Annotated in this window: 108 protein-coding genes and 1 pseudogene (1 of these 109 cut by a window edge); 58 read left to right on the top strand and 51 right to left on the bottom strand. The window is 70.8% G+C overall.

Annotated elements, in window-relative coordinates; all coding sequences use genetic code 11:
* The 5 genes from OG452_RS15230 to OG452_RS15210 all read right to left on the bottom strand — a co-directional run.
* Nucleotides 1-1070: the 5' portion of a hypothetical protein gene (locus tag OG452_RS15230; protein ID WP_327296137.1), read on the bottom strand. 136 nt of this gene lie to the left of the window's left edge; only the first 1070 of its 1206 coding nucleotides appear in the window; it begins with the start codon at nt 1068-1070; its stop codon lies off the left edge, out of view.
* Between the two features lie 82 nt (nt 1071-1152).
* Nucleotides 1153-2118, bottom strand: a complete 966-nt coding sequence (locus OG452_RS15225; protein WP_327296136.1) for a phage distal tail protein — start codon at nt 2116-2118, stop codon at nt 1153-1155.
* Nucleotides 2119-2320: 202 nt separating this feature from the next.
* A complete protein-coding gene (locus OG452_RS15220) occupies nt 2321-3532 on the bottom strand; it encodes a hypothetical protein (RefSeq protein ID WP_327296135.1) in 1212 nt (403 codons plus the stop codon).
* A gap of 68 nt (nt 3533-3600) precedes the next feature.
* Entirely contained in the window at nt 3601-4794 is a 1194-nt protein-coding gene (locus OG452_RS15215; protein WP_327296134.1) for a phage tail protein, read from the bottom strand.
* A gap of 85 nt (nt 4795-4879) precedes the next feature.
* Nucleotides 4880-5452 carry a hypothetical protein gene (locus OG452_RS15210; protein ID WP_327296133.1) on the bottom strand — a complete coding sequence of 191 codons (573 nt, stop codon included), beginning with the start codon at nt 5450-5452 and terminating at the stop codon, nt 4880-4882.
* 169 nt (nt 5453-5621) lie between these two features.
* Between OG452_RS15210 and OG452_RS15205 the strand changes: the two genes are divergently transcribed.
* Nucleotides 5622-6014, top strand: a complete 393-nt coding sequence (locus OG452_RS15205) for a hypothetical protein (protein ID WP_327296132.1) — start codon at nt 5622-5624, stop codon at nt 6012-6014.
* Between the two features lie 237 nt (nt 6015-6251).
* Here OG452_RS15205 and OG452_RS15200 read toward each other — a convergent pair whose 3' ends face one another.
* Nucleotides 6252-6812, bottom strand: coding sequence for a hypothetical protein (locus OG452_RS15200; protein WP_327296131.1), 561 nt, complete (start codon nt 6810-6812; stop codon nt 6252-6254).
* A 439-nt stretch (nt 6813-7251) separates the two neighbouring features.
* Here OG452_RS15200 and OG452_RS15195 point away from each other — a divergent pair, with 439 nt between their 5' ends.
* Nucleotides 7252-7575, top strand: a complete 324-nt coding sequence (locus tag OG452_RS15195) for a hypothetical protein (protein ID WP_327296130.1) — start codon at nt 7252-7254, stop codon at nt 7573-7575.
* Nucleotides 7576-7628: 53 nt separating this feature from the next.
* Here OG452_RS15195 and OG452_RS15190 read toward each other — a convergent pair whose 3' ends face one another.
* From OG452_RS15190 to OG452_RS15175, 4 genes are all read right to left on the bottom strand, one after another.
* Nucleotides 7629-7979: a hypothetical protein gene (locus OG452_RS15190; RefSeq protein ID WP_327296129.1), complete on the bottom strand. Its 351-nt coding sequence runs from the start codon at nt 7977-7979 to the stop codon at nt 7629-7631.
* Between the two features lie 65 nt (nt 7980-8044).
* The gene (locus tag OG452_RS15185; RefSeq protein WP_327296128.1) at nt 8045-8335 is read right to left on the bottom strand and encodes a hypothetical protein; all 291 of its coding nucleotides are present in this window, start codon (nt 8333-8335) and stop codon (nt 8045-8047) included.
* A gap of 184 nt (nt 8336-8519) precedes the next feature.
* Nucleotides 8520-9113, bottom strand: a complete 594-nt coding sequence (locus OG452_RS15180; protein ID WP_327296127.1) for a phage tail tube protein — start codon at nt 9111-9113, stop codon at nt 8520-8522.
* 266 nt (nt 9114-9379) lie between these two features.
* Entirely contained in the window at nt 9380-9790 is a 411-nt protein-coding gene (locus OG452_RS15175; RefSeq protein WP_327296126.1) for a hypothetical protein, read from the bottom strand.
* A 358-nt stretch (nt 9791-10148) separates the two neighbouring features.
* Between OG452_RS15175 and OG452_RS15170 the strand changes: the two genes are divergently transcribed.
* Entirely contained in the window at nt 10149-10409 is a 261-nt protein-coding gene (locus tag OG452_RS15170; RefSeq protein WP_405562079.1) for a hypothetical protein, read from the top strand.
* A 79-nt stretch (nt 10410-10488) separates the two neighbouring features.
* Here OG452_RS15170 and OG452_RS15165 read toward each other — a convergent pair whose 3' ends face one another.
* From OG452_RS15165 to OG452_RS15155, 3 genes are all read right to left on the bottom strand, one after another.
* A complete protein-coding gene (locus OG452_RS15165; RefSeq protein WP_327296125.1) occupies nt 10489-10776 on the bottom strand; it encodes a MerR family transcriptional regulator in 288 nt (95 codons plus the stop codon).
* Complete coding sequence (locus OG452_RS15160) at nt 10773-11582, bottom strand: hypothetical protein (protein WP_327296124.1); 810 nt, start codon at nt 11580-11582, stop codon at nt 10773-10775. Before OG452_RS15160 ends, OG452_RS15165 begins: the two co-directional genes overlap by 4 nt.
* 72 nt (nt 11583-11654) lie before the next feature.
* Nucleotides 11655-11921: a WhiB family transcriptional regulator gene (locus OG452_RS15155; protein WP_327296123.1), complete on the bottom strand. Its 267-nt coding sequence runs from the start codon at nt 11919-11921 to the stop codon at nt 11655-11657.
* A 359-nt stretch (nt 11922-12280) separates the two neighbouring features.
* Here OG452_RS15155 and OG452_RS15150 point away from each other — a divergent pair, with 359 nt between their 5' ends.
* The 6 genes from OG452_RS15150 (at nt 12281) to OG452_RS15125 (ending at nt 20909) form a co-directional block, all read left to right on the top strand.
* Complete coding sequence (locus tag OG452_RS15150) at nt 12281-12733, top strand: helix-turn-helix transcriptional regulator (RefSeq protein WP_327296122.1); 453 nt, start codon at nt 12281-12283, stop codon at nt 12731-12733.
* 293 nt (nt 12734-13026) lie between these two features.
* Nucleotides 13027-13833 (top strand): hypothetical protein, encoded by an 807-nt coding sequence (locus OG452_RS15145; protein ID WP_327296121.1) that lies wholly within the window; start codon nt 13027-13029, stop codon nt 13831-13833.
* Between the two features lie 122 nt (nt 13834-13955).
* Nucleotides 13956-14384, top strand: a complete 429-nt coding sequence (locus tag OG452_RS15140) for a CU044_2847 family protein (RefSeq protein WP_327296120.1) — start codon at nt 13956-13958, stop codon at nt 14382-14384.
* 2 nt (nt 14385-14386) lie between these two features.
* Nucleotides 14387-16531, top strand: a complete 2145-nt coding sequence (locus tag OG452_RS15135; RefSeq protein ID WP_327296119.1) for a VMAP-C domain-containing protein — start codon at nt 14387-14389, stop codon at nt 16529-16531.
* Nucleotides 16528-17502 carry an AAA family ATPase gene (locus OG452_RS15130; RefSeq protein ID WP_327296118.1) on the top strand — a complete coding sequence of 325 codons (975 nt, stop codon included), beginning with the start codon at nt 16528-16530 and terminating at the stop codon, nt 17500-17502. Before OG452_RS15135 ends, OG452_RS15130 begins: the two co-directional genes overlap by 4 nt.
* Nucleotides 17499-20909: an SAV_2336 N-terminal domain-related protein gene (locus OG452_RS15125; RefSeq protein ID WP_327296117.1), complete on the top strand. Its 3411-nt coding sequence runs from the start codon at nt 17499-17501 to the stop codon at nt 20907-20909. Before OG452_RS15130 ends, OG452_RS15125 begins: the two co-directional genes overlap by 4 nt.
* A 26-nt stretch (nt 20910-20935) precedes the next feature.
* On the opposite strand, the gene OG452_RS15120 is transcribed toward OG452_RS15125, so the two are convergent.
* From OG452_RS15120 to OG452_RS15105, 4 genes are all read right to left on the bottom strand, one after another.
* Complete coding sequence (locus OG452_RS15120; protein WP_327296116.1) at nt 20936-21817, bottom strand: carbohydrate ABC transporter permease; 882 nt, start codon at nt 21815-21817, stop codon at nt 20936-20938.
* The gene (locus OG452_RS15115) at nt 21814-22794 is read right to left on the bottom strand and encodes a carbohydrate ABC transporter permease (protein ID WP_327296115.1); all 981 of its coding nucleotides are present in this window, start codon (nt 22792-22794) and stop codon (nt 21814-21816) included. The genes OG452_RS15120 and OG452_RS15115 overlap by 4 nt, the downstream gene beginning before the upstream one ends.
* Nucleotides 22795-22805: 11 nt before the next feature.
* Nucleotides 22806-24146 carry an extracellular solute-binding protein gene (locus OG452_RS15110; protein ID WP_327296114.1) on the bottom strand — a complete coding sequence of 447 codons (1341 nt, stop codon included), beginning with the start codon at nt 24144-24146 and terminating at the stop codon, nt 22806-22808.
* 128 nt (nt 24147-24274) lie between these two features.
* Nucleotides 24275-25309: a LacI family DNA-binding transcriptional regulator gene (locus tag OG452_RS15105; protein ID WP_327299643.1), complete on the bottom strand. Its 1035-nt coding sequence runs from the start codon at nt 25307-25309 to the stop codon at nt 24275-24277.
* A 193-nt stretch (nt 25310-25502) separates the two neighbouring features.
* Here OG452_RS15105 and OG452_RS15100 point away from each other — a divergent pair, with 193 nt between their 5' ends.
* A complete protein-coding gene (locus OG452_RS15100; protein WP_327296113.1) occupies nt 25503-27419 on the top strand; it encodes a glycoside hydrolase family 2 protein in 1917 nt (638 codons plus the stop codon).
* Between the two features lie 93 nt (nt 27420-27512).
* On the opposite strand, the gene OG452_RS15095 is transcribed toward OG452_RS15100, so the two are convergent.
* Complete coding sequence (locus OG452_RS15095) at nt 27513-28568, bottom strand: aldo/keto reductase (RefSeq protein ID WP_327296112.1); 1056 nt, start codon at nt 28566-28568, stop codon at nt 27513-27515.
* Between the two features lie 381 nt (nt 28569-28949).
* On the opposite strand from OG452_RS15095, the gene OG452_RS15090 reads away from it, so the two are divergent.
* Entirely contained in the window at nt 28950-30716 is a 1767-nt protein-coding gene (locus OG452_RS15090) for a SpoIIE family protein phosphatase (RefSeq protein WP_405565516.1), read from the top strand.
* A 35-nt stretch (nt 30717-30751) separates the two neighbouring features.
* Here the strand turns inward: OG452_RS15090 and OG452_RS15085 are convergent, their stop codons facing one another.
* Nucleotides 30752-31225: a Dps family protein gene (locus OG452_RS15085; protein WP_327296111.1), complete on the bottom strand. Its 474-nt coding sequence runs from the start codon at nt 31223-31225 to the stop codon at nt 30752-30754.
* 144 nt (nt 31226-31369) lie between these two features.
* Nucleotides 31370-33064, bottom strand: coding sequence for a bifunctional 3'-5' exonuclease/DNA polymerase (locus OG452_RS15080; protein WP_327296110.1), 1695 nt, complete (start codon nt 33062-33064; stop codon nt 31370-31372).
* Between the two features lie 232 nt (nt 33065-33296).
* Between OG452_RS15080 and OG452_RS15075 the strand changes: the two genes are divergently transcribed.
* Both OG452_RS15075 and OG452_RS15070 read left to right on the top strand, forming a co-directional pair.
* On the top strand, nt 33297-34445 hold the full coding sequence (locus OG452_RS15075) for a DUF2786 domain-containing protein (protein WP_327296109.1): 1149 nt from the start codon (nt 33297-33299) through the stop codon (nt 34443-34445).
* Nucleotides 34446-34677: 232 nt separating this feature from the next.
* The gene (locus OG452_RS15070) at nt 34678-36816 is read left to right on the top strand and encodes an FUSC family protein (protein WP_327296108.1); all 2139 of its coding nucleotides are present in this window, start codon (nt 34678-34680) and stop codon (nt 36814-36816) included.
* 44 nt (nt 36817-36860) lie between these two features.
* Here OG452_RS15070 and OG452_RS15065 read toward each other — a convergent pair whose 3' ends face one another.
* The gene (locus tag OG452_RS15065; RefSeq protein ID WP_327296107.1) at nt 36861-37340 is read right to left on the bottom strand and encodes a hypothetical protein; all 480 of its coding nucleotides are present in this window, start codon (nt 37338-37340) and stop codon (nt 36861-36863) included.
* Nucleotides 37341-37589: 249 nt separating this feature from the next.
* Between OG452_RS15065 and OG452_RS15060 the strand changes: the two genes are divergently transcribed.
* Nucleotides 37590-37835: a DUF397 domain-containing protein gene (locus tag OG452_RS15060; protein WP_327296106.1), complete on the top strand. Its 246-nt coding sequence runs from the start codon at nt 37590-37592 to the stop codon at nt 37833-37835.
* A 65-nt stretch (nt 37836-37900) separates the two neighbouring features.
* Complete coding sequence (locus tag OG452_RS15055; protein ID WP_327296105.1) at nt 37901-38485, top strand: GNAT family N-acetyltransferase; 585 nt, start codon at nt 37901-37903, stop codon at nt 38483-38485.
* Nucleotides 38486-38497: 12 nt separating this feature from the next.
* Here the strand turns inward: OG452_RS15055 and OG452_RS15050 are convergent, their stop codons facing one another.
* A complete protein-coding gene (locus OG452_RS15050) occupies nt 38498-38986 on the bottom strand; it encodes an ATP-binding protein (RefSeq protein WP_327296104.1) in 489 nt (162 codons plus the stop codon).
* A gap of 282 nt (nt 38987-39268) precedes the next feature.
* Between OG452_RS15050 and OG452_RS15045 the strand changes: the two genes are divergently transcribed.
* The 3 genes from OG452_RS15045 (at nt 39269) to OG452_RS15035 (ending at nt 42394) form a co-directional block, all read left to right on the top strand.
* Entirely contained in the window at nt 39269-40162 is an 894-nt protein-coding gene (locus OG452_RS15045) for a helix-turn-helix domain-containing protein (RefSeq protein ID WP_327296103.1), read from the top strand.
* 79 nt (nt 40163-40241) lie between these two features.
* A complete protein-coding gene (locus OG452_RS15040) occupies nt 40242-41699 on the top strand; it encodes an aldehyde dehydrogenase family protein (protein WP_327296102.1) in 1458 nt (485 codons plus the stop codon).
* 53 nt (nt 41700-41752) lie between these two features.
* Complete coding sequence (locus OG452_RS15035) at nt 41753-42394, top strand: PadR family transcriptional regulator (RefSeq protein ID WP_327296101.1); 642 nt, start codon at nt 41753-41755, stop codon at nt 42392-42394.
* 49 nt (nt 42395-42443) lie between these two features.
* Here the strand turns inward: OG452_RS15035 and OG452_RS15030 are convergent, their stop codons facing one another.
* Entirely contained in the window at nt 42444-43865 is a 1422-nt protein-coding gene (locus OG452_RS15030) for a glutamate decarboxylase (RefSeq protein WP_327296100.1), read from the bottom strand.
* A 158-nt stretch (nt 43866-44023) separates the two neighbouring features.
* Nucleotides 44024-44389 (bottom strand): YbjQ family protein, encoded by a 366-nt coding sequence (locus OG452_RS15025; RefSeq protein ID WP_327296099.1) that lies wholly within the window; start codon nt 44387-44389, stop codon nt 44024-44026.
* A 156-nt stretch (nt 44390-44545) separates the two neighbouring features.
* Between OG452_RS15025 and OG452_RS15020 the strand changes: the two genes are divergently transcribed.
* Complete coding sequence (locus OG452_RS15020) at nt 44546-45244, top strand: DedA family protein (RefSeq protein ID WP_327296098.1); 699 nt, start codon at nt 44546-44548, stop codon at nt 45242-45244.
* A gap of 86 nt (nt 45245-45330) precedes the next feature.
* Here OG452_RS15020 and OG452_RS15015 read toward each other — a convergent pair whose 3' ends face one another.
* The gene (locus OG452_RS15015) at nt 45331-46983 is read right to left on the bottom strand and encodes a threonine/serine ThrE exporter family protein (protein ID WP_327296097.1); all 1653 of its coding nucleotides are present in this window, start codon (nt 46981-46983) and stop codon (nt 45331-45333) included.
* Between the two features lie 181 nt (nt 46984-47164).
* Nucleotides 47165-47659 carry an inorganic diphosphatase gene (locus tag OG452_RS15010; RefSeq protein ID WP_164264904.1) on the bottom strand — a complete coding sequence of 165 codons (495 nt, stop codon included), beginning with the start codon at nt 47657-47659 and terminating at the stop codon, nt 47165-47167.
* Nucleotides 47660-47767: 108 nt separating this feature from the next.
* On the opposite strand from OG452_RS15010, the gene dacB reads away from it, so the two are divergent.
* The 6 genes from dacB to folE all read left to right on the top strand — a co-directional run bounded on the left by dacB (nt 47768) and on the right by folE (nt 55337).
* Complete coding sequence (gene dacB, locus OG452_RS15005; protein ID WP_327296096.1) at nt 47768-49243, top strand: D-alanyl-D-alanine carboxypeptidase/D-alanyl-D-alanine endopeptidase; 1476 nt, start codon at nt 47768-47770, stop codon at nt 49241-49243.
* Between the two features lie 94 nt (nt 49244-49337).
* Nucleotides 49338-50471, top strand: coding sequence for a zinc-dependent metalloprotease (locus OG452_RS15000; protein ID WP_327296095.1), 1134 nt, complete (start codon nt 49338-49340; stop codon nt 50469-50471).
* 172 nt (nt 50472-50643) lie between these two features.
* Nucleotides 50644-51768, top strand: a complete 1125-nt coding sequence (gene tilS / locus OG452_RS14995; RefSeq protein ID WP_327296094.1) for a tRNA lysidine(34) synthetase TilS — start codon at nt 50644-50646, stop codon at nt 51766-51768.
* A 64-nt stretch (nt 51769-51832) separates the two neighbouring features.
* Nucleotides 51833-52372 carry a hypoxanthine phosphoribosyltransferase gene (gene hpt, locus OG452_RS14990; protein WP_327299641.1) on the top strand — a complete coding sequence of 180 codons (540 nt, stop codon included), beginning with the start codon at nt 51833-51835 and terminating at the stop codon, nt 52370-52372.
* A 217-nt stretch (nt 52373-52589) separates the two neighbouring features.
* Entirely contained in the window at nt 52590-54632 is a 2043-nt protein-coding gene (gene ftsH, locus OG452_RS14985; RefSeq protein WP_327296093.1) for an ATP-dependent zinc metalloprotease FtsH, read from the top strand.
* Nucleotides 54633-54731: 99 nt separating this feature from the next.
* Nucleotides 54732-55337 (top strand): GTP cyclohydrolase I FolE, encoded by a 606-nt coding sequence (gene folE, locus OG452_RS14980; protein ID WP_327296092.1) that lies wholly within the window; start codon nt 54732-54734, stop codon nt 55335-55337.
* Between the two features lie 19 nt (nt 55338-55356).
* On the opposite strand, the gene OG452_RS14975 is transcribed toward folE, so the two are convergent.
* The 6 genes from OG452_RS14975 to OG452_RS14950 all read right to left on the bottom strand — a co-directional run bounded on the left by OG452_RS14975 (nt 55357) and on the right by OG452_RS14950 (nt 60623).
* Nucleotides 55357-55839: a DUF3180 domain-containing protein gene (locus OG452_RS14975; RefSeq protein WP_327296091.1), complete on the bottom strand. Its 483-nt coding sequence runs from the start codon at nt 55837-55839 to the stop codon at nt 55357-55359.
* Between the two features lie 101 nt (nt 55840-55940).
* A complete protein-coding gene (gene folK, locus OG452_RS14970) occupies nt 55941-56552 on the bottom strand; it encodes a 2-amino-4-hydroxy-6-hydroxymethyldihydropteridine diphosphokinase (RefSeq protein ID WP_327296090.1) in 612 nt (203 codons plus the stop codon).
* Nucleotides 56549-56908 carry a dihydroneopterin aldolase gene (folB, locus tag OG452_RS14965; protein ID WP_164264883.1) on the bottom strand — a complete coding sequence of 120 codons (360 nt, stop codon included), beginning with the start codon at nt 56906-56908 and terminating at the stop codon, nt 56549-56551. Before folB ends, folK begins: the two co-directional genes overlap by 4 nt.
* 189 nt (nt 56909-57097) lie before the next feature.
* Nucleotides 57098-57568, bottom strand: a complete 471-nt coding sequence (locus tag OG452_RS14960) for a nuclear transport factor 2 family protein (RefSeq protein WP_327296089.1) — start codon at nt 57566-57568, stop codon at nt 57098-57100.
* A complete protein-coding gene (gene folP, locus OG452_RS14955) occupies nt 57565-58425 on the bottom strand; it encodes a dihydropteroate synthase (RefSeq protein ID WP_327296088.1) in 861 nt (286 codons plus the stop codon). Before folP ends, OG452_RS14960 begins: the two co-directional genes overlap by 4 nt.
* A 365-nt stretch (nt 58426-58790) precedes the next feature.
* On the bottom strand, nt 58791-60623 hold the full coding sequence (locus OG452_RS14950; protein ID WP_327296087.1) for a phosphatidylglycerol lysyltransferase domain-containing protein: 1833 nt from the start codon (nt 60621-60623) through the stop codon (nt 58791-58793).
* A gap of 150 nt (nt 60624-60773) precedes the next feature.
* Here OG452_RS14950 and OG452_RS14945 point away from each other — a divergent pair, with 150 nt between their 5' ends.
* A complete protein-coding gene (locus tag OG452_RS14945; protein ID WP_327296086.1) occupies nt 60774-61886 on the top strand; it encodes an alpha/beta hydrolase in 1113 nt (370 codons plus the stop codon).
* Here OG452_RS14945 and OG452_RS14940 read toward each other — a convergent pair.
* Nucleotides 61873-63018, bottom strand: coding sequence for an ABC transporter ATP-binding protein (locus tag OG452_RS14940; RefSeq protein WP_327296085.1), 1146 nt, complete (start codon nt 63016-63018; stop codon nt 61873-61875). The genes OG452_RS14945 and OG452_RS14940 overlap by 14 nt on opposite strands.
* A 192-nt stretch (nt 63019-63210) precedes the next feature.
* Between OG452_RS14940 and OG452_RS14935 the strand changes: the two genes are divergently transcribed.
* The 4 genes from OG452_RS14935 (at nt 63211) to OG452_RS14920 (ending at nt 66887) form a co-directional block, all read left to right on the top strand.
* Entirely contained in the window at nt 63211-63912 is a 702-nt protein-coding gene (locus OG452_RS14935) for an ABC transporter permease (protein ID WP_327296084.1), read from the top strand.
* 2 nt (nt 63913-63914) lie between these two features.
* Nucleotides 63915-64583 (top strand): ABC transporter permease, encoded by a 669-nt coding sequence (locus OG452_RS14930; protein ID WP_327296083.1) that lies wholly within the window; start codon nt 63915-63917, stop codon nt 64581-64583.
* A 137-nt stretch (nt 64584-64720) separates the two neighbouring features.
* Complete coding sequence (locus OG452_RS14925) at nt 64721-65707, top strand: ABC transporter substrate-binding protein (RefSeq protein ID WP_327296082.1); 987 nt, start codon at nt 64721-64723, stop codon at nt 65705-65707.
* Between the two features lie 112 nt (nt 65708-65819).
* On the top strand, nt 65820-66887 hold the full coding sequence (locus OG452_RS14920) for a hypothetical protein (protein ID WP_327296081.1): 1068 nt from the start codon (nt 65820-65822) through the stop codon (nt 66885-66887).
* Nucleotides 66888-66986: 99 nt separating this feature from the next.
* Here OG452_RS14920 and OG452_RS14915 read toward each other — a convergent pair whose 3' ends face one another.
* Nucleotides 66987-68129 (bottom strand): NADH-quinone oxidoreductase subunit D, encoded by a 1143-nt coding sequence (locus OG452_RS14915; protein ID WP_327296080.1) that lies wholly within the window; start codon nt 68127-68129, stop codon nt 66987-66989.
* 76 nt (nt 68130-68205) lie between these two features.
* A complete protein-coding gene (locus tag OG452_RS14910; RefSeq protein WP_327296079.1) occupies nt 68206-69162 on the bottom strand; it encodes an SAM-dependent methyltransferase in 957 nt (318 codons plus the stop codon).
* A gap of 96 nt (nt 69163-69258) precedes the next feature.
* Between OG452_RS14910 and OG452_RS14905 the strand changes: the two genes are divergently transcribed.
* Together OG452_RS14905 and OG452_RS14900 are read left to right on the top strand one after the other, a co-directional pair.
* Nucleotides 69259-70458 carry a sensor histidine kinase gene (locus OG452_RS14905; RefSeq protein ID WP_327296078.1) on the top strand — a complete coding sequence of 400 codons (1200 nt, stop codon included), beginning with the start codon at nt 69259-69261 and terminating at the stop codon, nt 70456-70458.
* A 24-nt stretch (nt 70459-70482) separates the two neighbouring features.
* Nucleotides 70483-71160, top strand: coding sequence for a response regulator transcription factor (locus OG452_RS14900; protein ID WP_327296077.1), 678 nt, complete (start codon nt 70483-70485; stop codon nt 71158-71160).
* Nucleotides 71161-71184: 24 nt separating this feature from the next.
* Here OG452_RS14900 and OG452_RS14895 read toward each other — a convergent pair whose 3' ends face one another.
* Nucleotides 71185-72297 carry a DUF5937 family protein gene (locus tag OG452_RS14895; RefSeq protein ID WP_327299640.1) on the bottom strand — a complete coding sequence of 371 codons (1113 nt, stop codon included), beginning with the start codon at nt 72295-72297 and terminating at the stop codon, nt 71185-71187.
* Between the two features lie 380 nt (nt 72298-72677).
* On the bottom strand, nt 72678-73946 hold the full coding sequence (locus OG452_RS14890; RefSeq protein ID WP_442810014.1) for a threonine aldolase family protein: 1269 nt from the start codon (nt 73944-73946) through the stop codon (nt 72678-72680).
* A gap of 118 nt (nt 73947-74064) precedes the next feature.
* On the opposite strand from OG452_RS14890, the gene OG452_RS14885 reads away from it, so the two are divergent.
* The 10 genes from OG452_RS14885 (at nt 74065) to OG452_RS14840 (ending at nt 82074) form a co-directional block, all read left to right on the top strand.
* Nucleotides 74065-74964: a Rossmann-like and DUF2520 domain-containing protein gene (locus tag OG452_RS14885; protein WP_327296076.1), complete on the top strand. Its 900-nt coding sequence runs from the start codon at nt 74065-74067 to the stop codon at nt 74962-74964.
* Entirely contained in the window at nt 74961-75827 is an 867-nt protein-coding gene (panC, locus tag OG452_RS14880; RefSeq protein ID WP_327296075.1) for a pantoate--beta-alanine ligase, read from the top strand. Before OG452_RS14885 ends, panC begins: the two co-directional genes overlap by 4 nt.
* Nucleotides 75824-77614, top strand: a complete 1791-nt coding sequence (locus OG452_RS14875) for an L-aspartate oxidase (protein ID WP_327296074.1) — start codon at nt 75824-75826, stop codon at nt 77612-77614. Before panC ends, OG452_RS14875 begins: the two co-directional genes overlap by 4 nt.
* Nucleotides 77615-77646: 32 nt before the next feature.
* A complete protein-coding gene (gene nadC / locus OG452_RS14870; protein WP_442810155.1) occupies nt 77647-78627 on the top strand; it encodes a carboxylating nicotinate-nucleotide diphosphorylase in 981 nt (326 codons plus the stop codon).
* Nucleotides 78628-78630: 3 nt separating this feature from the next.
* Nucleotides 78631-79428, top strand: a complete 798-nt coding sequence (locus tag OG452_RS14865; RefSeq protein WP_164267894.1) for a type III pantothenate kinase — start codon at nt 78631-78633, stop codon at nt 79426-79428.
* 179 nt (nt 79429-79607) lie between these two features.
* Nucleotides 79608-80180 (top strand): hypothetical protein, encoded by a 573-nt coding sequence (locus OG452_RS14860; RefSeq protein WP_327299638.1) that lies wholly within the window; start codon nt 79608-79610, stop codon nt 80178-80180.
* 177 nt (nt 80181-80357) lie between these two features.
* Nucleotides 80358-80537 carry a hypothetical protein gene (locus OG452_RS14855; protein WP_327296072.1) on the top strand — a complete coding sequence of 60 codons (180 nt, stop codon included), beginning with the start codon at nt 80358-80360 and terminating at the stop codon, nt 80535-80537.
* Nucleotides 80538-80662: 125 nt separating this feature from the next.
* The gene (locus OG452_RS14850; RefSeq protein ID WP_266854666.1) at nt 80663-81061 is read left to right on the top strand and encodes a BlaI/MecI/CopY family transcriptional regulator; all 399 of its coding nucleotides are present in this window, start codon (nt 80663-80665) and stop codon (nt 81059-81061) included.
* A 10-nt stretch (nt 81062-81071) separates the two neighbouring features.
* Nucleotides 81072-81593, top strand: a complete 522-nt coding sequence (locus OG452_RS14845) for an amino-acid N-acetyltransferase (RefSeq protein WP_327296071.1) — start codon at nt 81072-81074, stop codon at nt 81591-81593.
* A 145-nt stretch (nt 81594-81738) separates the two neighbouring features.
* A complete protein-coding gene (locus OG452_RS14840; protein ID WP_327296070.1) occupies nt 81739-82074 on the top strand; it encodes a histone-like nucleoid-structuring protein Lsr2 in 336 nt (111 codons plus the stop codon).
* Here the strand turns inward: OG452_RS14840 and OG452_RS14835 are convergent.
* A complete protein-coding gene (locus tag OG452_RS14835) occupies nt 82053-82721 on the bottom strand; it encodes an SCO3374 family protein (RefSeq protein ID WP_327296069.1) in 669 nt (222 codons plus the stop codon). The two genes, OG452_RS14840 and OG452_RS14835, sit on opposite strands and share 22 nt — an antisense overlap.
* 429 nt (nt 82722-83150) lie before the next feature.
* Between OG452_RS14835 and OG452_RS14830 the strand changes: the two genes are divergently transcribed.
* A complete protein-coding gene (locus OG452_RS14830; RefSeq protein ID WP_327299637.1) occupies nt 83151-85676 on the top strand; it encodes an ATP-dependent Clp protease ATP-binding subunit in 2526 nt (841 codons plus the stop codon).
* Between the two features lie 123 nt (nt 85677-85799).
* On the opposite strand, the gene OG452_RS14825 is transcribed toward OG452_RS14830, so the two are convergent.
* Entirely contained in the window at nt 85800-86648 is an 849-nt protein-coding gene (locus tag OG452_RS14825) for an alpha/beta fold hydrolase (RefSeq protein WP_327296068.1), read from the bottom strand.
* A 506-nt stretch (nt 86649-87154) separates the two neighbouring features.
* Between OG452_RS14825 and OG452_RS14820 the strand changes: the two genes are divergently transcribed.
* On the top strand, nt 87155-87847 hold the full coding sequence (locus tag OG452_RS14820) for a M23 family metallopeptidase (protein WP_327296067.1): 693 nt from the start codon (nt 87155-87157) through the stop codon (nt 87845-87847).
* Here the strand turns inward: OG452_RS14820 and OG452_RS14815 are convergent.
* A complete protein-coding gene (locus OG452_RS14815) occupies nt 87837-88436 on the bottom strand; it encodes a TetR/AcrR family transcriptional regulator (RefSeq protein ID WP_327296066.1) in 600 nt (199 codons plus the stop codon). The genes OG452_RS14820 and OG452_RS14815 overlap by 11 nt on opposite strands.
* 130 nt (nt 88437-88566) lie before the next feature.
* On the opposite strand from OG452_RS14815, the gene OG452_RS14810 reads away from it, so the two are divergent.
* Entirely contained in the window at nt 88567-90117 is a 1551-nt protein-coding gene (locus OG452_RS14810; RefSeq protein WP_327296065.1) for an MDR family MFS transporter, read from the top strand.
* Between the two features lie 94 nt (nt 90118-90211).
* Here OG452_RS14810 and cseC read toward each other — a convergent pair whose 3' ends face one another.
* From cseC to OG452_RS14780, 6 genes are all read right to left on the bottom strand, one after another.
* Nucleotides 90212-91525 carry a two-component system sensor histidine kinase CseC gene (gene cseC, locus OG452_RS14805; protein ID WP_327296064.1) on the bottom strand — a complete coding sequence of 438 codons (1314 nt, stop codon included), beginning with the start codon at nt 91523-91525 and terminating at the stop codon, nt 90212-90214.
* A gap of 112 nt (nt 91526-91637) precedes the next feature.
* The gene (gene cseB / locus OG452_RS14800) at nt 91638-92336 is read right to left on the bottom strand and encodes a two-component system response regulator CseB (protein WP_327296063.1); all 699 of its coding nucleotides are present in this window, start codon (nt 92334-92336) and stop codon (nt 91638-91640) included.
* 12 nt (nt 92337-92348) lie between these two features.
* Nucleotides 92349-93101: a hypothetical protein gene (locus tag OG452_RS14795; protein ID WP_327296062.1), complete on the bottom strand. Its 753-nt coding sequence runs from the start codon at nt 93099-93101 to the stop codon at nt 92349-92351.
* Nucleotides 93089-93640: a SigE family RNA polymerase sigma factor gene (locus tag OG452_RS14790; RefSeq protein ID WP_266854649.1), complete on the bottom strand. Its 552-nt coding sequence runs from the start codon at nt 93638-93640 to the stop codon at nt 93089-93091. The genes OG452_RS14795 and OG452_RS14790 overlap by 13 nt, the downstream gene beginning before the upstream one ends.
* 175 nt (nt 93641-93815) lie before the next feature.
* Complete coding sequence (locus tag OG452_RS14785; protein ID WP_327296061.1) at nt 93816-94835, bottom strand: A/G-specific adenine glycosylase; 1020 nt, start codon at nt 94833-94835, stop codon at nt 93816-93818.
* 16 nt (nt 94836-94851) lie between these two features.
* Nucleotides 94852-95460, bottom strand: a complete 609-nt coding sequence (locus OG452_RS14780) for a phosphatase PAP2 family protein (protein ID WP_327296060.1) — start codon at nt 95458-95460, stop codon at nt 94852-94854.
* Nucleotides 95461-95643: 183 nt separating this feature from the next.
* Between OG452_RS14780 and OG452_RS14775 the strand changes: the two genes are divergently transcribed.
* Nucleotides 95644-96492, top strand: a complete 849-nt coding sequence (locus OG452_RS14775; protein WP_327299636.1) for a hypothetical protein — start codon at nt 95644-95646, stop codon at nt 96490-96492.
* A gap of 62 nt (nt 96493-96554) precedes the next feature.
* On the opposite strand, the gene disA is transcribed toward OG452_RS14775, so the two are convergent.
* On the bottom strand, nt 96555-97706 hold the full coding sequence (gene disA, locus OG452_RS14770) for a DNA integrity scanning diadenylate cyclase DisA (protein ID WP_327296059.1): 1152 nt from the start codon (nt 97704-97706) through the stop codon (nt 96555-96557).
* 56 nt (nt 97707-97762) lie between these two features.
* Nucleotides 97763-99160: a DNA repair protein RadA gene (gene radA, locus OG452_RS14765; protein WP_327296058.1), complete on the bottom strand. Its 1398-nt coding sequence runs from the start codon at nt 99158-99160 to the stop codon at nt 97763-97765.
* A gap of 160 nt (nt 99161-99320) precedes the next feature.
* On the opposite strand from radA, the gene OG452_RS14760 reads away from it, so the two are divergent.
* Complete coding sequence (locus tag OG452_RS14760) at nt 99321-101021, top strand: BACON domain-containing protein (RefSeq protein WP_327296057.1); 1701 nt, start codon at nt 99321-99323, stop codon at nt 101019-101021.
* Nucleotides 101022-101054: 33 nt separating this feature from the next.
* Here OG452_RS14760 and OG452_RS14755 read toward each other — a convergent pair whose 3' ends face one another.
* Entirely contained in the window at nt 101055-101858 is an 804-nt protein-coding gene (locus OG452_RS14755) for a hypothetical protein (RefSeq protein WP_327296056.1), read from the bottom strand.
* 77 nt (nt 101859-101935) lie between these two features.
* Here OG452_RS14755 and OG452_RS14750 point away from each other — a divergent pair, with 77 nt between their 5' ends.
* From OG452_RS14750 to OG452_RS14720, 7 genes are all read left to right on the top strand, one after another.
* Nucleotides 101936-102868 (top strand): Ppx/GppA phosphatase family protein, encoded by a 933-nt coding sequence (locus OG452_RS14750; protein WP_327296055.1) that lies wholly within the window; start codon nt 101936-101938, stop codon nt 102866-102868.
* Between the two features lie 75 nt (nt 102869-102943).
* Nucleotides 102944-103762 (top strand): sugar phosphate isomerase/epimerase family protein, encoded by an 819-nt coding sequence (locus OG452_RS14745; protein ID WP_327296054.1) that lies wholly within the window; start codon nt 102944-102946, stop codon nt 103760-103762.
* Nucleotides 103763-103776: 14 nt separating this feature from the next.
* Nucleotides 103777-104427 (top strand): TetR/AcrR family transcriptional regulator, encoded by a 651-nt coding sequence (locus OG452_RS14740; protein ID WP_327299635.1) that lies wholly within the window; start codon nt 103777-103779, stop codon nt 104425-104427.
* 208 nt (nt 104428-104635) lie between these two features.
* A complete protein-coding gene (gene ilvD / locus OG452_RS14735) occupies nt 104636-106486 on the top strand; it encodes a dihydroxy-acid dehydratase (protein WP_327296053.1) in 1851 nt (616 codons plus the stop codon).
* 115 nt (nt 106487-106601) lie between these two features.
* Nucleotides 106602-107183 (top strand): hypothetical protein, encoded by a 582-nt coding sequence (locus OG452_RS14730; RefSeq protein WP_327296052.1) that lies wholly within the window; start codon nt 106602-106604, stop codon nt 107181-107183.
* 62 nt (nt 107184-107245) lie between these two features.
* Nucleotides 107246-107866: a hypothetical protein gene (locus tag OG452_RS14725; RefSeq protein WP_442810012.1), complete on the top strand. Its 621-nt coding sequence runs from the start codon at nt 107246-107248 to the stop codon at nt 107864-107866.
* A 120-nt stretch (nt 107867-107986) separates the two neighbouring features.
* The gene (locus tag OG452_RS14720) at nt 107987-108745 is read left to right on the top strand and encodes a class I SAM-dependent methyltransferase (protein ID WP_327296051.1); all 759 of its coding nucleotides are present in this window, start codon (nt 107987-107989) and stop codon (nt 108743-108745) included.
* A 97-nt stretch (nt 108746-108842) separates the two neighbouring features.
* On the opposite strand, the gene OG452_RS14715 is transcribed toward OG452_RS14720, so the two are convergent.
* Nucleotides 108843-109313 carry a hypothetical protein gene (locus tag OG452_RS14715; protein WP_327296050.1) on the bottom strand — a complete coding sequence of 157 codons (471 nt, stop codon included), beginning with the start codon at nt 109311-109313 and terminating at the stop codon, nt 108843-108845.
* A gap of 102 nt (nt 109314-109415) precedes the next feature.
* Here OG452_RS14715 and OG452_RS14710 point away from each other — a divergent pair, with 102 nt between their 5' ends.
* The 4 genes and pseudogenes from OG452_RS14710 to proC all read left to right on the top strand — a co-directional run bounded on the left by OG452_RS14710 (nt 109416) and on the right by proC (nt 112814).
* A complete protein-coding gene (locus tag OG452_RS14710; protein WP_327296049.1) occupies nt 109416-110168 on the top strand; it encodes a class I SAM-dependent methyltransferase in 753 nt (250 codons plus the stop codon).
* A 66-nt stretch (nt 110169-110234) separates the two neighbouring features.
* A pseudogene (locus OG452_RS14705) lies at nt 110235-110844 on the top strand (ABC transporter ATP-binding protein); the annotation flags it as partial.
* 235 nt (nt 110845-111079) lie between these two features.
* Nucleotides 111080-111817 (top strand): ABC transporter permease, encoded by a 738-nt coding sequence (locus tag OG452_RS14700; RefSeq protein ID WP_327296047.1) that lies wholly within the window; start codon nt 111080-111082, stop codon nt 111815-111817.
* Between the two features lie 187 nt (nt 111818-112004).
* Nucleotides 112005-112814: a pyrroline-5-carboxylate reductase gene (gene proC / locus OG452_RS14695; protein WP_327296046.1), complete on the top strand. Its 810-nt coding sequence runs from the start codon at nt 112005-112007 to the stop codon at nt 112812-112814.
* Nucleotides 112815-112831: 17 nt separating this feature from the next.
* Here the strand turns inward: proC and trpS are convergent, their stop codons facing one another.
* Entirely contained in the window at nt 112832-113827 is a 996-nt protein-coding gene (gene trpS, locus OG452_RS14690; RefSeq protein WP_327296045.1) for a tryptophan--tRNA ligase, read from the bottom strand.
* Between the last annotated feature and the right edge of the window lie 202 nt (nt 113828-114029).

Genomic DNA, 114029 nt, shown 5'->3' with positions numbered 1-114029 from the left:
GACTGGCTGCCCCGGCCGGTGTCGATGGCGGAACGGGTCTCGTCGGCGCCGAGACCGGTGACCAGTACGCCGTCCTTGCGGATGTTCGCGGACATCCGGCCCCAGCCGCCGTCGATGGAGGGCGTGCCCTGGAAGCCCACCGTGACCAGGACCTTCCCCGACACGGGCGCGGTGAAGGTGGCGGTCACCGTCGCACCGGTGGTGTCGGTCACCGTCTCGGTCCACGTGGTGGTCTTGCAGTAACCGCCGTCGTTGTGGAACGCGAACGCCGGGCTGGGCATGGCGAGCATCCACGTGGTGCCGGTCCAGCGCTCCAGCCGGCCGTTGTTGTCCCGGTACTGGCCGACGTAACCGCCGGTGGCGAGCTGCCCGGTCGGGGCGATCCCGCCGGTCTGGCTCGGGTAGCCCACCCACTGCGAGCCGTCCCAGCGCTGGAGCTGGTTGCTGATGTCGCGGTACTGGCCCGGGTAACTGCCCGCCTCGGTGGTGTTCCCGTACAGCGGCAGGATGCCGCCGGCCGCGACGGTGCTGGTACGGAGATTGGCCACGGCGCTCGACCAGGCGATGCCGCCGGTGCCGACCGAGGCGCCCGCCGGGATCTGCACGGTGGCCAGCGGCAGAGCGGCGTCGGGTGCCGCGGGGGCCTGCGGGGTGCCGGCCGGGGCGCCCTGGATGATCTCCAGGACCGCCTCGGTGCGGCCGGCGTTGTCGTACTGGGCGTCGTAGATCCGCAGGACCACCAGGTCGGTCCGCGGGTTGTTGGCGTCACCGTCGGCGAACACCACGGGCGTGTAGTCGGTGAGGACGACCGGGTAGGCCCCCGCCGCCGCGGTGCCCTGGACGACGGCCCGGCCCGGGGCGACGGTCGCGGTCATGCCGGCGGTGGAGCTGAAGACGTAGAAAGCGGACATCAGGGACTTGCCGTCGGGCGAGCCCGGGATGATGCCGCTGCGGCTGGTGAGCCCACTCGTCGGGGTCATGGTGCCGGTGGGGGCGAGCCGGGTGTCGGAACGGGACTGGCCGGGCTCGGCGTCGGTGCGGTTGACGAGCCATGCGCTGCGCACGGGCATGAGGTCCTCCTGGACGGGTGCTGCGGGATACGTCGGAACAAGACAGAGAGCGGAAGGGGAAGACGAGCGGCGGGGCGGGCGGTCACCAGTGCCCGTCGCGCCAGCGGACGGTGACCGACGCGGCCGGGGACGGGGTCGTGTCGTCCGAGCGGAACGCCAGGTCGGTCGTGCCCGGTTCCAGCTGGAACAACTGCTCCGGTGAGGAGTCCGGGGTGGCGGTGTAGATGCGGGACGCGGTGTCGTTGAGCAGCACCGTGCCCGTCTCGGTGTCCACCGTGAGGACGTCCCCGGCGCCGAGCGCCAGGTCGTACTGGAGCTGACGGCCGTCGGAGAGCCGGGTCAGCGACGGCCGTTGTACTGGGCCGCGGAACTCCACGACGGGCCGTACGGAGGCGCCGCCCGCGTTGACCGCGGTGATCGATCCGGCGGCGCCGGCCGCGCCCCAGTCCAGGGGCCACCGCAGGCCGGAGCCGGCGGTGTCGTCCCAGACGAGGCCGGACTCACCGACGGGCAGTCCGGTCACGGCGTCGTGCAGCACGGTGCCGTAGCGGCGCGGATCGGTGGCCGTCCACTGGACGCTGACCTTGGCGAACCCCTGCAGGGCGTACGAGCGGTCCTGCGGTACGACGCGGCGGCTGACCCGGGCACGTACTGCCAGGGTCTCGCCCAGCAGCCGTACGGCGAGCCAGCGTTCCTTACCGTCGGGGCCGGTCGCGGAGCGGAACGCCGCCGCGGTGGCGAGCGGGTCGGTGCCGGCCGGGGGCGCCAGCCAGACGGTCGCGCCGATCAGCCGGGGCTGGGCCCAGCGGTCGCCGGGCCAGGCGCCGTGCTGGTCGGGCCGGAGCACGTCGCCGAGGTCCAGCTCGGGCAGGTCGTCCCAGCCGGTGATGCCGGTGCGGTCCACCGGGTAGGGCGTGCCGGTGCCCATGAGGAGCCCGCCCCACTGGATCTGCCCGTCGAGGGTGATCAGGGCGCCGGGGTTGGCGTCGTCGGTGACTGCGGTGGTGTTGGGCAGGGCGTTCGGGAGGGTGGAGACGGTATCGGCCATGTCGGGCCGTCACCTCGCTTCGGGCTTGGTGTACGGGCGGGGGCGCCGCCGGGGGAGGGGCTGGGCGCGGCGGGGTTGTGGTGGTGCGCGGGTACGCGGAACCGGCCGACGGCGTACGGCGGTTGTGGATCAGGGCGCGGTGCGGGCCCGGCGGCGGTGAGAGGCACGGCGGGTCGGGCGCCGGGCGGCGGTGCCGCGACTGTCAGGCTGCGGTGCGGTACAGGAAGAGCAGGTCGTCCGCGACGGTCAGCGGGCTGCTGCCCTCGCGCTCCTCGTAGACGCGGATCCCGGGGCGGCCGGCGAAGAAGGCGGGCCCGGTGGTGGCGGAGGCGCCGGACGGCGCGGGGAGGAAGCGGGCGAGCGAGGAGAGCGGCTGGACGGCGGAGGCGCCCGGCACGGCGGCGGGCAGGACGACACCGCCATCGGCGAGCTGCGGGATCTTCGACAGGTGCACGCCGAACTTCTTGCCGAAGAAGCTGAAGCTCAGGTGGTTGAGCCCGTCGATGATCCAGTTGGCGAAGGCGATCAGCCCCTTGACGGGCCCGGTGACGACCCCGGCGACGGTCTGGATGCCGGTGGACAGGAAGTTCCCCATGCCGTGCAGAGACTTCGACATGGCGTCGCGCACCCGGGTGAAGGCCGAAGGGAGCGTCCTGGTCAGCCAGTTCATGACCGGCTGGATGACGCCCTTGAAGCCGTTCCAGGCGCCCCTGACGATCGAGGTGACGGCGTGGGTGGCGGAGGAGATCGCGTTCCCGGCGCCCTGGAACCCCGAACTGATCGCGGAGCCAACGGCCTTCAGTACGGAGCCGACGGTCTTCTGTACGCCGTCGAACACCTCGGAAATGGTCTTCGCCCAGCCCCGGATGACTGGTGCCATGAACGCCCAGGCGGCCTTGAAGCCGTTCAGGGCGGCCTGGAAGACCTGCTGGATGGTCTGCTGACCGGTTTCGGAGTTCACCGCGTAGTCGACGAGACAGGCGACCAGCGGAGTGACGATCGCGAGGACGAAGCCGAGCGGGTTCGCCTTCATGGCCGTGTTGATGGCGGTCATGGCGATCGAGCCGAGCGTCATGGCGGTGCCGAAGAGGGTCATGAACTTGGTGACCTTCGGGGTGTAGCTGCCGAGCAGATCCGTCACGGATCCGAAGACCCCTGCCCCGGCGGCGAGGGCCCCGAGCACACCGAGCGGGCCCCGGATGCGGCCGGCGCCTGCGCGGATGCGGGTGGCGGCGGTGGCGGCTGAACGTCCGGCCTTGCGCACCGCACTGCCGGCTTTCGTCGTTGCCGTACGCAACTGGCGCAGCGCGGGGGCGGTGGTGGCTGCCCGCGTGGACAGCGTACGGACGGGGGCCTGGACCCCGACGAGTTCGCGCCGCATGGCCAGGACGGCGGTGCCGGTCTGGAGGGCCACGGTCCGGAAGGTGGTCAGGGCGGCAGCGGGTCGTGCCCCGCCGGACGTGGGGTCCCGCCGGGAACGCGTCACCCTCGGGCCTTGGACAGGAACAGCAGAGCGGTGGCGGTGTCCTGGAGGCTGCTGCTGGTCGCTTCGTAGTACTGCTCGATGTAGAACCCGCCGTCGGTGGCGGCGGCGCCGGTGCCGACCTGGCCGGCGCGGGTGGTGTGGCCGAGCAGTCGGCTCAGCTTGGAGAGCGGCAGGACGGCTTCGGCCTCACCGGCCTCGGCGACGATGGTGTGCACGCCGCCGTTCTGCGGCTGGACGATGCCGCCCTGGGCGAGGCGGGGGATGGTCGGCAGATGGATGCCGAATGACTTCCCGCCGACGACAGGCACCCAGCCCGGTACGGAGACCCGGATGCCGTTGAGCTTGCCGATCGCCGAGTTGATCAGGCCGATCACGGCGTTGATCGGGCCGGTGACGGCTCCCTTGATGGCGCCGAACGCGCTGCCGGCGATGGACTTCAGGCCGTTCCAGGCGCTGGACAGTTTGCTCTTGACGGCGGTGAAAGCCGCCGGCACGACGCTCTTGATCCAGTTGACCACCGGCGAGATGACGGACTTGATGCCGTTCCAGACCGTGGTGATGACCTTCTTCACGGCGTTCATGGCCGTGGTGATGACCGTCTTCCAGAGGTTGAAATAGGTCTTGATGACGGTCGCGACGGCCTTGACGACTACCGAGACCGCCGTCTTGATCCCGTCCCATACCTTCTTCATCAGCGCGCCGGCGGCCTTCATGACAGGTCCGACGGCCTTCATCACACTGGTGATGACGCTCTTGATGACGTTGAAGGCGGTGTTGAGGATCTTCTGCATGGTCTTGGACTGCATCGCCATGTCCACGATCTTGGCGATCAGCGGGGCCAGCAGCGCCATGAGGACGCCGATGAGGTTTCCCTTCATCGACTTGTTGAGCCCCTGCATGCCCTTGTCGGCCTTGGCCGCGCCGGTCTGGAACTTGCCTATGCCGGTCCCGCCGGTCTGCCCGGACTTGCCGGCCTTGGTGACGGACTTCTCCGCCTTGTCGGCCGCCAGTTGAAGCGACTTGAGTTCCTTGGCGGACTGCTGGGACGAGGACTTGATGCTGGTGATTCCGCTGTTGCTGCTCTGAACGCTCTTCTTGAGGCCGGAGGCCGCCCGGTCGGCCTGTTCGAGGTTGGTCTTGAAGCCGCGGAGGCTGTCGGAAGCTTTTTTGAGTGTGGCTGTGAACGCCATTCCATGTCCGATCGTTCATCGGCCTGTTCAGCCGACCGGCTGGCGGCCGGGAGGGTGGGTGAGGGCGTGCGCCGCTGATGAGCGGTCAGGCGAACTCGGCGAGTAGCCCGTCGACTTTGGTGTGCAGGCTGCCGATCGCGGTGTCGAGCTTCCGGGTCGCCGCTTCGATCCTTGCGACCGAGCGATTGGTCCATTCGGTGTCGGGGGCCGACATCTGCGTGACCTCGGTGCTTTCGAGCTTGGGGAGCCCGGCCTTGGTTACGCCGACCTTCTTTCCTTTGCCCTCCAAGAATTTCGTCAGCGCGTGATCGAACTGGATGAGCTTCAGGCCGAGAGTGCCCACCAGTGCAAGACCCAGCGTCACGGCCGTCGTCATCGAGAACGACGATGTGGCGAGGCTCTTGACGCTCTCTACGATGTCCTTGCCGACGAGGCCCTGCAAAAGGGTCTCGACCGTTCCGGGCTCGGCTTTCTTCTCGGCTTCGGGTGCCGCTGTTCCCTTTACCGCGGAGGACTTCTTCAGTTCGCTGATCTGTTTGGCGATGTACTCCTCGGTGGCCAGCCGACTCGGGCCCTTCCCCGGGATCGAGTCCTGGACGCCTTTTACGGCCTGCAGAATTTCGGTGTCCTTGGTGAGGCATTCTTCGTTCGTCGTCATCGGTCAGCCCTTCTGCGCGTATCGGTACTGCATCTGCTCTCCGGTGGCGTCGGGAATGTCACCATAAGAGAAATTTGCACAGGATAGTCCCATTGCTGTGATGCCCTCGGCTTGTTGCCACCAGAGGTGACGCTGTGTCATCATCCACGAAAGGAAATGTGGAGGGTCTGTGGAGATCGAAGTCTGTGGAGTTGTTTTCGCTGTCGCGGTCCTGGGCCTTATTGGTTTCGGATTCCCTTACCTCAAGCAGGCTCCGCTGCGAAAAAGGGGTGTGAAAACATGGGCTTGGGAGGCTTCCAAGTCGGTGCCCCAGGACGGGAAAATAACCGTGAGGTACGGATACGACGGGCGCGACGGCGGATTGCACAGCATTGCCAGGGTCGGTCTTACGGCGATGCCCTCGGGTTCTCAGGAGGTTGTGTATGACCCCGAGAATCCGAAGCGTGCCGAATTCGTTTCCCTTATGCCGGAAAACGTGAGCAGGAGGCGGAATCTCCTCCTCATCCTGATGGTGGTGGCACTCGCCTCGCTCGTCCTCGGCTGTGTGAGCACGTTGATGTGAGTTTCCGGGTGGGTTCGGAGATACCTATTCTTTATGATCCTCGGCGTCAGCGGCGGTCAATGCCGCGAACGGAGGCGGATGATCACGTTGGATTCAGCGGTGTGTTCACTGCGATGATGAGTACTCTTTGGTGCCTCTTTGCTGTTGTGGGGATCCTGTCTCCGACGGTTTTGTCCTGAGTCTTCGCTGCGGTGGCCTGGTGAAGTTGCGTGCCGCCTTCAGAGCGAAAGGGGAGGCTCAATGTTTGTCGTTGTCGGCATAATTTTCTTCATTTCTCTTGTGGTGCTTCTGGGTTCTGGAATTCCTTATCTTGCACAGGCTCCTCTGCGGAAGAGAGGAGTGGTTGTTGATTCGACGGTGGTACGCCGATCCGTTCCGCGAGACGGAAAGATCGACGTGGAATACATGTACATCACCCAGGAGCGAGAGCGGCGCACTATGTGGCAGCGCGGCTGCTCTCAGTACCCGCAGGGGGGTGAGCGGGTCATTTACCGATCCGCAAAATCCCAAGCGAGCCGAATTTGTGATCTTCATGTCCCGGAACCCCAGGAAAAAGATTGTTTTTCTGGCGGTTCTGGCATCGGTGACGGTTGTCGCGCTCGTGCTGCTCTGCATCGGTTTGGTGATCTGACCGGGGTGAGCCTGGTGGTAGTGACGCCTGGCGAGGCGGCTTCGGGATGTGACGGGTCCGGGGCCGGGCAGACGCGGCGGCACGAAACTGAATACAGATAATCCGTGGTGCGGCATTCTTTTCATGGTTCTCGCCGCAGCGGTAATGGCTGTGGCGTGGGCGGTCACGTTGTGCGGGAGAGGGCTGGGGGCAGTGGGTCAGATGGTCGAAGTGGATCTCGATCCGACGGCTCCGGCCCGCATTTATTCGCGCGGCTGTATGCCGCGCTTTCCGCACTGGTTGCCCGCATGTACGGCGGCTCCGGCGTGCTCCTGGAAATTCTTGGCCTGGTGATAGCGGTGGGTGAACCTTGCTCAGGCAACGGTCCCGGCCCGCTGTCCAGATTTATCCTCCGGTCAATCTCTTCTATGGTGGGATGGTTACGGACAGGGTGGCCCTCCCTCCTTGTGGTTCTCCTGCAAGTTCCACAAGACAACGGAGCGGCCAGGAAAATGCTCGCGTGTAATTTATGGTGATGCAAAGCATGGGGGATTTCAGATGCTTGATGGCTGTGCGACAGTTTTTCTCGTTGCTTTCCTGATGCTTCTTTACTCTGGGGTTCCCTACGTGCTCCAGAGGCCGCTGCGCGAACGCGGCAGGCACACGATCGCCTGGGAGGTGGCGAGGTCCGTTCCCCGAGATGGCAAGATCGACGTGCAGTATGCATACGACGGGGGCGATGGAGAACCGCAGCGCACCAAGTGGATGCGCGGCCTCACCATGGAGCCTCAGGGAACGCAACCGGTCATGTACGACCCTGAGAATCCGAAGCGCTCCGCGTTCGCTTCCGACATGCCGAGGAACGTGAAGGGGAAGCGCGTCTATCTCCTCTGCGTGCTCGTCGTCACCGCCGTGTCGCTCGTCCTGGGGTGTGTGAGTGCGCTGATGTGAGCCCCGGTCGTGCCCGCCGGCCGCCCCGCGACACGGGGCGGCCGGCGGTGGCGTCAGCTGAAGAAGCGGGCCAGTTCCGACGGGCTCGGGGCGGGTTGGGGGGTGGTGGCCGGCGTGGTGACGTCGGCCACTGCTCCGTCCCGGTCGGCCCTGTCACCCGGACGCGGTACCGGTACCGGCTGCTCCGGCGGGTCGGACTCTCCGTCGCCGTTGACGACGGAGAACATCCAGTTGGCCGCGGCGAGATGGTCCACGACGGCCGCCAGCAGGTAGTCGGTGACTCCCCAGTCGGCGGTCTCGCCGTCCGTGTCGCGGATGGTGGCGCTGTCCCGCGGCAGGTGCTTGATCAGGATCGCCAGTCGGCGGGACGAGAGCCGGCCGCGATGCCAGTCGAGCAGGTCCACCCCGTAATGACGGAGCAGGTCGGCTTCCAGAGCCTCGGCGTGTTCTTCGGCGAACGCGACGAGGCTCAGTCTTCCCCCAGGCCGAGCCCGGTCTCCTTGCCGTACGCCTCCAGGATGGCGGCGATGTCCTGCATGGTGACGTCGAGCTTGGCGAAGCGGGCGAACTGCTCTTTGCCGAGAAGGAGTTCGAGCAATCCGTCGACGTCGTTGTCGTCCAGGCCGCGCAGCGCCCCGGCGGTGGCGCGGGTCAGCTCGGTCGGCAGCTGGTAGGTGTCGCCGTCGAGTTCGAACGACCAGGTGCGGCCGAGCGCCTCCATGCGCTGGGCGCGAGCGGTGTTCACGTCGAAGGTGGCCATGAGGTCTCCGTTTCGGAAGGGTGCTGAGCGGTGCGGTGTCGTGGCCGGTTGGGGCCGGCCGTACGGGTCGGGTGGTCCGGTCACGTACGGAGTCACGTACGGAGTCACGTACGGAGGGGTGCCGGGGCCGGACGCGGCCGGTGGCCCGGCACCCCGAGGTGCCCCCGTGGCCGGGGGCAGGGGGTCAGGCGCTGGTCGTGAGGTACGACGGGTCCTTCATGACGAAGGTCGCCAGCGGCTGGGTCTCGCCCGAGGACAGCGCCGTGAAGGTGACGCCGAGCGTGGCGGCGGCCTTGCGGGCCAGCTTGATGTCGTCCGACGCGGTGACCTGGCCGCGCGGGATGACGAACCGGTACGTGACGTCCGCCCCGTCGTGGAACTCCAGGCCGAGGGCCCGCTCGTCGAACTGGGGGCCGTCCGGCACGTTGTAGGAGTAGACACCCGGGTTGGTGGTCGCGTTCACCGCGTCACCGCCCATGAAGAACGGCAGGGTGTCCTCGTTGAACTGGAGCATGGCGAACTTCAGCGTCAGATCGCGGTCCGCGTAGATGAAGCGGGCCGGGCTGACCGCCTGCCACGTCTCCACCGGGTCGAGCTTGTCCTTCTTGGAGAAGGTCACGCCGTCGGTGGAGGTGTATCCGAGGTCCCGCCACACCGTCTTGTCCCAGTCGGCCGACGGGTCGGCGGAGAACTGGGTCGGCGCCGGGGTGCCGGCCGGGGCCACGAGGATGCGGCCCGTTCCGGCGATGCGGATCTCGGACGAGTTATTACCAGCCATGAAAGTGGCTTCCTTTCCAGGGAGTTGCCCCGGGTGGGGCCGCCGTATCCGGGGTGGGTACGGCGAAGGCCCCGCCGTTCGGTTCGGCGGGGCCAGGTTCAGGGGGAGGCGTTACACGGCCCGGGTGAGCGGGCGGGCGTACGCCGGAGTTGGTCCGTACGGGGTGCGGCCTGCTCGGCCGGTGGTGCGCGATCGGTTCAACCGGTGGGGCCGGTTCAGCCGGTGCGAGTGGCGGCGCTGTGCGGATGAGGAGGAGCTGTGCGGTGTCAGTCCGTACGGACGGTGAAGCGGAGGACGCAGACGTAACGGTTGGCGCCCGCGTAGACGTAGTCGGGCAGCCAGCGCGGCCCGTCCGCCTCGGTCACGTCGCTGATGAACGAGGTGCCGAAGACGGTGCCGGTCGCGGCCAGCAGGGCGGCGCGGGCCGCGTTGGCCAGCGTGTGCGCCACGGACTTCTGCGGCCCGTAGACCTCCAGCTGGATCAGCGGCTGGTCCACATGCAGGTCGTCGACCCAGGCCCCGCCCATCCGGGAGATCAGCACGGCCTGCTGTGTCCCGTCGAAGCCGGCCGGCGGTGCGTCGTCGACGTACGCGCCGGCCAGCTCCGGCCGGGTTTTGAGCAGGTCCCGGGCGATGGCCTGTACGTCCGGGAACGTGCCCGGCGCGGATGAGGGCATGGTGGTCACTCCTTTGTGCGGGCCGGCGGTGGACGTCCGTACGTACGGCCCGTACGCACGCCGGACACGAGAGCGGCGGGGCCGTGCCACCTGGAGGGAAGGGGCACAGCTCCGCCGCTGCAGCCATAGTGATCGAGAGATTGCGTGCGCGCAACCAACTTCGTGCCGCATCGGTCTGGTGTGGAGGTTTGACGGGCGTCGGCGAGGTGTTGGGCCGTCATATGCCGGACGTCCGTGCGAGGGCTGCGCTACTCTGGGCGCCAACTCGAACTGGGATTCGAATGAGACCGACGCGGCGTGGATCGCCGCTGGGTAAGGACGGTGGGGCCGTGACGACGTACAACGGTGAGCAGTCGTGGTGACCGGAGGGCCGAAGGAGCGGTTGGCCGATGTGATGGCTGCCGCCGTCGCGGTCGCCGTGGAATCGGCGCAGGCCGGCCGCTACACCGGAGAGGTGGGCCGCACGCTGGCCGCGGTCGTGGGTGAGGTGGGGGCCCGGATCGCCGGGGACGCCGAACTCCGTGGCTTCTCCAGCGGCTGGCAGGAGGCGATGGCGACGAGACCCGCGCTCGTACGACCTCGACCTCGTCCTCACCGGCCCGTCGAGGCGTCCGTCTGACACGCGAAACGCCCCCGGTCCCTTGTGCGGGGCCGGGGGCGGTGCTGTGCGGGGGCGGGTGTTGCGGGTGTCTCCGCTGTCAGCGGCGCTCTGCGGGGGTGTGCTCCGTGGCGGGACCGGCCCGCGGGGCGGGGGCGGCGGCCGTCGTGCGGCGCCCCTGCGCACGCCGGGTGGCGCGTTCGGCGGCGAAGACATGCTCGAGGCGGTAGAGCCGGCGCCTGCCCTGCCGGCCCGACGGCCGCAGATGGCCGAGCTGCACCCACTTCCTGATGGTCGCCGGCACCACCCCGGCCTCCTGGGCGGCGAGGGCGCTGGTCACCAGGGTGACGTCGGCGAGAGGGGCGTACGGGCGCGGTCGAGGGCTCATCGGAGATCGCCTGCTGCCGAGGCTGCGGAGTCCGCCGTGCCGGTACGGGACGGCTCGACGGCAGCCCAGGCATCCCGCTCCCAGAGGTGGCGGAAGGCCGGGTCGGTCGCACAGTCGCACTTCTCGTCGCCGCAGCGGCAGCCCGGGTTCACGCAGAGCACGGCGTCCCGGTCGGGGAAGACGCGCAGCGAGACGGAGTCGCACCACGGGCAGTGCCCGGACAGCCGGACCATGGTCTCGGTCTCGCCCAGTGCCCGGGAGCAGCGCCGTGCCATCCGGCGCAGCTCGTCGCGCGTGTGCCGGGCCAGGGTGGGGTCGGCGGCGGTGCGTCCGAGGAGCGCTGCGACCCGGGCGAGCCGCTCGGGTACGGGGGCGCGGCGCGGGCGGCCCAGGCGCAGCCGGTCGAACAGGGCCTCTTCCAGCTCGATCACACCGTCGGTGATGTCGCGCAGGGCGTCCGAGATGTGCAGCCGTACGGGGGCGGCGGTGTGGCCGGGCACGGCGAGTCCGTGCTGCTGCTCGTTGCGCAGGGCCTCGGCGTGTTCGGCGGCGGCCGCGGCGGCGCGTGCCGTGCGTTCGGCCGGCCCGGGGACATGCCGTACGGCGGTCGGGCGGCTGCCGGCTGATGGCGCCAACTCCTCCAGCAGGTCGGGGAACTGGCTGATCAGCAGGGCGGCCCAGAGCGCGGCGTCCCGGGCATCGCCCGCGCCGTCCCCACGGGGTCGCCCCTCCTGGGGCCGGCCGTCCTGGGTGCGGAGGGGAGCGCCGTGCGTGGCGGCGGCTCCGGAAGCCTTTGTCTCACTCATCGCGGGGCCTTTCTGCTCCGTGTGTTCTGCGGGTGGTGCGTGTTCTGTGAGTGGTGCGGGCCGGGCGGAGGTTCAGGCGGTGCGGCGTCGCGGTCGGCGAACCAGGGCGACGGTCCTGCCGTTGCGCCAGAGGCGCCCCGCGCACACCCCGTCGAACCAGCTGGACTCCGGCGCCACCGTCTCCTCGCACTGCTGGGCGACCGGGCAGCGGGCGCAGGCCGTGAGGGCGCGCGCAGCCTCGGCCGGGCGCCGGGCGAAGACGGCCTCCGGCGGCAGGCCCAGGCAGGCGGCCGAGCTGGTCCAGGTGTTGGAGGGGAGGGCTAGCAGGGACTGATCCATGAGTGCTCCTGGTGCGCGAGCGACGGAACGGGACTGATGGGACAGACAGGTGTGAAGGGACTGGTGTGACAGGGCTGGTGTGACGGGGCTGGTGTGACGAGGCGGGTGGAACGGGGCAGAGGGCGGTGGATGGCCGCAGGGGAACTGGCGTCGCCGCAGAGTGGCAGATTGCGTGCGAGCGCGCAACAAAAATGCAGAGAGGCTCTCCGTGGCAGGCGCGGAGGGTGTCCTCAAGATCGCTGCGCGTGTGCAGATGGCCCCATCTCGACAGGACCTCCACATTGCGCACGCAAAAGCTCATAATTCCGTGCGCGCAAGCGCGGTAACCTTGGGATCGCTTCGGAGGGAGGCGAGGGCACGTGACCGCCAACGAACTGGACCAGTTCACGGCCTGGATCGAGGATGTGATCCGGCAGCGTGGATACGACATCGACAGTCCGCGGGGCGGCGGCAAATCACGCCTCGCCGACGAGGCGGGCGTCCACCGGGCCGCCATCACACGGCTGTTGCAGCGGCAGAGTATGCCTGACCTGGAGACGATGCGCCGGCTCGCACACGCTTTGGACATCTCCGTGCGGGAGATGCTGATCCGCTCGGGGCGGCTGACTGAGGACGAGCTGCCGTTGCCGTCGGCCGGTGATGATCTGGAGCGCCGGGTCACCGGCGACAGGCGGATCAGCCTGGAGGAAGCCGCAGCCGCTCTCGGGGTGCCGCCCGAGCAGCGCGAGATGTTCCTGCGGGTGGCGGGGCAGTTCCTGCCCGGCGATCCGGTGGAGCGGGACCTCCCGGCGCGGCGGGCCCGAAGAGGCTGAGACCCCGTCGGGTGCCGTGACTTCGTTCCGCGCCGACCCGGCCGGTCCCGCTGCCGCGTTGCGCACTGCCCCCGCCCGCCTGCGGATGTCGTCGGCCGTGCGCCCTGCGCCTCCGGGCGAGGGGGTTCAGGCGTGGCGGGCTAAACTGTGGCCGGTCCGTTCCTTGGGGAGTTGCCGGTTGTCACCGCAAGTAAGCGCCGGTGGTGAGCTTCGCGGTCGCCGGAAGGGGGGCGGGGCCTCGGGGCGCCGGTCATGGGGGGCGGCGACAAAGGGGACGTCAGGAAGAGCCACGCATGGTCGAGGGCGAGAAGGGCTCCCGGCAGGCGAACGGCTCATCCGGGAGTACGCCGCGGCAGCGGCGGTCTGCGGCACCGGACGCCGAGAAGGACGCGGGGCCGCCTGCCGGCGATCTCACCCAGCTCCTCGCCGCTGTGGGCGCGCTGCTGGAGGGCCACGCTGCGGACGACCTGGTGGTCATGTTGCGTGAGGAACTGGAGCGGCGCGAGTTCGCCGCGTACGGGCGGGGCTGGCGTGACGCGGCGGCGCAGTACCACCAGCTGGTCGATCTGGTCGGACGCGTCGAAGCGGGAGAGCCCGGCGGCCGGGTCCCCGGGCAGGCCGCGGTTATCCCGTTCCGTCGCAGGGAGCGGTACGACCGTCCGGAGTACCCCCAACCCCGGCCACGCCCCGGGGGCTCGGCGCCGGCCGACCCGTACCGCGACCCGTACGGCGATCCGCACCGGGACCCGTACAGCGACCGCGTCGGCATCCGGCGCGACGAACCCACCGTTGAGGGGCGGACGAACCCGGCCACGGACCATCCACGTCCGGACGCTCACCGCACGGGTGGCGCGCGCCGGGTGCCGCCGCTGTCCGCCGACCCGGTGGAAACGGACCCGGCGGCCTCACGCGGGACGGCGCGGACAGCCGCGCCCGATCCCCGGCCGCCCCGGGGCTCCGGGCCACGGCCGTCGGCCCCGGACGCCGCCGCCCCGTCGCCCGGGCCTGCTTTCGCGCCCAAGAACCGCCGCTCCAAAGTTCCCACCATCCCGCGACTGCCCAGCCCGCGCGACCGGGACCGCCCCGGCGGGGGCGGGTGACCGACGGAGGAGCCACCGGTGGAAGCAGAGGCCGACGTGTCCGCGCGGGTCAATGCACCGATCCGGTAACCGAGTTGCGCACCTTCGCACACCGGATGCGTTCAACTGGCGACAATGTGCACGTGTCTACTACGCCTGACCTCGATCTCGACGACGGTACGCCGGTCCGTTTCCTGCTCACCCCCGTTGAGGGCGCGACCCCCGCACCCCCCGCACCCGACCGTGACCTCCCGGAAGGCATGGGGCAGGCGGTGCCGGTGGCCTCGGGCGGCCGGGCCGTCGCCGATTTCGCGGCCGGGGCGCTGCGCGGGGTGTTCAAGCCGCTGGGCCCGCTGCTCCAAGAGGTGCACCACGCCGTCATCTCCGCGCCCGAGCCGCCCACGGAGCTGAGCGTGACCTTCGGCGTGCAGGTCGGCCAGGACCTCAAGTTCGGAATCGTGGGCTCCAACGGGCAGGCCCACCTCACCGTCACCGCCAGCTGGAAGCCGACCCAGCCGACCCAGCCGGCTCCCGCCGTCCCCGCCCCCGCACCGACGCCCAGCGGGGAGTGAGCGTGGGGTGGTTCCGTACCGCCGGGGACGTGGACGACGACCCGTCCCTCCATGTCGTGTCCGTACTGCGGGCCGAAGGAGACAAGGCCGCAGGCGCCGGCTTCGTACTCGGCGCCGACACCGTGCTGACCTGCGCCCACGTCGTCAACGACGCCCTGGCACGCGACATGTTCGAGTCCCGGTCGCCGGGGGCCGTCGAGATCCCGGTGGAACTTCGCGACACGGCGCGGACGCACCGGTACTCCGCACGTGTGGCGCACTGGATCCCACCACGCGGCCGGGACGGCGGCGCGGTCCGCAAGGGGGAAGACGAGTGGCTCGGCGACCTCGCGGTGCTGCGCGTCGACGCCCCCGCAGCGGGCCTGCCCGCCGTCGGCCGGGCCGCCATGGCGGTCGGCCAGGAGGTCGGGGCCTGGCACGGCGGCGGGAGGGGCGCCACCCACGCCCGCCTCACCGTCACCTCGCTCCACCGCTCGCTCGGCTACCTGGACGGTGAGCTGAACGGCATGGCGGTCGGCGCGGGCTACAGCGGAGGACCGCTCTGGTGCAGGCACGAGGGGGCCGTCGTCGGGCTCGTCGTCGCGCACTTCATGCCGCCCCGCGACCCCCGTACCGGCGCCCCGCTCCCGTACAGCCCCCAGCATCTGGTCCGGCGCAGCTGGGCCGTCCCCTGGCAGCGTGTCGAGGCCGAACTGCGGCCCCTGGGCGTCCTCGACGCGGTACTTCCCGCAACCCCCGGCCCGGAGGACCCCGCCTTCATGCTGCTGGCGGAGGCGATCGCGGAACTCCTGCCGGTGATGAGCGAGCGCATCGACCGCGCCCAGCGGCTGGCCACTGCGTGCGGCATCGAGAAGGGCAGCGGCGTCACCCCGCCCACCCCCGAGGAGTTCGCGGAGTTCCTCCTCACCCACCCGCGCGCCCTGGCGGCCCTCTCCGGGATCCTGCGCCGCGAAAGCCCGGAGGCCGCCGACCGGTTACTGGCGGCGGGCGCCCTGTCGCGCACGCCCAGGCTGCTGTCCCCGCAGGAGTACGCCGCGCTCCACAAGCACCTGCGGAACATGGACCGGGCGGCGGTGCTGGCCCGTTTCCCGGAGGCGGTGCGCGCCGCGCTGCCGCATCTGGCCGCCCGGCCCGGCGGGGACTCCCTGGACGAGCTCCTCGACCACCTGGAGGTGCTGCCGGGCGACGGCCACTCCGCCGGCCGGGAACGCAGGGTCCCGGCGCTGCTGCGTGTCATGGAGTACGTCGGTGCGCTGGGCACCAAGCACCGGGAGGCGGAGCTGCGGATGTGGGCGGACGGGGTGGCCCAGCGACTCGGCATCCCGCGGATGGCACTCGGCGAGCGCCGGGCCGACGCCCAGGAGTGGGTGCGCTCCGTGCGGGGCCGCTCGGCACGGGTGCGCGTCCTGGTGCAGGTGACGCGGGCGGAGCCGGGCCGCCACCACCTGCGGAGCTGGTGCGACGAGGGGGCCGGGCCCCGGCAGGTGTCGACGGACAGCGCCGTGTCGTACTCGGCGTCGGAGGCGGCGCGCGAGGTGCTGCGCGTGCTGGACTCGCTCACGCCCCCGGCCGGGGACGAGCGGCCGCCCCTGGTCGAGGTGCTGGTGGACCGCGGCAGCCTGAACCTGCCCGTGGACGAGTGGGAGGCGCGGGACCCGGACGAGATCGTGCCGGGGGTGCTCGGCGTGGAGTATCCGCTGGTCGTGCACTGCCCCGAACTGCTGCGCAGACACGGCCGCTTCATGTCCCACTGGCGCACCAGATGGAACCGGCTCGACTCGGGGAGGACCGTTGTCGTCTCGGAGTCCATGGACCGCGACGCCGTCTACTCCACTCTGGTCAACCAACTCGACACGGTACGCGTCTCCGTGGATGTGCCACCCGGCCCGCGTGACGGCATCGTGCAGATCTGTCTCGCGCTGGGCATACCTGTGGTGGTGTGGGACCGCGGCCGGGACGGAGCCTCACATGTCGTCGAGCACATGGCGGACGTCGCCACCCGGGAGCTGCCCGACGGGGTGCGCGGCTACCGGGCGAACGCCATGGCCAGCCCGCCCGAGTTCCCCGGCCGCCCAGTCCTCGCCTGGGCCGACGCCGACCGCACCGTGCCCCGACTGCATCTGACCGAACCACAGGAGAGCACATGACATCCGCCCCCGATGCCGCTCCGGACGCCGGTGCCGACGCCGACTGGCGGCTCTTCCGCGGCGACGGCGTGCCCCGGGCCATCGCCCTTCCGGCGGCCCCGCCCTGGCGGCGCTTCACGCCGGTACGGTCGATGCGCCCCGAGCTGCCGTATCTGATCGAGCCCCGGCACGCCGACGTCGTCAACGCGGCGCTGCACCTGCGCCGTCCGCTGCTTGTGACCGGTCCGGCCGGCACCGGCAAGTCGTCGCTCGCCCGGGCCATCGCGCACGAACTGCACCTGGGCGAGCTGCTGCGCTGGCCCGTCAACAGCCGCTCCACCGTCAAGGACGCCCTCTACCAGTACGACGCGATCGGCCGGCTGCGCGAGACGACGCTGAGCCGGGACCGCGGCGAACGCGAGCCGTCCATCGGCACGTTCATCCGGCTCGGCCCGCTCGGTACCGCCCTGGTGCCCTCGGCCACCCCGCGTGCCCTGCTCATCGACGAGATGGACAAGGGAGACGTCGATCTGCCCAACGACCTGCTCACCGTCTTCGAGGAGGGCGTCTTCGACATCGCGGAGCTGACCCGGCTCCCGGAGGACATGGCCGACGTGGAGGTGCAGAACCTGGACCACCGGGGCACCGTCCGGGTGCACCAGGGGCTCGTCCAGTGCGCGGAGTTCCCCGTCGTGGTGATCACCAGCAACGGCGAGCGCGACTTCCCGCCGGCGTTCCTGCGCCGCTGTGTACGGCTGGACCTGCCGGTGCCCGACGAGGAGCGGCTGCGCGCCATCGTCGCCGCGCACCTCGGCGAGGAGGCGCTGCGGGAGGCCGAGGACCTGATCGAGGTCTTCCTGCGCCGCCGGGCCCCGGGCGAACTCGCCACCGACCAGCTGCTCAACGCCGTGTTCCTGCGCGCCGGCGGGATCGACCTGGACGCGGAAGGGCTGCTGGACGCCGTACTGCATCAGCTCACCGGGGCGTTGTGACCGCGGCGGGGGGCCCGGGAGCAGCAGGCGGCGGGCCGCTCGCCGATGCGCTGCGGGTCCTCTCCGCCTGCGGCCACGACCTGGACGCCGACCAGGTCCTCGACGTGCTCTGGCTGGCCCGCAGGCTGCCCGCCGGTGAGGCCGCGCCGCTCCACCAGGACGAGCCCGCCGCCGCGCCGCCCCCCGAACCGCCGGACTCCGGACCGGACCCGGGCGGCCCGCGGCAGCCCGTACCGGAGGCCGACGACCCGGATCTGCCCGACCTCACCACCCCGGCCCTCTACGCGGCGGCCCGTCAGGGCGCGGCCACCCCCGGGGCGCGGCCCCCGCAGCCGGGCCCACAGCCGCACAGGGCGATGCCGCTGCGGGTACCCGAGGACAAGGCACTCGCCGACGAGCTCGAACTCGGCCGGGCTCTGCGGCCGTTGCGCCGCAGACGGGACAGCAGGCACCGCACCGAGATCGACGAGGAGCGCACAGCGGCCGGGCTCGCCGAGACCCGGCTGGCCGACGTGGTGCAGCGGCCGGTGCGGGAGCGCTGGCTGAACCTCGTCCTGCTCGTCGACGACGGCCTGTCGATGCTGCTGTGGCACCGCCTCGGTACGGAGCTGCGCGCCCTGCTGGAGCGGCTCGGCGCCTTCGCCACCATCCGGGTACTCGGTCTCGACACCCGCGCCCCGCACCGACCGCGCCTGCACGCGCGGCCGTTCCACCCGGCCAGCGCCGAGCTGCCCCTGAGCATCGTCAACGACCCGTCCGGCCGCACCCTCCTGCTGGTCGTCAGCGACGGCATGGGCGCCGCCTGGCGGGCCGGCGCGATGCACGAGCTGCTGGCCGCGCGGGCGGCACGCGGCCCGGTCGCGGTACTGCACACCCTGCCGCGCGACATGTGGGCGGCGTCCGGCATATCCGCCGAGAGCTGGCGGGCCACCACCCGGCACATAGGCGGTGCCAACGCCTCCTGGGAGATCGCGGATCCGGTACTGCCCCGGGGGCTCGCCGACTTCGACGGGGTGCCGGTGCCCGTCCTGGAGCCGACGGCCGGCTCGCTGCGGGACTGGGCGCGGCTGCTCGCGTCGCCCGGCACCACCGTGGAGCTGCCGCTGCTGTCCGGCCCCGCCCGGTTCGGGGCCGTGGCGCCCTCCCGTGACCTCGGCAGCGTCCAGCACTTCCGGGACGCGGCCACCCCGGAGGCGTACCGCCTCGCGGCTCATCTCGCCGCGGTCTCCCCGCTGTCCGTACCGGTGATGCGGCTGGTGCAGACCGCGGTGCCGTGGAAGGCCGGTACGTCCGACCTCGCAGAGGTGTTCCTCGGCGGTCTCGTACGCCCGCATCCGGCGCCCGTGCCGGGGCCGCTGCCCGCCAAGCACCGGATCTTCGACTTCTCCGACGAGGCCAAGGCGGTGCTGCTCGACGCGGTCCCGCAGGACGAACTGCTGCACACCAGCCGCCGGATCGGACGCCGCCTCGGGGAACTCGCGGGCAACTCGCCCGACTTCCCGGCCTGGCTGGCCCATCCGGACGGCACCGCCGAACTCCCGGGCTCGCACCACCCGTTCACCAGCGTCGAGCGCCGGCTGCTCAGTCGGTTCGGCGTCTCCTTCGGCGGCCCGGCGTCCACCTCGGGGCCGGTGCGCGAGCCGGCCGGCCCCGATGCCGACCCCTGGGAGCCGCTCACCGAGGAGGACCCGCGGCAGCTCGGCGACTACGAGCTGCGCGGCCGTCGCCGCGGGCGCCGCACGATCGTCTACCGGGGAGCCGGCCCGGCAGGGGAGGCGGCCGTGCTGCGGATCGCGCGCCCCGATCTCCCCGCGGCCAACAACCGGTTGATCGAGGTGGAGGCCGAGGTGCTCCGCCGGCTCCAGGGGGTGTGCGCTCCCACCCTGCTCGCCGGCGGGCTCCGGGACTCGCCGCGCTGGCTCGCGATGACGCCGATCGCCGAAGTGGGCACGCCGGACGCCCAGCCACCGCGCCTCGGGGACATCTACGCGCAGGCGGTGCTGGGCGGTTCCGCCCCCTTCGACATCCTGCGCGGGCTGCTCGTCGCCTGCTACCTCGCGAACGCCCTCAGCGTGTGCCACGTCAACGGCATTGTGCTCGCCGACCTCGACGCCGACAGCGTGTTCGTCCTGCGGCGGGCCGTGGTGCTCGGCGACCTCTCGGACTGTGCGATCGACGGGGAGTACCTGGGCCCGGGCCCGGTCCCGACCCGCGAGGACAACATGCGCTCACTCGGCGAGCTGCTCCAGCTCATCAGCAGCAAGGCCGGCCTGGAGCTGCCGGGCCTGCCGGACGGCATGCATCTGTGGCAGGGCGGCGCCTGGGACCAGCTGCGCGGCCTGGTGCGGCGCTGCCTCGACGAGGATCCGGCGCGGCGTCCCGCGGCGAGCGAGCTCGCCGAGCTGCTGGCCCGGTACGTCGCCAGGGTGCGGCTCCAGCGGAGCGGCGAGCCGGTCCCGCTCTCCACCGGGCACCGGCCGGCGGCGCGGGTCCCGCTCGACCCGCCCCGGGGCGGGGGCGAGCCCCGGCCGGCCGGCAGCGGTCTGCGGCTGCCGCGCTTCGGCTCCGCCCGCCGCGAGACACTGGCACGCCTGGAGCGGCTGCGCAGGCCACTGACGTACAGCAGGCGGCTGACCCTGGCCGGTGCCTACCACTACAGCGGACGGGCCACAGCGACGATGGTGCTCGGCTCGCTGCTCGCCTCCGTACGCGCCGAGCCGGTCCTGGCCCTCGACGGTGCCGCGTCCGAGGGGTCGCTCGACGCCTTCCTCACCGGGCGCAACGAGGCCGTCGTACGCGACCTGGTGGCGCTGGACCCGAACCCCTCGTACGCGGAGATCCGTGCCCTCACCACCCGGCTGCCGTCGGGCCTCGAAGTGATGGCCCACCGCGGCGGCCACTTCAGCCAGAACCCCGCGCACGCGCAGGAGTACGCCCGGGTGATGGCGCAGACCGCGCCGCACTACTCCTGTGTACTGACCGACTGGTCCCGGCTGCGGCTGGACCGTTCGGCCCGGGTGGTCCTGGACCACACGGACCGGCTGGTGCTCTGCTGCGGCACCGCGGACTGGTTCCTCGACGCGGCGGTGCGGACCCTCGAAGACGTACGGGAGGCCGGGCACGAGCGGGTGGCGCGCGAGGCGGTCGTGGTGGCCGCCGAGGTCGGCGGGTCGTCCGGCCGGCGGCTGCCCGCCTCCTTCGCCGGGCGGCTGGGCGTGGACCCCGGCCAGGTGGTGCACGTCCCTTTCGACGCGGCGCTTCAGTCGCCCGGCTGGGAGCTGGACTGGCTGCGGACGGCCACGGTGAACGCGTACATCCGGCTCGCGGAGCTGGTCCTTGGCCCCGAGGACCCCGGGGCCGGAGGCCCTGACGGGGAGCCGGGGCCCGGCTCCCCACCCGCTGCTTGATCCCGCCCGCTGCTTGATCACGCCCGTCACTTGATCCCGGTGGTCGCCACGCCCTGCGCGATCCGCCGCTGGAAGACCAGGAACACCGCGATCAGCGGCAGGAATCCGAGCACCGATGACGCCATGACCTCCGCGTACTGGATGTTGCTGTTGTTCACCAGGGACGCCAGGCCCACCGGGATCGTCTGCGACTTGGTCTGGTTCAGCACCAGCAGCGGCCACAGGAAGGCGTTCCACGAGTTGATGAACGTCAGGATCGACACCGTCGAGATCGCCGGGCGGCAGATCGGCATACAGATCGTCCAGTAGACCCGCCACCAGCTCGCCCCGTCGATGCGCGCGGCCTCGATCAGCGGGACCGGGATGCCCTTGAAGAACGCCTGGAAGATGAAGACCGACACCGGCGCGGCCACCGACGGCAGGACCAGCGCCCAGTAGGTGCCGAGCAGATGCAGCGACCGGTACTCGATGAACTGCGGCAGGATCAGTGCCTCGGTCGGCAGCATCAGACCTGCGGTGACCAGCGCCAGGACGACGTTGCGGCCGGGAAAGCGGAGGAAGGCCAGGGCGAAGCCCGCCATCGAGCAGAAGGCCACGGTGAAGACCACCGCGAGGACCCCGATGACCAGGCTGTTCAGGTACCAGGAGCCGATCGGATAGGTGTCCCAGGCGTACGAGTACGCGTGCAGGGACCAGCCACCGGCGAAGGGCGACGTCGGTTTCGCGGTGATCGAGCCGTCCGGCCGGAGCGAGGTAATGAGCGCCCACGCGAACGGGACGAGCCAGATCAGCGCGAACAGGGTGAGACAGACGGCGCAGAGCCGGTTGAAGAGCTTCGCGCCGTTGACGGTGGGCGCCGCGGACGAGCCCGCCGTACTGACCGGCCGTGGCTGGGTGAGGCTGCTCAAGGGGTCCTCCGCTCGGGCAGCGGTGCGGTGCGGGGCGCGGCCGGGGCCGTGGACCGGCGGCGCAGCGCGTACCAGGCTGTCGAGATCGCGACGATGATGACGAAATAGACCATGGTGGCGGCGGCGCCGTAACCACCCCGGTAGGAGGTGAATCCGGTGTCGTAGATGTACTCGATGACCGGCCGCGTCGACTGGTCCGGCCCGCCGCTGAGAAGCAGATAGATCTGGTCGAAGACCTTCAGCGAGGCCAGCACTTGGAGGATCAGCACCAGCCCGGTGGTCGGGCGCAGCAGCGGCACGGTGATCAGCCGGATCTGCTGCCAGGGGCTCGCCCCGTCGATCGCGGCGGCCTCGTAGACATCCGGCGGGACGTCCTGGATCGCGGCCGTGTAGAGCACGAAGTTGAAGCCGAACGTCCACCACAGCGTCATGAGGATCACCGCGGTCCAGCCGCCCGACGTGCTGCCGATGAAGTCGGGCACCGGCAGGCCGACGGCGCCGAACAGCTTGGGGAGCAGGCCGACCTGGGGTGTGTACATCCACAGGAAGATCAGGGCGACCACGGACGACGGCACCACGTACGGCGCGAAGAACGCCAGCCGGTAGAAGACCCTGCCCCGCCGGATCCGGGACGCGAGGATGGCGAACAGCAGCGCCAGGGCCACCAGCAGCGGGGTGGTGATCAGGGTGAACAGCACCGAGTGCCACATGGCGTCCCAGAAGAGGGAGTCCCGCAGCACCTGGGAGTAGTTGGACACTCCCACCCAGTCGCCGAGGCCGTCCTTCACCGTGGTCGTGTTGAAGAAGCTCAGCACGATGCCCATCAGCAGCGGGCCGCCCAGGAACAGCAGGTAGACGACCAGGAACGGGGTACTGAGCAGCAGGCCCGCCCGCCGGTCGGAGCGGGGCGGCCGGCCGCGCGCCGCCCGTACGGGTGCGGGGCGCCGGGCCGGCCGCGTCGAGGCGACGGTCGTCATAAAACTGCCTCCTACTTCATCGTGACCGGTGGTCGGGCCGTGGTGTAGCGCTTCAGATCCGCCCGCATGGCGCCGACCGCCTTCTTCGGGCCGAGCCGTCCCGCGAGTACCTCGATGACGGTGGCACCCACGGTGTTCTGGAAGTCCGAACCGGCGCCGGTGTACCAGGCGACAGGGTCGTACCGGGCGTTGAACGCCGCCTGTACGTAGTTGCGTTGTGGCGACTGCCCGAGAAACGCCTTGCTGCGCTGGCTGGGCAGCCAGGCCGGCACATGGCCGCCGTGTGCCCAGGTGGCGCTGTTGTCCAGCAGGCTCTTGATGAACTGCGCCGCGTGCGCGGTCCGTGCGGGGGAGCGCTTCGGATTGCGCGGGACGACGAGCGCGTGCGAGTCCGCGTACGCCACCGGCTCCGGCCCGAGCAGCGCGGGGAACGGCACCACGTTGAAGTGAAGGCCCTTGACGAGCCGGTACGAGGGGATCTGCCACTCCCCGTCGAAGAGGAACCCCGCCTTGCCCGTGCTGAACAGGGCGTTCGCCCCCGACCCGTTGAGGCTCTTCGGCATCAGGCCGGTCCGGGTCAGGCCCTGCATGAAGTCGAACGTCTCCTGCATCGCCTCGGTGTCGATGTCGATCGTGGTGCCGGAGCCGGTGACGACGGGGCCCGCGAGCCCGGAGTAGATCATGCTGAACCAGCGCCAGGCGGTGGACGGGTCGGCGGTAATGGACATCGCGGCGCCGTACTGCGCGCCCGCCTCCTGCATCGCTTTCACCGCGTCGGTGAAGGCGGCCCGGCCCTTCATCGGTTTCAGCCCGTCACCGGCTGCGTTGAGCAGGCCGGCCTTCTTCGCCAGGTCGACGTTGTAGAAGAGCACGAACGGGTGGGTGTCCAGCGGCACCGCGTACGCCGTGCCGTTCACGGTGGCCTTCTTCCAGGCCGCCGGGGTGAACCGGTCGGGTGTGACGCCCAGTTCGGTGACGCCCGTCTCGGCCACCGGCTCCAGCAGGCCCGCGGCCGCGAGCAGCGGCAGCCGGGACAGATGGGAGATGCCGACGTCGGGCGGGGTGCCGCTCGCCGTCGCAAGCGCCAGCTTGGTGTAGTACGGGTTTCCCCAGCCCAGGATGGTCGCTTCCACTGTCGTGCCGGGGTGCGCCGTGCGGAAGGCGTTCTCCATCAGCGTCATGTTGGCGCCGTCGCCGCCGGTGAACAGGTTCCAGAAGATGACGTCGGCGGTGTTGGGCTGGGAGCCCGTCAGGCCGGAGGCCAGCGGGGATGAGCACGCGGACAGCCCGCCGGCCAGGGTCAGGCCGCCGCCGAGAGCCAGGAAGCGCCGGCGCGCCATCGCTCCGCTCATAGGGGTATTCACCTCGTCAATTCGATGTGAACTCGATGGCGAGACCTTGGCACACGATTTGCATCGTTGCAATAGATTGGTGCGGGGGATGGGGTGGTGGCTGTTCTCGGTCGGCCGGTGGCCGGGGGTCAGATGGCGGTCCGGCGCTGCGAGGACTCGCGGACGACCAGCCGGAAGGGCGTCGACTCCCGCTGGGCCGGCGCACCACCTGATCCCCGACCGGTGTTCTCGCCGTCCGGCTGCCGGTTGATCTGCTCGTCGAGCAGGGTGAGGGCGCGCTCCGCGATCACGTCCAGGTCGGGCGCGACCGAGGTGAGCGGCGGGTGGGTGTACGCCGACTCCGGGACGTTGTCGATGCTCGCCAGGGCGACGTCGTCGGGCACCCGGACGCCGGAGGCGTTCAGCGCGTGCAGGGCGCCGACGGCCAGCGCGTCGTTGAAGGCGAAGATCGCGTCCGGCAGGGGGCCACTGCCTTCAAGGAGCTGCCGCACGGCTTCGTAACCCTGGGCCCTGTTCCAGTCCTTAACCGGCTCGACCAGCCAGTTCACCCGCCGCACCCCCGCTGCCGACAGGGCCTGCCGGTAACCCTCGACGCGCTGGCGGCCGTTCTCGCTGCCGTTCCGGCCGAGCGCGACGATACGGCGGCAGCCTTGCTCGACCAGGTGCTCCACGGCGGTGCGGGCGGCGGCCACGTTGTCGATCCCGACTCGCGGGAAGCGTGCCCCGACATCGTGCTCACCGAGCATGACCAGCGGAAAGTCCGGAGCTGTGGTGGCCGCGACGTCGGTGGCCGGCACGGTCAGGGCGCTGAACAGGACACCGTCGGCCACATTGGTCAGGCCGCCCGCGAGGATGCGCCGTTCGGTCTCGCTGTCGCCCTCCGTCGACTCGACCAGCACCGTGATGCCCCGCCGGGCGGCGGCGCGGATGACGGCCTGGGCCAGCTCGGCGAAGTAGGGCTCGGCGAGGAAGGGCACGGCCAGTGCGACGAACCCGGTGCGGCCTGAACGCAGGCCGCGGGCCAGGTAGTCCATCTTGTAGCCCAGCGCGTCCAGCGAGTGCTGCACCCGGGCGCGCATCTCGGGGCTGACGTGCGTGTAGCCGCTGACCACGTTGGAGACGGTCCGCACCGATACACCGGCATGCTCGGCCACATCCCGCATCCGTACCCTGCCCACCGGCGCGTCCCTCTCGGTCGGTTACCGCCGACGGCGGCCGGCGTTCGTGTGTGCTCATGCGTTGGTCATGCGTTGGTCGTGCTTTCCGCAGTTCCTTGCATCGATGCAAAGGTTCACTCATGATGAGCGGAATTCGATTGTACGAAACCCGATGGCCGGTGAGGCAGAAGGAGGAGCCGTGAGGGCGAGTGAGCAGGAGGGCACGTATCCGAGGCCGCTCATGTGCCGTGAGCAGTGGAACAGCCTGGACGGCACCTGGGACTTCGGATACGACGACGCCGACGCGGGTGAGCGCGAGGCGTGGTTCTCCGGTGACGCCGCCGGCGGATTCGACCGGGAGATCACCGTTCCCTTCCCGCCCGAGGCACCCGCTTCCGGCATAGGCGAGACCGCGCCGCACCCGATCGTCTGGTACCGCCGCAGCATCGCCCACGGGACGCTGGTCCCCGCCGACGCTTCCCCGGGCGGCCGGACACTGATCCACTTCGGTGCGGTCGACCACCGCGCCCGGGTCTGGCTGGACGGCCGGCTGGTGGCCGAACACGTCGGCGGGCAGACGCCGTTCACCGCCGACGTGACCGACGCGATGCGGCCGGACGCCACCGAGCACATACTCGTCGTACGTGCCGAGGACGACCCGGCCGACCTCTCTGTCCCGCGCGGTAAGCAGGACTGGCAGGAGCGGCCGCACGCCGTCTGGTACGAGCGGACCACCGGGATCTGGCAGAGCGTCTGGACCGAGACGGTCCCCGCCCAGCACATCACCGACCTCGCCTGGATCCCCGACCCGCAGCGTGGAGTCGTGGCCGAGATCGTTCTCGCCCGGCCGCTGCCCCGGCCGCTCACGATCGACATCGTGCTCCGCGCCGGCGACCGAGTACTGGCCGAGACCTCCACCGTGACCACCGGCCGCCGTACCCGGATCGAGATCGCGATCGCCGCCCTGCGCAACGGCATCGACCGGGAGGCGCTGTGGTGGACCCCTGAGTCGCCCACCCTGGTGGACGCCCGGGTCACCGTGCGCGACCTCGGAACGCCCGCGGCCACCGACACCACCGCCGGCACCGACACCGCAGGCGCCGCCGACACCGTGGACAGCTATCTGGGCCTGCGCAGCGCGGGCGTAGGGGCCGGCGCCTTCCTCCTCAACGACCGACCCTGCTACGTGCGTTCCGTACTGAATCAGGGTTACCGCCCGCGTACCCTGCTCGCCAGCAGCGGTACCGGCGAACTGCGCCGCGAGGTCGAGCTGATCAAGGCGATGGGCTTCAACGCGGTCCGGGTGCACCAGAAGGCGGAGGACCCGAGGTTCCTGTACTGGGCCGACCGGCTCGGCCTGCTCGTCTGGGGCGAGACCGGCGCGGCGTACGAGTTCGGCACGGACGCCGTCGAACTGCTCACCCGTGAGTGGCTGGACCTGGTACGGCGCGACCGCAGCCACCCGTCGATCGTCACCTGGGTGCCCGTCAACGAGAGCTGGGGCCTCTCCGACATGGCGCACGATCCGGCGCAGCAGCAGTACTCGATGGCCCTGGCCGCCCTGACCCGGGCCCTGGACCCGACGCGCCCGGTGCTGTCCAACGAGGGCTGGGAGCACACCGACAGCGACATCCTGGGCGTCCACGACTACACCAGCGACGCGGGCCTGCTGAAGGAACGCTACGGAGACGCGGCGGGCTTCGCGGCGGTACTGGCGGGCGGCGGCCCGCAGGGCCGAGTGGTCTCCCTCTCGGAGCGGCAGAACGAGCGCTTCGAGGCGGGTGAAGCGCCGCTGATGATCACGGAGTTCGGCGGGCTCTCGCTGGCGGGTGGGGACGACGACTTCTTCTATACGCAGACCAGTTCCGACACCCAGTACGCGGAACTGCTCGGTGCACTTTTCGGCGAACTGCGGAAGAGCCCGCTGGTCGCGGGCTTCTGCTACACGCAGTTCATGGACACCGCCCAGGAGACGAACGGCCTGCTCTTCCCGGACGGCACCCCCAAACTGCCGCTGGAGACGATCCGCGGGATCGTCACGGGGGTCACGGGGGTCGCGGGCGGGGAGAAGCCGACGGATGCGGAAGGCTCTGCGGGGGTCTGGCCCGGGCGGTAGACCTACGCAGGGGGTGGGACCTCGGAGGGGCGGCGGGCAGGCGGGGCGCCTGTGCTCCTGCCCGTCCGCCGGGCGGCTGCTCCGGACCTCCCCTCAGAGGACTTCCCCCGTGGTGCGCCGACGGGTCGAGCGGCGGTCGTCGATCTCCGCCCAGCGGTCCCCGTACACGTTCCGGGTGATGCCCGGCTCCCGCAGGAAGTCGTGCGGGAAGCCGAGCGGGACGGCGCTCGCCTCGTTCAGACGGGCCAGGGCTCCGTCGTCCAGCCGGACGTCGACCGAGGCCAGGTTGTCCGCGAGCTGGCGCTCCTCGGTGGCGGCGATGATGGGGATGATGTTGCCGGGGCGGCTGCGCAGCCAGGCCAGAGCCACCTGGGCCGGGGTCCAGCCGCCCTGTTCGGCCACTTCGATGACCGCGGTGATCACCGCGTCCTCATTCTGGTCCCGGTCGTCCGGGTCGGCGCCGTCCAGGCGGCCGGTCCCGCCCCAGCGGTACTTGCCGGTGAGCTTGCCCGCCGCCAGCGGCGCCCACGCCAGCACGGCCAGGTCGAACGCGCGGGCCTGCGGCAGGAGTTCGCGCTCCGGCGTGCGCTCAAGCAGGTTGTAGCGCAGCTGAGAGCCCGCGAAGGAGGTCCAGCCGCGCAGCTCGGCCAGGGTGTTCGCCTGCGCGATCTCCCACGCGGGCCAGTCGGACACCCCGATGTACTGCACCTTTCCGGACCTGACCAGATCGTCCAGGGCTCGCATCACCTCATCGACCGGGGTGAAGTTGTCGCGGGCGTGCACCCACAGGACGTCGACCCGGTCGGTACGCAGCCGGCCCAGGCTGGCCTCCACCGACTGCACGAGGTTCTTGCGGTGGTTGCCCGCCGAGTTGACGTCGGCGGGGTCGATCGCGCAGGTGTACTTGGTCGCCAGGACGAACCGGTCCCTGCGCCCTTCCAGCAGCTTCCCGAGAATGCGCTCCGAGCTGCCCTCGGTGTAATTGTTGGCGGTGTCGATGAAGTTGCCGCCCGCTTCGGCGTAGGAGTCGAGGAGGCGTCCGCTCGTGTCCTCGGTCGCGCCCCAGCCCCAGTCGTCGCCGATGGTCATGGCGCCCAGGCTGAGCTCGCTGACGCGCAGGCCTGTCCTGCCGAACAGTGTGTAACGCACGGTGTTCCCTCCGGTCGGGTGGTACGTACGGCGTGGGGGGCCCGACGCTATGAGCTGGAGCACGCTCCAGCGCAAGCTCTCGCCTCCCGTCCCGTTCCCCATCCCGTTTCCCCTCCCGGCCGCCACGTGCAGGCCGAGGCAGGTCGTACCGGAGCTGTCGGCCCGTCCCGTCCCGTCCCGTCCCGTCCCGCTCCGTCCCGGGCGGTCGGGCACCCGGGGCGCCTGCCGCGCTCGCCCCGTCCCCGGGTGCCGAGCCTGTCTGAGGGGTCCAGCGCATGTCCGACGGGTCCCCCGGAGCCGGTCCGAGAGTCGCCGCGCGCATCCGCTTGGGCCCTGCGGATGGGCCCCTGGCGGATGCGTGCGGCGCCGAAGCGGCCGACCATGGAGGTCAGGGCGATCGCCGATCACCGTCCCGCCCCAGGAGGTCCCGTGTGCGCCGATGCGCCGGATGCGCCGGATGTTCCGCCTGTCCTGCCCCCAGAGGGGGTGGAATACCTGGAAGCACTGTTCGGGGGAACCCCGGTGGGTATCTGCGTGCTCGATACGGAGCTGCGCTATCTGTACGTCAACCCCGCCCTCGAAGAGATGAACGGCATTCCGGCGGCCCAACATCTCGGCCGCACCGTGGAGGACATCCTTCCGGAGCTGAACGTGCCCACGGACCTGCTGCGCGGGGCACTGGCCGACGGCCGGGCCCGTGAGGTGACGTCCAACGGCCGTACGCCCTCGTCGGACCATCCCGGGCTGCGGTTCTGGCAGGGCGCCTGTCACCGCGTCGAACAGGGCGGGGAGGTCCGCGGGCTCGTCCTGATCATGCTGGAGGTGCTGACGCCGCGCCGCCGGCACGTGGAGTACGAAAGGGTCAGCCGACATCTGACGATGCTCGACACGGCGGCGAACCTGATCGGTACGACCCTGGACATGGACACCACCTGCGGTGAGCTGGCCGATTTCGTGGTCCCCGAACTCGCCGACGTGGCGACCGTCGAGGTGTTCACACCGGAGATCGGCCAGTCGGTGCGGCCTCCGCCCGCCGGGGTGGTCCGGCTGCGCAGAGCGGGAATGACGGCGGTACCGGGTCTCGCGGAGGCGGTGCGGCAGTTCGGGGAACCGGGGCAGTACGCCGACTACCAGGAGGGCGGAGCCATCCCGCGCTGCCTGGAGACGAACCAGCCGGTCCTGGAGAACATCACCACCGACGCCCAGCTGACCGCGTCCGCGCCGACCCCCGAGCGCGTCGCTGTCTACCGCGCGCTCGGCTTCCACTCCGTATGCATCGTGCCGCTCACCTCCCGGGGCCGGCCGCTGGGCTGCCTGGCGCTCGTACGGGCCGGGGACTCACCGTCCTTCACCGAGCAGGACGTGGTGGTCGCAAAGGAGCTCGCGGTCCGGGCCGCCGTCGACCTCGACCACGCCCGCCGCTACACACGTGAGCACGGCATCGCCCTGGAACTCCAGCGCGCACTGCTCTCCGAACCGCGCGAACCCCACCCGCACATCGAGGTCGCCACCCGCTATCTGCCGGTCGGCCAGGGCGCGGAGGTCGGCGGCGACTGGTTCGACGTCGTGCCCCTGTCGGGCGACCGCCACCTGAAGGTCATGGGCGATGTGATGGGGCACGGGGTCGACGCGGCTGTGGCGATGAGCCACTACCGGTCCATGGTGCGGCTCCTCGCCCAGGACGACCTGCCGCCGCACATCATCCTGGAGCGGCTCGACCTGATGGTGGAGAAGGCGGGCATCGACCGGGCCGCCACCTGTCTGCTGGCGGTCGTGGACCGCTTCCGGGGAGAGTGCCAGGTGGCCAGCGCCGGTCATCTGCCGCCGGTGTTCATCGACCGCGGAGCGGGCGCCGTGATCGCCGACATACGGGTCGGACCGCCGCTCGGCACAGGGCTCGGCGGCTACGAGACGATCTCGCTGCCCTGTGGTCCTGGAACCGTGCTGTTCATGTACACCGACGGCCTGGTGGAGCGGAGGGACGAGGACATCGACGTGTCCGTCGGCCGGCTGGCGAGCCTGCGGCTCCCGGTCGGCGGGACCCTGGAGGGCCTGCTCGACGAGGTGCTCGACCGGTTCGGCCGGGACGCGACGGACGACATCGCGGTCCTCGCGTCCCGGATCCGCTCGGGGCAGCCGCAGGTGTAGCCGGTGTCCGCAGGTGCGGGTGGTGTCCTGCCGGGTCAGACGTTCTCCGCCTGGAACATCCAGCGCTGCTTCTCCAGCTCGGCGGTCAGCCCGATGAGCAGGTCCTGGGAGACCGGGTCCGGCTCGTCGGTGGCCGCGATCGCGCCGCGCAGCCGGGTGATCGCACCACCAAGCGCGTTCACCATGAGCTCCACGACGTCGTCGTCGGAGATCCAGCCGGTGGCAGGCTCCGGCAGCTCACTGGTCTTGGCCAGAGCGGCGATACGGCCGTCGGGCGGTACGCCGATGGCGGAGGACCGCTCGGCGACCGTGTCCGCGTAGTCACGTGCCGTGGTGACCACCTCGTCGAGCTGGAGGTGGATGGAGCGGAAGCGCGGCCCCACCACATTCCAGTGCACCTGCTTCGCGAGGAGGGAGAGGCCGAGCAGGTCGACCAAGGCGCCCTGGAGAGCCTTCCCGGTGGTCTCGCGTGCCGTGTCGGGCAGGGTGCTCTTCACGGTGGCAGTCATAGTGCGTGCACTCCTCACGTCGATTTCGCTGATTTCGCTGTGCTGTGTGCTGTGTGCTGTGTGCTTGTGCTGTGTGCTTGTGCCGTGTGTCTGTTCATGCGCGTACCCGAGGATCCGGCGGACACTCCTCGCCGTGCGAACCGGTCATTTCGCGTCGGCGTAGCACTCCACTACCGCCGTCGTGAATGGGAACCGCACCGGCGTCTCCCCGAAGGCGATCCGCCCGGCCAGCTCACCGGCCGCCCGGATCGCCTCGACCACCTGGGGCGCCTCGTCCCGCGGGCAGTGCACGATCACCTCGTCGTGCTGGAAGAAGACCAGCTCGGCGCGGAGCCCCGCGGTGTGCAGAGCGCGGCGCAGCGCGGCCAGCATCAGCAGTGCCCAGTCGGCCGCGCTGCCCTGGACCACGAAGTTCCGGGTGAACCGGCCCCAGGCACGGGCGTCCGACGAGCGGGGTCTGCCCGATGCCCCGGACTCCGGCGACTGACCCGCCGCTGATTCCTCCTGCGGGATGCCGGCCTCGTCACCTTCCTCGGCCCCGGCCGCCGGTGGGCTGGTCCGTCCCAGCCAGGTCCGTACGAGCCGTCCTTCCTCGCCCGCCTTCGCCGCGTCGTCGACGTAGGCCACGGCTGCCGGGAACCGGCGCCGCAGCGCCGCGAGGTTCTTCAGGCCGTCCCCTGAGGTCTGGCCGTACACCGCGCCCAGCAGTGCGAGCTTGGCGTGGGCGCGGTCGCCGCTGAACGCCCGGTCGGAGAGGGCCGCGTACAGATCCCCGTCGTGTCCCGCCACCTCCATCAGCCCCCGGTCGCGGGAGACCGCCGCCAGCACCCGGGGCTCCATCTGGTCGGCGTCGGCCACCACCAGACGCCAGCCCTCGTCCGCGACGACCGCCCGCCGGATCACCTTCGGGATCTGGAGCGCCCCGCCGCCATTGGTGGTCCACCGCCCGGAGACCGTCCCGCCGGGCTGGTACTCCGGGCGGAAGCGCCCGTCCCGCACCCAGTCCTGGAGCCACCCCCAGCCGTTGGCCGTCCAGATCCGGTAGAGCTTCTTGTACTGGAGCAGCGGACGCACCGCCGGGTGCTCGATTCCCTCGATCTCCCAGCGGCGGGTCGACTTCACCCGGATGCCGGCCTGGGCGAACGCCTTGATGACGTCGGCGGGCAGCTCCGGTCTGACCCGGCGTCCGAAGGCCGCCGACACCTCGTCCGCCAGCTCCGCCATCCGGCGCGGCTCGCCGCCGCCCGCATACCGCTCGCCGAGCAGCTCGTCCAGGACGGCCCGGTGCACATCGGCCCGCCAGGGCAGCCCGTCCCGGTGCATCTCGGCCGCCACCAGCATCCCCGCCGACTCCGACGCGGTCAGCAGCCGCATCCGGTCCGGGTGCGCGGTGGTCCCGTACCGGACGAGCTGGGCCGCGTACACCTCCAGGAGCGCGCCGAACTCCATGGGAACGGGGGCCGGTTCGAAGAGGGAGGACTGTGCGCCGGGCTCGGCGGACCGGGGACGCGGATCAGGCGGCACGGGCGCCCGGTGCAGCCGCGCCCAGGCCGCCGCGGCCGAGCGCGGCTCGCCGTACCGCCCGTCGTGGCCGAGCAGTAGCAGCTCCGCGTCCTCGATGTCGTAACACCGCTCGACCCGCACCCCGGCGGCGAGCAGCCGCGGGTAGATCTCGGCGGTCGAGCGCCACACCCACCGCCCGACATCCGGCCGGGCCCGCACCGCCTCGACCAGGTCCGGCTCGAAGACCACGTCACCGGCGGGCAGCCCATCGCCGCCGAGTGGCGCGAGGTGTGCCCCGCCGCCCTCCGCCGTCGCCAGAGCCCACCTTTCGGCCATGTGATCGAGTGTGGCAGCCACCACTGACAATCGGCCGGAGCCGCCGGCCGGGCCCCGCTTGCAAACCCCTTTGTCCACAGCCTGTGGGCAAAGGGGTTTGCAAGCCGGGCCTGCCCTGGGCGTCCGGACCTGCTCCGGGCACTGGGAGACCGGGCCCGGAGATGGAGACCGGGCCCATAGATACTGGGCCCATAGGTACTGGGTGCACGGAGGCTGGGCGGATGGGCGACGTATGGAATCGGTGACCGACCGGGCTTTCGCCGCGGCCCTCTACAGCGAGGGCGACGCGGGCCTGGACACCGGAGCCTCGCTGCTCGCCGCCGACCCGGCGGCCGACGCGGAGCTGAGCCGGCGTGGCGAGGAGTTCCTGCGCAGGGTCTGGCAGCGGGGGTGGCAGCCCGCCGACGTCGTACGGCTCGTCCGGCGTGATCTGGCCGACCGTCACGTCCGGCTCCTCGCGACGCTGATCACGGCGGAGGTACGGGCGTACAAGCGGCTGCCGCCGCGCTGGCAGACCCAGCTGGACGAACTGGCCGCACCGCCCTGGGAAGCCGACCGGTTCTCGTACGCGACCGCCCTCCTGGAGCTGTACCGGCTGCTCCTGCGCCTCCCGGCCATCGAACCGGTGGGCCCGGCGCCGGGCACCGATTCGCTCCTGCCGCCCCACCACCACGCCGAGCCGCGCGCGCTCGGCCGGATCCGCGCGCTGCTCGCCAAGGCCGAGGCGACCGACTACGCGGCGGAGGCCGAGGCGCTCAGCGGCAAGGCGCAGGAGCTGATGGCCCGGCACAGCATCGACGAGGCGCGGCTCGCGGCCGAGGGACACCGTACGGACACCCCGGCTGCCTGCCGTATCGGCGTCGACCCTCCGTACGAGACGGCCAAGGCGGTCCTGCTCGACGCGGTCGCCACCGCGAACCGCTGCCGCGCGGTCTGGAACAGCGCGTTCGGCTTCTCCACAGTCGTCGGCTTCGAGCCCGACCTGGAGGTCGTCGAGCTGCTCCACACCTCACTCCTGGTCCAGGGGATGGCCGCGATGACCCGCGCCGAGGCGGCGCAGCGGGCGGGCGGGCGCAAGCGGACAAAGACGTTCCGGCAGTCGTTCCTGACGGCGTACGCCAGCAGGCTCGGCCTCCGGCTCGCCCGCACCGCGGACGAGGTGGCTGCGGAGGCCGCGGGCTCGCTGCTGCCGGTGCTCGCGGAGCGGGACGTGGCGGTGGTGTCCGAGGCGGACCGGATGTTCCCCGAGACGACCGTGAGCCGGGTGCGGGGCGGCACGGACGAGGCGGGCTGGCTGGACGGCACGGCGGCGGCGGACGCGGCGGGGCTGGGGCCGGAGGGGTCGGAGGGGCCGAAGGCCCGGCTGGGGCCCGGGGTCTGAGGGTGGGGGTCCGACGGTGGTGGCCTGACGGCGGGGCCTGACGGCGGGGCCTGACGGCGGGGCCCGCCCCGGGCCCGCCGAGTCCGGAAGCGGGCGCGCCGCCCACCGCGTCCAACACCCCAGCCGCGCCCGGCACCCCGCCCGCACCCAACACCCCAGTCGCACCCAGCCCCCAGTACTCCCATGCGTCCGATATGCCCCGCTAATCCACTATCCCGCTACTCTCAGACCCATGACCTGGCTCCGGGCCCTGTACGCGACCGCCCGCTCCGGGCTGACGATCGAACGGCGGCGCCTGGAACCGCTCATCGCCTTACGCGGCGCCGCCGGCCTCGCCCTGGTCGTCCTGCTCAGCCTCGCCATCTTCGGCCCCGCCGTTGCGGCCAGCTCCGCCTTCGGCGCGTACCAGGCCGCCATCGCCAGTTTCCAGCGCAGCTGGCGCGCCCGGCCGGTGCTGGCCCTGCTCTCGGGCGGGACGCTGGCCGTGTCGACCTTCCTCGGCTACCTCTCCGGTGTGCACACCGCCCTGTTCACGACGCTGATCGCGCTCTGGGCGTTCGTGGCGGGGCTGGCCTGGGCCGTCGGGCCCACCGCGGGCATCATCGCCGCGTCCAACGTCGCGATGATGCTGGTGACCGTCACCCTCCCCACCTCCGTGCCGGCCGCCGCCGGTCACGCCGCGATCATCGCCTGCGGTGCGGTCATCCAGGCCGGCCTCATCGTCCTCTTCCCCATCCGCCGGTGGGGAGCCCAGCGCGACGCCCTCGCCGACGCGCTGGCCGCCGAGGCCGACTACGCCCGCAGGCTGCGCCACGATCCGGTGGCCCCCTTCGACCCGGAGCCGTTCGTGAGGGCCCGCAGCGCCGCCGCCGTCACCCGGCGGCAGGCCCGCAGGCGCCCCGCCGAACTGCACGGCACCCGGGGCCTCGCCGAGCGGATCAGGCCCGTGCTCGCCTCCCTCGCCGACCCGGCCGTCGGCGCCGCGGCGGACGGACCCGAGCGCCAACGGGTACGGGAACTGCTGGCCGCCGCCGCTTCCGTACTGGACACCGCGGCCCACGCCGTCCGGCACGGCGAACCGGTGGTCATCTCCGCCCCGGCCCTCTCCGTACTGGAGGCCCCCGACAACGCCGACGTGCTCACGGGCCCCGCCCGCCGCGCCGCCGCCCGGCTCGCGGCCCTGCTCCGCGACGTCGTCGAGACGGCGCAGGGCGAGGGCACCACGACCGACACCGAGCCGCTGCTACGGCCAACGCTGGTGCGGATGGCCCCGGTCGTGGTGCGGACCATGCGCAAGGAACTGCACAGCCATGACTCACCGGTCCTGCGCCACGCCATCCGCACCGCGGTGGTCGCCGCGGTGGGCTATCTCATCGGCTTCGTCCTGCCGTTCGGGCACGGCTACTGGGTGCCGCTGGCCTCCGTGATGGTGATGCGTCCGGCCTTCGCCCAGACGTACGGCCGCGCCGTCGCACGCTTCGGCGGCACACTCGTCGGAGTGTCGGTCGCCACCACGGTTGTCCAGCTGGCGCATCCCGGGCCGTACCCGTCCGGGGCGCTCGCGGTGGTCTGCGCGGGGCTGATGTTCCTCCTGATGCGCACGGGGTACGCCGCCAGTTCGGCCTGCATCTCCGCCTACGTGGTCTTCCTCCTCGGCATGAGCGGACTCGGCGTCGGCCAGACCGTCCGGGACCGGGTGCTGCTCACCCTGATCGGCGGGCTGCTCGCCATGATCGCGTACGCCGTCTATCCGGCCTGGGAGACGCCCAGGCTGCGCAACCGGCTCGCCGACTGGCTGCTCGCCGACGGCCGTTACGCGGCGGCGGTCGTCGCGCAGTACGCCGATCCGGCCGGCGCCCGCAGGACCGATGTCCGGGAGGCGGTGCTGGCCGCGCGCACCGCCAGGATCGCGTGGCAGGAGGCCCTGGAGCGGGCCACCCACGAACCGGTGCGCCACCGCGGCCTGTCCAGGTCGGCAGCCGCCGACGCGGAGCAGGCGATGGCGCAACTGGGCCGGGCCGCCATGCTGATGGAGGCACATCTGCCCAGCCGCTCCACCACCCCCGTACCGGCGGCGCGCGACGTCGCGGACGCGCTGCTCCACGCGGTCGAGCGGGGCGCCAAGGACATCCGGCAGCGGCGCGTGCCGCACTGGGACGAGGTGCGCGAGAACCTCGCGGTGTGGGACGGCGAAGGCGTTCCCGACGAGGTCGTACGCAGCGGGGTGGGACTGCTGCTCGACGCCCTCGACGAACTCACCGCGGCCCTGGACCAGGAGGCGACCCGGCCCAGGTCCGGATCGGACCAGACCTCGCGAACCGGGCCTGAGTCATCTGGGAGGCCCTCACCCGAGAGGCCCGGGGAGCCCTAGGAACCGCAGGAACCCTACGAACCCTACGAACCCTACGAACTCTGTTACTTGGGCATCTTCAGCCCGTCCGGGAGCTTCGCACCGTCGGTCTTCTTGAAGGTGTCCTTGATCCCGGCCTCCCACGACACCGTCATGGTCTTGCCGTCGGCGGACTCGATCGACCCCATGGTGCGGTCGTTGTTGCCGTCGGGGCACTTGAGGGCCAGCATCGGCTTGCCCATGGGCGCGACCGTTCCGGTGCAGACGTGCTGCCCCGCGATGGCGGCCTGCTTGCCCTGGATCACCAGCGCGGTGGACTTGCCGCCGGTCATGGCGAGCCAGCTGCCCTCGATGTCGGCGGCCTTCGCGCCCGCCCCGTCGGCGCCGCTGCCGCCACTGGACGCGGGGGCGGCGGTGTTCGAGCCCTTGCCCTGGTCCTTCGATGCGTCGGAGCTCTTGCTGTCACTGCTGGAACACCCGCTCATCACGAGTGCCGCCGCGAGCCCGGTGGCAGCGATGCCGGTGATACGTACGAACCTGTGCACTTCTTCTCCCCCTGGTATGGATGACGGAACGCGCCAAGCTACCAGGGAGCCGGATCGGGGGAGCGCGCGTCCCAGTGCATGAAGAACGTTTCACCGGCAAAGCTGTAGTGGACCGACCACCCCGCGTGCACGTGCATCTGCTCATGCATCTGCAAGTGAACACAGCTATGATTCTGGACAGTTGAGACCTGCAATTCCGTACTTACGTACTCCGGTACTCCGTACTTCTGCACTATCCGGGAGCGACCTGTGCACCACGCGTACAACGGCATGGCGTCAACAGCGCTTCACGGTGTCATCTGGCAGAAGAGCGAACGGAGCAATTCGCAGGGCTCGTGTGTGGAGTTCGCCAGGCTGCCCGGGGGAGAGGTGGCGGTACGCAACTCCCGCCACCCGGATGGGCCGGCTCTCGTCTACACCCCGGCCGAGATAGCGGCGATGCTGCACGGCGCGAAGGCGGGGGAGTTCGACCACCTGGTCGCGGAACAGGCCTGACGGCCAGGGCACTTGCCGAGCGCTATCCCGTTGCGGCCACATCACCCGCCGGCGAAGATCGCGGGATGCGCGTCTTCCTGGAAACCGAACAGCTCGTGCTGCGCCCGTTCACCGACACGGTCGCCGACGCTGCCCACCTGTTCGCCCTGGACAACGACCCCGACGTCATGCGCTTCATCAACGGTGGCCGTCCGGCAAGCCGTGAGGCGATTCGGGCGCGGGCCCTGCCACGGCTCCTCCATGACTATCCGTGCTTCCGTACCCGTGGCTACTGGGCCGCCGAGGAGAAGGCCACCAGGACCTTCCTGGGCTGGTTCGAGTTCCGCCCCCTCGACGACCACGGACCCGCCGTAGTGGAACTCGGCTACCGGCTGAACAAGGCCGCATGGGGCAAGGGCTATGCCACGGAGGGGTCGCGGGCCCTGATCAGTAAAGGGTTCACCGACCTCGGGGTGGAGCGGGTCACCGCGAACACGATGGCGGTGAACACGCGGTCCCGGCGTGTGATGGAGAAGGCCGGCTTGTCATTCCTCCGGGAGTTCACCGGCGACTGGCCGGAGGCGATCGCGGGATCCGAGCACGGCGAGGTCGAGTACGAACTCGTCCGGGCCGACTGGGAGCGGCGGCGACAGCCGGCGCCCGGGGCGTAACCGCCCGCCCCCTCACTCCCCCTGCAGCCGGAACAGCGCCCAGACCACCTTCCCGTGCAGTGTTCCCGCCAGGGGGTGCCAGCCCCAGCTGTCGGCGAAGGAGTCCACCAGGAACAGGCCCCGGCCCGCCTCCGCCGCGAAGTCGTCCGTGGGGCGGGCCGCGGGGGCGCTGTCGCTCGGGTCGCGTACCGCGCACACCAGGCGGGTGGTCCACCGCATCAGGTGCAGCCGCACCGGGGCGTCCTCTCCGCGCTGGGCGTCGTTCGGCAGGGCGTGGCGCAGGGCGTTGGTGACGAGTTCCGATACGACCAGTGCCACATCGTCGAACCGCTCGCACAGGCCCCACGACGTGAGCGTCGACTTGGTGAAGTGCCGTGCTCCACGTACCGCCTCGAACTTCGGTGGCAGCGCGCAGGAGGCGGAACTGGACACGGTCGCGGGGTCGATCGGAGGAAGCCCCTGCCTTAACGGCTTGAGCATGGTCGATCCATTCGTCCCCATGCGAGGCACTCCCCGGATTCGCGGCCGTATAGCCAGCGTGCGGTGGTACGAGAACGCAGGTGCGCGGGGCCCATGGTTCCGAATGCGCACAGCAGATGCAAGGGCAGATGCACGTGCACGCGCCGGACTTGGGCGGCCCCGTGACGGTTCTTGCGCATTTCTTCTCGCACACTTCTTGCCGGTAGCCTGCCGGGCTTTGCTCTTTCTGTAATCGATCGAGTACAGGGCGGAGCGTTTTAGTGGCAGACTGCCCCCCACATCACGACCGGGGAGGGTTGGAAAGTGTCAGCAGGCGAGTCCTGGGGGTCTTCCCAGACGCTGAGCACCGGAGGTGGCTCCGTCGTACGGCGCATCCTCCTGGGCTCACAGCTCAGACGGCTGCGCGATTCACTCGGGATCACCCGGGAGGCGGCCGGATACTCGATCCGGGCCTCGGAATCCAAGATCAGCCGCATGGAGTTGGGACGGGTGAGCTTCAAGTCCAGGGATGTCGAGGATCTCCTCACGCTCTACGGAGTCCTCGACGCGACCGAGCGCGAGGCGCTCCTGGGTCTGGCCAAGGAGGCGAACCTCGCCGGGTGGTGGCACAGTTACGGCGACGTACTGCCGGGCTGGTTCCAGACGTACATCGGCCTCGAAGGTGCCGCTTCGCTGATCCGCGCGTACGAAGTGCAGTTCGTGCACGGCCTGTTGCAGACCGAGGCGTACGCCCACGCGGTCGTCACCCGAGGCAACTCGGACGCGCCGGCCGCCGACATCGACCGCCGGGTCGCGCTGCGCCTCGAGCGCCAAAAGGTCCTGGTTGCCGAGCACGCGCCGCAGTTCCATGCCGTACTCGACGAGTCCGCCCTGCGCCGTCCGTACGGTAAACGGGACGTGATGCGGGCCCAGTTGGAGCACCTCATCGAGATCTCCGAGATGGAGAACGTCACGCTTCAGGTGATGCCGTTCAGCTTCGGCGGCCACGCCGGCGAGAGCGGATCGTTCGCGATGCTGCGCTTCCCCGAGTCCGACCTGTCGGACCTCGTCTATCTGGAGCAGCTGACCGGCTCCCTCTACCTCGACAAGGGTGACGAAGTCGCCCAGTACGACAGGGCGATGACGCAGCTTCAGCGGGACAGCCCGCCGCCGGAAGACACCCGGTCCATCATCAGGGACATCCTCCGCACCGCCTGAAACGCACGTACGATGAGATGCCATCAGGCCTTAGGCGTCATGAGCATCTGCGCGCGCGGCAGCGGCAGTTAGGGATTTCATGTCCTTCTTCAGCGAGCTTGCTCTTCAGTACATCGACGGTGAGTGGAAGCCGGGCAGCGGCTCCTGGGACATCATCGACTTCAACCCGTACGACGAGACGAAGCTGGCCTCCGTCACGGTGGCCACGGCCGCCGAGGTGGACCAGGCGTACCGCGCCGCCGAACGCGCTCAGGAGACCTGGGCCGCGACGAATCCCTACACCCGCCGCACCGTCTTCGAACGCACCCTGCGCATCATCGAGGAGCGCGAGGACGAGATAGCCGACGCGATCGTCACCGAGCTCGGCGGCACCAGGCTGAAGGCCGCCTTCGAACTGCACCTCACCAAGGAGTTCCTGCGCGAGGCCGTGCAGCTGGCGCTGCGCCCCGAGGGCCGCATCATCGCCTCGCCGGTCGACGGCAAGGAGAACCGCGTCTACCGCGTCCCGGTCGGCGTCGTGGGTGTCATCAGCCCGTTCAACTTCCCCTTCCTGCTCTCCATGAAGTCGGTCGCCCCGGCGCTCGCGCTCGGCAACGCCGTGGTCCTCAAGCCGCACCAGAACACCCCGGTCTGCGGCGGCACCCTGGTGGCGAAGGTGTTCGAGGAGGCGGGACTGCCCCCGGGCCTGCTGAACGTGGTGGTCACCGACATCGCCGAGATCGGCGACGCCCTGCTCACCCACCCGGTGCCCAAGGTCATCTCCTTCACCGGCTCCGACAGGGTCGGCCAGCACGTCGCCACGGTCTGCGCCACCCATTTCAAGCACGCCGTACTGGAGCTCGGCGGCAACAGCGCGCTGATCGTGCTGGATGACGCCGACATCGACTACGCGGTCGACGCGGCGGTCTTCAGCCGGTACGTGCACCAGGGCCAGGTCTGTATGGCCGCCAACCGCATCCTGGTGGACCGCAGCGTGGAGGAGGAGTTCACCGGGAAGTTCGTCGCCAAGGTGCGGACACTCAAAACCGGCGACCCGGCCGACCCGGCCACCCACATCGGCCCGCTCATCAACGCCTCGCAGGCCGAGGCCGTCACCTCGGTCGTCGAGCAGGCGGTTGCCGCCGGGGCGACGGCCCTCGTGCACGGGCGCGCCGAGGGCAGCCTGGTCTCCCCCTCGGTCCTGACCGGTCTGGCCCCCGACTCGCCGGCCCTCCAGCAGGAGATCTTCGGCCCGGTGGCGCTGCTCGTCCCGTTCGACGGGGAGGACGAGGCGGTCCGTATCGCCAACGACACCCCGTACGGGCTGAGCGGCGCGGTGCACACCGGGGACGTGGAGCGCGGTGTCCGCCTCGCCCGGCGGGTCCGTACCGGAATGATCCACATCAACGACGGCACCGTGCACGACGAGCCGATCGTCCCCTTCGGCGGCGAGAAGCGCTCCGGGCTCGGGCGGCTGAACGGCGAGTCCATGGTCGAGGCGTTCACCACCCAGCAGTGGGTCTCGATCCAGCACGGGCGCAGCCGCTTCCCGTTCTGACCGGTCTGAGGCCGCGGGGCCGCGGCCCCGCGGGCAGGATCTAGGCTGGCCCCATGTCAGCGATCCGTCTGCTCGTACTCGGAGCGGTCCGCCAGCACGGGCGTGCACACGGCTATCAGGTCCGCAACGACCTGGAGTACTGGGGCGCCCATGAGTGGTCCAACGCCAAGCCGGGCTCGATCTACCACGCCCTGAAGCAACTGGCGAAGCAGGGCATGCTGCTGGCGCACGAGACCGCTCCGAGCACGGCGGGCGGCCCGCCGCGTACCGAGTACGAGATGACGGCGGCGGGCCGGGAGGAGTACCTCAGGCTGCTCCGCGAGGCACTCGTCACCTACGACCAGAAGATGGACGTCATGTCGGCCGCGCTCGGCTGTGTCGTCGACCTGGAGCGGGCCGAGGCCGTCGCGCTCCTGAAGGAACGCGTCCGGGCGATGGAGGCCTGGCGTGCCTCGGTCACCGAGCACTACATCCCCGAGGACGGCCCGCAGCAGCTCGGCCACATCGGGGAGATCATGAACCTCTGGGTCCACACGGCGGACGGCGGGGCCGAGTGGACACGTGGCCTGATCGCGCGGATCGAGGGCGGCGCGTATGTCTTCGCCGGTGAGGGCGAGCCGTTCTCGGGTGTCCTCGCCGAGGGCGAGGAGAACCCGTACGCGAGCGGCGGGCCGCACCCGGGGGACAGCGACTGACGGGTGCGGCCGGCCGATACGTACCAGGGCCTGTCCGGCCTGGTGGTTCCTAGTGGTGGAACCCGGTGGCCTGCGCCTTGCTCCCCTCCAACGGCCCCGACTGGCGCCGGAGTTCGGGCAGCAGCGACTGGAGGTCGTCCATCAGCAGACCGGACAGGTCCTCGGAGAACCCGTTGCGGCAGACCACCCGCAGCACCGAGAGATCCTGCCGGTTCTCGGGGAAGGTGTACGCGGGCACCAGCCACCCCCGCTCGCGCAGCCGCCGTGACACGTCGAACACGTCGAAGCTCGTGGTGTCCTCCGCCGTCGTGAAGGCGAAGACCGGCAGTTCATTGCCCCGGGTCAGCAGCCGGAAGTCGCCCAGCGCCTCGATCCGGCCGGCAAGCCCCTGCGCTACGTCGCGTGTTGCCTGCTGGACGGCGCGGTACCCCTCATTGCCCAGCCGCAGGAACGTGTAGTACTGGGCCACCACCTGCGCGCCGGGCCGGGAGAAGTTGAGGGCGAAGGTCGGCATGTCGCCGCCCAGGTAGTTGACCCGGAAGACCAGTTCCTCGGGCAGCTCCTCGGGGGAGCGCCACAGCGCCCAGCCGACACCCGGGTAGACCAGCCCGTACTTGTGACCCGAGGTGTTGATGGACGCGACACGGGGCAGCCGGAAGTCCCAGACCAGCTCCTCGTCGAGGAAGGGGGCGATCATCGCGCCCGACGCCCCGTCGACATGGACCGGGATGTCCAGGCCGGTGCGCTCCTGGAGGGCGTCCAGCGCCGCGCAGAGCTCGGCGATCGGCTCGTACGACCCGTCGAAGGTGGAGCCGAGCACGCCCACGACCCCGATGGTGTTCTCGTCGCAGAGGTCGGCGGCGGCCTGCGGGTCGAGGTGGTAGCGGTCGCCCTCCATGGGGACCTGGCGCGCCTCGACCTCCCAGAAGTTGCAGAACTTCTCCCAGCAGACCTGGACGTTGACACCCATGACGAGGTTCGGCCGCGCCGTGGCCGGATAGCGGTCCGCGTTCCGCTTCGCCCAGCGCCGTTTGAACGCCATGCCCGCGAGCATGCACGCTTCGCTGGAACCGGTCGTGGAGCAGCCGACGGCGGTGGTGGGATCCGGCGCGTTCCACAGGTCGGCGAGCATCGCGACACAGCGCCGCTCCAGCTCGGCGGTGCGCGGGTACTCGTCCTTGTCGATCATGTTCTTGTCGCGGCACTCCGCCAGGAGCACCCCGGCCTGCGGCTCCATCCACGTCGTGACGAACGTGGCCAGATTGAGCCGGGAGTTGCCGTCCAGCATCAGCTCGTCATGGACCAGCTGGTACGCGCTCATCGGCGGCAGCGGGCCGTCGGGGAGCCGGTGCTTGGGCGGGGCGGTGTCCATGCCGCCGACGGGATTCGCGTCGCCGACGAAGGGGTTGACGGCGATGGTGGGCGGTTTCCCGGAGTCGTCGGACCCGTTCGCGCCTCGGTGCAGTGGCATGGTTCGCGTTCGCCTTCCTCTGAGCCGCGCTCTCCTGTCGCGACGGTGCGGACAAAACGTGCGGGTGCTTCGCCGGGCCGTGCCGGTGTGCGAGGACGGGGCAGGCGGGGGGCGGTACGGGTACGGGGCTGGGCGGCCGTATCCGTACCGCGCCGCCGTCACTGCTTGGCGATCACGACCGCCGTGCCGTACGCGCACACCTCGGTGCCGATGTCGGCCGCCTCGGTGACGTCGAACCGCATCGCGAGCACACCGTTGGCGCCCCGCGCACGGGCCTGCTCGATCAGCCGCTCCATCGCCTGGTTGCGGGTCTCCACCAGGGTCTTCGTCAGCCCCTTGAGCTCGCCGCCGATCATGGACTTCAGACCGGCGCCGATCTGGCTGCCCAGATGGCGGGAGCGGACTGTGAGCCCGAACACCTCGCCGACCACCTGCTGAACCGTGTATCCGGGGACGTCGTTGGTCGTGACGACCAGTACGTCGGCCTGGGGCGACTGGCCGCCGCCGTAATCCTCGATGCCCATCCGGCACCACCTCCTGGTGATCACCTTGCCCGAAAACCCGCACATCGCACCTGCGCCGAGGCGATGGAACCAGTAACGCCACGCGGGCGTTGATAACTTTGGCCAGCCATTACCCGCATGGCGCCCATGCCGACTGACCCCAGGAGCCCGGAACCCGTGACTACTCTCGCGCTCGGACCGAGCTGGATGGATCCGGACTACCTGATCAGCACCTTCGGGGTGGCCGGCCTGCTGGTGGTCGTCTTCGCCGAGTCCGGGCTGCTGATCGGCTTCTTCCTGCCGGGCGACTCCCTGCTGTTCACCAGCGGTCTGCTCGTCACCACAGGCAAGCTCGGTACTCCGCTCTGGCTGCTCTGCGTACTGGTGGCGCTCGCCGCCATCGCGGGCGACCAGGTGGGCTATCTGTTCGGCCGCAAGGTCGGTCCCTCGCTCTTCCGGCGCCCCGACTCCAAGCTCTTCAAGCAGGAGAACGTCGAGAAGGCGCACGACTTCTTCGAGAAGTACGGCCCGAAGTCCCTGGTGCTGGCCCGCTTCGTGCCCATCGTGCGGACGTTCACGCCGATCATCGCGGGCGTGAGCCGGATGAACTACCGCTCGTTCGTGATCTTCAACGTCATCGGCGGCACGCTCTGGGGCGTGGGCGTCACCCTGCTCGGCGCGGGGCTCGGCAAGGTCGCGTTCGTCAACAAGCACATCGAGCTGATCCTCGTCGCGATCGTGCTGGTGTCGGTGGTGCCGATCGCGATCGAGTACCTGCGCTCGCGCGGAAAGGCCGGCCGGGAGAGCGCAACGGGCGCCGACGCACCGGATGGCCAGGGCCCCGGCACCCAGCGCCGCCGGCACGCCAAGCGGTAGGGCCTCCCGCCTGGATCAGGGCCTCTCGCCCGGACCAGGACAGCTCGGAACCCGCTTGGATCCGCTTGAAACCCCTTGGGGACCGCTCAGAACCCGCGCGTCCGCTTCGCCGCCCGGCGCTGGCCGCCGACCACGCCCGGCGCCCGCATGAAGAGCCGGGAGATCTCACCGCCGAGGTTCACCCCGACCGCGATGGCCAGCGCCAGGGCGGCCGCCTTGGTAAGCGAGGCCAGCCCCCTGTTCACGTCGCTGTGCGCGATGAACAGCATCCCGAAGTACGTCGCGGAACCGGGCAGCAGCGGCCCGATCGCCGCCGTGACGTACGGCAGCGCCGACGCGTACCGGTAGCGCGAGAACAACTGCCCGAACAGCCCCACGAGTCCGGCCGCGATGGCGGTGGAGGGCACCGCCGAGAAACCCCCCGGGTAGTGCAGCGCCCCGTAGACGACCCAGGCCACCCCGCCGTTCAGCGTCACCATCAGCACCGTCGAGCGGTCCTGCTGGAGCAGGATCGCGAAGGCGAAGGTCAGCAGCATCGCGGCGAGGGTCTGGACGACGGGCCTGTTGACGCCCAGCAGCGCCGCCTCCGCGTTGAGCTGGTTGGCGCCGAGCTGGAGCCCCAGCGAGATCACGATCAGCACGCCGATGACGATCGAGATGAAGAAGTAGACGACTTCGAGGAGCCGCGCGGACGCGGTGATGTAGTAACCGGTCAGACCGTCCTGGACGCCGGCGACGAGCGCACGTCCCGGCAGCAGGGCGAAGAGCCCACCGGTGATCACCGCTGAGGCGCGCAGATCGGGCACGTTCGCGAGAGTGAGAGCCACCCCCACCGCGGCCGGCGGCATCGCGGCCACCGAGAACTGGTAGAACTCCGGCAGCCCGCGCCCGGCGAGGAACCAGGCCAGCCGGTCGCCGAGCATCGCGCCCACCATCGCCGCGACGAAGACCAGCGCGCCACCGCCGACGAGCACCGAGGCCGCACCGGCCAGCAGCCCGTTGGCGGTCGTCAGCGCCCAGCCCGGATAAGGGTGGCGGTTACGGCGGATCCCGGCGAGGCCGCGGTACGCCTCCTCCAGCGAGACGTCGACGTCCTCGGACGTGATGTCGTCGATGAGGTGGTAGACGGCCGCCAGACGGGTGTAGTCGGTGCCGCGGCGGCGTACGGTACGGCTCGCGGTCACCGGGTCGTCCACCAGCGACGGCTGGTGCGAGATCGACAGCAGGGTGAACGTGACGGTCGGCTCGCAGCGTTCGAGCCCGTACGCCTGGGTGACGCCGAACATCGCCGCCTCGACGTCCTCGGCGCCCTCGCCGCCCGCGAGCAGCAGCTCGCCGATACGCAGCGTCAGGTCGAGCACACGCGGTACGGCGGGTCCCGACTCCTCGTCATGCTTCTGCGCCGCTTCCACCGTCGGCCGCTCGTGGACCGGCATCCGCAGCATCGTGCGCATCCGGTCCTGCCACGGCGCCTCCTTGGCCAGCCTGATCATGGGGAAGCCATGGGCCGGGGTGAAGGCGGCCGGCGAGTTCTGGGCGCTGTACGTCTCGGGCGTAGTGAAGGCGGAACCCTCGGGTTCGGAAGGCGTCTCGGCGGCCAGCCCGGGCGGCACGGCGAATTCCGATGTGGTGGAGGAGTCCTCGGGGGCCGGGGCCCCCGTGCCCGTCGGCGGCACGAACGCGCTCCGCACCTCGTCCGACTGCGGCTTGCGGTCCTCGGGACCGTCGGTCTCAGCCACTCGCTCCGCTCCCACCTCTTCCGTACCTGATCAGCGCCTGCCCAGTATGCGCACGGATACCGCCTGCACCGCCTCCGGACGCACTGCGGGCGGTGCACCCCGGAGGGACGCACCGCCCGCAGGAGCAGTCTCGGCACGGGCCGGCCGCCATCAGTGCGACCGGCACCGCATCAGCTGTGGCTCAGTGCGAACCGCCCTGCGCCTGGAGGCGCTTGTACGAGTTCTCGACCTCGGCCTCGGCGTCGGCACGGCCGACCCAGTCGGCGCCCTCGACGGACTTGCCGGGCTCCAGGTCCTTGTAGACCTCGAAGAAGTGCTGGATCTCCAGGCGGTCGAACTCCGACACATGGTGGATGTCGCGCAGGTGCTCCACCCGGGGGTCGGAGGCCGGGACGCAGAGCAGCTTGTCGTCGCCGCCCGCCTCGTCGGTCATCCGGAACATGCCGATCGCGCGGCACTTGATGACACAGCCGGGGAAGGTCGGCTCGTCCAGCAGGACGAGGGCGTCCAGCGGGTCGCCGTCCTCGCCGAGGGTGTTCTCGACGAATCCGTAGTCCGCGGGGTAGCTGGTCGAGGTGAAGAGCCGACGGTCCAGACGGATCCGGCCGGTCTCGTGGTCCACCTCGTACTTGTTCCGCGAACCCTTCGGAATCTCGATGGTGACGTCGAACTCCACGGGTGGCTCCTCCATGATCAACACGAACTTCGGGTGGTGCTGCGTCCTGCCGGACCGGCCGGATGCCGTGCGGACGGCAAACGCAGTGGTTAAGTGTCCCCCACGACGATGTGTGATCGCGAAAGGGGCTGCTCCGAGGTGCCGGTGCCGAAGGTGACGACGTGGCAACTCTCGGCGGGCTCCGCCGTGATCGGTCTCGCACTCGCGGCCGGGCTGATCGCGGCGTCCGGACCCTGGGACTCAGGTCAGCGTAAGGCCGAGCGGGACTGGGCCGCCGCCCGGGACCGGACAGGTGGCGCACATCACGGGAGCCCCGCGCCCGGGGCCGGCCCGGCGCCCGCGCCCAGCGCGCCCGGCGTGCTGGCCGCACTCGGCAGCAGCGCCGTACCGACCGGCAAGGGGCTCGGCACGGCGCTCGGCCACCTGATGGACGACCCGGCGCTCGGCCCCACCGCGGGCGGCGTGGTGATCGACGCCGCCACCGGCCGGACGCTGTACGGATCGGACGCGGACCGGGCCATGACCCCGGCCTCCACGGTGAAGCTCGCGACGATGGCCGCCGGGCTCTCCGCGCTCGGCCCCGGCCACCGCATCGCCACCACCGTCACCGCGACCCCCGACGGGAAGCGGCTGACCCTCCGGGGCGGCGGCGATCCGACCCTGGACCGGGACGGCCTGCGGGCACTCGCCGACGCGACGGCCAAGGCGCTGCGCGACCGGGGCGTCAGCTCCGTCCGCATCTCGTACGACACCTCGCTCTACTCCGGTCCCGTGCTGCACCCCATCGGCCCCAACGACAACCTCGCGCCGGTGAGCGCCCTCATGACGGACGAGGGGCGGCTGGGGGGCTCCGGTGACTCCGGCGGCTCGGCCGGCTCTCCGGAGGAGGGGGACCACGGACCGGCCCCGCGCACCGGCGACCCGGCGGGCGACACCGCCCGTACGTTCGCCTCGATGCTGGCCGACCGGTCCGTACACAGCCAGGGCGCGCCGTCGCCCGGCAAGTCCCCCAAGGGAGCGGAGACAGTGGCCCGTACGGACTCGGCGCCGCTCTCGGCGCTGGTCGAGCGGGCCCTCACCAACAGCGACAACGACATCGCCGAGGCCGTCGCCCGGCAGACCGCGCTCGCCGCACACGAACCCGCGAGCTTCGCTGGGGCCGGCCGGGCGGTCCGGGACGGGCTGAAGAAGCTCGGTCTGCCGCTGGCCGGGGCCCGCTTCGCCGACGGCTCCGGGCTGAACAGACAGGACAAGGTCTCGCCGAAGCTGCTCGCCACCCTCCTCGCCCGGGCGGGCGATCCGGCCCACCCCGAACTGCGCCCGATCCTGACCGGACTGCCGGTCGCCGGATTCACCGGCACCCTCGACGGGCGCTACACGGACCCGTCCGGCGCGGGCGGTCTCATCCATGCCAAGACCGGCACGCTGACCGGGGTGAACACCCTGGCCGGGACGGTGGTGGACGCCCGGGGCAGGCTGCTGGCCTTCGCGTTCATGGCGTCGGACACCGCGTCCCCGACGGCGGCCCAGTCGGCGCTCGACCGCCTGGGCACGGCCGTGGCGGCCTGCGGCTGTACGGGGTAAAGCCCTCCGGGAGCCGTCCCGGAGTGCTCCCCGAGCCGTGAGCAGCCGGTGCAACACCTCACCGTCCGCCGATCCGAGAACGTACGGTTGACGCATGACGCGCATCGGTGGTGCCGAGATGGTCGACTGGAACCTCGCCACGGCGACTGCGACCCGCTTCGCGAAGCAGGGTCCTGACGTCAGCAGGGACGAGGCCCGAGCAGTGGTGGCGGAGCTGCGCAGGCACGCCAAGTCCGCCGAGGAGCACGTCCGCGCCTTCACCCGGATGATTCCCGAGGGCACGGACCTGGAGGACACCCCGGTCCTCGTGGTGGACCGGGCGGGGTGGGTCAAGGCCAACGTCGCCGGGTTCCGTGAAGTCCTGAAGCCCCTGCTGGAGAAGATGCAGGACCGGCGCGGCAACTCGCCGGGCGGGGCCGTGCTCGGCGCGGTGGGCGGCAAGGTCACCGGCGTCGAACTGGGCATGCTGCTGTCGTTCCTCTCCTCGCGGGTGCTCGGGCAGTACGAGACCTTCGCCCCCGCGGGACGTGACCTGCCCGCGGCGGCGGGTGGCGGCGGCCGGCTGCTCCTGGTCGCGCCGAACATCGTCCATGTGGAGCGCGAGCTGGAGGTCGACCCGCACGACTTCCGGCTCTGGGTCTGCCTGCACGAGGAGACCCACCGCACCCAGTTCACCGGTGTGCCCTGGCTGCGCGACCACCTCGAGGGCGAAATCCAGTCGTTTCTCGCGGAGACCGAGGTCGACCCGATGACCGTCCTGGAGCGGCTGCGCGAGGCCGCTCAGACGTTCGCGGGTGGCCGGCCGGCCGGCGAGGACGACGGCGGCAGCTCACTGGTCGAGCTGGTCCAGACCCCTGCCCAGCGGGACATCCTGGGCCGGCTCACCGCGGTGATGTCGCTCCTCGAAGGACATGCGGACTTCGTGATGGACGGCGTGGGCCCGCAGGTCGTGCCGTCGGTCGAGGAGATCCGCGAGAAGTTCCAGAAGCGCAGGGCACAGGGCGCGGGCCGCCTCGACCAGGCCCTTCGCAAACTGCTCGGCCTGGACGCCAAGCTCCGCCAGTACCGCGACGGCGAACGCTTCGTACGGGCCGTGGTCGAGGCGGTCGGCATGGACGGCTTCAACCGCGTCTGGACCTCGCCGAACACGCTGCCCACCAAGGCGGAGATCGCCAAACCGGCGGACTGGATCACGCGGGTGCACGGTAAGGGCGAAACGGCGCTCTGACCCGGCCCACGGCAGAAGTACGCCGCGGTAATCACCCATCCGAGGGACCGTCGGCGAGGAGTTGGCGTGCGATGCTCGGGTATCGGCCTGGTTCTGTCACCATCTATGCACTCTGTGTGACGCAGCCGTCCTCCGAGGCATCCCCCCTCAACTCCACCGAAGGGCACCGGATATGGGTCCCCATCCTGCGGTCGCAGCGATACGCCTGGCGGTCCGCCGCGTACTCCACGACGTACTCAACGAACAGACGGCCACCGACCTCGACGGTCGGACGGCCACCGACGGAACCCCGGCCGGGCACCCGGCCGGCGGCGAACGGCCCGGACACCCGACGGCCCCGCGCTCCCCCGGTGCGCACCCCGGAGGCGCCCCGTCCGAGCGGCACCGGCCACTGGTGCTGGTCGCGTGCTCCGGTGGCGCCGACTCCATGGCGCTCGCATCGGCCCTGGCCTTCGAGGCCGGCAAACTCGACATCCGCGCAGGCGGTGTCACCATCGACCACGGCCTCCAGGACGGCTCGGACTCCCGTGCCGCCGAAGTCGTCTCCCGGCTCACCGCTCTCGGGCTCGACCCCGTGGACTCCGTCGCCGTGACCGTCGGCCGGACCGGCGGACCCGAGGCCGCGGCAAGAGACGCCCGGTACGCCGCGCTCGACGCCGTGGCGGAGCGCCACGGCGCCGCGGCCGTCCTCCTCGGCCACACCAGGGACGACCAGGCGGAGACCGTCCTCCTCGGCCTCGCCCGCGGCTCCGGCATCCGCTCCCTGTCCGGTATGGCGGCCGTCTCGGGGGCGGCCGGCCGGTACCGCAGGCCCTTCCTCCAGCTCGACCGGCAGACGGCCCGCAAGGCCTGTCTCGTCCAGCACCTCCCGGTCTGGGACGACCCGCACAACGCGGACCCCTCGTACACCCGCTCCCGGCTGCGCCACGAAGGGCTGCCCGCCCTGGAGAAGTCACTCGGCAAAGGGGTCGTGGAGGCGCTCGCCCGTACCGCGCGCCTCTCCCGCGACGACGCCGACGCCCTGGACGCCTGGGCCGCGAACGCCGAGGAAGCGGCCAGGGACGAGGCCGGGCAGCTGGAGTGCGCCAAGCTCTACGCTCTGCCGCCCGCCGTCCGCAGCCGGGTGCTGCGCCGCTCGGCCATCGCCGCGGGCTCGCCCGCCGGCTCCCTCTTCGCCCGCCACATCGAGGAGATCGACCGGCTGATCACCGGCTGGCGCGGGCAGGGTGCCATCAACCTCCCCGGCCGCGTCGAGGCTCAGCGGCAGGGTGGCAGACTGGTTATCCGGCAAGGCTGACGCAGAGCTGCGCCGCAAGCCGAAGCACAAGCAACTGAAAGTGGCCCGGGTGAACGAGAAAGACATGGGCACCGACCTCGCGTCGGTGCTCATCACCAAGGAAGAGATCGACGCCAAGCTCGCGGAGCTGGCCGCGAAGATCGACGTGGAGTACGCGGGCAAGGATCTGCTGCTCGTCGGTGTTCTCAAGGGCGCCGTGATGGTGATGGCCGACCTCGCCCGTGCGCTGTCCACGTCGGTCACGATGGACTGGATGGCGGTGTCGTCGTACGGCGCCGGTACTCAGTCGTCGGGTGTCGTCCGGATCCTCAAGGACCTGGACACCGACATCAAGGGCAAGCACGTCCTGATCGTCGAGGACATCATCGACTCGGGTCTGACTCTCTCCTGGCTGCTGTCGAACCTCGGATCCCGCGAGCCCGCCTCGCTGGAGGTCTGCACGCTGCTCCGTAAGCCGGATGCGGCCAAGGTCTCGCTCGATGTGAAGTGGGCCGGGTTCGATATCCCGAACGAGTTCGTCGTCGGATACGGACTCGACTACGCGGAGAAGTACCGCAATCTCCCCTTTGTCGGCACGCTGGCTCCGCACGTGTACGGCGGCTGACTCCCCGTCCGGCTCTGCGGGCGGCCCGGCATTCAGCCGTGAGCCGAACGGGAACCCTCACCTATTTCCCGCCGTTGGAGCAGGGGAAGGCAGGTTCGTCGGCACTCCCGTGAGGTCGCGGGCGGCAATGCTGGGGTACCGTCCGAAGAACACTCTTTACTCACAGCAGCATTTACCTACGGGCAGGAGGGACGGGGCGTAGTTCCGCCCCGTATGGATGGACGTGAAGCGATACTTCCGTGGGCCGGTCATGTGGATCGTGCTGGCCGTCCTCGCCGTGGTCGTGTTGATGCAGGTCGTCGGCTCGTCGGGCGGCTACAAGTCAGTGGACACCTCGAAGGTCGTCCAGGCGATCGACAAGAACCAGGTCGAGCAGGCCAAGGTCACGACTGGTGACGAGAACGTCATCAAGATCGAGCTGAAGAACGGCCAGAAGCTGGGCGGCGAGTCGGGCGGCAAGTTCCAGGCGAACTACATCGGCGACGCACAGGGCACTGCCCTCGCCGCCAAGCTGCAGAGCAAGGTCGACAGCGGCGACATCGCGAAGGGCTACACGGTCTCGCCGTCGAAGCAGAACCCCTTCGTCGGGATCCTGCTCTCGCTGCTCCCCTTCGTACTCATCGTCGTGGTCTTCCTGTTTCTGATGAATCAGATGCAGGGCGGCGGCTCCAAGGTCATGCAGTTCGGCAAGTCAAAGGCCAAGCTGATCACCAAGGACACCCCCAAGACGACCTTCTCCGATGTGGCGGGGTCCGACGAGGCTGTCGAAGAGCTCCATGAGATCAAGGAGTTCCTGCAGGAGCCGGCGAAGTTCCAGGCCGTCGGCGCCAAGATCCCCAAGGGTGTCCTGCTGTACGGGCCGCCCGGAACGGGCAAGACGCTGCTCGCGCGCGCCGTCGCGGGCGAGGCGGGTGTGCCGTTCTACTCGATCTCCGGTTCCGACTTCGTCGAGATGTTCGTCGGTGTCGGTGCCTCCCGGGTGCGTGACCTCTTCGAGCAGGCCAAGGCGAACGCTCCGGCGATCGTCTTCGTCGACGAGATCGACGCCGTCGGCCGGCACCGCGGTGCGGGCCTGGGCGGTGGCCACGACGAGCGCGAGCAGACGCTGAACCAGCTGCTCGTCGAGATGGACGGCTTCGATGTGAAGGGCGGGGTCATCCTGATCGCCGCCACCAACCGGCCGGACATCCTGGACCCGGCGCTGCTGCGTCCCGGCCGTTTCGACCGGCAGATCGCGGTCGACCGTCCGGACATGCAGGGCCGGTTCGAGATCCTCAAGGTTCACCAGAAGGGCAAGCCGGTCGCCCCGGACGTCGATCTGGGCGCCGTCGCCCGTCGTACGCCCGGCTTCACCGGTGCCGACCTGGCCAACGTGCTGAACGAAGCGGCGCTCCTCACGGCGCGCGGCAACCAGAAGCTCGTGGACAACGAGGCGCTGGACGAGGCGATCGACCGTGTCGTGGCGGGCCCGCAGAAGCGGACCCGGATCATGTCCGACAAGGAGAAGAAGATCACCGCGTACCACGAGGGCGGACACGCCCTGGTCGCGGCCGCTTCTCCCAACTCGGACCCGGTCCACAAGATCACGATCCTCTCCAGAGGCCGTGCTCTCGGCTACACAATGGTCCTGCCCGACGAGGACAAGTACTCGACCACCCGCAACGAGATGCTCGACCAGCTGGCGTACATGCTGGGCGGGCGCGCGGCCGAGGAGCTCGTTTTCCACGACCCGACCACGGGCGCGGCGAACGACATCGAGAAGGCCACGGCCACCGCTCGCGCGATGGTCACGCAGTACGGCATGACCGAGCGCCTGGGCGCGATCAAGTTCGGTGGCGACAACACCGAACCGTTCGTCGGCCGGGAGATGGGTCATCAGCGCGACTACTCGGAAGAGGTCGCTGCGCTGGTCGACGAAGAGGTCAAGAAGCTCATCGAGACCGCGCACAACGAGGCCTGGGAGATCCTCGTCGAGAACCGCGACGTTCTCGACAACCTGGTCCTCCAGCTCCTTGAGAAGGAGACGCTGAACAAGGAGCAGATCGCAGAGGTCTTCTCCGGCATCGTGAAGCGTCCGGCCCGCCCCGCGTGGACCGGCTCCAACCGGCGTACGCCCTCGACGCGCCCGCCGGTACTCTCCCCGAGGGAGCTGGCGCTCACCAACGGCGCCGTCGGTGCGGTCACCGCGGGTGCCAACGGCACGACCCCCTCGGAAGGCGGCGGCATCGAGGCCGTCCCCGAGGACCGGCCGGAGAGCTGACCGGGAGCCCTTCAGTACCGGGAGCCCCGGAATGTATGCCGCGCCCCCCAGGTTCTAGCCTGGGGGGCGCGGCGTTTTCTTTGAGGAACGAGGAACAGAATGACCGACCCGATAACGCTGGACGGCGCGAGCCAGATCCGCGAGTTCGACGAGAAGCGGGCCGAGAACGCCGTACGGGAACTGCTCATCGCCGTCGGGGAGGACCCGGACCGCGAGGGGCTGCTGGAGACACCGGCCCGGGTGGCGCGCGCGTACCGGGAGATCTTCGCCGGTCTGCGGCAGAGGCCCGAGGACGTACTGACGACGACGTTCGACCTCGGCCACGACGAAATGGTCCTGGTCAAGGACATCGAGGTGCAGAGCCACTGCGAGCACCACCTGGTGCCGTTCACCGGGGTCGCCCACGTCGGCTACATCCCGTCATCCGACGGGAAGATCACCGGTCTGTCGAAACTCGCCCGGCTCGTCGACGTCTTCGCCCGCCGCCCCCAGGTCCAGGAGCGGCTGACCACGCAGGTGGCGGAGTCGCTGATGGAGATACTGGAGCCGCGCGGGGTGATCGTGGTCATCGAGTGCGAGCACATGTGCATGACCATGCGCGGGGTCCGGAAGCCGGGGGCGAAGACGATCACATCGGCGGTCCGCGGCCAGCTGCGCGACGCGGCGACCCGGGCCGAGGCGATGAGCCTGATCATGGCCCGCTGAGCCGGAGCGCTGCTCCGGCTCAGACGGCTGAGCCCTGGCTGTTGTGGTCCTCGTCGTCCGGGAGCTTGCACACCCGTTCCAGGAAGAACGCCGCCGCGACCACCCCGGCCCCCGCCACCAGCGAGAACCCGGCGTAGATCGCCTGGTCCCGGCGGGCCGGGTCGTCGAGGTGGCTGAGCAGATAGACGCCAGTGCCGCCGTACATCCCGCAGACCAGCGACGCCACCAGCGCACTGGCCTGCGCGAAGACCACCGCACGGGCCGCCATCAGCGGGTCCACGCCCTTCGCGCCGGGGCGGCGCTCCCGCTGGGCCCGCAGCCGGGCACGGAGCGAGAGCGCCGTGGCGAGCAGGACCACCGCGATGGCGGCCAGCACGATGGGCGCGGCGAGCGGCACGCTCGGCAGGGTGCCCACCGCGTTCCAGAGCCGGGCGCCCGCCCAGGAGAGCACCCCGGCGACGACGAACAGGCCTGCCAGTACCCCGAGCCGTAGTTGCTTCACGTGATTCTGCTCTTCACTCTGCTGTTCCTTGTCTGCCCTGCCCACGGGCCCGTCCCGCTGCCGCGCCCGGACACCCGGAGCGGTCCCCCAGAGGCTAACGGCTACTCGGGCAGGCAGAGTTCCAGATCGGCGCGGGGCAGCACACCTTCGCTGCCGACCGCCGCCAGCAGTTCGGCGACCGGACCGCGGCCCGGCACCTCGGCCGCCGGGTCCACGTCGTGCCACGGCACCAGGACGAAGGCCCGCTCGTGCGCGCGCGGGTGCGGGAGCGTCAGCACCGGGTCGTCGGAGACCACGTCCGCGTACGACAGGATGTCCACGTCGATGGTGCGCGGGCCCCAGCGCTCGTCGCGGACCCGGTCGAAGGCCTCCTCGATGGCCTGGCCGCGCTCCAGCAGCGAGTCGGGGGGCAGCGTCGTCTTCACGACGACCACCGCGTTGAAGTACGAGGGCTGCGAGCCGGGGTCGACGCCCCAGGGCTCCGTCTCGTACACCGGGGAGACGGCCTTGACCCGCAGACCCGGGGTGTCCTCCAGTGCGTCGATGGCGCCCTGCAGGGTCTCCAGACGGTTGCCGAGGTTGGCGCCGAGGGAGATCACGGCCCGTTTCGGATTGGACAGCGTCACATCGGCCGCGTCGACCTGCGCGACCACGGAGGCCGGCACCGGCTGTACGGTCGGGTCGCTCTGCGGGTCGCTGGGGTACACGGTCATACTCGGCTCCGGATGATGGTGATGGTCACGTCGTCGAAGGGGACGGTGATCGGGGCATCCGGCTTGTGCACGACCACCTCGACCTCCTCGACGCCTTCGTGCTTGAGGCACTGCTGGGCGATCCGCTCCGCCAGGGTCTCGATCAGATCGACCGGTTCACCCCGGACGACGTCGACGACCTCCTCCGCGACCACGCCGTAGTGCACGGTCTTCGTCAGGTCGTCGTCGGCCGCCGCGGGGCGGGTGTCGAGGCCGAGCACCAGATCCACGATGAAGGTCTGGCCCTCCGCGCGTTCCCTCGGGAAGACGCCATGGTTCCCACGGGCCTTGAGGCCGCGCAGCGCGACACGATCCACGCGAATCACTCCTGCTGTTCGTCGGTAGGCGGGCTCGCGCCGAATGCGGTCGGCGCTGCCCACGTATTCGAATCTACCTGCGGCTACCGACAGCACCCCGTCACGGGGGCCGTGGTCATGGTTCCGGGTGGGTGATATTCGCCCCTACCCGCGACCGGGGAGATGAACCCTGCGGAGGGCACAACCCACTCAGGCGGGTGCCTCGTCGCCCTCGGCCGCACCTTCGCCGCCTTCGCCCTCGCCCGTCTCGGCGAGCACCGGCGAGCCGTGGTGGGACCAGAGCTTCCAGCCCTCGGGCGTCCTGCGGAACGTGTTGGTGGCGACCACGAGCTGCCCGACCAGAGGGCCCAGCTCGCCGGCCTCCTCGGCCGGACCGCCGCTGAGGATGTTCTCGGTGCAGGTGACCAGGGCGGTGTCGTCGGCGACGTTGACCACCACATCGGTCAGGAAGAACTGGATGTACTCGGTGTTCGCCATGATCAGCGCGTACGACCTGAGTACATCCCCGCGCCCGGTGAGCACCGGCCAGCCGGGGTGGACGCAGGAGATCTCGTCCTCCAGCCAGAGCGTGGACAGGACATCGAAGTCGCCCCGCTCCATCGTCTCGTAGAAGGCCGTGTTGGCGAGCTCGACCTCTTCCACGTCGGTGGCCGCCGTCATGCGGCGCCCTCGACGGCGCGGGCAACGCGGACCGCGTCGGCCGTGGCCCGTACCTCATGGACCCGGACGGCCCAGGCGCCCGCATGGGCGGCGAGCGCGGAGACCGCGGCGGTGGCGGCGTCCCGCTCGCGGGCCGGCGGCGGGGCGGCACCCTCCCGGGCCAGCACCCGGCCGAGGAAACGCTTGCGGGACGCGGCGACCAGCAGCGGGTGGCCGAGCGCGCGCAGCTCCGCCAGGTGGGCGACGAGCGTCAGGTCGTGCTCGGCGTCCTTGGCGAAGCCGAGGCCGGGGTCGACGACGATCCGCTCGGGTGCGATGCCTCCGGCGACCGCCGCTTCCACCCGGGCGCGCACCTCGGCGACGACCTCGGCGACCACGTCCGTGTAGACCGCGCGTCCGGCCATCGACTCGCTGAACCCGCGCCAGTGCATCACCACGAACGGCACTCCGGCCGCGGCGACCACCGGGACCATGGCGGGGTCGGCCAGCCCGCCGCTCACGTCGTTGACCAGGACCGCACCGGCCTCGACCGACTGCTCGGCGACGGTGGCGCGCATGGTGTCGACGGAGACGGTGACGCCCTCGGAGACCAGCCCCCGTACGACCGGGACGACCCGGCGCAGCTCTTCGCCGGCGTCCACACGGCTGGCGCCGGGGCGGGTGGACTCACCACCCACGTCGACCAGGTCGGCGCCCTGCGCCACCAGGTCGAGGCCATGCTTGACGGCGGCGTTGGTGTCGAACCAGCGGCCACCGTCGGAGAAGGAGTCGGGCGTCACATTGACGACGCCCATGACCGCGCAGCGGTCCCACTCCGGCAGCCCTGCCACCCGGCCCCGCCCGTGCAACGTACTCATACCCCCAGCCTAGGGCCTTCCGTTTGGATCAGGCCGGGCTCGCGGGGTCTGGCACGCACATCTGCGGCGTTGTCGTCAATCAACAACTCCCCCAGCCTCCGGCCGGGGGGACCCCCACCGCGTTACTTCAATCCTCCGCCTTGCAGCTGCACGCACCAGACCCCCGCTCCCTGATCCGGCCTGATCCAAACGGAAGGCCCTGGGGCCTTTACGACTCAGGCCTGGCCCGGCGGCGGATGCCGTGCGGGCGGGGACGCGGGGCCGCGGGACCGGGGCCGGGACCGCGGGCCTCCCGGTGGGGGATCGCGGGGGTGGCCGCGGCCGTGGCCGGCGGGTCGGGGGCGCCGTCGGCCCCCGGGGGTGCGTTACGCCGCCCGTGCCCCGCTCTCGCCGTTCGCGCCCTTGAGGTGGGTGCACGGACGGTCCGCCACCCGCTCGCGCCGTGCGAACGGCCACGGCAGGCCCAGATTGACGAAGCCCTCGGCCTGCATCGCCGCGAAGCCGATGCGCGGCAGGTCGCCGGTGTTGCGGAAGACCACGAAGCGCGGCTCCCAGCGCGGCTGGAACTTCGCGTTGAACTTGTACAGCGACTCGATCTGGAACCAGCGGGAGAGGAAGACCAGCAGTCCTCGCCAGCCCCGCAGCACCGGACCCGCACCGATCTTCTCGCCGCGGGCCAGCGCCGAGCGGAACATCGCGAAGTTGAGGGAGACGCGCTCGACGCCGAGCCCGGGGGACGCCTCGAGGGCCGCGACGATCAGCAGCTCGTTCATGCCGGGGTCGGCGGCGCGGTCGCGGCGCATCAGTTCGAGCGACATGCCGTCCTTGCCCCACGGCACGAAGTGGATGATCGCCTTCAGGTCGCCGAACGGGGACTCCGGGCCATCGGCCTTGTGGGCGGTGGCGATGACGCAGTCCCCGTCGCCCGGGTCGCCGATCCGGCCGAGCGCCATCGAGAAGCCGCGCTCGGTGTCCGTACCGCGCCAGGCCGCCGCGGCCGCCCTGATCCGCTCCAGCTCGGGTTCCCCCACGTCACGGACGCGCCGGACCCGCGTCTCGTAGCCACCGCGCTCGATGCGCTTCACCATCTGGCGTACGTTGCGCATCGCCCGCCCGGCGAGGGAGAAATCCACGACATCCACCACCGCCTCGTCCCCGAGCTCCAGCGCGTCAAGACCGGTCTCACGGGTCCAGACCTCACCGCCGGTCTCGCTGCACCCCATCACCGCGGGGGTCCAGGAGTGCAGCTTGGCCTCGTCCATGAAGCGCTCGATCGCACCCGGCCACGCCTCGACGTCCCCGATGGGGTCACCACTGGCGAGCATCACCCCGGAGACGACCCGGTAGCAGACGGCCGCCTTGCCGCTCGGGGAGAAGACGACGCCCTTGTCGCGGCGGAGCGCGAAGTGGCCGAGCGAGTCGCGTCCGCCGTGCTTCGCCAGCAGGGACCGCAGTTGCTTCTCGTCCTCGTCGGTGAGGCGCGCCGCCGGGTGTTCGGGCCGGAAGGCCAGATAGATGGTGGTGACGGCGGTGAGCAGCCCCAGGGAGCCGAGCGAGTAGGCGACGGTCCAGGAGGTGTTGCCCTGGTACTCGACCGGGCCCTCGAAACCGAAAAGACCGAACAGTACGTGCTGGAGGCGGTCGGCGATGCTGGGGCTGCCGACGACCCGGCCGGGGTGGACGCTGACGATGATCAGGCCGAGGCCCAGCGATCCCGCGCCGAGCAGTACGAAGTTGGCGAGCGCCTTCCACCGGCTGCGCGGGTCGGGCAGCGCCTCGAACTCGGTGCGATGGCGTACGACCAGGGTCAGCAGCACCAGTGAGATCAACACCCCGACGACCGAGTGCCGGTAGCCGAACTCCGCCACGGCGCCGATCGGAAGCAACACAACGGCGGCCCGCCAGGCCCGGCGTTTACGGCGTTTGAGGCCATGGGCGAGCAGCAGCAGGAGCACCCCCACACAGAGTGCGAGAGCCGCGGTGAACGGCCCCAGCGCACCGGGCAGCACCTCGGCGACCGTATGCATCCGGCTGTGCCGGAACCGGGGGAACGCCCCGCCGGCGATGTCGAGCAGGCCGACGACCGCACAGGCCGTCCCGACCAGGGAGGGGACGGTCTCGGGGCGGGGGCCCCGGAAGATCCGTCGGACATTCTTCGGAACCATTACCGACTTTTCCCCATCTACCGGCACAGACATCGCTTCCCACGGCTCCACAAGAGGTTCTGTGTCCGCCGATCGCCGAAGTCGGCGCTGCATCCGGACATTTTGTGTCCTCTAGGACGGCAATTACGGGGTGCGGGTTCATCCGTCACCCGGAAAATCTCTCCGCAGAAAGCTCGGCTCCCCATGGGTCTCACCAGCCACAAGGTTCTGGCGCTCGCCGCACTGCTGGCCATCGCCCTGTTCGCCGCGACGATCTGGCTCTGGCCGCGGCTCGCACGGCGCAGCGGCCGCGCGGTGGCCGGGCGGATCGGCCTGTTCCTCGCCACCCAGGTGGCGGTCTTCGTCATGGTCGGACTCATGGCCAACAACTCCTTCCTCTTCTACGGGTCGTGGGCCGATCTCTTCGGCCAGGAGCAGACGCCGGGCGTGGTCGTGGACCACAACGCGGGCGGTCATGACGTACGGGTCGTATCGAGGGCGGGTCTGGACGTCCCGGGCGGCACCAAACCGGAGCTCGCCGGGCAGATACAGAAGGTCGTGATCCAGGGCCGCACGTCGAAGATAGCCAGCCCCGCGTACGTTTATCTGCCGCCGCAGTATTTCCAGCGGGCGTATATGAAGCGAACTTTCCCGGCAGCTGTCGTGCTCACCGGCTACCCCGGCACCGCGGAGAACCTGATCCACGGTCTGCACTACCCGAGGACGGAGTTCGACCAGCTGAAAGCCGGGAAGATGCGGCCGATGGTGCTGGTGATGCTGCGGCCGACGGTCGCCCCGCCGCGGGACACCGAGTGCGTGGACATAAAGGGCGGACCGCAGAGCGAGACGTTCTTCGCGAAGGACTTGCCGGGGGCCGTCAGGGCCGCGTACCGCGTCGGGCCCGGTCCCGGGAACTGGGGCTCCATAGGGGACTCGACGGGCGGATACTGCGCGCTGAAACTGGCGGTCCACCATCCGGGTGTGTACGGGGCGGGGGCCGGTCTCTCCGCGTACTACCGCGCGGCCGAGGACCCGACGACGGGCGACCTCTTCCAGGGCAACGGTCTGGAGCGGCGGCGCGCGGATCTGACGTGGAGCCTGGAGCACCGGCCCGCTCCGGCCACCTCGCTCCTGGTGACCACCAGCAAAAAGGGCGAGGGGAATTACCGCAGCACGATGCGGTTCATGGACAAGGTGAAGCCGCCCACCCGGCTGTCGTCGATCACCCTCACCAGTGGTGGGCACAACTTCAACACCTGGCGCCGCGAGATCCCCGCGGGCATGGTGTGGCTGAGCCAGCGGCTCACCGGCCGCTGACGGTCTCCAGCTCCACTTCGTCGCGCGGGATGTCCCGGGCGTCGGCCGCGGTGGAGCGGCGCAGCGCCTCGTGCAGCCGGGCCGGGGTCAGCACGCCCAGGAAGCGGCCGGCGCCGTCCTCGTCGATCACCGCGATCCACCCGGCGTCGTGCTGGAGCATGGTGGCGAACGCCTGCTTGAGTGAGGCCCCGACCGGCAGCCATGCCTCCATACGGCGGGCGTGCTCGCGCACCGTCCCCTTGGCGATGGCGGCCTGTCCGGCGGAGATCCAGCCGTGCAGATTCTCGTCCCGGTCCAGGACGACCGCCCAGCCCGGGAGGGTGGCGGGCAGCGGGTCGTCGAGGTGCACCACCGGGGGCTGTTCCAGGTCGCCGGGCTCGACCGGGGTGACGGAGAGCCGCTTGAGGCCGCGGTCGGCGCCGACGAAGTCCGCCACATAAGGGGTGGCGGGGGCGCCGAGCACGGCGGCCGGGGCGTCGAACTGCTCGATCGTGCCCTGCCCGTACACCGCGATGCGGTCGCCGAGCCGTACCGCCTCCTCGATGTCGTGGGTGACGAAGAGGACCGTCTTGCGGACGGACTTCTGGAGCGCGAGGAACTCGTTCTGGAGGTGTTCGCGCACGACCGGGTCGACTGCGCCGAACGGCTCGTCCATCAGCAGTACGGGCGGGTCGGCCGCCAACGCCCTTGCCACGCCCACCCGCTGGCGCTGGCCGCCGGAGAGCTGCTCGGGGTAGCGGGCGCCGTGGACGGACGGGTCGAGACCCACCAGGTCGAGGAGTTCGGCGGCCCTGGCGCGTGCGGCGGAACGCTTGACGCCCAGCAGGTGCGGGACCGTCGCGGTGTTGTCCAGCACCGTCTTGTGCGGGAAGAGGCCGACCTGCTGGATCACATAGCCGATGCGGCGGCGGAGTTCGACGGGGTTGGTGGCGGATATGTCGTCCCCGCCGACGAATATCCGGCCGCCGGTCGGCTCGATGAGCCGGTTGACCATCTTCATCGTGGTGGTCTTCCCGCAGCCGGACGGGCCGACGAGCGTGACCAGTTCACCTTCGGCGACCTCGAAGGAGAGGTTGTCGACGGCGGTCGTGCCGTCGGCGTACCGCTTGGTGACGTTTTCGAATCGGATCATGATTCCCCATTGTGACGGGCCGGTTGTGAAGGCCATGTTGCTGCAGTGCGACGGATCCCGGCATTGTCAGTGGCCGGGGATAAGGTCGCCACTGGGTTGAGCAAACCGATGGGGACCGGACAACGGTTCATTGAGGCAGGACAACGGGTCGTTCGGGGCCGGAGCGCGGCGGGGGCCGGGAAGCGGGGCGCGATGAGCGGGCAGAACTGCATGGCGAGGAACGACTGGCTCTGCTGGGACTACGTCACCTCCCGCAGCCAGGAGCTGACCGACGCGACCGTCCAGCACATCTGGATCACCGCGGTTTCGGTGGCCATCGGGCTGGTGGTGGCCTTGCCGCTGGCGCTCGTCGCCCGCCGTGGGCGGGTGTTCGCGGGGCCGGTGCTCGGGCTGACGACCGTGCTCTACACGGTGCCGTCGCTGGCGATGTTCTCGCTGCTGCTGCCGTGGTTCGGCCTGTCGGCCGCCCTGGTGGTCACCGGCCTGGTGCTCTACTCGCTGACCATTCTCGTACGGAACATCATGGCCGGGCTCGCCTCCGTCCCCGAGGACGCCCGGGAGGCGGCGCGGGGGATGGGGTACGGGCCGGCCAGGCTGCTCTGGGAGGTCGAACTGCCGCTGGCGCTGCCCGCGTTGTTCGCCGGGGTGCGGATCGCCACGGTCTCCACGGTCGCGCTGACGACGGTCGGCTCGATCGTGGGCAAGGGCGGGCTCGGCAATCTCATCTCGGACGCGCTGCCGACCCTCTTCAAGGCGCAGGTGCTGACCGCTTCCGTGCTCTGCGTGCTGCTGGCCGTCCTGGCCGATCTGATACTGCTCGGCGTGCAGCGGCTGCTCACGCCCTGGACCCGGATACGGACGCCGCGAGCGGTCCGTACGGCTGAGGCGGGCTGACCATGGGCGAGTTGACCGATGCCTGGAGCTGGCTGACGACGGGGTCCAACTGGTCGGGGGAGAGCGGTGCGGAGCACCGGCTCGCCGAGCATCTGACGGTCAGCGGGATCGCGTTCGCGCTGGCGTGCCTCATCGCGCTGCCGGTCGCGCTCCGGCTGGGGCACATCGGCCGGGGCGGCGCGCTGGCCGTGAACATCTCCAACGTGGGGCGCGCGATACCGACGTTCGCGGTGCTCGCGCTGCTGCTGCTGACCCCGCTGCGCTCGCACGGCGATCTGCCGACCGTGATCGCCCTGGTGCTGTTCGCGGTGCCGCCCTTGCTGACCAACGCGTACACCGGGATGCGCGAGGTGGACCGGTCGGTGGTGGAGGCGGCCCGGGGGATGGGGATGTCGGGGCGCCAGCTGTTCCTGCGGGTCGAGCTTCCGCTCGCCTATCCGCTGATCATGACCGGACTCAGGTCGGCAGCGGTCCAGGTGATAGCCACGGCGACGCTGGCCGCGATGACCGGCGGCGGCGGCCTGGGCCGGATCATCACCGCGGGGTTCAACACGTACGACACCGCGCAGGTGGTGGCGGGCGCGCTGCTCGTCGCCGCGCTGGCCCTCGTCGTGGAGGGCCTGCTGGTGGTGGCGGACCGGCTGCTCGACCCGCGGCGCAAGGCGGCCTGAGTGCGTCCGCCACCGGCAACGCCGGACATCCGTCCCGTGCACCGGCAGGTACGGCTGCGCACCGCTTCCGCCGTTTCTGCTTTCTCTGCTGAATCTCCCGAACGTTCTTCAATCACCTGTCACTTGGAGTGGACCTCATGATCAAGACCTCGCGAATAGCGGGCGCGGTGCTCGGCGTGGTGGCCCTGACGGGCTCCCTCGCGGCGTGCGGCGGCGGCGGCGACAGCCTCGAGAAGAGCAAGGACGGCGGCGGGTCGGGTGCCGCGGCCGGTTCGGGCAAGAAAGGCTCGCTCGTCATCGGCGCCGCCGGCTTCACCGAGTCGAAGGTGCTCGCCGCGCTGTACAGCCAGGTGCTGGCCGACGCCGGATACAAGACCTCGGTCACCTCGGTGAACAACCGCGAACTCTACGAACCCTCGCTGGAGAAGGGCCAGATCGACGTCGTACCGGAATACGCGGCCACCCTCGCCGAATTCCTCAACGCCAAGACGAACGGCGCCAAGCAGGCCGAGAAGAAGCCCGTCGCCTCCGGCGATGTCGCGGCGACCGTGGCGGCCCTGAAGAAGCTGGCGGGCCCGCGCGGGCTGAAGGTGCTGCCGGCCGGTGCGGCGGTCGATCAGAACGCCTTCGCGGTGACCAAGGAATTCGCCGCCAAGAACAAGCTCAAGTCCCTTTCGGATCTGGGGAAGTCGAAGGCGAAGGTCAAGATCGCCGCAGGTGACGAATGCGCGGTCCGGCCGTTCTGCGCACCGGGCCTGAAGTCGAAGTACGGCATTGACGTCACCGGCATCGACCCCAAGGGCGTCGGCACCCCGCAGGCCAAGCAGGCGGTCAAGGACGGCACCGACCAGCTGGTGCTGACCACCACGACGGACGCGACGCTGGACACCTACGGTCTGGTCCTGCTCCAGGACGACAAGAAGCTCCAGAACGCGGACAATGTCCTGCCGGTCGTGAATGCCAAGGGCGCGGGCAGCCCCGACATCGCGGCGGCTCTCGCCAAGCTCACATCGGCGCTGACGACCGCCGATCTGGTCCAGCTGAACCGCAAGGTCGACTCCCAGCGCGCGAAGCCCGACGATGTCGCGAAGGACTATCTGAAGTCGAAGAGCTTGATCAACTAGCCGGTCCCCGGGGAATGGCGGGGCGCACCGGGTAACCGTCCGAGGTAACCGCTGGGGAACAAATCCCGGTGCGGTCATCCATTCGGCTCACACGCACGGTAATTTTGGGGTCATGCCACGTGGACGCCACCGCCATTCCCCACCCCTGCACCGGCTTCTCCAGCCTTCGGCCGTAGCCGGTGCTTCGCTCCTCTTCGCCGTCGGCGCCTGGCTGTTCGCGGATCCCCTGGTGCTCCGCTGTCTGGCCGCGGCCGCGGCGGCCGCCGCGGTGACCGGCGCGGTCCTGATGCGCAGCTGGGACCGGGTGGCGGGCCGCAGGGTCGCCGAACTGACCCGGTCGAGGGCGGCCGAGGAGTGGCGGGCCGAGGAGCGCACCGCCGAACTGGAAGGCGATCTGGAGGAGTCGCGCGCCCTGCGCGTCAAGCTGGAGGCGAAGCTGCGGGCCAAGCGGGCCGAACTGGCCGGGCTGCGCGGGGAGCACGCCGCGCTGCTGCGCCGGTACGCGACCGCCGAGACCGCCCGGGCCGGCGCGCTGGAGGGCCGCAGGCTCCTGGCGATCGAGGCCGCGGCGCCCCCCGCGGCCCGGGCCGCGCTGCCGGTTGCACGCTCCACCCCCACTCCGGCCGCGTACGCGAAGGCCGCCCAGGCACTCGGCGCGCTGAGCCGTAACGCGGCGGCCCAGCGCGAGCAGCAGGACCAGCGGGCCCACCGCGAGCAGCGGCAGCAGAGCGAACAGCGGGAGGCGGCCGAGCCGGAGGGGAAGCCTGCGGCGGCCGCCGCCGAGCACACGCGCCCGCCGTCGGCTCTCCCTGCTCCGCGTCGCGTTCCGGCGGCCGCCATCTCCCCGTACACCTCGCGGCAGGGCCGCGCGCCCCGGCCCGTGGGCGGCTTCGACTTCTTCGGAATGCAGAGCACGCAGAAGGAGAAGACGTCCGCATCGGCCCTGGAGCCCGCGCAGCTGGCCTCGGTGCAGAACGAGGACCTGGCGGACGTGGTGGGTGCGGAGGCCATCGCGGCCCACCACGCCGAGGCGGCGGTCTCCACGGCCGGGGCGGGCCCGGCGGACAGCACGGACGACAGCTTGGCGGCCGACCGCGGGACCGGCCAGGTCATCGACCTGACGGAGCACGACGAGACGGAGCAGATCGACGTGGGCGTGCTGCGCACCGCGATCTCGTAGCGGCCGGCCGGTCGCTACGAGCGACCGGCTGATCGTCCGCGGCCCGGACCCCCGGCGGGGTCCGGGCCGCTCCGCGTCCGCCCGCGTACCTGCCGCTTGCTACTTGTCGATGTCGCCGACCACGAAGAAGAGCGAGCCCAGGATCGCCACCATGTCGGCGACGAGAGTGCCCGGCAGCAGCTCGGTCAGCGCCTGGATGTTGTTGAACGACGCCGAGCGGAGCTTGAGCCGGTACGGGGTCTTCTCGCCCTTGGACACCAGGTAGTAGCCGTTGATGCCGAGCGGGTTCTCGGTCCAGGCGTACGTCTCGCCCTCCGGGGCCTTCAGCACCTTCGGGAGCCGCTGGTTGACCGGTCCGGGAGCCAGTGCGGCCAGCCGGTCGAGGCAGGCGTCGGCCAGGTCCAGCGAGTTGTGCGTCTGGCCCAGCAGCACCTCGAAGCGCGCCAGGCAGTCGCCCTCCTCGCGGGTGACGACCTTCAGGGTGTCCTGCAGATCGCCGTACGCGAGATACGGCTCGTCGCGGCGCAGATCGAAGTCGACGCCCGAGCCGCGCGCGATCGGTCCGCTCACCCCGTACGCGTGCACGGCGGCGGCGGAGAGGACCCCCACGCCCCGGGTGCGGCCCCGGAAGATCTCGTTGCCGAGGACGAGGTCGTCGTACACGTCCATGCGTGAGCGCACATCGGCCACGGCGTCCCGCGCCCGTCCGAGCCAGCCCGCCGGAAGGTCCTCCTTGAGGCCGCCGACCCGGTTGAACATGTAGTGCATCCGGCCGCCGGAGACCTCCTCCATGACCGCCTGGATCACCTCGCGCTCCCGGAAGGCGTGGAACACCGGCGTGATGCCGCCCAGTTCGAGTGGGTACGAGCCGAGGAACATCAGATGGTTGAGCACCCGGTTCAGCTCGGCGAGGAGCGTACGGGTCCAGACCGCGCGGTCGGGGACCTCCATGCCGAGCATCCGCTCGACGGCCATTACGACGCCCAGCTCGTTGGAGAAGGCGGAGAGCCAGTCGTGGCGGTTGGCGAGCATGATGATCTGGCGGTAGTCGCGGGCCTCGAAGAGCTTCTCGGCGCCCCGGTGCATATAGCCGATGACCGGCTCGGCCTGCTGGATGCGTTCGCCGTCCAGGATCAGCCGGAGGCGGAGCACTCCGTGGGTGGAAGGGTGCTGGGGGCCGATGTTGAGCACCATGTCGGTGCTCTCCGCGGCGCCGCCGATGCCGACCGTCGTCTCCGTCATACGGGCCAGTATCCCCGGCAGGCAGCCGTGACCTCACCGGGGCCCGCCCGCGGCACCTGCCCGCGCCGCCGCGCCCCTACCAGGGCCCCGGGCCCCCGCCCACCCGCTGCGCCAGCCACCCGAAGTCCCCAAGACCGCCCCGCGCCACCAGTTCCGCGGCCTCGCCCGCCGCCGCCAGGCCTCTGACGTACGCCGCGGGGTCCGCCGAGGCCAGCGCCAGGGGCGGGCGCTCACCGCTGATCCCGAGGGCGCGCAGGGCCTCCCGCTGGGTACGCAGCTCCGCACCCGGCAGCGCGCACGCGTCCAGCGCGACATGGGCGGTGATGTCGCAGCTCCCGTCCGGTACCGGCCGCACCTCCCGGCCCTCCCGGAAGCCGGTGAGCGTGCCGAAGGGCGGGCGGGCCGTGCGTGCGTGTGCGTAGTCGACGGCCACCGCGAGGCCCACCTCCAGTGTTCCGGCCGCCGCGGCCCACGCCTCGTCGCGTGGGCGGCCGATCTCGGCGCGCGTACCCGGCCCCTCCGGCGGCCACCAGCGGTCCAGCCACTCCGCGTCCGCCCCGGTCACCGGCCCGCCCAGCCGCTCGGCGCCGTCCTCCGTCCTGACCTGCACATAGCGCGGCGTCCCGGCATGGTCCACCTCTGCGATGTCGAGCGGCACATTGTCCAGCCACTCGTTCGCGAAGAGCAGCCCGCGCACCCCGGCCGGCGGCTCGGAGCACCAGACGACGCGCTCGTCGAGCCCGGCCGGACGGGGCGCGCGTTCGACGGCGTACGCCCGTACCGGGAAGTCGGCGGGCAGCGCGGCCAGAACCCCTGTCACCAGCTCACCGCGGCCCGCCCCCATGTCGACCATGGCCGGTTCCGCGATGCCCATCCCGGTCAGCAGCCGGGCGACGGCCGATGCGAACAGCGGAGAGGCGTGCACCGAGGTGCGGAAGTGGGCCGAGGGGCCCTCCGGCCGCAGATAGAAGCCGTCCGCCCCGTACAGCGCGGCCTCCGCCGCCTCACGCCACCCGCGCCACTCATCAGTCACGGCGTCAAGTCTCCACCTTGGGGAGTACTCACCGGGCGACCGGATCGGTCCTCCGGTTGACCCTTGCACCTGTCCGGCATAGCTACGCTGGGTTACGTGCAGCGTCTCTACGCCTTCATCCGCAGACACCCGACTCTGGTCGACGGCTTCTGGGCCGTCATCCTCCTCGGGCTCTCGGTGATGCAGTGGGACGCGTCCCGGATGGGGCACGGGCCGGACTACAAGTCCGTCCCGGTCTTCCTGGGCCTCTGCACGGCTGTCGCCCTGCGCCGCCGGGCGCCCGAGAAGATGCTGCTGCTCGTGACGGTGCTGGGGGTGGCGCAGCTGGTCTTCGACGTCAGGACGGGGCCGGCCGACCTGGCCATGCTGGCGCTCATCTACACCGTCGCCGCCGACGGCGAGCGCTGGGCCTCCCGGCTCGGCCTGATCGGCGGCCTGTGCGCGGGGACGCTGGCGCAGCTGCGCTGGCACGAGGCCGCTGTCACCAGCTGGGTGCAGCAGGCGGTCTTCGCGGTCGTGGCGACGGTTCCGTTCCTCCTGGCCTGGGTGATGGGCGACTCGGTACGGACCCGGCGCGCCTACTTCGCGCAGCTGGAGGAGCGGGCCGCCCGGCTGGAGCGGGAGCGCGAGGCGCAGTCGAAGGTGGCGGTCGCCGGCGAGCGGGCCCGGATCGCCCGCGAGCTGCACGATGTCGTCGCTCACAATGTCTCGGTGATGGTGGTCCAGGCCGACGGCGCCGCCTATGTCCTGGACGCCTCGCCCGACCAGGCCAAGCAGGCGCTGGAGACGATCTCGTCCACCGGCCGCCAGGCGCTCGCCGAGATGCGCAGACTGCTGGGGGTGCTGCGGACCGGTGACGCGCCGGAGAGCGGTGAGTACGTCCCGCAGCCCGATGTGCGGCAGATCGAGGACCTGGTCGAGCAGGTCAGGGTCGCCGGGCTGACGGTGGACTTCCGTATCGAGGGGACACCGAGGCCGCTGCCCAGTGGCGTGGAGCTGACCGCGTACCGCATTGTGCAGGAGGCGCTCACCAACACCCGCAAGCACGGCGGGCCCGACGTGGGCGCCAGTGTGCGTCTCGTCTACTTCGACGACGGGCTCGGCCTGCTGGTCGAGGACGACGGCCGGGGTGCGGCGCACGAGTTGTACCAGGACGGCGGAGCGGACGGTCAGGGGCACGGTCTGATCGGTATGCGGGAGCGCATCGGCATGGTCGGGGGCACGCTGGACGCGGGCCCGCGCCCGGGCGGCGGCTTCCGGATCAGCGCGCTGCTGCCGCTCAAGCCTGCCCACTAGCTGTATCGAAGGGATTCTTACGAGATGGCGATCCGCGTGATGCTCGTCGACGACCAGGTGCTGCTGCGCACCGGCTTCCGGATGGTGCTTGCCGCCCAGCCGGACATGGAGGTCGTCGCGGAGGCGGGCGACGGGGCGGAGGCGATCGGCGTGCTCAAGTCGACGGCGGTCGACGTGGTGCTGATGGACGTCCGTATGCCCAGGCTGGACGGTGTCGAGGCGACCCGGCAGATCTGTGCGCGGCCGGATGCGCCGAAGGTGCTGATCCTGACCACGTTCGACCTGGACGAGTACGCCTTCTCCGGGCTGAAGGCGGGCGCCAGCGGATTCATGCTCAAGGACGTGCCCCCGGCCGAGCTGCTCGGGGCGATCCGGTCCGTGCACAGCGGCGACGCGGTGGTCGCCCCGTCGACCACGCGGCGGCTGCTTGACCGCTTCTCGCCGATGCTGCCGAGCACGGTCGCGGATCCGCAGCACAAGGAGATCGCGCGGCTGACGGACCGGGAGCGCGAGGTGATGCTGCTGGTCGCGCAGGGCCTGTCGAACGGCGAGATCGCGGCGCGGCTGGTGCTGTCGGAGGCCACGGTGAAGACGCATGTGGGCCGCATCCTCACCAAGCTGGAACTGCGGGACCGGGTCCAGGTGGTCGTGATGGCGTACGAAACGGGTCTGGTCCGGGCCGGGGGCTCCGGGGCGCGCTGAGAGGGGGCCAGGCCGAGCCGGCCGTCAGCGCAGCACCCCCTCCAGGAAGTCGCTGCCGAGCCTGGCCACCACGGTGAGGTCCAGCTGGTGCAGGACATACCGCCCGCGCCGCTTGGTGGTGATCAGGCCGGCCCGCTTCAGGACCGCCAGATGGCGGGAGATCTCCGGCGCGGATATGCCGTGCGTGTCGGCCAGTTCGCCCGTGGTGCGCGGGGAGCGGGCCAGCCCCCGGCACATCCGCATCCGCATCGGGTGGGCCAGCGCCTCCAGCCGCAGCTTCAGCAGCTCGACCGACGCCGGGGACGGCAACTCGGGTGCGGCGACCGGGTACTGGATCGCCGGGCGCCAGCCCGGGCGGTGCAGAACCAGCAGATGGGGCCAGCCGAAGCTGGTCGGTACGAAGGTGAGGCCGTCCCCGGCGGGCGCGCCCACCGCGGCCGAACGGCCCTCGGCGAGCTTGTCGGCGCTGATCCTGGTGCCCGTGCTGTCCAGTGACAGGGCGGCGGAGACCGCGGTCATCGCGTCGGCCAGGCCCTTGTGCCGCAGGATCTCGGTCTTGTGCCGGGCGTCGGCGGCCAGTTGGATCCGTATGCGGCGCCAGGTGTCGCCGAAGAACGCCTGCTCGCAGTCCTTGAAGAGCCGCCGGATCCAGGCCCGCACGGTGACCGGGTCGTTCAGCAGATGCCCGGTGAAGTCGAGCTGCCGGGGGCCGCGGGCCGCCGCGAGGTCCAGCGCGCGGTTGCGGACCCCCGCGTCCGTGAGTGGCGAGGGGCCGCCGAGGTCGTAGGTGACGGAGCAGGTGAACTCCAGCGCGACCGTCACGAATTCATCGTCGGTCAGCAGGTCGAGCAGATCCAGATCCTCGGCGAGGGTCGCCCCGGGCCTGCCACCGCCGTGCTGGGCGCCCGCGAACGGCATGAAGATGTCCGAGAACGTGGAGCGCCACAGGAAGTCCGCTTCGTGCAGCCGGTCGGCGAGGTCCGGCTCCAGCGCGGCGGCCGTCGCCGTGGCCCAGCCGTGCAGCCCCGGATGGTGTCCCGGTTCGGACAGCACATGCAGAGCATTGCCGAGCTCCGCCAGGGGAGACAGCTCGAAAGTGATCCCCCCGGGCGGCAGCCCTGTGATGTCGATGTCCACGCTCATGGGTCCATGGTGCCTGCCCCCACCGACAGTCCGGCCGCCGATTGACTGCGCTCGTCAAATGGGGAGCCCGGGGCCCCGGCGGGTGCCCAGGGTGGGGCCATGAACGCGAACCAGCAGCACATGCTCGACGCCTACCGCGCGGCCCAGCGGGGAGAGACGGCGCCACCCCTGCCGGGCCGGCACGACTGGGAAGCCATCGGCGAGATCCGTGACCACCTGCGCACGGACCGGCCGGACGCGAGACGTAGGCGGAAGCAGCGGCCCCGGAAGGGGCCGTCGGGGAACGAGCGGACCGGGAACGAGCGGCTCGGGAACGAGCCGTCCCGGAAGCAGCGGACCGGGAAGTGGTGGTCCGCGCTTCGCGCTCCCCTGCGTCAGCTCACCCGGCGTACGAACTCCTCGACCGCCCCCGTCACATCCGCCGCGGTCCACGACAGCCCCGGCGCCGCCACCGTCACCTCGGTCAGCGACACCCCCGGCACCCCGCCCGGCGCCGGATAGAACTGGTGGAACAGCGCCACCCCCGTCTCCTCCGCCTGCACGACCGCCGCCTCCGACAGCCCATCCGCCTCGTACGGCAGCCACACCTGGAACTGATGGGTGTGCGGCACCTCGGGGTTGACCCGGAACCAGGGCACACCCGCCGCCCGGAACCCGTCCGTGAGCCCCGCGGCGACGACCTTCGCGTGCGCGACGTACGAGGCCAGCCGGGGCAGCTCCCGTTCCAGGCCCAGCAGGCCGGACAGTGCGGCCGGGTACTGCTGGAAGAGGGCGCCCCCGTACCGGTGGCGCCAGGTCCTGGCCTCGTCGATCAGTGAGGCCGGTCCCGCGAGTACGGCGCCCGAGAGGCCGTCGAGGGATTTGTAGAGGGAGACGTACACACTGTCCGCGAGCCCCGCGATCTCCTCCAGACCGTGGCCGAAGTGCGGGGCGCACTCCCAGAGCCGCGCGCCGTCGAGATGCACCACCGCGTCACGTTCCCTGGCGGCCGCGACGACCGCCACCAGCTCGTCCCACGTCGGGAGTACGAAACCGGCGTCGCGCAGGGGGAGTTCGAACATCAGCGTGCCGAAGGGCTCCTCGAAGTCGCGTACCTCCGCGGCCGTGGGGAGCCGGGGCGCGGACGTCGGATGGACGGTACGCAGCCCGCTCACGGCTCCGAAAGCGCCCCGCTCGTGCAGCTCGGGGTGGGCCATCGGATGCAGCGCGACCACCGGATCACCGGTACGTCCCGCCCAGCACCGCAGCGCGACCTGCTGCGCCATCGTGCCGGTGGGGAAGAAGGCGGCGGCCGGGAACCCGAGCAGCCCGGCCACCCGCCGCTCCAGCTCGGCGACGACCCCGCCGCCGTATATGTCCACCGGCTCGTCCAGGTCGTACACCGTGCCCGCGTCCGCCGCGAGTGCGGTCAGCTGCTCGCCCAGAGTGAGGACCGCGTGCGGCCTCGACAGCACCCGTTTCGCGCCACGCATCGCCGCGATCCTGCGCTGTGTTCCGTCCTCCTGGGGCTGCTGAGCCTGCTGGGGCTGTTCGCTCCGTTCGGTCTGCCCGTCCCCGCCGGCCCGCTCCTCTCCGCTGTCGTGCCGGGTCCCGCCGTGCTGCCCGGTGCCGTCGGCCCCGGTGGTGTCCGCCTCGTTCGTCATGCGCCGATCCTCGTCCGCAGCCTGTGGACAGTCCAACGAGTTACCCCGAATCCTGGGCGTAGCATGACGGGGAAATCGTCCGGTACCCCTCGCGGACTGGAACGGAAGGCCGTCCCACGTGAACGCATCAGCAGAATCCCGCCCCGCGCGGCTCACCGTCGGCGTGGTCGGAGCGGGCCGGGTGGGCCCGGCGCTCGCCGCCGCGCTCCAGCTCGCCGGACACCGCCCGGTCGCCGCGTCCGGTGTCTCCGACGCATCAGTCCGCAGGGCCGCCGTCCTGCTCCCCGACGTCCCCCTGGTCACCCCGGCCGAGGTGCTGGCCCGCGCCGAGCTGGTCCTCCTGACCGTGCCGGACGACGCGCTGCCCGCGCTGGTGGAGGGCCTGGCCGAGACCGGCGCGGTCCGGCCGGGACAGCTCCTGGTCCATACGTCGGGCCGGTTCGGCACCGGAGTGCTCGACCCCGCCCTGCGCGCCGGAGCCCTGCCGCTCGCGCTGCACCCGGCGATGACCTTCACCGGCACATCGGTGGACGTCCAGCGACTGGCCGGCTGCTCCTTCGGCGTGACCGCCCCCGACGAGCTGCGGCTCGCCGCCGAGGCGCTGGTCATCGAGATGGGCGGCGAGCCCGAGTGGATCTCGGAGGAGTCCCGTCCGCTCTACCACGCGGCGCTCGCCCTCGGCGCGAACCACCTGGTCACCCTGGTCGCCCAGTCGATGGAGCTGCTGCGTACGGCGGGGGTGTCGGCCCCCGACCGGATGCTCGGGCCGCTCCTCGGCGCCGCCCTCGACAACGCCCTCAGGTCCGGCGACGCCGCGCTCACCGGGCCGGTCGCCCGGGGCGACGCGGGTACGGTCGCGGTGCACGTCGAGGAGTTGCGCAAGCACGCACCGCAGGCCGTCGCCGGCTATCTCGCGATGGCCCGTACGACGGCGGACCGCGCCCTCGCGCACGGGCTGCTCAAGCCGGAACTGGCCCAGGACCTGCTGGGAGTCCTCGCGGACGGAGAGACGCGATGACCGCGACCGCGCTGCTGCACACGGCCGCCGAACTGCACGCCTCCCCCGGGGGCGCCCCCCGTGCCGTCGTCATGACCATGGGCGCCCTGCACGAGGGCCACGCCACCCTCGTCCGGGCGGCCAGGGAACAGGTGGGCGAGGCCGGACAGGTCGTCGTGACGGTCTTCGTCAACCCGCTGCAGTTCGGCGCGGGTGAAGACCTCGACCGTTACCCGCGCACCCTCGAAGCGGACCTCGCCATCGCCGAACTGGCGGGTGCGGACGCCGTCTTCGCGCCCTCGGCCGACGAGGTCTATCCGGGCGGTGAGCCCCGGGTCCGGATCGCCGCGGGCCCGATGGGGGAGCGCTTCGAAGGCGCGGCGCGCCCCGGCCACTTCGACGGGATGCTCACCGTCGTCGCCAAACTGCTGCACCTCACCCGCCCCGATGTCGCGCTGTTCGGGCAGAAGGACGCCCAACAGCTCGCCCTGGTACGGCGGATGGTGCGAGACCTCGACTTCCCGGTCGGGATCGTGGGCGTACCGACGGTCCGGGAGCCGGACGGGCTGGCGATGTCCAGCCGTAACCGCTTCCTCTCCACCGCGGACCGCGCCACCGCGCTGGCCCTGTCCCGCGCCCTGTTCGCGGGCCGTGACGCCCTCGCCGGAAGTACCCCCGCCACCCCCGCGGCCGTGCGCGCCGCCGCGCGGGCCGTCCTCGACGGCGCGGCGCTCTCCCTGGACTACCTGTCCCTGATCGACCCGGCCGACTTCACCGAGGCCACCGAGGGCCACCGGGGCGAAGCCGTACTCGCGGTCGCCGCCCGGGTCGGTACGACGCGTCTGATCGACAACATCCCGCTGACCTTCGGGGAACCACAGTGACCGGAACCGGAATACGCCTGCAAGCCCCCGCCCCCGGCTGGGAGATCGACGCCGACGTCGTGATCGTCGGATCCGGAGTGGCCGGACTGACCACCGCGCTGCGCTGCACCGCGGCCGGGCTGCGCACCGTCGTCGTGACCAAGGCCCGCCTCGACGACGGCTCGACCCGCTGGGCCCAGGGCGGCATCGCGGCGGCGCTCGGCGAGGGCGACACCCCCCAGCAGCACCTCGACGACACGCTGGTCGCGGGGGCCGGTCTCTGCGACGAGGCGGCGGTCCGCACCCTGGTCACGGAGGGCCCCGACGCCGTACGCAGGCTCATCGCGACCGGCGCGCGGTTCGACACCGACGAGACCGGCGGGATCGCGCTCACCCGGGAGGGCGGCCACCACCGCCGCCGCATCGCGCACGCGGGCGGCGACGCCACCGGCGCCGAGATCTCCCGCGCCCTGGTCGACGCGGTCCGCGCGGCCGCACTGCGCGCCGTGGAGAACGCCCTGGTCCTCGACCTGATCACCGACTCCGAAGGCCGTACGGCGGGTGTCACCCTGCATGTCATGGGGGAGGGCCAGCACGACGGCGTCGGCGCGGTCCGCGCACCCGCTGTGGTGCTCGCCACCGGCGGTATGGGCCAGATCTTCTCGGCGACCACCAACCCGGCCGTCTCCACCGGCGACGGCGTGGCCCTGGCGCTCCGGGCCGGCGCCGAGGTCTCCGACCTGGAGTTCGTCCAGTTCCACCCCACGGTGCTCTTCCTCGGCGCGGGCGCCGAGGGCCAGCAGCCGCTGGTCTCGGAGGCGGTACGGGGCGAGGGCGCCCATCTCGTCGACGCCGACGGGGTCCGCTTCATGACCGGGCAGCACGAGCTGGCCGAGCTGGCCCCACGCGACATCGTGGCGAAGGCCATCACCCGCCGGATGCAGGAGCACGGCACCGAGCATATGTACCTCGACGCCCGGCACTTCGGCGCCGAGATGTGGGAGCAGCGCTTCCCGACGATCCTCGCCGCCTGCCGCAGTCACGGTATCGACCCGGTGACCGAGCCGGTCCCGGTCGCGCCCGCCGCGCACTACGCGTCCGGCGGTGTCCGCACCGACCTGCACGGCCGTACGACCGTTCCCGGTCTGTACGCCTGTGGTGAGGTCGCCTGCACCGGCGTGCACGGCGCGAACCGGCTCGCGTCCAACTCCCTCCTGGAGGGCCTGGTCTTCGCCGAGCGCATCGCGGACGACATCGTCACTGCGGGCGCCGGTGTGCGCGCCGCGGCGGCCGTACCCCGGGGCGAGCGGGAGCCCGGCACACTCCCGCTCCTCCCGCCCGAGGCCCGGCTCCGTATCCAGCGCACCATGACGGCGGGCGCCGGAGTACTCCGTTCCGCGGAGAGCCTCGCCGGTGCGGCGGACCGGCTGGAGGCGATCCGCGCCGAGGCGGAGGCGCAGACCGCGGCCGAAGCCGTGGCGGAAGCCGCGGCAGGCGCCGCCATGGACGCGGCAGCGGCCGGAGCCCCGGAAGCCCTGCCCGCCGTCGCGATGAAGCCCGCCGAACCGGGCGTCGAGGCCTGGGAGGCGACCAACCTCCTCTGCGTCGCCCGCGTCCTCACCGCAGCGGCGCAGCGCCGCGAGGAGACCCGCGGCTGCCACTGGCGCGAGGACCACGCGGACCGCGACGACACCGGCTGGCGCCGCCACCTCGTCGTCACGCTGCGCCCCGACCGTTCGCTCGCCGTGCACACCACGGACAGCGCCGACTTTCCCCCGACCCTCCCTCAGCCTTCCCAGGAGCAGTGACCGTGACCACCCCAGACCTCCCCGTCCACCGGATCGGCGACGATGCCGCGAGCGCCGAGCCGGTGGGCGGCTGCGGCGACGCGTGCGCCTGCGGCGACGGCTATGACGGATCCGACCCGATGGAGTGCGGTCTCGACCCAGCTCTCGCCGAGCTGCTGGCCGCTTCGGGGCTCGACCCGGTGCTGGTCGAGGACATCGCGCACCTCGCCATCGACGAGGACCTGGACGGGGGCGTGGACGTGACGAGCGTCGCGACCGTCCCCGCCGACGCCGTCGCCACCGGCGACTTCACCGCCCGCCAGGCCGGTACGGTCGCGGGCCTGCGCGTCGCCGAAGCGGTCCTCTCGATCGTCTGCACCGACGCCTTCGAGGTCGAGCGGCACGCCGAGGACGGCGAACGCGTCGCCGCAGGCCAGAAGCTGCTCTCGGTCACCACCCGCACCCGCGACCTGCTGACCGCCGAGCGCAGCGCACTCAACCTGCTGTGCCGCCTCTCCGGCATCGCGACCGCCACCCGCGCGTGGGCCGACGTGCTCGAAGGCACCAAGGCCAAGGTCCGCGACACCCGCAAGACCACACCGGGGCTGCGCGCCCTGGAGAAGTACGCGGTGCGCTGCGGCGGCGGTGTCAACCACCGGATGTCCCTCTCCGACGCGGCCCTGGTCAAGGACAACCACGTGGTCGCGGCCGGCGGCGTCGCCGAGGCGTTCAAGCTCGTACGCGCCGGATTCCCCGACCTCGCCATCGAGATCGAGGTGGACACCCTCGCCCAGGTCACCGAGGTCCTGGACGCGGGCGCCGACCTGATCCTGCTGGACAACCTCACCCCGGAGCAGACCGCGGAGGCCGTCGCACTCGTCGGCGGCCGCGCCCGCCTGGAGTCCTCGGGCCGGCTCACCCTGGATTCGGCCCGTGCCTACGCGGAGACGGGCGTCGATTACCTCGCGGTCGGCGGGCTCACGCACTCGTCGCCGATCCTCGACATCGGTCTCGACCTGCGCGAGGCGGAGTAATCCATGCTGCTCACCATCGACGTCGGCAACACCCACACCGTGCTCGGCCTGTTCGACGGCGACGAGATCGTGGAGCACTGGCGCATCTCCACCGACGCCCGCCGCACCGCCGACGAACTCGCCGTACTCCTCCAGGGCCTGATGGGAATGCACCCGCTGCTGGGCCGCGGACTCGGCGACGGCATCGAGGGGATCGCGGTCTGCTCGACCGTCCCCTCCGTCCTGCACGAACTGCGCGAGGTGACCCGCCGCTACTACGGCGACGTCCCGGCCGTCCTGGTCGAGCCCGGCATCAGGACGGGCGTCCCGATCCTGGTGGACAACCCGAAGGAGGTCGGCGCGGACCGCATCATCAACGCGGTCGCCGCAGTCGAGCTCTACGGCGGCCCCGCCGTCGTCGTCGACTTCGGTACGGCGACGACCTTCGACGCGGTGTCGGCGCGCGGCGAGTACACCGGTGGTGTCATCGCCCCCGGCATCGAGATCTCGGTCGAGGCGCTCGGTGTGAAGGGCGCCCAGCTCCGCAAGATCGAGCTGGCCCGCCCGCGCAGCGTGATCGGCAAGAACACCGTGGAGGCGATGCAGTCCGGCATCATCTACGGCTTCGCCGGGCAGGTCGACGGGGTGGTGAACCGGATGGCCCGCGAACTCGCCGACGACCCGGCGGACGTCACGGTCATCGCCACCGGCGGCCTCGCCCCGATGGTGCTCAGCGAGGCCACGGTCATCGACGAGCACGAGCCGTGGCTGACGCTGATCGGGCTGCGCCTGGTCTACGAGCGGAACGTCGCCCGGCTCTGACCGGGCAGGACGGAGCCGCCCCGGTTCCATGACGCGGGTGGCGGCGCGGCGGGGTACGGCAGTACGGCCAGGGCCGGGCGACCGCGCCCCGCCGCGCCGCCACCAGTCCATTAAGCGGATATTGTCCCTTTAGTACGTATCGTCATTCCATGCCCACGCCCTACGGATCCCGAGGCGGCATGGCCTTCAGCGCGGATGAGCTGCGTGTGCTCCGACGCGCCCTTGCCATCGCCCTCAACCCGACCCCCGTCGCAGAAGAGGACGTCCAGGACTGTCTGCGTCTCGCCGAGTCCGTGGACGAGGCCATCGCCGAGGCGGGCAGACTGCGCGCCTTCCTCCTCGCCGACCTCGCCCGCTACCGCGACGCCCTCCCCGGCACGGCCGGCAGCTACACGGAACTGCTCCAGGACGCCCTGGCGGCCGGCTACGACCCCCGTCCCGAGGACCTCGCCGCCCTGCGCACCCTGCGCGGCGCACCGTCCGGCGACGCCCTGCTGAGACGCTGCCGGGCACTGGCCGAGCAGTCGGTACGCACCCGGCTCGCGGGCCGCGCCGTGACCCCCGGCCCGCGCACCCGGCTGCTCGCGCTGCCCGGCGGCCGTATGTCGAAGGACCCGGACGAGCCGAAGCGCCCGGCCCCGGACAAGGCCCCGGCCCCGGTCAGGCCCCGCCCGGCCCCCAAGCCGTCCGAGGTCTTCCCGCCACGCCGCAAGCCCGCGGCGCCCCCGTCTCAGCACTCGCTGACCGGCTAAGGGCTGTCCCGCAATTCCTGGTGGATCAGCGCGCGGCGTCAGATGCGGTGCACCGCAAGGCGGAGAAACGTCCGCATACTGGATGTATGTGGACGTTCCGACAACGCGGCGAGGTGCCGTAGCTGTCGTCGCGCGCCCGCCGGGAATTGCGGGACAGCCCTTAGCTACTCTGTCCGTATGGACTACGTTTCCGCGCTTGTGCCCCCCGTGGTGATGGCCGTGTTCTTCACCATCCTCGTGAGAACGATCGTGAAGAGCCAGGGCGGCCCGAACAAGACCAAGGAAGACGCGGCCGTGGACGCGGCGGTGGCCCGCGCCGAGGCCGCAGTCCAGCCGACGGGTGGCAGCACGGCCTGACCGTTCTGTGCTCGTCCGCGCTCGGAGGGTGTACGGCATTTCATGCCGTACACCCTTTTCTGTGTTTTCTGAGGTTTCTGCGCAAATAACCAGCTATTCGTGACATCTCGCACTATGGTGCAGATGTGCCCCGTCAATTGGGAGAGCTGGAAGACGCCGTGATGTCACGGGTCTGGGAGTGGAACCGTCCGGTCACTGTCAGGGAAGTCCTGGAAGACCTCGAACGCGACCGGACCATCGCCTACACCACCGTGATGACCGTATTGGACAATCTCCATCAGAAGGGCTGGGTGCGCCGGGAAGTGGACGGCCGCGCCTATAGATATACGGCGGTCTCCACCCGCGCCGCCTACTCGGCCGCACTGATGAACGAAGCCTGGTCCACGAGTGACAACTCCGCGGCCGCGCTTGTCGCCTTCTTCGGCATGATGTCCTCCGAGCAGCGCGATGCACTCCGTGATGCTTTGCGCATCGTTCAGGGGGATGCGGACCGCGATGACCGTGAGGGAGACGCAGGGCGATAACGTCTTGCGCATGCCAGGTACGCGAGCAAAAGCCCTCACCGTCCGCAGAGCCAGGACCAGCGATGTGCCGGCGGTGCGCGGACTCCTGGATGCGTACGTGCGCGAGCGGATCCTGCTCGACAAAGCGACGGTGACGCTTTACGAGTCCATCCAGGAGTTCTGGGTCGCGGAACGCGACGACGACGCGAAGGTTGTCGGCTGCGGCGCGCTCCATGTGATGTGGGAAGACCTCGCAGAAGTACGCACTCTCGCAGTGGACCGCGAGTTCAAGGGCGCCGGAGTGGGCCACCAGGTCCTCGACAAGCTGTTGCAGACGGCGCGGTGGATCGGGGTGCGCCGGGTATTCTGCCTCACCTTCGAAGTCGACTTCTTCGCGAAGCACGGCTTCACCGAGATCGGTGAGACTCCTGTCGACGGAGATGTCTACAGCGAGCTGCTGCGTTCCTATGACGAGGGAGTAGCCGAGTTCCTCGGTCTCGAACGGGTGAAGCCGAACACCTTGGGCAACAGCCGGATGCTTCTGCACCTGTGAGGGGCACTTCTGATCGGAACCCTATGTCCGAATCGCGCATGTTTCCCGTGTTCTTGCACTCCTGAACCTCTGCCGGGGGTTTGTGTTTTCCAGGGAAAAGCGGTTTCCTTTCCGCGTACTGAATTTTTCGATGAAAGGAAATCCAGTGGCACAGAAGGTTCAGGTCCTTCTTGTCGATGACCTCGACGGCGGCGAGGCGGACGAGACCGTGACGTTCGCTCTGGATGGCAAGACTTACGAGATCGACCTCACCACCGCGAACGCGGACAAGCTCCGCACGCTGCTTGAGCCGTACGCCAAGGGCGGCCGGCGTACCGGTGGCCGTGGCGCGGCCGGCCGTGGCAAGGCCCGTATCGCCGTCGGCGGCAACAAGGACACCGCCGAGATCCGTAAGTGGGCCAAGGAGAACGGTTACAACGTGAATGACCGCGGCCGTGTGCCCGCGGACATCCGTGAGGCCTACGAGAAGGCCAACGGCTGATTCCCGGGAGGTCCGGGGTTCGCACCCCGGACAACCGCAGTCCGGGCTCCGGGGGGCTCCCCCCGGAAAGCCGCAGCGATACGCACCATCCGGGCCCGGTGGCATTCCGTCGCCGCCGCCTCCACGAGCCGAACCAGGTCGGGCCCGCCGCCACGCTTCCCGAACCGGCTGAACACGGGAAGAGCGGGCTCCATGTCGCGCCCAGGCCCCGGGGGCCGCAACCAGCGCGCGGCCCCCTGCGCGCCGCGCAGTCCTGGCGGCACGGGAGCCCCGATCAGCCCGCCCGCGCCGACGGCGGTCAGATCCAGTGCGATCCCGCCCCACTCCAGCCAGTCGAGCAGCCCCGGCAGCTCGTCGGCGCTGCCCGCCGCCACCAGCAGCCGCACCCGGGAGCCGTCCAGTGCCACCGGTCCCGTGACGGGCGTCCTGCGCAGCAGCGCGAACCCGGCGTCTGACGGCAGGTCGAGTACGTCGAAACGCAGTCCGGTCAGCAACCGGACCGGCGGCCCCGCCAGCGTGGCCCAGCCGAGCCGGGACTCGTACCAGCGCAGGATGCTGTCGGTGCCGGTACTTCCGTTGGTGGCGCTTCCGGTGCCGGCGCGAGTGCTGTCGGCCGGTTCGCGGGGGGACGGAACGGTGCAGGCCATGACTGAGCAACTCCCGCGGTGCGCCGTAGTTACGGAGCGCCCCCGTTTGATTGCTTTCCGTTGATGAACCAAAGGGGTGCGGACGGGTTCATGGGCACCCGTATGTTCGCCCGTAGCTGAGGGGAACCGTCGCACGCCGCATTGACTGTCAGTGTCTGCGGGTAAGACATACCTAGTGGGGAGGGGCGACACGCGGTTCAGGCGGTCTCACGTTCGCCATCGGCGTACTGGGGACAGGGGTATCTGCCTGGCCTGCGGGAACATCGTCTCGCACCATCGGGTTGGAGCAGTTGTCGGCTGTTCGGGCCGGAGGCCATGGACGGGTGTCGGCAGTTGGAATGAGCTGTCCCGCCCCGCGGGACTAGCATGCGGAAGGACTGGGAGGGGACCGACCCCTCGCTGCCCGACCGCTCTGAGGAGCGATTAACGATGTTCGAGAGGTTCACCGACCGCGCGCGGCGGGTTGTCGTCCTGGCTCAGGAAGAAGCCCGGATGCTCAACCACAACTACATCGGCACCGAGCACATCCTCCTGGGCCTTATCCACGAGGGTGAGGGTGTCGCCGCTAAGGCCCTGGAGAGCCTCGGGATTTCGCTCGAGGCGGTCCGCCAGCAGGTGGAGGAGATCATCGGCCAGGGGCAGCAGGCCCCGTCCGGCCACATCCCCTTCACCCCTCGTGCCAAGAAGGTCCTGGAGCTGTCGCTCCGGGAGGCTCTTCAGCTCGGCCACAACTACATCGGTACGGAGCACATCCTGCTCGGCCTGATCCGCGAGGGCGAGGGCGTCGCCGCCCAGGTCCTCGTGAAGCTGGGCGCCGATCTGAACCGGGTACGGCAGCAGGTCATCCAGCTGCTCTCCGGTTACCAGGGCAAGGAGACCGCCGCCGCAGGCGGTCCCGCCGAGGGCACGCCCTCGACCTCGCTCGTCCTGGACCAGTTCGGCCGCAACCTCACCCAGGCCGCCCGCGAATCCAAGCTCGACCCGGTCATCGGGCGCGAGAAGGAGATCGAGCGGGTCATGCAGGTGCTGTCCCGCCGCACCAAGAACAACCCGGTCCTCATCGGCGAGCCCGGCGTCGGAAAGACGGCGGTCGTCGAAGGACTGGCGCAGGCCATCGTCAAGGGCGAGGTGCCCGAGACCCTCAAGGACAAGCACCTCTACACCCTCGACCTCGGCGCGCTCGTCGCCGGTTCCCGCTACCGCGGTGACTTCGAGGAGCGGCTGAAGAAGGTCCTCAAGGAGATCCGCACCCGCGGCGACATCATCCTGTTCATCGACGAGCTCCACACCCTGGTGGGTGCGGGCGCCGCCGAGGGCGCGATCGACGCGGCTTCGATCCTGAAGCCGATGCTCGCCCGTGGAGAGCTCCAGACCATCGGTGCCACCACGCTCGACGAGTACCGCAAGCACCTGGAGAAGGACGCGGCCCTTGAGCGCCGCTTCCAGCCGATCCAGGTGGCGGAGCCCTCCCTCCCGCACACCATCGAGATCCTCAAGGGACTCCGGGACCGCTACGAGGCCCACCACCGTGTCTCCATCACGGACGAGGCCCTGGTCCAGGCGGCCACCCTGGCGGACCGGTACATCTCGGACCGCTTCCTGCCGGACAAGGCGATCGACCTGATCGACGAGGCCGGCTCCCGGATGCGCATCCGCCGGATGACCGCGCCGCCGGACCTCCGCGAGTTCGACGAGAAGATCGCGAACGTCCGCCGCGACAAGGAGTCGGCCATCGACTCCCAGGACTTCGAGAAGGCAGCTTCGCTCCGCGACAAGGAGAAGCAGCTGCTGGCCGCGAAGACCAAGCGGGAGAAGGAGTGGAAGGCCGGCGACATGGACGTCGTCGCCGAGGTCGACGGCGAGCTGATCGCCGAGGTCCTGGCCACGGCCACCGGCATCCCGGTCTTCAAGCTCACCGAGGAGGAGTCCTCGCGGCTGCTGCGCATGGAGGACGAGCTCCACAAGCGCGTCATCGGGCAGAAGGACGCCATCAAGGCCCTGTCGCAGGCGATCCGCCGTACGCGGGCCGGCCTCAAGGACCCGAAGCGCCCAGGTGGCTCGTTCATCTTCGCCGGCCCGTCCGGTGTCGGTAAGACCGAGCTCTCCAAGACGCTCGCCGAATTCCTCTTCGGCGACGAGGACGCACTGATCTCCCTCGACATGTCGGAGTTCAGCGAGAAGCACACGGTTTCCCGTCTCTTCGGTTCTCCCCCCGGATACGTGGGCTACGAAGAGGGCGGCCAGCTCACCGAGAAGGTGCGCAGGAAGCCGTTCTCGGTCGTTCTCTTCGACGAGGTCGAGAAGGCCCATCCCGATATCTTCAATTCCCTGCTCCAGATTCTGGAAGACGGCCGGCTGACCGACTCCCAGGGCCGGGTCGTGGACTTCAAGAACACGGTCATCATCATGACGACCAACCTCGGGACCCGGGACATCTCCAAGGGCTTCAACCTGGGCTTCGCGGCCCAGGGCGACGTCAAGACCGGATACGACCGGATGAAGGCCAAGGTCAACGAGGAGCTGAAGCAGCACTTCCGCCCCGAGTTCCTGAACCGTGTCGACGACACGGTGGTCTTCCACCAGCTGACCGAGGAAGACATCATCCAGATCGTCGACCTCATGATCGAGAAGGTCGACGAGCGGCTGCGCGACCGGGACATGGGCCTGGAGCTCAGCCCGGACGCCAAGGCGCTCCTCGCCAAGCACGGGTACGACCCGGTCATGGGCGCGCGTCCGCTGCGGCGCACGATCCAGCGGGAGATCGAGGACATCCTCTCCGAGAAGATCCTCTTCGGTGAGCTGCGCCCCGGTCACATCGTGGTCGTCGGTGTCGAGGGTGAGGGTGACGAGAAGAAGTTCACCTTCCGCGGCGAGGAGAAGTCGGCTCTGCCCGACGCCCCGCCGATCGAGCAGGCGGCCGGTGGCTCCGGCCCGAACATGACGAAGGACGTCTGACGCTGATGCGTTGAGCGGCCCGAGCAGTGAAAGGGCGGCCCCGGAACCGGTCATCGGTTCCGGGACCGCCCTTTCCGCGTCACCGGCGGCCCCGCCCTTGTCCAAGCCCTCGCCGTCCGCGGCTCACGCCTTCATGAACTCCCGCAGATCCGCGGTGAGCCGGTCCGCGTGAGTGGCGTACAGGCCGTGCCCGGCGTTCTCGTACATCCGCAGCTCGCACTCCGGGATCAGCGCCGCCGAGCGGCGCCCGGTGAGGCCGATGGGCGTCGAGGCGTCGTGCGTTCCGTGGACCACCAGTGCCGGGACGTCGGTCGCGGACATCTCCGGGGCGAGGTCCAGCGTGACGACGAGGTCGCATACCGCAGCCGTGGCACGCAGGGTCGCTCCGGCGCAGCGGGCCGCCAGATGGTTCATGTACGCGTCGGAGAGCCGGTTCTCCGGACGCTGGTTCTCGGCGAGCTGCAGAGCGAAGAAGGCGTTCATCCCGTCCGCGATGAACGCGTAGCGGTCCCGGCGGATGGCCTCGTTGCCTCTCTCCACTGCTGCCGGGTCCAGCCCGCCGGGATGGTTCGCGGTACGCACGAGCCCCGGCGCCAGTCCCGCCACCAGCGCCAGCCGTGCCACCCGCCCGCTGCCGTGCCGGGTCAGATACCGGATGGCCTCGGCCGCGCCGAGCGAGTGCCCGACGAGAGTGACGTCGGTCAGACCGAGATGGTCCAGGAGCGACCCGGCGTCGTCGGCGAGCGTGTCGAGATCGAACCCGCCCCACACGTCGTCGGACCGGCCGTGTCCGCGCCGGTCGAGACCGACGCAGCGGTAGCCGTCAGCGGCCAGCGGGAGCATCTGGCGTTCCCACATCTCCGTACCGAAGTACGCGCTGTTGATGAAGACGACCGTCCGGCCCGTCGCACGGTCCCCGTAGTCGATGTAGTGGAGCCGGGTGCCATCGGTGGCGGTGGTGAAGTACGGCATCGGGTGCCTCCCCTGTCGGTCCGGCCTGGCGGTCCGGGCTGCGGTGCTTGCGCCATGAGCCTGCCGGAGGCGCCGACGCGGGTCGATTACGCCGGAGGTAATGGCGCCGGGACCGGCCGCCGAAGGTCCCGAAACGGACAGGCGTCGGTCCCTCGCCGGTGACATGGGCCACAGGGGCGTTCTGGCCTACTAGCAGATATAGGGGATGCGGCGCCGACGGCCGCCGGGCCTTTTGGACCGGGCCGCCCGGGACTTTCGGCCCTCGGTGCGTACGGCCTGCGCGGGGCCGATCTCTGCCCGGGTGAACTGGGCCTAAACATCTCCGTACGGATCGATACCCGTGGACATGCGCGTGTCCGGCTGCTTGATCCGAAGGGACTTCTCTCGCACTTCCCCTACGACGTAATGTCGTAGATGGGCGTTTTGGGTGCTACGCGGAATGGGTTACCAATGAGTGGTCCGCCCGACCTGCCTGGTTGGGTCCACTTACGTACGGAGTCCCACGTATGCAGAAGCACACCACGTCCCACGTGTCCCGCCGGTCCCCGCTTCGCACCCGCGCTGCGGTCGTAGCCGCCGGGCTCGGAGTGTCGGTCGCGCTGGGAGCCGGGGTCGCGGTCGCTGCCGACGCACACCCGGCCACCGCCGCCGCAGGCACCCCGAACGTCGCGACCGCCCTCGCCCACCAGGCCAGTGCCCAGGCGAAGGCCGCGGAGCACACCGCCAAGACGGCGAAGGCCACCAAGGCCGAGAAGGCCGCCCAGGCGAAGAAGGCCGCCAACGCGTGGATCTCGCCCGTCGCGCACCCCGTGATCGGTGAGCCCTTCGGCGAGGCCGGCCACATGTGGTCCCACAAGCACTCGGGCCAGGACTTCGTCGTCCCGACCGGCACGCCCGTCATGGCCGCGCACAGCGGCACCGTCGTGAAGGCCGGCCCCAACGGCGGCGGCGACGGCCCGGCGTACGGCAACGCGATCGAGATCAAGCACAGCGACAACACGTACTCGCAGTACGCGCACCTGTCGGAGATCGACGTCCACATAGGCCAGACCGTGAAGACCGGTGAGGTCATCGCCAAGTCCGGTGCGACCGGCAACGTGACCGGCCCGCACCTGCACTTCGAGGTCCGCACGGGCCCGAACTACGGCTCGGGCTTCAACCCGATGCCGTTCCTGAAGGCCCACGGCGTCAAGTTCTGACCTGCCCGGCCGGAGCCTGACCCCCCACGGCCGCATCCAGATGGGCCTGGGTCATGAGTTCGATGGCGACTTCGAGGACAGCCTTGCGCTTCTCCTCGGGGTCGCCTTCGGCGTCCCGCAGCGCGAACGACCCCGCGTGCATGGTGAACAGCGCGCTGAAGCAGCGGACCTGGTCGGTCAGTGACGCGTCGGGCGCTCTGACCAGGTCGAGCAGGACCAGCATCCGGTCCTTGAAGTTCTCGCCGACGCTCAGCTCCCGTACCGTCCCCTGGTTCTCCTGCATGAAGCGGAAGAGCGGGGCCGCGCCACTGAGCGCTTCGCTGTAGCGGCGCAGGACCTCCTTCTTCGTCTCCAGGCTGCGGGGCTGGCTCTGGCCCCACGCGATGACCTCGTCGATGGGTGTCGCGAGGTCATGGAAGAGACTGATGAGGATGTCTTCCTTGGTCTTGAAGTGGTAGTACAGCGCCGCCTTGGTGACATCGAGCTTCTCGGCGATCTCCCGGAGCGAGGTCTTCTCGTATCCCTGCTCGACGAAGAGCTCCAGCGCGACATCCTGGATCCGCTGGCGGGTGTTTCCTCTGCTGCCCATGGTGCTCTCCCGCGATACTTACTTGACGCCCGGCTAGTACAAGGCTACCTTCTCCCGGTGTAATCAAACTAGCCGGGCGGCAAGTAAGTTTCAGACCGTGCCCGGCAGGTTCAGGGGAGTGGTGGGGTACGTGTCGGAAACCGCAGAACTGGCGAGATCGGAAGCGGAGGGCAGAACCGGGCCCCAGCCGCGCAGCGTCCGGGTGGTGCTGTTCGCGCTGATGATCGCGATGCTGCTCGCGATGCTCGACAACATGATCGTGAACACCGCTATGCCGACCATCGTCGGCGAGCTGGGCGGACTGGCACACCTGTCCTGGGTGGTGACCGCGTACACGCTGGCGACGGCGGCTTCCACGCCCATCTGGGGCAAGGTCGGTGACATGTACGGGCGCAAGGGCGCCTTCCTCGCCTCCATCGTGATCTTCCTGGTCGGCTCCGCGCTGAGCGGTATGGCGCAGGACATGAGCCAGCTCATCGGTTTCCGGGCGATCCAGGGCCTCGGCGCCGGCGGCCTGATGGTCGGCGTCATGGCGATCATCGGCGATCTGATTCCGCCGCGTGAGCGCGGCAAGTACCAGGGCATGATGGCCGGCGTCATGGCGGTCGCGATGATCGGCGGGCCGCTCGTCGGCGGCGCGATCACCGACCACCTCGGCTGGCGCTGGACCTTCTACATCAACCTGCCGCTGGGCGCGGTCGCGCTCGCCATGGTCACGACCGTGCTGCACCTGCCCAAGAAGCGGTCCCGGGGGCGGATCGACTATCTCGGTACGGCGCTGCTCACCATCGGCATCGTCTCGATCGTGCTGGTCACCACCTGGGGCGGTACGCAGTACGCCTGGGGCTCGGCCATCGTCATGGAGCTCATCTTCATCGGCGTCGCCGCGCTGATCGGCTTCGTGTTCTGGGAGACCAAGGCCGCCGAACCGATCGTGCCGCTGCACATCTTCCGCAGCCGCAACTTCACGCTGATGTCGGTCATCGGCTTCCTGACCGGTTTCGTGATGTTCGGCGCGATGCTCTTCCTGCCGCTGTTCCAGCAGTCGGTTCAGGGCGCGTCCGCGACCAACTCCGGTCTGCTGCTGATGCCCATGCTGCTGGCGATGATGGCCGTCTCGCTCATCGCCGGCCGGGTCACCACCAACACCGGCAAGTACAAGGTCTTCCCGATCGCGGGCGGCGCCCTGATGGTTGTCGGGCTGTACCTGCTGTCCACGATGGACGTCCACACCACCCGGCTGACGACCGGTGTCTACATGGCCGTGGTCGGCGCCGGTATGGGCTTCCTGATGCAGATCACCATGCTGGTCGCGCAGAACAGCGTGGAGATGAAGGACATGGGCGTCGCCTCGTCCTCGACCACCCTCTTCCGTACGCTCGGCTCCTCCTTCGGCGTCTCGATCATGGGCGCGCTCTTCACCAGCAAGGTGCAGGACGAGATGACCGCGCGGATGGGCAAGGGCGCCTCGCTCCCCTCGGCGCAGCTGGACGCGGCGAGCCTGGCGAAGCTGCCGGAGAAGGCCCGGGACGCGTACCAGTACGCGGTCGCAGCGGGTACTCACGGCGGATTCCTGCTGGGCGCCGTCGCCGGACTCGCGGTCGTCGTGGCCGCCGTCTTCGTCAAGGAAGTGGCCCTGCGCGGCGGTCCGGCCGAGCCCGCTCCGGTGCAGGAGCCGTAGGACCGGCCCGGCGTACGAGTGGCCCCGGATGCGCGATGCGTCCGGGGCCCACGACGTACACCTGTGTCTACCGGCCGCAGCCGCCGTTACGGGGTTACGAGGGCCGGGTCAGGGCGCGGAAGCTGCCGGTGACGGTCGGCGCGTGTTCCGGGAGCCAGAGCACCGCGATGGCGCCGCCCGTCTCCTTCGCCCCCTCGGGTGCGGCGTTGCGGAACGTCAGCCGCGCCCCGAGCACCTTGGCCTGCCCGGCCGCGATCGTCAGCCCCAGACCGTGGCCGACGCCCGCCCGGTCGCTGCTGCCCGTACGGAAGCGGCTCGGCCCCTCCCGCAGCAGCGTGTCGGGGAACCCGGGCCCGTGGTCGCGCACCCGCACCACCCGGCCCTCGACCGTGACCTCCACGGGCGTCCCGCCGTGCTTGGCCGCGTTGCCGAGGAGATTGCCGAGGATCCGTTCCAGACGCCGGGGATCGGTGTTGACCCACGATTCGTGCACCACCCGGACCTGCGCCTCCGGCGCCATGATCAGCACCCGGCGGCTGACGAACTCGCCCAGCGCGATCTCCTGGAGTTCGGCCCGCTCGGACGCGCTGTCCAGCCTGGCCACCTCCAGTACGTCCTCGACCAGGGTCCGCAGCGCCTGCGCCCGGTTGCGTACCAGCTCGGTCGGCCGACCGGGCGGCAGCAGCTCCGCGGCCGTCAGCAGCCCGGTCACCGGCGTACGCAGCTCGTGCGCGATATCGGCGGTGACCCGGCGCTCGGCCTCCACCCGCTCCTGCAGGGTGTCGGTCATCGCGTCCACGGCGCGGGCCAGCTCGTCCGTCTCGTCCCGTACGAAACCGCCGATGGCGGCCCGCACCCGGACGTCCGTGCCGCCCTGCGCCACCTTGGTCGCGGCCGCTGCCGCCTTGCGCAGCCGCCGCGAGAGCTGGCCGCCGATCAGTACGCCCAGCGCGCTGCCTCCGAGCACCACCGAGACCGAGCCGATGATCAGCGCCCGGTCGAGGTCCTGCAGTACGGAGGCGCTGCTGCTGTAACGGCTGTGCAGCGAGAGCACGTCGCCGTCGGAGAGCGGGGCGGCCGCCCAGACGTCGGGGATCCCGTTGGCGTGCTCGACGACCAGGGTGGAGATCCGGTTCTCGGCCGCCCGGCGGCGCAGCTCCCTGGGCAGGCTGGGGTCGTTGACCTTGGAACCGAGCTGCGGCTGCTGCTGCTGTTGCTTCTTGGACTCGACGAGCCGCAGGGCGAACTGCAGCCGGACGACCTGGGTGTCCCGTGCGTTGTCGAGCATGGAGACACGGGCCGCGTTGTGGACGACGAGGCTGAGCGCGACAGCGATGAGCGCGCCGACCCCGGCGATGGCGATGCTGATCTTCCACCGGACGCCGGTGCGCAGGGCGAGGTGCTTCATGTCGGCGTTCCTGTTCGACGCTGGCCGGCCACGGGGCTTTTCCGGCCGGGGGTCCGGGGGTCGGCCCCCGGGAGACGCAGCCACCGGACGCCGGTGCGCAGGGCGAGGTGCTTCATGCCTTCAGCTTGTATCCGAAACCGCGGACCGTTTCGATCCTGTCCTGTCCGATCTTTGTCCGCAGCCGCTGCACATGGACGTCCACGACCCGGGTGTCACCGCCCCAGCCGTAGTCCCAGACCCGCTCGAGCAGAGTGTCGCGGGAGAGCACCGTGCCCGGCGCCGACGAGAACTCCAGCAGCAGCCGCATCTCGGTCGGGGTCAGCGCCACATGGGTGCCGCCCTTGCGCACCTCCATGCCCTCCGTGTCGACCTCGATGTCACCGAAGGCCAGCACACCGCGCTCGTCCGGCTCGTCGCCACTGTCCGTACCGGCGCCGCTCGCATGTCCGAACCTGCGGAGAACGGCCCGGATACGGGCCACCAGGACCGCACCGTCGAACGGCTTCGTCACGTAGTCGTCGGCTCCGGCCTCCAGCCCCAGTACCACATCGATCGAGTCGGCGCGGGCCGACAGCATGATCACCGGGACGGTCGACTGGTCACGGATCCGGCGGCACAGGGAGACCCCGTCAAGCCCCGGCAGCATGACGTCGAGCAGGGCGATGTCGGGCTGGTTGGTCCGGAACGCGTCGAGCCCGGAGAGCCCGTCCGGCATCGCGGTGACACGGAAACCGTCCCGTTCCAGCGCGAGCTGTGTCGCCTCGCGGATCACGTCGTCGTCCTCGACGAAGAGGACATGGGTCTCGGCCATCCCGCTGCTTTCTCAGTTGCCGGTGGGGCTGCTGGTGGCGGGGTCCCCGCCGGTGTCCCCGTCAGTGTCCCCGTCCCCGACCGCCCGGCTGAAGTCGGTGTGCACGGCGTCGGTCTGCGCGAACTTGTTGTTCGTCCAGTGGTAAGTGATGACGTCCTCGCTCGACGCGTACGACATCGAGTCGCCCTTCGCGTACTGCTGCTTCGTCACGACGAGATCGCCCCGGTCGATCTCGGAGTAGACGGGCGCGGCCTCCGAAGTGAAGACGTTCTTGTACGAGCCGCCCTTCGCGCGGTAGACGTACGTGGCGACCCCCACCGCGCTGCGGCACGTCATCACGTTCACCACGACATCGGCGACGTCACCGTTGGTCAGCCGCGCGTACGAGACGTCCACTGGGTAGTCGCTGCCCGAGCACGGCTTCAGGTCGCGCTTGACCGCCGAGCTGACCTTCGGGTCCTGCTTCAGGAGCGCCACCGGGTTCACCCGCTCGCCCGGCTTGGTGGCGGCCGCCGATCCCGGATCCTTCGTGGGCTCGACCGCGGGGACCGAATGGGCCGCCCCCTCGTCGCGTGTCCCCGTACCGCCCGAGTCGCAGCCCGCCACGAACAGGCCGACGACGGCGAGCCCGGCCACCGCCGTGATGCCCGCCGCCAGAGTGCCCCTTCTGGTTCTGTCCGCACTCGGCCCGGCCACCGGGCCCGGGCGGTCACCGTCCCCGGGGCCGCACGGACCGTCCTCCGGGTCCTCTGTCAGGCCGCGCACCGCTCCCGCCCCATCTCTTGTTCCCCACGGATCAGCGCACGCGCGTCGATGTCGCGGCTCTCCAGCTCCTGCCGGAGCCGCGCAAGGGCCCTGTGCAGTGTGCTCTTCACCGTACCGGCCGACATGCCGAGTGCGGCAGCCGTCTCCTCGGTGCTCATCTGCTCCCAGTGTCGCAGGACGACCACACTGCGCTGCTTGGGAGCGAGCACCTTCAGGATGTCCATCAGCAGCGCCCGGTCGGCGTGCTGCTCCGTGCCGTCCTCGACGCTCGCGTCGGGCAGCTGCTCGGTGGGGACCTCCTCCAGCCGGCGGGCGCGCCACCACTCCGTACGAGTGTTGATCATGACGCGGCGGAGGTAGGCGTCGGCCAGCGACTTGTCGGCGATGCCCTCCCAGCGGCGGTAGGTGCGTGCCAGGGCGGTCTGCAGCAGGTCCTGGGCGTCGACGGGGTCGGGCACCAGCCGGCGGGCGCTCCGCAGCAGGGCGTCCTGCCTGGTGCGTACGTACTCCTCGAATTCGAGCACCTCACCGTGCGCCATACCCAACCGCCTCCGTCGTTCCCCGTGTTCAAACTTCTCTGTGGTCTGTCCACGAAGCTACGGAGGCGTTGTCACGGAGCTGTGCGTACCAGCCGTCGGCAGACGCACGGCTGCCCATCGATTGTGTAACGGCAATGAGGTTTAAAACGGAAACAGGCGGATCCGGACAGTCGGATCAGGTCAGCGGGAGCCGGTAGACCCCGCCCGCCAGCGGCTCGACCAGCCCGTCGGAGACCAGCCCGTCCAGCGCCCTGGCCCGCTGTACCGGATCGTGCCACACCGCGTCGAGCTGCGACTGCGGTACGGGAGCCGACGTGTCCCGCAGCACCGCGAGCAGCTTTCCGCGCACCTGGCGGTCCGTACCGGCGTACGTCTGGCCGCGCCGCGCCGCGCCCGCGTGCGCCGGTTTGCCGGCCAGCCGCCAGGCGCACTGCCCGGCGATGGGGCAGCGCCCGCACTCGGGGCTCTTGGCGGTGCAGACCAGCGCGCCCAGCTCCATGGAGGCCGCGGCCCAGCGGGCCGCGGTGGTCTCGTCGTCGGGGAGCAGGGTGCGGGCGAGCTTGCGCTCGGCGGCCGTGGTGGCGTTCGGCGGATACTCGACGCCGCTGACCGCACGGGCGAAGACCCGCCGCACATTGGTGTCCAGGACCGCATGGCGCCGGCCGTACGCGAAGGAGGCGACCGCCGCCGCGGTGTACTCGCCGATCCCGGGCAGCGAGATCAGCTGCCCGTGCTCGGACGGCACCTCGCCGCCGTGCCGCTCCGTGATGGCCTGGGCCGCCCCGTGCAGGCGCAGGGCGCGGCGCGGATATCCGAGCCTGCCCCAGGCGCGGACCGCCTCACCGGGGGCCTCGGCCGCCAGATCGGCCGGGCGCGGCCAGCGGTCCAGCCACTGTTCGTACACCGGCAGCACCCGTACGACAGGGGTCTGCTGGAGCATGAACTCGCTGACCATGACCCCCCAGGCGCCCGCCTCGGGGCGGCGCCAGGGCAGATCGCGGGCGTTCGCGCCGAACCAGGTGATGACGGAGGAGTGCAGTCCGGCAGCGGCGCCGGCGTCCGGCGGCCCGGCAGGGGACGCAGCGGCCGGGGCGGAACCCGAAGTTGTCGAAGGCCTCGGGGGCGTCGGTGTAGTCGGAGTCGTCTGTGTGGTCGGTGTAGTCGCTGTGGTCGCTGTCTCAGTGGTTGCAGTCATGGCACATCCGATCCTCTCAGTTCGGGGCACCCGGCCCCACGAACCATGCCGCCGCGCGGATGTCGCTCGACCGCACCGTCTCCACCAGCGACCGTACGGGCCGGGTCAGCCCCTCGATGACGAGCAGCCCGATCAGCGCGCCGAGCAGCAGCCCGACGATCACGTCATGCGGATAGTGCACACCGACGAAGACCCGTGAGAAGGCCATCAGCACCGCGACCGGCACGGTCAGCCAGACCAGCCGCACCATGGCGACGGAGAGACCGACCGCAGCGGCGGCAGCGATGATCGAGTGATTGCTGGGGAAGGACCAGTCACCGGGCGCCGGGCAGTCGATCAGCGGTTTCAACGCCCCGGCCACGGCCCGGCACGGGCGCTCCTCGTGGATCACCGACTTGAGCACTTCGCTGAGGACGTACGCGATGGCGGTTCCCAGCGGAGCGATCAGCGCCAGCGCCATCGCCTGCGCGGACGCCGTACGCGCCCGCCACCAGACGAGGACGAACAGCACGGCGAAGAGCAGCAGTCCGCCCTCGGTCCACAGCTCCATGAGCTGCTGCACCCAGGAGGGCGTGGAGTGCGCGAATTCGACGATATTTCGGTAGAGCTCGGAAGAACTGTCCATGGTGACGGACAGTATGGATCATCCCGGAGCGGTGACCGCGAGCGATCTTGCCCGCCCTGTGCGGCCCGTGACGGGGGCACCGGGCGTGGTCTGCGGAATGATGATCCGTAAAAGTTGTACGGACGGCGGCGGGTGGGGCCTGAGTTGGGTCTGATCTCTCGTACAGTTTGCGCCGTGGGATCTATGCGCAATCCGGTCGGGCCGCTTCCCTCCTCCATCTACTGGCGACGGAGGGCAGTAGCGGCGACTCTGGTTGCGCTGCTCGCCCTTCTCGTCGTGTGGATGGTGACATCGGGCGGCGGCGGAAAGCACGGCAGTTCGGGCGCGAAGGGGGCCAATCCCGCCCCCTCCATCACCCCGGGCCCTTCCGGAACAGGCCCCGCGATCAGTCAAGCCCCGGGCGGGACCGGCGGGTCGGGCAGTTCGGGCGGATCGGGCTCGTCCTCCGGTTCGGACGCGGGTTCCGGATCGGGTTCCGGTGCGGGCGGTTCCGGCGGCGCGGACAGCGGGTCCGGCGGTACGGACTCGGGCAGTGGTTCCGGAGCCAACGGCACGGGCGGTAGCGGTGGTTCGGGCGCGGACGCCGCGGGAGCCGCCGACGGCCGGCAGGTCCCCGCGGGCTCCACGCTCCCCAACTGCACTGCGGGCTCGGTCCAGTTGACGCTGCACAACCCCAAGAACAGCTATCCCCCCGGTGAGAAGCTGAAGTTCGACCTGATCGCCAAGAACACCTCGGGGACGGCCTGCAAGGTCGACTTCGGCCCGAAGGCCACTGTGCTCACGATCACGTCGACCACCGACGACCATGCCGTCTGGTCGTCCAAGGACTGCCCGGTGCACGGCGGCTCCCTGCTCCTCCAGGTCCCGGCCAACAGCACCATCAAGCACACGGTGGAATGGGACCGCAAGACGACGGCCCCGAAGTGCACGAAGCCGGGCCCGCAGACGGCAGGCGCGGGCACCTACCTGGTCGAGGCGAAGGCTCCGGGAATGCCGGTGAAGCAGACATCAGTGGTCCTGACGAAGGACTGAGGGGAGCGGGTGGTCGGGGCGGAGCCCCGAAGAAGCCCGAGCCCCACCCCCCAGGCCACTGCCTAGACGTACCGCTCCAGGATCGACGACTCCGCGAGCCGCGAAAGCCCTTCCCGGACGCTACGGGCCCGCGCCTCGCCGACTCCGTCCACCGTCTGCAGATCGTCCACGCTCGCAGCGAGCAGCTTCTGCAGGCCGCCGAAGTGCTCGACCAGCCGCTCGATGATCGCCCCGGGCAGCCTCGGCACCTTGGCCAGCAGCCGGTACCCGCGCGGCGACACCGCCGAGTCGAGCGTCTCCGGGGAGCCGCTGTACCCCAGCGCCCTTGCCACCACGGGCAGTTCGAGCAGCTCTGTGTGGCTGAGCGTGTTGAGGTCGACCAGAGCCTCGGTGACCGTACGCGAACGCTGAGGGCCCTTCCCGGAGGCAGCTCTGGGGGACGTCGGCTCCGGCACGTAGTCCCTGACCACCAGCTCCCGCTCCGGCTCGACCCCCGCGATCAGCTCGTCCAGCTGGAGGGAGAGCAGCCGGCCGTCGGTGCCCAGCTCCACCACGTACTCGGCGATCTCGGTGGCGATCCGCCGGACCATCTCAAGACGCTGCGCGACCGCCGTCACGTCGCGGACCGTCACCAGGTCCTCGATCTCCAGCGCGGACAGGGTGCCCGCCACCTCGTCCAGCCGGAGCTTGTACCGCTCCAGCGTGGCCAGGGCCTGGTTGGCGCGGGACAGGATCGCCGCCGACTCCTCCAGCACCCGGCGCTCCCCGTCCACGTACAGCGCGATCAGGTGCATCGACTGCGATACGGAGACGACGGGGAAGCCGCACTGCTTGGAGACCCGGTCCGCCGTGCGGTGGCGGGTGCCGGTCTCCTCGGTGGGGATCGACGCGTCGGGGACCAGCTGGACACCGGCCCGGAGGATCTTGGTCAGATCCTTGTCGAGGATCAGCGCGCCGTCGAGCTTGCACAGCTCCCGCAGGCGGGTCGCGGCGAACTCCACGTCCATGACGAAACCGCCGGTGCACATCGCTTCGACGCTCTTGTCCATGCCCAGGACGATCAGGCCGCCGGTGTTCCCGCGGAGGATCCGCTCCAGGCCGTCGCGCAGCGCGGTACCGGGCGCGACAGCGCTCAGCGTGGCCCGCATCAGCGATTCATTGCCGGACGAGCTCCCGCCGGATCTCCCGGGTGCTGCTCGGTCATTGGCTGCCACTGCACTCCTCCGGCTCGTACGGACAGGCGAGACCAGGGCAAAGTCTACCGGCGCACTCACTCGTCCTGGGGCGCGCGGGCCCTTGAACGGCGCGGAAGGGCCCGCAGCGCGTCCCCCATGTCCGCCACTTCGATGACCTTCATCCCGGCGGGGACCTTCCCCGGGTCGGTCGGTACGAGGGCGTGGGTGAAGCCGAGACGGTGCGCCTCGGCGAGCCTGCGCTGGACGCCGGTGACCCTTCTGACCTCGCCGGCGAGACCCACTTCACCGATCGCCACCAGGTTCTTCGGGAGCGGGACGTCGCTGGCGGCGGAGGCCAGGGCGAGCGCGACGGCCAGGTCGGCGGCCGGTTCGGTGAGCTTCACGCCGCCGACCGTCGCCGTGTAGATGTCTCGCTTGCCGAGCGCGCTGATCCTGCCGCGCTGTTCGAGTACGGCGAGCATCATCGACACCCGGGAGGTCTCCAGGCCGGAGGTGGTGCGCCGGGGTGAGGGGATCTGCGAGTCGACCGTGAGCGCCTGGACCTCGGCGACCAGGGGGCGCTTGCCCTCCAGGGTGACCGTCAGACACGTCCCGGGCACCGGTTCGTCACGGCGCGTCAGGAACAGCCCGCTCGGATCGGCGAGCCCGGTGATGCCCTCGTCGTGCAGCTCGAAGCAGCCGACCTCGTCGGTCGCCCCGTATCTGTTCTTGACGCCGCGGACCAGCCGCAGCCGGGCGTGCCGGTCGCCCTCGAAGGACAGCACGACGTCCACCAGGTGCTCAAGGAGCCGGGGCCCGGCGATGGCGCCGTCCTTCGTGACGTGCCCGACGAGCAGCGTGGCCATCCCGCGCTCCTTGGAGGCGCGGATCAGCGCGCCCGCCACCTCGCGCACCTGCGCCATACCGCCCGGCGCACCGTCCAGTTCGGGTGAGGCCACCGTCTGTACGGAGTCCAGGACCAGCAGGGACGGCTTCACAGCGTCGAGATGGCCGAGCACCGCCGCCAGGTCCGTCTCGGCGGCCAGATAGAGGTGGTCGTTGATCGCGTGGATCCGGTCGGCGCGCAGCCTGACCTGGCTCGCGGACTCCTCGGCCGTCACGTAGAGCGTGCGGTGGTCGGAGCCCGCCGCCTTCGCCGCCACGTCGAGCAGCAGCGTGGACTTGCCGACGCCCGGCTCTCCGGCGAGCAGCACCACGGCCCCCGGCACCAGACCGCCGCCGAGTACCCGGTCCAGCTCGGTGACCCCGGTCGAACGCGCTGTCGCCGTCCGGCTGTCGACCTGGCCGATGGGGACGGCGGCGCTGCTGACCGGACCGGCCGCGGTCGTCCGCACGGCGGGCCCGCCGCCCTGCTCCTCGACCGTCCCCCACGTCTGGCACTCGGGGCAGCGGCCCAGCCACTTGGCCGTCGTGTACCCGCACTCGGTGCAGCGGTAGGACGGCCGTTCTCTGGTCTTCGCACGGGTGGCCATGGCGCCACCGTAACCGGCCGCACCGACAGCGGTCCCACGGCCGGGGACGGCGGCCGGAATCCGGGATTCCTGTCCCCTTTTGAGGGATACGTTCACCCGTAAGGATTAAATGCCCTCAAGAGGTGCTAGAAGGCGGCTATTGGCGGCCTACCGTCGCCGGGTGACGAGCAGCAGGCTGGAGAACCCCACACACACCACCGGCGCACACCGGGCGCACCGGCGCGCCCCCCACCCGACGGAACAGCGGCCGCCGGTCCGTTACGAGGCATATCTGGACGGCCTTTTCACCTACTGCCTCTCCGTTCTGTGCGACCACACGGAGGCCACCGCCGTACTCGGCGAGGTGCTCGCCGTCTCGGAACGCCAGTTCAGCCGCTGCCCCTCGGGCGAACAGAGCCGCCGGGCCTGGCTCTACGCCCTCGCGCGCTGGGCCTGTCTGCGCAAGCTCGCCGAGCAGAAGAGGCTGCGCCCCGGCGCGCACACCGGCCGTACACCGGAGCCCGCGTCTGCGCCCGAGCAGCCGGGCGCCGCCGAGGCCGCCGAGCGGCAGCGCCGCGATCTCGCCACCCTCGCCTGGCCCGAGGCCGCCGGCACCACCCCCGAGCAGCGCGAGGCGCTGGAGCTCGCGGTACGCCACGGCCTCGGCCCGCGCGAAGTCGCCGCCGTACTCGGCCTGGAGCCCGCGGCCGCCCGTGAACTGCTGGCCGCCGGAGCCTGCGAGGTCGAGCGGACCCGTGCGGCCCTCGCCGTCGTCGAGACCGGCAACTGCCCGAGCGTCGCCCGGCTCACCGGCGACAACCGGGTCCTGCTCTCCACGGCGCTCCGCCGCGAACTCGTCCGGCACGTGGACGACTGCCCGCGCTGCCGCCGGGTCGCCGAGCGCGCCGGAGCCGCGGGCCCCTGGCCCGGCTCCACCGTCCCACCGGCCACTCCTGCGGCCCTGCCGCTCGTCGTGGCGGAACGATCCGCCGCGTACACGGCGATGCTGCACGCCCCCCGTGGCCATGCCCCGCGCTTCGGCCGCACGGGCTTCCCGCTGGACCCGAAGGACCGGGCCGCCCGCCGCGACCGGCTGCGCTCGCGGGCCGTGACGACCACCGTCGTCGCCACGGTCGTCGCCGCTCCGGTGCTGGCCCTGTGGGTGGCCTACCGCCACGCGCCCTCCACCGGCGAGGGGCACGGCGGTTCGGTGACGACGAGCGAGGCCGACGGGCCCAGCGGCAACGGCGCGAGCCCCTACGACCACTACGAGAACGCGGGCAACGCCCGCACCCAGCACACCCCGTTCGCCGACGACAGCAGTTCGCCGGACGTGTCCGTCGAGGTCATCAGTCCGGACGCGGGGAACAAGAAGGCGGGCGACGGCTCGCCGGCCCCCGGCGGCCTCACCGTCGCGGCCCGCGCGTCCGGTGGCCGTACCTCGATCACCCTGACCAACGGCGGAGACCGCCCACTCTCCTGGTCGGCCACCAGAAGCGCCCCGTGGCTCTACCTCAGCAGCTCGTCGGGCGTCCTGTCGCCGGGCGGCTCGATCACGGTCCGGGTGTATGTGGACCGCCGCGGCGAACCGTCGGGCGCCTGGTCGGCCCAGGTCGCCATCGCCCCGTCGGGCGCCGTCGTCTCGATCCACGGGTACGGCCGGGCAGACGGAAGCCACCACCGCGGGCACGGCCACGGTCACCACGGCCACGGCGGCCCGGCCCCGTCGGACGGTCCGACCACCGGACCGGCCCCTTCGGGCCGCCCGACCCCCACTCCGACACCGACCTCGTCGGCCCCGGCGCCCAGCCCCACCCCGTCCGTCCCGGACTCCCCGACGACATCACCGCCGTCGACCCCGGGCCCGCCGTCACCGTCGTAACGGGAAGGCCGTACCGAGCAGCCGGCCGCCGCCCTACCGCGGGTCGGCCGGGTGCGGGGCCATCGGCAGCAGCGCGGCGACCCGCTCCTCGCACAGCTCCACCAGGCGGTCGTACGCAGGCGCGCCCATCAGCTCGACCAGCTCCGGCCGGTACGTCATATAGACCGGGTCACCCGCGCCGTGCGCGGACGTCGCCGACGTGCACCACCAGTGCAGGTCGTGGCCGCCGGGGCCCCAGCCGCGCCGGTCGTACTCGCCGATGGAGATCTGCAGCACCCGCGACTCGTCGGGCCGCTCGATCCAGTCGTACGTCCGGCGGACCGGCAGCTGCCAGCAGACGTCCGGCTTCGTCTCCAGCGGCTCCTTGCCCTCCCGCAGCGCCAGGATGTGCAGCGAGCACCCCGCGCCACCCGCGAACCCGGGCCGGTTCTGGAAGATGCAGGAACCCTCCCAGCGCCGGGTCTGGCGCTCCCCGTCCTCGTCGAGCTGGACCCAGCCCGTCTCCGTACCGACGTCGTGGAACTGCCAGAGGTCCGGCGTGAGCCGTTCCACATGACCGGCCACCCGCTGCTCGTCGTCCTCGTCCGAGAAGTGCGCCCCCAGCGTGCAGCAGCCGTCGTCGGCGCGGCCCGCCTCGATGCCCTGGCAGCCGCTGCCGAAGATGCAGGTCCACCGCGAGGTGAGCCAGGTCAGGTCGCAGCGGAAGACCTGTTCGTCGTCGGCGGGGTCCGGGAACTCGACCCAGGCCCGGGCGAAGTCCAGACCCTGCTCGTCGTTCTTCTTCGGCTTCGGCTGCTTGGCGGCTTTGTCCTGCTTCGCCTTTTTCGTCTTTGGCACGCACCCAGCGTACGGGGACACCACCCCTCTCAGCCCGTACGGCCACCCGCTTGCCACTGCCCAGTAGCGTTCCGTCCATGAGACTCGGAGTCCTCGACGTCGGTTCGAACACGGTCCACCTGCTGGTGGTCGACGCCCACCCCGGCGCCCGCCCGCTGCCCGCGCACTCGCACAAGGTGGGGCTGCGCCTGGCCGAACTGCTCGACGGCGAAGGCGCGATCGGCCCCGAAGGCATAGACCGGCTGGTCGCCACCGTCAACGAAGCCCTCCAGGCCGCTGAGGACAAGGGCGCCGAGAGCGTCCTGTCGTTCGCGACCTCCGCCGTGCGCGAGGCCACCAACGCCGACCACGTCCTCAGCCGGGTGCGCGACGAGACCGGCGTCGACCTCCAGGTCCTCACCGGCGCCGACGAGGCCCGGCTCACCTTTCTCGCGGCCCGCCGCTGGTTCGGCTGGTCCGCGGGCCGGCTGCTGCTGCTCGACATCGGCGGCGGATCGCTGGAGATCGCGTACGGCATCGACGAGGACCCCGACGCGGCCGTCTCGCTGCCGCTCGGCGCCGGCCGGCTGACCCACGCCTGGCTGCCGGACGATTCCCCCGACCCGCAGGACGTCAGGGCGCTGCGCCGCCATGTCCGCGCGGAGATCGCGAGGACCGTGGGGGAGTTCACCCGCTTCGGCAGGCCGGACCGGGTGGTCGCGACCTCCAAGACCTTCAAGCAGCTTTCGCGCATCGCGGGCGCCGCGCGCTCCGGTGAGGGCCCGTACGCGCCCCGCGGACTGAGTCGTAAGTCACTTGAGGACTGGGTCCCCAGGCTCGCCGCGATGACCTCGGCGGAGCGCGCCCGGCTGCCAGGCGTCTCCGCCGACCGCGCCCCCCAGATCCTCGCGGGAGCGCTGGTCGCGGAGGGTGCGATGGACCTGCTCGGGGTCGAGGAGCTGGAGGTCTGCCCCTGGGCGCTGCGCGAGGGCGTCATCCTGCGCCGCCTCGACCACCTGCCCGTGCGGTAGGCTCCCCGTCCGGATCGGGCCCGATCCGGCCCGATCCGAACGGAAGACCCCGGGCGCGGCCCGTACGCTGTCTCCGTGGCAGAACCAGTGGTGCGCATCCCGGATGCGAAGGTCGCGCTGTCCACGGCGTCCGTGTATCCGGAGTCGACGGCGACGGCCTTCGAGATCGCCGCGCGCCTCGGCTACGACGGCGTCGAGGTCATGGTGTGGACCGACCCCGTCAGCCAGGACATCGAGGCGCTGCGCAGACTCTCCGACCACCACCGGATTCCGGTACTCGCCGTACACGCGCCGTGTCTGCTGATCACCCAGCGGGTCTGGTCCACCGACCCCTGGACCAAGCTCCAGCGCGCCAGGTCGGCCGCCGAGCGGCTCGGCGCGTCCACCGTCGTCGTCCACCCGCCCTTCCGCTGGCAGCGCTCGTACGCCCGTGACTTCGTCGACGGGATCTGGCGGATGGCGGACGAGACCGGTGTGCGGTTCGCCGTGGAGAACATGTACCCGTGGCGCTACCGGGACCGCGAGATGCTCGCGTACGCCCCCGACTGGGACGTCACGAGCGACGACTACCGCCACTTCACGGCCGACCTCTCGCACACGGCGACCGCCCGTACCGACGCGATGGCGATGATCGGCCGGATGGGCCCGCGGCTGGCCCATGTGCACCTCGCGGACGGCCGCGGCTCCGGCAAGGACGAGCACCTGGTGCCGGGACGCGGTACGCAGCCCTGCGCGGAGCTGCTCGAAGGGCTCGCGGGCAGCGGCTTCGACGGCCATGTCGTCATCGAGGTCAACACCCGCCGCGCGATGTCCACCGCGGAACGCGAGGCAGACCTGGCGGAGGCCCTCGCCTTCACCCGCCTCCACCTGGCGACCCGGGTGCACCACCCGTGACACCCAGGGCACCCATCACCGGCCCGGCAGGCGACGACAGCGGCGCCCCCGCCGGCGCCGATTCCGCCCCCGCCCGCCGCAGGGGCCGCCCGCCGCGCGACCGGGCGGCCGAGGGCGGCGGGGCGCGGACGCGCATCCTGGAATCGGCCCGCAGGGAGTTCTCCGAGCGGGGGTACGACAAGACGTCCGTACGCGGTATCGCGAAGGCGGCCGGGGTCGACGCGGCGCTCGTCCACCACTACTTCGGCACGAAGGACGAGGTCTTCGAGGCGGCGATCGAGGTCACGATGGAGCCCGCCCAGTTCGTCACCTCGCTGCTCGAAGCGGGCCCCGACCGCATCGGCGAGCGGCTGGCCCGCTACTTCCTCGGCGTCTGGGAGAACCCGGCGACCCGCACCCCGCTGCTGGCGATCGTCCGCTCGGCACTGACGCACGAGGCGGCGGGGAAGGTGCTGCGCGGTTTCGTGTTCCAGCGCGTACTCGAACGGGTGGCGGCGGATCTCGACGTACCGGACCCGCAGTTCCGGGCGGAGCTGGCGGCCTCGCACATGGTCGGTATCGCGATGCTGCGGTACGTGATCAAGGTGGAGCCGATGGCATCGGCCGAGGTGGACGACATCGTGGCGATGGTCGCCCCGACGCTGCAGAGGTATCTGACGGAGTGAGGCCCGCGGGCGGCCCGGCGGGCGGGACTCCTCACCCGTAACATTCTGGATCCGTCCCGGGACGGATCCGCGATCCGCCCCCTGTCCTCCCGCGTCCCACCCCGTGATCCACCCCCGCACCCGTCCCGTAATCCGGACGAGGTGTCCGGATCTTGGAGGGCAGGCGTACGCTCGACGGCAGTCACATCTGCCTAAGGAGCGAGCCACGATGCCCGAGCTGAGGTCCCGCACAGTCACCCACGGCCGCAACATGGCGGGCGCCCGTGCCCTCATGCGAGCCTCGGGCGTAGCGAGCGAGGACATCGGCAAGCCGATCATCGCGGTCGCCAACTCGTTCACCGAGTTCGTGCCGGGCCACACCCACCTCCAGCCGGTCGGCCGGATCGTCTCCGAGGCGATCAAGGCGGCGGGCGCGGTGCCCCGCGAGTTCAACACCATCGCCGTGGACGACGGCATCGCGATGGGTCACGGCGGGATGCTCTACAGCCTCCCCTCGCGCGACCTGATCGCGGACAGCGTCGAGTACATGGTCGAGGCGCACTGCGCGGACGCCCTGATCTGCATCTCCAACTGCGACAAGATCACGCCGGGAATGCTGATGGCCGCGCTGCGCCTCAACATCCCCACGGTCTTCGTCTCCGGCGGCCCGATGGAGGCCGGCAAGGCGACCCTGGTCGACGGCACGGTCCGCAAGCTCGACCTGGTCAACGCCATCAGCGACGCGGTCGACGAGAACGTCTCGGACGAGGACATCCTCCGCATCGAGGAGAACGCCTGCCCCACCTGCGGCAGCTGCTCGGGCATGTTCACGGCCAACTCGATGAACTGTCTGACCGAGGCCCTCGGCCTGGCGCTCCCCGGCAACGGCTCGGTGCTCGCCACCCACACCGCCCGCAAGGCGCTGTACGAGAACGCCGGCCGCACGGTCGTGGAGATCGCCAAGCGCCACTACGAGCAGGACGACGAGAGCGTCCTGCCGCGTGCCATCGCCGGCCGCGCCGCCTTCGACAACGCGATGGCGCTCGACATCTCCATGGGCGGCTCGACCAACACGATCCTGCACCTGCTGGCAGCCGCGCAGGAGGCCGGACTGCCGTACGGTCTGGCCGACATGGACGAGGTCTCGCGCCGCGTCCCGTGCCTGTCCAAGGTCGCGCCGAACGTCGCCCCCGGCGGCACGTACTACATGGAGGACGTGCACCGGGCCGGCGGTATCCCCGCCATCCTCGGTGAGCTGTACCGGGGCGGCATGCTCAACGAGGACGTGCACTCGGTGCACTCCCCGTCGCTGGCGGACTGGCTGAAGACCTGGGACGTGCGCGGCGGCTCCCCGTCGGCCGAGGCGGTCGAGCTGTGGCACGCGGCCCCCGGCTGTGTCCGCTCCGCCGAGGCGTTCTCGCAGTCCGAGCGCTGGGACACCCTCGACACGGACGCGGCGGGCGGCTGCATCCGCGACGCCGAGCACGCGTACTCCAAGGACGGCGGCCTCGCCGTCCTCAAGGGCAACCTCGCCGTGGACGGCTGCGTCGTGAAAACGGCCGGCGTCGACGAGTCGATCTGGACCTTCGAGGGCCCTGCCGTGGTCTGCGAGTCCCAGGAGGAGGCCGTCGACAAGATCCTCCGCAAGGAGATCGCCCCGGGCGACGTCGTCGTCATCCGCTACGAGGGCCCCAAGGGAGGCCCCGGTATGCAGGAGATGCTCTACCCGACGTCCTTCCTCAAGGGCCGCGGCCTCGGCAAGGTCTGCGCCCTGGTCACCGACGGCCGCTTCTCCGGCGGTACATCGGGCCTGTCGATCGGGCACGCATCGCCCGAGGCGGCGGCGGGCGGCACCATCGCGCTCGTCGAGGACGGCGACCGCATCCGCATCGCCATCCCGGACCGCTCCATCGAGCTCCTGGTCTCCGACGAGGAACTGGCGTCCCGACGCGCCGCGCTGAACGGCGTGTACGCCCCGAAGAACCGCGAGCGCAAGGTCTCGCAGGCGCTGAAGGCGTACGCGGCCATGGCGACCAGCGCCGACCGCGGCGCCGTCAGGGACGTCTCGAAGCTCGGCTGACTGCCGCACCCGAACCGCCGCACCGGCCCGGACCCACACCTTTTCGTCACTGTGTGTGTCCGGGCCGGTGCGTTACGCTGCCCCCTTCCCTGCCATGGTCACAATTGGGGGCACCATGCGTCAGCCCGCCCGTCAGCCGGTCCATCAGCCCGCCCGTCAGTCGACCGGTCGGCAGTCGATCGTCCGTCGGCCGATCCGTCAGCCGATCCGTCGGCTCATCCGTCAGTTCATCCAGAGGCCGGCCGTCATCGCGGCAGCCGTCGGAGGCTTCGCGGCGATCGGGATCGTCCCGGCGACCGCGGCACCCACTGCGGCATCAGCCGTCGCACCCGCCGCAGCACCTGCTGCCACACCGGCGAGCATCTGCGGTTCCGGCTACCGGGAGATCGATTCCCACATCTTCACCAACGGGCGAGTCGAATTCGCCCGCGTCCACCTCCTCTACAACTCGAAAACCGGCTACAACTGCGTCGTCACCGACCACAGCCGCGCGACCGCGGGAATGTCCATGCCCACCGGGGCCTGGCTCGACGTCCAGGGCGACGGCAAGGGCCAGGCCAAGGACCAGGGCAGGTACTCCTCGTACGCGGGCCCGGTGCGGCTCAAGGCCGCCAACTCCTGCGTGCAGTGGGGCGGCATGATCGAGGCCGGCGTCGGCACGTACACGTACACCAGCCCGTGGACCCACTGCGGCTGAACCGCACCGCCTGAGCCGCACCGGCTTCATCCCCCGCCCGGCAGCGGGGGATAATCGGGCCCGTGAGCGACAACGGCGAGAACGGCGACAACGGCGACGGCACCGCGAAGACCGCCGCTCCGGGCGACAAGGCCGGCAAGGCCGGCAAGACCGACAAGCCCAGCAGGCCCGGCAGCACCGGCCAGGCCGGCCAGGGCCGTACGCCCGGCGGGCCGCAGCCCGAGACCATCCGCTTCTTCGGTACGACCTGGGTCGGCCACGACAGCGGATACGGGCTGCGGCGCGCAGCGGTCGCCGTCGGCGCACTGGTCACAACGGTCGCCGCGTGCTTCGTGATGCGGCTCGCCTACCAGGGTGTCGAGACCGCCGACATCGGCAGCTTCGCGTCCGTCCTCTTCGTGGCGGTCTTCGCCGTCTGCAGCGCTGTCGCCTTCGCCCGCACCTGGGACGGCTTCCGCCGCCGCCCCGCCGATCCGGCCCGCGAGGAATCCCTGCGCAGTCTGAAGGCGATCGGCTTCATCGGCTCGCTCCTCGCATACTTCATCCGCTCCCTGACCGAGGCTCCCGGCGAGCAACTGCGCCGTACCGAGTACGAGACGGCCGCAGCGGCGTACGAGAAGCGCCGGGGAGCCCGGGCCGGAAACCCGGCAGCCCGCAGGAAGCCGAAGCCCAGGCGCGGCTGAGCGCCGTACGTACACCACCAGGCAGCCCGCACCGCAGGCGCGGAGCCCCGCCTGCCCCTTCCCTGCCTCTGTTCCCAGCGGTCGTCCGCCACGAAGATGTCGGACATGAAGATGTCAGACATGACGGAACTCGCACTGTCCTCGGACCGGGTGGCCGCCCAGTACGCCGCAGCGCGCCCCGGATATCCGCCCGAGCTCTTCGACGCCGTGGAAGCGATGGCGCACCGCCCGCTCAAGGGCGCGTACGTGGTCGACGTCGGCGCGGGCACGGGCATCGCCACCGGGCTGCTGCGGGACCGCGGCGCCGAGGTGGTGGCGGTCGAACCGGGCCCCGGCATGGCCGCACAGCTGCGCTCCGCCCTCCCGGGCGTGCCGCTGGTGCGGGGTGTGGGCGGCGCGCTCCCGCTCGCCTCGGGCCGCGCCGACTTCGTCACGTACGCGCAGGCCTGGCACTGGACGGAACCGACCCGCTCGGTTCCCGAAGCCCTGCGGGTCCTGAAGCCGCGCGGGGTGCTGGCCCTCTGGTGGAACGTCCCGGACCTGTCCGTCCGCTGGGCCGCGGACCAGGAGGCACGGCTGAAGAAGCGGCTCCCCGAGTACTACCGCTACGGGACGGCGCCCAGGGCCCCCGTGATCATCAAGACCCTGTACGACGGCCTGACCCCGGCCTTCCGCCGCCTGCAGTGGTCGCGCGAGGTGGACATCGACACCCACATCGCCCAGCTGAGCAGCCGTTCATACGTGGCAGCCGCGCCGGAGAAGGATGCGGCCCCGGCCCTGGCGGACGAGAGGGCGGAACTGCTGCGGATCTTCCCGGAGGGCAGGGTGCGGGAGGAGTACGTCATCAACCTCACGGCCGTACGGAAACCGGCGAACTAGCCCTCCCCGAAGGGAGCACCAGAGACACCGTCAGGGAGCGCCGGCGGCACCGTCACCCCCGCCCGGACCCGTTGTCACCCCCCACCCCGGTTCGCTGTCACCCCCGCCGCCCCCCGAACCTCCCCACCAGCCCCACGACCCCACCGACGACAACCCCGCGCCACACCGCGTCCCCCAAACTGCTGAAAAAGCTTTCCGATCCGAGCAGTTGGCGGACCACCACGTCACTGAGAGCCATCAGCACCGCGGGCACGGCCGCGACCCGCCAGGGGTGCGCGGCGGACCACCGCCTGATCCGCTGGTCGACCCGCGCCGCCTGCCGCCCGCCGAGCGCGGCCCCCGCGCCGCCCACGATGAAGAACAGGGAGAGCGCGACGGAGACCGCAGTGGTCACGGAGTGCACCCCCGTCCCTCCGGCGAGCGCCGAGATCCCGTACGAGACCGCGCCGCCCATCGCGCCGACGGCCGCGGCGGACCGCCACGGCCCGAGCGTCGCGGAGGCGACAGCCAGGCTGCGCTGCTCGGATCTGGACATCTCCGGCCCGGACTTCCCAAGGTTCTGCGTCATGCCTCAACGGTCCGCCGCCGACCTGCCGGAGGCTATGGGGGATGCCCCTGACGCACCCCCCACGTGAGGGCCAAATCCCTGAGACACGGGCAGGATTGGCGTATGACAACCACCTCACGCGCCCACTCCTTCAACGCGGCGGCAGCCGCCTATGCGGCGAACCGCCCGTCCTATCCGCCCGCCCTCCTCGACGCCGTGGAAGAACTCGCGGGACGCCCGCTGGCCGGCGCCCGGGTCGCCGACGTCGGCGCGGGCACCGGTATAGCCACCGCCCTCCTTCACGAGCGCGGCGCCCGGGTCGTCGCGGTCGAGCCGGGCGACGGGATGGCGGAACAGTTCCGCCGTACGCTGCCCGGCGTACCGGTGGTGCGCGGCGACGGGAACAACCTCCCGCTCGCCGACGCGTCGGCGGACTTCATCACGTACGCCCAGGCCTGGCACTGGACGGACCCGGCCCGTTCGGCACCCGAGGCGATGCGCGTCCTGCGTCCCGGCGGTGCGCTCGCCCTCTGGTGGAACGTCTCGGACCACGGGGTGCAGTGGATCGCCGACCAGAAGAACAGGATCGGTCGCTTCTTCGGCGGCTCCGACACCGTGTTCGGCGCACACGGCACGGCCGGGCGAACGCTCCAGGCCGACGGCCTGGACTTCGCGGACCGCACAGTGCTCTGGACCCGCGAGGTCACCATCGACGCCCACCTCGCCAACCTGGCCAGCCACTCCGTGTTCCTGGTCGCGGGGGAGGAGGCCACCAGGGAGTTCGCCGACCAGGAGCGCACCGTCCTGAGGGAGCTCTTCCCGCAGGGCATGGTCCGCGAGGCGTACGCGGTCGACCTCTGCGTGGCGATCCGCTGACGGCGACAGCCCCCCGGCAGGCGGGCTCCCTTGACGGAACCGCCTGTCGGGAGAAATATTCATCACATGATGAATTCTACGAGCGGTGCACCGGACCATCCGGCGGCACCGCCACCACACCGCTCGCCCCGGTCCGACAGCACCGCACCGGCAACGGACACACCTCCAGCAGGCCACTCCCAACAACCCACCCAGGCCCCACAAGCCATCGAGGCCCGGGGCCTGTCCGTGGTCAGGGGCTCCCGAGCCGTCCTGCGCGACCTGGACTTCACCGTCCCCCGCGGCCGGATCACCGGTCTGCTCGGCCCGTCCGGCTGCGGGAAGTCCACCCTGATGCGGGCGGTTGCAGGCACCCAGGCCAAGGTCACCGGCACCCTCACCGTGCTGGACCACCCGGCGGGCGACGCCCCGCTGCGCCGCCGCATCGGCTACGTGACCCAGGCCCCGTCCGTCTACGACGACCTCACGGTTCACCAGAACCTGGACTACTTCGCCTCGGTCCTGGGCGCCCGAGCCAACGTCCCGCGCGTCCTCGAACAGGTCGACCTGGCCGCGCACGCGACCGCCTTGGCGGGCAACCTCTCCGGCGGCCAGCGCAGCCGCGTCTCGCTGGCGGCCGCCCTGCTCGGCACTCCGGAACTCCTGGTCCTGGACGAGCCGACCGTAGGACTTGACCCGGTGCTGCGCAGAGACCTCTGGACCCTGTTCCACACCCTGGCCGACGCCGGCACCACCCTGCTCGTGTCCTCCCACGTCATGGACGAGGCGGAACGCTGCCACCGCCTGCTCCTCATGCGCGAGGGCGAGATCCTGGCCGAGGGCACCCCCGACGAACTGCGCACCCGCACCCAGGCCCCGACCGTCGAGGCGGCCTTCCTCCACCTGGTCGACACGGCACGGGAGACGGCCCGATGAACCTCACCCACACCCTCGCCACCACCAGCCGGGTCCTGCGCCAACTGCGCCACGACCCCCGCACCATCGCGCTCCTGCTGCTGATCCCCGCCGCCATGATCACGCTGCTGCGGTACGTGTTCGACGCCTCCCCGCAGACGTTCAACTCGATCGGCGCGTCGCTCCTGGGCGTCTTCCCGCTGATCACGATGTTCCTGGTGACTTCGATCGCGACCCTGCGCGAACGCACGTCGGGCACCCTGGAACGCCTGCTGTCCCTGCCGATCGGCAAGGCCGACATCATCGCCGGTTACGCGCTGGCCTTCGGCCTCCTGGCGATCGTCCAGTCCGCCCTGGCCACGGCCCTCTCGGTCTGGCTCCTGGACCTGAACGTCACGGGCTCCCCCTGGCTCCTGCTCCTGGTGGCCCTCCTGGACGCACTGCTGGGCACGGCGCTGGGTCTGTTCGTCTCGGCGTTCGCGGCCTCGGAGTTCCAGGCAGTCCAGTTCATGCCGGCGGTGATCTTCCCCCAGCTGCTGCTCTGCGGCCTGTTCACCCCACGAGGCCAGATGCAGCCGGTCCTGGAGGACCTCTCCAACGTGCTGCCGATGTCGTACGCGGTGGACGCGATGAACCAGGTACTGCACCACGGCGCCATGACGACGACGTTCGTACGCGACGTCGGGATCGTAGGAGGCTGCGCACTCCTGGTCCTGACCCTGGGCGCGGCAACACTGCGCCGCCGGACTGCGTAACCAGTGGGACGGGCTTGCCGAAGCCCCACCGCGCGAGCCCCCACGTACCACCCGTCGGACATCCCCGCAGCCACCCCCCACCCCGATGCGAGGATGACCCAAGAGCCGAACGGACAGGCAGGCAGCCGGCCTGCCGGCCATTCGGCCGGACAGCCAGCAAGCCCCAACCGGCGAGGTGAACAGAGCCATGGCCCAGACAGTCGCAGTCCTAGGCACAGGCAAGATCGGCGAGGCCCTCCTGAGCGGAATGCTCCGCGCAGGCTGGCCCGCCGCCAACCTCCTCGTCACCACCCGCCGCCCCGCCCGTTCGGAAGAACTCCGCACCCGCTACGGCGTGGAACCGGTCACCAACCAGGAGGCGGCCGAGCGGGCCGACATCCTCATCCTCACGGTGAAGCCGCAGGACATGGGCAAGCTCCTCGACGAGCTCGCCCCCCACGTACCCGCGGACCGTCTGGTCATCAGCGGAGCCGCCGGCATCCCCACCTCCTTCTTCGAGGAGCGCCTCGCCGCAGGCACCCCGGTCGTCCGGGTCATGACGAACACCCCCGCCCTGGTGGACGAGGCGATGTCCGTCATCTCGCCCGGCAGCCACGCCACGGAGGCACACCTGGCCCACGCCGACGAGATCTTCGGCGGCGTGGGCAAGACCCTCCGCGTCCCGGAGACCCAGCAGGACGCGGCCACCGCACTCTCCGGCTCCGGCCCGGCGTACTTCTACTACCTGGTCGAGGCGATGACCGACGCCGGCATCCTCCTCGGCCTGCCGCGCGCCCAGGCACACGACCTGATCGTGCAGGCGGCCATCGGCGCGGCCGTGATGCTCAGGGACAGCGGCGAACACCCGGTGAAGCTGCGCGAGGCGGTCACCAGCCCGGCGGGCACCACGATCAACGCGATCCGCGAGCTGGAGAGCCACGGCGTACGGGCCGCTCTCATCGCCGCCCTGGAGGCGGCCCGCGACCGCAGCCGCGAACTGGCCTCCGGCAACGGCTGACCGCCAGCCGGCGAGGGCTACGGCTCCAGCAGCCCGATGGCCCGGTACGCGGCATCCACCGTGGGCCGGGCCATCGCACGCGCCCGCGCGGCACCCCGCCTCAGGACGTCCTCCAGATACCCGGGCTCGGCGACCAGCGCCGCATGCCGCGTCTGAACCGGGCGGAGCAGCTCCACCACGGCGTCGGCGGCGTCCTTCTTCAGCGCCCCGTACGACGAGTACGTCCCGGCGAGCGCTTCGGGCTCCTTTCCCGTACAGGCCCCCAGCACCTCCAGCAGATTGGCGACCCCGGGGCTCTCGGCCCGGTCGTAGACGACTTCCTGACCGCTGTCGGTCACAGCCCGCATGACCTTCTTGTGCACCACATCGGGCTCGTCCAGGAGATAGACGATCCCCGCACCCGACGCGTGCGACTTCCCCATCTTCGACGTGGGGTCCTGAAGGTCCATGACCCGCGCGGCCACCGCGGGCTCGATGGCCTTCGGCACCACAAAGGTGTGCCCGTACCGCTGGTTGAACCGCACGGCCAGATCCCGGGTCAGCTCGACATGCTGCGTCTGGTCCTCACCGACCGGAACCTCGTCGGCCGAGTACGCCAGGATGTCCGCGGCCATCAGAGCCGGATAGGTGAGCAGAGAGAGCCGCACACTGTCCCCGGCCGTTTTCGCCTGGGCGCTCTTCTCCTTGTACTGGATCATCCGGCGCAGCTCGCCGTCCGTGGCGGTGCACTCCATCAGATACGAGAGCCGGGTGTGCTCGTCGACATGGCTCTGCACGAACACGGTGCACTGCTCGGGATCCAGCCCGGCCGCCAGCAGCAGCGTCGCCGCCTGCCGGCTCAGTCTCCGCACCCGGGCCGGATCGTGCTCCATGGTCAGCGCATGCAGGTCCACCACACAGAACAGCGCTTCGGCCCGGTACTGGTCGTCCTCGGCCCACCGGCGTACGGCGCCCAGGTAGTTCCCGAGCGTCAGGTGCCCGGTCGGCTTGACCCCACTGAAGATCCGCGTCATTTCTCCACCTCTCGAAGGGGCCGCCGTCACCACGGCCGGCTCCCGGAGGGAGAAACACGAACGGCCGCCGGAGAGGCGGCCGTTGAACGCATACGCGTACATGCAGGTCGCCGTCAGGCGGCCCGCCACCGAAGTGTGTACGCACGCGTCATCATGAGCCCCACTGTAGCGCCGGGGCCGCCCGAAACGGCAGAGGCAGCGG

It is taken from the genome of Streptomyces sp. NBC_01197, assembly GCF_036010505.1.
In the GTDB taxonomy this organism is placed as follows: domain Bacteria; phylum Actinomycetota; class Actinomycetes; order Streptomycetales; family Streptomycetaceae; genus Streptomyces.
The sequence above is the reverse complement of the archived record's forward strand: the minus strand, read 5'-3'. Positions and strand labels throughout refer to the sequence as shown.

Coding starts and splice junctions, on each gene's coding strand:
- OG452_RS15035 (WP_327296101.1), top strand. CDS start 41,753: ATGTCAGCGATCCGTCTGCTCGTACTCGGAGCGGTCCGCCAGCACGGG.
- OG452_RS15130 (WP_327296118.1), top strand. CDS start 16,528: ATGACATCCGCCCCCGATGCCGCTCCGGACGCCGGTGCCGACGCCGAC.
- OG452_RS14730 (WP_327296052.1), top strand. CDS start 106,602: ATGCGTCAGCCCGCCCGTCAGCCGGTCCATCAGCCCGCCCGTCAGTCG.
- OG452_RS14860 (WP_327299638.1), top strand. CDS start 79,608: ATGGCCTTCAGCGCGGATGAGCTGCGTGTGCTCCGACGCGCCCTTGCC.
- OG452_RS15090 (WP_405565516.1), top strand. CDS start 28,950: ATGGAGGTCAGGGCGATCGCCGATCACCGTCCCGCCCCAGGAGGTCCC.
- OG452_RS15180 (WP_327296127.1), bottom strand. CDS start 9,113: ATGGCTGGTAATAACTCGTCCGAGATCCGCATCGCCGGAACGGGCCGC.
- OG452_RS15040 (WP_327296102.1), top strand. CDS start 40,242: ATGTCCTTCTTCAGCGAGCTTGCTCTTCAGTACATCGACGGTGAGTGG.
- OG452_RS14825 (WP_327296068.1), bottom strand. CDS start 86,648: ATGCCGTACTTCACCACCGCCACCGATGGCACCCGGCTCCACTACATC.
- cseB (WP_327296063.1), bottom strand. CDS start 92,336: ATGGCCGAGACCCATGTCCTCTTCGTCGAGGACGACGACGTGATCCGC.
- OG452_RS15145 (WP_327296121.1), top strand. CDS start 13,027: ATGGTCGAGGGCGAGAAGGGCTCCCGGCAGGCGAACGGCTCATCCGGG.
- OG452_RS15025 (WP_327296099.1), bottom strand. CDS start 44,389: ATGGGCATCGAGGATTACGGCGGCGGCCAGTCGCCCCAGGCCGACGTA.
- OG452_RS15000 (WP_327296095.1), top strand. CDS start 49,338: ATGACGCGCATCGGTGGTGCCGAGATGGTCGACTGGAACCTCGCCACG.
- OG452_RS14920 (WP_327296081.1), top strand. CDS start 65,820: ATGCCACGTGGACGCCACCGCCATTCCCCACCCCTGCACCGGCTTCTC.
- OG452_RS15210 (WP_327296133.1), bottom strand. CDS start 5,452: ATGACGACGAACGAAGAATGCCTCACCAAGGACACCGAAATTCTGCAG.
- OG452_RS14700 (WP_327296047.1), top strand. CDS start 111,080: ATGAACCTCACCCACACCCTCGCCACCACCAGCCGGGTCCTGCGCCAA.
- tilS (WP_327296094.1), top strand. CDS start 50,644: ATGGGTCCCCATCCTGCGGTCGCAGCGATACGCCTGGCGGTCCGCCGC.
- OG452_RS14775 (WP_327299636.1), top strand. CDS start 95,644: ATGCGCAATCCGGTCGGGCCGCTTCCCTCCTCCATCTACTGGCGACGG.
- OG452_RS14950 (WP_327296087.1), bottom strand. CDS start 60,623: ATGTCTGTGCCGGTAGATGGGGAAAAGTCGGTAATGGTTCCGAAGAAT.
- OG452_RS15165 (WP_327296125.1), bottom strand. CDS start 10,776: ATGAGCCCTCGACCGCGCCCGTACGCCCCTCTCGCCGACGTCACCCTG.
- ftsH (WP_327296093.1), top strand. CDS start 52,590: ATGGACGTGAAGCGATACTTCCGTGGGCCGGTCATGTGGATCGTGCTG.
- cseC (WP_327296064.1), bottom strand. CDS start 91,525: ATGAAGCACCTCGCCCTGCGCACCGGCGTCCGGTGGAAGATCAGCATC.
- ilvD (WP_327296053.1), top strand. CDS start 104,636: ATGCCCGAGCTGAGGTCCCGCACAGTCACCCACGGCCGCAACATGGCG.
- proC (WP_327296046.1), top strand. CDS start 112,005: ATGGCCCAGACAGTCGCAGTCCTAGGCACAGGCAAGATCGGCGAGGCC.
- OG452_RS14710 (WP_327296049.1), top strand. CDS start 109,416: ATGACAACCACCTCACGCGCCCACTCCTTCAACGCGGCGGCAGCCGCC.
- OG452_RS14780 (WP_327296060.1), bottom strand. CDS start 95,460: ATGGACAGTTCTTCCGAGCTCTACCGAAATATCGTCGAATTCGCGCAC.
- OG452_RS14925 (WP_327296082.1), top strand. CDS start 64,721: ATGATCAAGACCTCGCGAATAGCGGGCGCGGTGCTCGGCGTGGTGGCC.
- OG452_RS14855 (WP_327296072.1), top strand. CDS start 80,358: ATGGACTACGTTTCCGCGCTTGTGCCCCCCGTGGTGATGGCCGTGTTC.
- OG452_RS14790 (WP_266854649.1), bottom strand. CDS start 93,640: ATGGCGCACGGTGAGGTGCTCGAATTCGAGGAGTACGTACGCACCAGG.
- OG452_RS15075 (WP_327296109.1), top strand. CDS start 33,297: ATGGAATCGGTGACCGACCGGGCTTTCGCCGCGGCCCTCTACAGCGAG.
- OG452_RS14935 (WP_327296084.1), top strand. CDS start 63,211: ATGAGCGGGCAGAACTGCATGGCGAGGAACGACTGGCTCTGCTGGGAC.
- radA (WP_327296058.1), bottom strand. CDS start 99,160: ATGGCCACCCGTGCGAAGACCAGAGAACGGCCGTCCTACCGCTGCACC.
- OG452_RS14900 (WP_327296077.1), top strand. CDS start 70,483: ATGGCGATCCGCGTGATGCTCGTCGACGACCAGGTGCTGCTGCGCACC.
- OG452_RS15080 (WP_327296110.1), bottom strand. CDS start 33,064: ATGGCCGAAAGGTGGGCTCTGGCGACGGCGGAGGGCGGCGGGGCACAC.
- OG452_RS14785 (WP_327296061.1), bottom strand. CDS start 94,835: ATGACTGCAACCACTGAGACAGCGACCACAGCGACTACACCGACCACA.
- OG452_RS14720 (WP_327296051.1), top strand. CDS start 107,987: ATGACGGAACTCGCACTGTCCTCGGACCGGGTGGCCGCCCAGTACGCC.
- OG452_RS15175 (WP_327296126.1), bottom strand. CDS start 9,790: ATGCCCTCATCCGCGCCGGGCACGTTCCCGGACGTACAGGCCATCGCC.
- trpS (WP_327296045.1), bottom strand. CDS start 113,827: ATGACGCGGATCTTCAGTGGGGTCAAGCCGACCGGGCACCTGACGCTC.
- OG452_RS14750 (WP_327296055.1), top strand. CDS start 101,936: ATGAGACTCGGAGTCCTCGACGTCGGTTCGAACACGGTCCACCTGCTG.
- OG452_RS14960 (WP_327296089.1), bottom strand. CDS start 57,568: ATGACGGCGGCCACCGACGTGGAAGAGGTCGAGCTCGCCAACACGGCC.
- OG452_RS14945 (WP_327296086.1), top strand. CDS start 60,774: ATGGGTCTCACCAGCCACAAGGTTCTGGCGCTCGCCGCACTGCTGGCC.
- OG452_RS15225 (WP_327296136.1), bottom strand. CDS start 2,118: ATGGCCGATACCGTCTCCACCCTCCCGAACGCCCTGCCCAACACCACC.
- OG452_RS14815 (WP_327296066.1), bottom strand. CDS start 88,436: ATGGGCAGCAGAGGAAACACCCGCCAGCGGATCCAGGATGTCGCGCTG.
- OG452_RS14715 (WP_327296050.1), bottom strand. CDS start 109,313: ATGACGCAGAACCTTGGGAAGTCCGGGCCGGAGATGTCCAGATCCGAG.
- folE (WP_327296092.1), top strand. CDS start 54,732: ATGACCGACCCGATAACGCTGGACGGCGCGAGCCAGATCCGCGAGTTC.
- OG452_RS15185 (WP_327296128.1), bottom strand. CDS start 8,335: ATGGCCACCTTCGACGTGAACACCGCTCGCGCCCAGCGCATGGAGGCG.
- OG452_RS14835 (WP_327296069.1), bottom strand. CDS start 82,721: ATGGCCTGCACCGTTCCGTCCCCCCGCGAACCGGCCGACAGCACTCGC.
- OG452_RS15050 (WP_327296104.1), bottom strand. CDS start 38,986: ATGGGGACGAATGGATCGACCATGCTCAAGCCGTTAAGGCAGGGGCTT.
- folP (WP_327296088.1), bottom strand. CDS start 58,425: ATGAGTACGTTGCACGGGCGGGGCCGGGTGGCAGGGCTGCCGGAGTGG.
- OG452_RS14820 (WP_327296067.1), top strand. CDS start 87,155: ATGCAGAAGCACACCACGTCCCACGTGTCCCGCCGGTCCCCGCTTCGC.
- OG452_RS14940 (WP_327296085.1), bottom strand. CDS start 63,018: ATGATCCGATTCGAAAACGTCACCAAGCGGTACGCCGACGGCACGACC.
- OG452_RS15085 (WP_327296111.1), bottom strand. CDS start 31,225: ATGACTGCCACCGTGAAGAGCACCCTGCCCGACACGGCACGCGAGACC.
- OG452_RS15115 (WP_327296115.1), bottom strand. CDS start 22,794: ATGACGACCGTCGCCTCGACGCGGCCGGCCCGGCGCCCCGCACCCGTA.
- OG452_RS15105 (WP_327299643.1), bottom strand. CDS start 25,309: ATGCGGGATGTGGCCGAGCATGCCGGTGTATCGGTGCGGACCGTCTCC.
- OG452_RS15215 (WP_327296134.1), bottom strand. CDS start 4,794: ATGGCGTTCACAGCCACACTCAAAAAAGCTTCCGACAGCCTCCGCGGC.
- OG452_RS14865 (WP_164267894.1), top strand. CDS start 78,631: ATGCTGCTCACCATCGACGTCGGCAACACCCACACCGTGCTCGGCCTG.
- OG452_RS15155 (WP_327296123.1), bottom strand. CDS start 11,921: ATGGATCAGTCCCTGCTAGCCCTCCCCTCCAACACCTGGACCAGCTCG.
- OG452_RS14930 (WP_327296083.1), top strand. CDS start 63,915: ATGGGCGAGTTGACCGATGCCTGGAGCTGGCTGACGACGGGGTCCAAC.
- OG452_RS14845 (WP_327296071.1), top strand. CDS start 81,072: ATGCCAGGTACGCGAGCAAAAGCCCTCACCGTCCGCAGAGCCAGGACC.
- OG452_RS14890 (WP_442810014.1), bottom strand. CDS start 73,946: ATGACGAACGAGGCGGACACCACCGGGGCCGACGGCACCGGGCAGCAC.
- OG452_RS15070 (WP_327296108.1), top strand. CDS start 34,678: ATGACCTGGCTCCGGGCCCTGTACGCGACCGCCCGCTCCGGGCTGACG.
- dacB (WP_327296096.1), top strand. CDS start 47,768: ATGTGTGATCGCGAAAGGGGCTGCTCCGAGGTGCCGGTGCCGAAGGTG.
- OG452_RS15055 (WP_327296105.1), top strand. CDS start 37,901: ATGCGCGTCTTCCTGGAAACCGAACAGCTCGTGCTGCGCCCGTTCACC.
- hpt (WP_327299641.1), top strand. CDS start 51,833: ATGGGCACCGACCTCGCGTCGGTGCTCATCACCAAGGAAGAGATCGAC.
- panC (WP_327296075.1), top strand. CDS start 74,961: ATGACCGCGACCGCGCTGCTGCACACGGCCGCCGAACTGCACGCCTCC.
- OG452_RS15110 (WP_327296114.1), bottom strand. CDS start 24,146: ATGAGCGGAGCGATGGCGCGCCGGCGCTTCCTGGCTCTCGGCGGCGGC.
- OG452_RS14915 (WP_327296080.1), bottom strand. CDS start 68,129: ATGACGGAGACGACGGTCGGCATCGGCGGCGCCGCGGAGAGCACCGAC.
- folK (WP_327296090.1), bottom strand. CDS start 56,552: ATGACCGTGTACCCCAGCGACCCGCAGAGCGACCCGACCGTACAGCCG.
- OG452_RS15030 (WP_327296100.1), bottom strand. CDS start 43,865: ATGCCACTGCACCGAGGCGCGAACGGGTCCGACGACTCCGGGAAACCG.
- OG452_RS14830 (WP_327299637.1), top strand. CDS start 83,151: ATGTTCGAGAGGTTCACCGACCGCGCGCGGCGGGTTGTCGTCCTGGCT.
- OG452_RS15160 (WP_327296124.1), bottom strand. CDS start 11,582: ATGAGTGAGACAAAGGCTTCCGGAGCCGCCGCCACGCACGGCGCTCCC.